108 protein-coding genes (1 of these 108 only partly in view) are annotated in these 113,373 nt (G+C 73.1%); 54 read left to right on the forward strand and 54 right to left on the reverse strand.

Annotation, left to right across the window (positions count from 1 at the left end; genetic code table 11):
* Window positions 1-391 precede the first annotated feature (391 nt).
* The gene (locus K7G61_RS16510; protein WP_225847607.1) at window positions 392-889 is read left to right on the forward strand and encodes a hypothetical protein; all 498 of its coding nucleotides are present in this window, start codon (window positions 392-394) and stop codon (window positions 887-889) included.
* 60 nt (window positions 890-949) lie between these two features.
* Here K7G61_RS16510 and K7G61_RS16515 read toward each other — a convergent pair whose 3' ends face one another.
* The 4 genes from K7G61_RS16515 to K7G61_RS16525 all read right to left on the reverse strand — a co-directional run bounded on the left by K7G61_RS16515 (window position 950) and on the right by K7G61_RS16525 (window position 3,749).
* Entirely contained in the window at window positions 950-1,555 is a 606-nt protein-coding gene (locus K7G61_RS16515) for a nucleoside triphosphate pyrophosphatase (protein WP_225847608.1), read from the reverse strand.
* A gap of 84 nt (window positions 1,556-1,639) precedes the next feature.
* Entirely contained in the window at window positions 1,640-1,774 is a 135-nt protein-coding gene (gene mmpB, locus K7G61_RS36455) for a morphogenic membrane protein MmpB (RefSeq protein WP_263984479.1), read from the reverse strand.
* An 83-nt stretch (window positions 1,775-1,857) separates the two neighbouring features.
* Complete coding sequence (locus tag K7G61_RS36965; RefSeq protein ID WP_225847609.1) at window positions 1,858-2,163, reverse strand: acyl-CoA carboxylase subunit epsilon; 306 nt, start codon at window positions 2,161-2,163, stop codon at window positions 1,858-1,860.
* A complete protein-coding gene (locus K7G61_RS16525; RefSeq protein WP_225847610.1) occupies window positions 2,160-3,749 on the reverse strand; it encodes an acyl-CoA carboxylase subunit beta in 1,590 nt (529 codons plus the stop codon). The genes K7G61_RS36965 and K7G61_RS16525 overlap by 4 nt, the downstream gene beginning before the upstream one ends.
* Window positions 3,750-3,943: 194 nt before the next feature.
* On the opposite strand from K7G61_RS16525, the gene K7G61_RS16530 reads away from it, so the two are divergent.
* From K7G61_RS16530 to K7G61_RS16545, 4 genes are all read left to right on the forward strand, one after another.
* On the forward strand, window positions 3,944-4,822 hold the full coding sequence (locus tag K7G61_RS16530) for a biotin--[acetyl-CoA-carboxylase] ligase (protein WP_225847611.1): 879 nt from the start codon (window positions 3,944-3,946) through the stop codon (window positions 4,820-4,822).
* A 278-nt stretch (window positions 4,823-5,100) separates the two neighbouring features.
* Window positions 5,101-6,513 (forward strand): adenylate/guanylate cyclase domain-containing protein, encoded by a 1,413-nt coding sequence (locus K7G61_RS16535; protein WP_225847612.1) that lies wholly within the window; start codon window positions 5,101-5,103, stop codon window positions 6,511-6,513.
* Between the two features lie 73 nt (window positions 6,514-6,586).
* Window positions 6,587-7,396 carry an enoyl-CoA hydratase/isomerase family protein gene (locus K7G61_RS16540; protein ID WP_225847613.1) on the forward strand — a complete coding sequence of 270 codons (810 nt, stop codon included), beginning with the start codon at window positions 6,587-6,589 and terminating at the stop codon, window positions 7,394-7,396.
* 367 nt (window positions 7,397-7,763) lie between these two features.
* Complete coding sequence (locus K7G61_RS16545) at window positions 7,764-8,915, forward strand: GGDEF domain-containing protein (RefSeq protein ID WP_225847614.1); 1,152 nt, start codon at window positions 7,764-7,766, stop codon at window positions 8,913-8,915.
* 117 nt (window positions 8,916-9,032) lie between these two features.
* On the opposite strand, the gene K7G61_RS16550 is transcribed toward K7G61_RS16545, so the two are convergent.
* On the reverse strand, window positions 9,033-9,905 hold the full coding sequence (locus K7G61_RS16550) for a helix-turn-helix domain-containing protein (protein ID WP_225847615.1): 873 nt from the start codon (window positions 9,903-9,905) through the stop codon (window positions 9,033-9,035).
* 216 nt (window positions 9,906-10,121) lie between these two features.
* On the opposite strand from K7G61_RS16550, the gene K7G61_RS16555 reads away from it, so the two are divergent.
* From K7G61_RS16555 to hutH, 3 genes are all read left to right on the forward strand, one after another.
* The gene (locus tag K7G61_RS16555; RefSeq protein ID WP_225847616.1) at window positions 10,122-11,045 is read left to right on the forward strand and encodes an SDR family NAD(P)-dependent oxidoreductase; all 924 of its coding nucleotides are present in this window, start codon (window positions 10,122-10,124) and stop codon (window positions 11,043-11,045) included.
* A gap of 47 nt (window positions 11,046-11,092) precedes the next feature.
* Window positions 11,093-11,926: an NAD(P)-dependent oxidoreductase gene (locus K7G61_RS16560; RefSeq protein WP_225847617.1), complete on the forward strand. Its 834-nt coding sequence runs from the start codon at window positions 11,093-11,095 to the stop codon at window positions 11,924-11,926.
* A gap of 118 nt (window positions 11,927-12,044) precedes the next feature.
* A complete protein-coding gene (hutH, locus tag K7G61_RS16565) occupies window positions 12,045-13,595 on the forward strand; it encodes a histidine ammonia-lyase (RefSeq protein ID WP_374204149.1) in 1,551 nt (516 codons plus the stop codon).
* Window positions 13,596-13,741: 146 nt separating this feature from the next.
* Here hutH and K7G61_RS16570 read toward each other — a convergent pair whose 3' ends face one another.
* Complete coding sequence (locus tag K7G61_RS16570; RefSeq protein WP_225847619.1) at window positions 13,742-14,026, reverse strand: hypothetical protein; 285 nt, start codon at window positions 14,024-14,026, stop codon at window positions 13,742-13,744.
* Window positions 14,027-14,157: 131 nt separating this feature from the next.
* On the opposite strand from K7G61_RS16570, the gene K7G61_RS16575 reads away from it, so the two are divergent.
* Both K7G61_RS16575 and K7G61_RS16580 read left to right on the forward strand, forming a co-directional pair.
* Window positions 14,158-14,502, forward strand: coding sequence for a hypothetical protein (locus tag K7G61_RS16575; protein WP_225847620.1), 345 nt, complete (start codon window positions 14,158-14,160; stop codon window positions 14,500-14,502).
* Window positions 14,503-14,843: 341 nt separating this feature from the next.
* On the forward strand, window positions 14,844-16,139 hold the full coding sequence (locus tag K7G61_RS16580; RefSeq protein WP_374204150.1) for an Ig-like domain-containing protein: 1,296 nt from the start codon (window positions 14,844-14,846) through the stop codon (window positions 16,137-16,139).
* A gap of 7 nt (window positions 16,140-16,146) precedes the next feature.
* On the opposite strand, the gene K7G61_RS16585 is transcribed toward K7G61_RS16580, so the two are convergent.
* Together K7G61_RS16585 and xylB are read right to left on the reverse strand one after the other, a co-directional pair.
* Window positions 16,147-17,475, reverse strand: coding sequence for an ROK family protein (locus K7G61_RS16585; protein WP_225847784.1), 1,329 nt, complete (start codon window positions 17,473-17,475; stop codon window positions 16,147-16,149).
* A 185-nt stretch (window positions 17,476-17,660) separates the two neighbouring features.
* Entirely contained in the window at window positions 17,661-19,076 is a 1,416-nt protein-coding gene (gene xylB, locus K7G61_RS16590) for a xylulokinase (protein ID WP_225847623.1), read from the reverse strand.
* Between the two features lie 146 nt (window positions 19,077-19,222).
* On the opposite strand from xylB, the gene xylA reads away from it, so the two are divergent.
* The gene (xylA, locus tag K7G61_RS16595; RefSeq protein ID WP_225847624.1) at window positions 19,223-20,413 is read left to right on the forward strand and encodes a xylose isomerase; all 1,191 of its coding nucleotides are present in this window, start codon (window positions 19,223-19,225) and stop codon (window positions 20,411-20,413) included.
* A 166-nt stretch (window positions 20,414-20,579) separates the two neighbouring features.
* Here xylA and K7G61_RS16600 read toward each other — a convergent pair whose 3' ends face one another.
* Together K7G61_RS16600 and K7G61_RS16605 are read right to left on the reverse strand one after the other, a co-directional pair.
* A complete protein-coding gene (locus tag K7G61_RS16600; RefSeq protein ID WP_225847625.1) occupies window positions 20,580-20,912 on the reverse strand; it encodes an Asp23/Gls24 family envelope stress response protein in 333 nt (110 codons plus the stop codon).
* A gap of 379 nt (window positions 20,913-21,291) precedes the next feature.
* A complete protein-coding gene (locus tag K7G61_RS16605) occupies window positions 21,292-21,816 on the reverse strand; it encodes an Asp23/Gls24 family envelope stress response protein (RefSeq protein ID WP_225847627.1) in 525 nt (174 codons plus the stop codon).
* Window positions 21,817-22,211: 395 nt separating this feature from the next.
* On the opposite strand from K7G61_RS16605, the gene K7G61_RS16610 reads away from it, so the two are divergent.
* Window positions 22,212-23,084, forward strand: a complete 873-nt coding sequence (locus K7G61_RS16610) for a phosphatase PAP2 family protein (RefSeq protein ID WP_225847628.1) — start codon at window positions 22,212-22,214, stop codon at window positions 23,082-23,084.
* A 28-nt stretch (window positions 23,085-23,112) separates the two neighbouring features.
* On the opposite strand, the gene K7G61_RS16615 is transcribed toward K7G61_RS16610, so the two are convergent.
* Both K7G61_RS16615 and K7G61_RS16620 read right to left on the reverse strand, forming a co-directional pair.
* Window positions 23,113-23,505: a VOC family protein gene (locus K7G61_RS16615; protein WP_225847629.1), complete on the reverse strand. Its 393-nt coding sequence runs from the start codon at window positions 23,503-23,505 to the stop codon at window positions 23,113-23,115.
* Between the two features lie 245 nt (window positions 23,506-23,750).
* Entirely contained in the window at window positions 23,751-24,587 is an 837-nt protein-coding gene (locus K7G61_RS16620; protein WP_225847630.1) for an oxidoreductase, read from the reverse strand.
* Window positions 24,588-24,696: 109 nt separating this feature from the next.
* Between K7G61_RS16620 and K7G61_RS16625 the strand changes: the two genes are divergently transcribed.
* Entirely contained in the window at window positions 24,697-25,986 is a 1,290-nt protein-coding gene (locus tag K7G61_RS16625) for a glycosyltransferase 87 family protein (protein ID WP_225847632.1), read from the forward strand.
* A gap of 218 nt (window positions 25,987-26,204) precedes the next feature.
* Here the strand turns inward: K7G61_RS16625 and K7G61_RS16630 are convergent, their stop codons facing one another.
* A complete protein-coding gene (locus tag K7G61_RS16630; protein ID WP_225847634.1) occupies window positions 26,205-26,966 on the reverse strand; it encodes a GPP34 family phosphoprotein in 762 nt (253 codons plus the stop codon).
* Window positions 26,967-27,152: 186 nt separating this feature from the next.
* Between K7G61_RS16630 and K7G61_RS16635 the strand changes: the two genes are divergently transcribed.
* Window positions 27,153-27,992 carry an SDR family oxidoreductase gene (locus tag K7G61_RS16635; RefSeq protein ID WP_225847636.1) on the forward strand — a complete coding sequence of 280 codons (840 nt, stop codon included), beginning with the start codon at window positions 27,153-27,155 and terminating at the stop codon, window positions 27,990-27,992.
* Window positions 27,993-28,075: 83 nt separating this feature from the next.
* Window positions 28,076-28,864: a hypothetical protein gene (locus tag K7G61_RS16640; RefSeq protein ID WP_225847637.1), complete on the forward strand. Its 789-nt coding sequence runs from the start codon at window positions 28,076-28,078 to the stop codon at window positions 28,862-28,864.
* A 28-nt stretch (window positions 28,865-28,892) separates the two neighbouring features.
* On the opposite strand, the gene K7G61_RS16645 is transcribed toward K7G61_RS16640, so the two are convergent.
* Window positions 28,893-29,360, reverse strand: coding sequence for an HIT family protein (locus K7G61_RS16645; RefSeq protein ID WP_225847638.1), 468 nt, complete (start codon window positions 29,358-29,360; stop codon window positions 28,893-28,895).
* 50 nt (window positions 29,361-29,410) lie between these two features.
* Here K7G61_RS16645 and K7G61_RS16650 point away from each other — a divergent pair, with 50 nt between their 5' ends.
* Window positions 29,411-29,656: a hypothetical protein gene (locus K7G61_RS16650; RefSeq protein WP_225847639.1), complete on the forward strand. Its 246-nt coding sequence runs from the start codon at window positions 29,411-29,413 to the stop codon at window positions 29,654-29,656.
* A gap of 175 nt (window positions 29,657-29,831) precedes the next feature.
* On the opposite strand, the gene K7G61_RS16655 is transcribed toward K7G61_RS16650, so the two are convergent.
* The 9 genes from K7G61_RS16655 to K7G61_RS16695 all read right to left on the reverse strand — a co-directional run bounded on the left by K7G61_RS16655 (window position 29,832) and on the right by K7G61_RS16695 (window position 36,337).
* A complete protein-coding gene (locus K7G61_RS16655) occupies window positions 29,832-30,143 on the reverse strand; it encodes a helix-turn-helix domain-containing protein (RefSeq protein WP_225847640.1) in 312 nt (103 codons plus the stop codon).
* Window positions 30,144-30,322: 179 nt separating this feature from the next.
* A complete protein-coding gene (locus tag K7G61_RS16660) occupies window positions 30,323-30,475 on the reverse strand; it encodes a hypothetical protein (protein WP_308190640.1) in 153 nt (50 codons plus the stop codon).
* Between the two features lie 121 nt (window positions 30,476-30,596).
* Window positions 30,597-30,950, reverse strand: a complete 354-nt coding sequence (locus K7G61_RS16665) for a DUF6247 family protein (protein WP_225847785.1) — start codon at window positions 30,948-30,950, stop codon at window positions 30,597-30,599.
* 283 nt (window positions 30,951-31,233) lie between these two features.
* The gene (locus tag K7G61_RS16670; protein WP_225847641.1) at window positions 31,234-31,710 is read right to left on the reverse strand and encodes an SMI1/KNR4 family protein; all 477 of its coding nucleotides are present in this window, start codon (window positions 31,708-31,710) and stop codon (window positions 31,234-31,236) included.
* A gap of 298 nt (window positions 31,711-32,008) precedes the next feature.
* Window positions 32,009-32,182, reverse strand: coding sequence for a hypothetical protein (locus tag K7G61_RS16675; RefSeq protein ID WP_225847642.1), 174 nt, complete (start codon window positions 32,180-32,182; stop codon window positions 32,009-32,011).
* A gap of 203 nt (window positions 32,183-32,385) precedes the next feature.
* Window positions 32,386-33,054: a peptide-methionine (S)-S-oxide reductase MsrA gene (gene msrA, locus K7G61_RS16680; RefSeq protein ID WP_225847644.1), complete on the reverse strand. Its 669-nt coding sequence runs from the start codon at window positions 33,052-33,054 to the stop codon at window positions 32,386-32,388.
* 144 nt (window positions 33,055-33,198) lie between these two features.
* Window positions 33,199-34,968 carry an FtsX-like permease family protein gene (locus K7G61_RS16685; protein ID WP_225847645.1) on the reverse strand — a complete coding sequence of 590 codons (1,770 nt, stop codon included), beginning with the start codon at window positions 34,966-34,968 and terminating at the stop codon, window positions 33,199-33,201.
* Between the two features lie 2 nt (window positions 34,969-34,970).
* Window positions 34,971-35,801 (reverse strand): ABC transporter ATP-binding protein, encoded by an 831-nt coding sequence (locus K7G61_RS16690; RefSeq protein ID WP_225847647.1) that lies wholly within the window; start codon window positions 35,799-35,801, stop codon window positions 34,971-34,973.
* Window positions 35,798-36,337, reverse strand: coding sequence for a PadR family transcriptional regulator (locus K7G61_RS16695; protein ID WP_225847649.1), 540 nt, complete (start codon window positions 36,335-36,337; stop codon window positions 35,798-35,800). The genes K7G61_RS16690 and K7G61_RS16695 overlap by 4 nt, the downstream gene beginning before the upstream one ends.
* Before the next feature lie 267 nt (window positions 36,338-36,604).
* Here K7G61_RS16695 and K7G61_RS16700 point away from each other — a divergent pair, with 267 nt between their 5' ends.
* Window positions 36,605-36,943, forward strand: coding sequence for a hypothetical protein (locus K7G61_RS16700; RefSeq protein ID WP_225847650.1), 339 nt, complete (start codon window positions 36,605-36,607; stop codon window positions 36,941-36,943).
* 45 nt (window positions 36,944-36,988) lie between these two features.
* Here the strand turns inward: K7G61_RS16700 and K7G61_RS16705 are convergent, their stop codons facing one another.
* Entirely contained in the window at window positions 36,989-37,804 is an 816-nt protein-coding gene (locus K7G61_RS16705) for an alpha-L-glutamate ligase (RefSeq protein ID WP_308190641.1), read from the reverse strand.
* A complete protein-coding gene (locus K7G61_RS16710) occupies window positions 37,801-38,724 on the reverse strand; it encodes a RimK family alpha-L-glutamate ligase (protein WP_225847651.1) in 924 nt (307 codons plus the stop codon). Before K7G61_RS16710 ends, K7G61_RS16705 begins: the two co-directional genes overlap by 4 nt.
* A gap of 178 nt (window positions 38,725-38,902) precedes the next feature.
* Between K7G61_RS16710 and K7G61_RS16715 the strand changes: the two genes are divergently transcribed.
* Complete coding sequence (locus K7G61_RS16715) at window positions 38,903-40,063, forward strand: cystathionine gamma-synthase (RefSeq protein ID WP_225847652.1); 1,161 nt, start codon at window positions 38,903-38,905, stop codon at window positions 40,061-40,063.
* A gap of 89 nt (window positions 40,064-40,152) precedes the next feature.
* On the opposite strand, the gene K7G61_RS16720 is transcribed toward K7G61_RS16715, so the two are convergent.
* From K7G61_RS16720 to K7G61_RS16730, 3 genes are read right to left on the reverse strand one after another with little or no spacing between them, the layout of a single operon-like run.
* Entirely contained in the window at window positions 40,153-40,410 is a 258-nt protein-coding gene (locus tag K7G61_RS16720; RefSeq protein WP_225847653.1) for a hypothetical protein, read from the reverse strand.
* Window positions 40,407-41,015, reverse strand: a complete 609-nt coding sequence (locus tag K7G61_RS16725; RefSeq protein ID WP_308190642.1) for a sigma factor-like helix-turn-helix DNA-binding protein — start codon at window positions 41,013-41,015, stop codon at window positions 40,407-40,409. Before K7G61_RS16725 ends, K7G61_RS16720 begins: the two co-directional genes overlap by 4 nt.
* A gap of 32 nt (window positions 41,016-41,047) precedes the next feature.
* A complete protein-coding gene (locus tag K7G61_RS16730) occupies window positions 41,048-41,659 on the reverse strand; it encodes a MarR family winged helix-turn-helix transcriptional regulator (protein WP_374204144.1) in 612 nt (203 codons plus the stop codon).
* A gap of 342 nt (window positions 41,660-42,001) precedes the next feature.
* Here K7G61_RS16730 and ilvA point away from each other — a divergent pair, with 342 nt between their 5' ends.
* The 3 genes from ilvA (at window position 42,002) to K7G61_RS16745 (ending at window position 45,273) form a co-directional block, all read left to right on the forward strand.
* Window positions 42,002-43,222, forward strand: a complete 1,221-nt coding sequence (gene ilvA, locus K7G61_RS16735) for a threonine ammonia-lyase (protein WP_225847654.1) — start codon at window positions 42,002-42,004, stop codon at window positions 43,220-43,222.
* A 186-nt stretch (window positions 43,223-43,408) separates the two neighbouring features.
* Window positions 43,409-44,413, forward strand: a complete 1,005-nt coding sequence (locus tag K7G61_RS16740; RefSeq protein ID WP_225847655.1) for an ATP-binding cassette domain-containing protein — start codon at window positions 43,409-43,411, stop codon at window positions 44,411-44,413.
* 5 nt (window positions 44,414-44,418) lie between these two features.
* Window positions 44,419-45,273 (forward strand): ABC transporter permease, encoded by an 855-nt coding sequence (locus tag K7G61_RS16745; protein WP_374204151.1) that lies wholly within the window; start codon window positions 44,419-44,421, stop codon window positions 45,271-45,273.
* Window positions 45,274-45,428: 155 nt separating this feature from the next.
* Here the strand turns inward: K7G61_RS16745 and greA are convergent, their stop codons facing one another.
* Together greA and K7G61_RS16755 are read right to left on the reverse strand one after the other, a co-directional pair.
* A complete protein-coding gene (gene greA / locus K7G61_RS16750) occupies window positions 45,429-45,926 on the reverse strand; it encodes a transcription elongation factor GreA (protein ID WP_225847656.1) in 498 nt (165 codons plus the stop codon).
* Window positions 45,927-46,232: 306 nt separating this feature from the next.
* Window positions 46,233-46,640, reverse strand: coding sequence for a DUF4307 domain-containing protein (locus tag K7G61_RS16755; RefSeq protein WP_225847658.1), 408 nt, complete (start codon window positions 46,638-46,640; stop codon window positions 46,233-46,235).
* Between the two features lie 206 nt (window positions 46,641-46,846).
* Between K7G61_RS16755 and mca the strand changes: the two genes are divergently transcribed.
* The 3 genes from mca to K7G61_RS16770 all read left to right on the forward strand — a co-directional run bounded on the left by mca (window position 46,847) and on the right by K7G61_RS16770 (window position 50,278).
* On the forward strand, window positions 46,847-47,719 hold the full coding sequence (gene mca / locus K7G61_RS16760) for a mycothiol conjugate amidase Mca (protein ID WP_225847660.1): 873 nt from the start codon (window positions 46,847-46,849) through the stop codon (window positions 47,717-47,719).
* Window positions 47,720-47,734: 15 nt separating this feature from the next.
* Entirely contained in the window at window positions 47,735-48,118 is a 384-nt protein-coding gene (locus K7G61_RS16765) for a hypothetical protein (RefSeq protein WP_374204145.1), read from the forward strand.
* 132 nt (window positions 48,119-48,250) lie between these two features.
* Window positions 48,251-50,278, forward strand: a complete 2,028-nt coding sequence (locus K7G61_RS16770) for a thioredoxin domain-containing protein (protein WP_225847664.1) — start codon at window positions 48,251-48,253, stop codon at window positions 50,276-50,278.
* A 38-nt stretch (window positions 50,279-50,316) separates the two neighbouring features.
* On the opposite strand, the gene K7G61_RS16775 is transcribed toward K7G61_RS16770, so the two are convergent.
* Window positions 50,317-51,015 (reverse strand): hemolysin III family protein, encoded by a 699-nt coding sequence (locus K7G61_RS16775; protein WP_225847666.1) that lies wholly within the window; start codon window positions 51,013-51,015, stop codon window positions 50,317-50,319.
* A gap of 269 nt (window positions 51,016-51,284) precedes the next feature.
* Here K7G61_RS16775 and K7G61_RS16780 point away from each other — a divergent pair, with 269 nt between their 5' ends.
* Window positions 51,285-53,096 carry a phosphoenolpyruvate carboxykinase (GTP) gene (locus K7G61_RS16780; RefSeq protein WP_225847667.1) on the forward strand — a complete coding sequence of 604 codons (1,812 nt, stop codon included), beginning with the start codon at window positions 51,285-51,287 and terminating at the stop codon, window positions 53,094-53,096.
* Between the two features lie 51 nt (window positions 53,097-53,147).
* Here K7G61_RS16780 and K7G61_RS16785 read toward each other — a convergent pair whose 3' ends face one another.
* Window positions 53,148-54,359 carry a pyridoxal phosphate-dependent aminotransferase gene (locus tag K7G61_RS16785; protein ID WP_225847668.1) on the reverse strand — a complete coding sequence of 404 codons (1,212 nt, stop codon included), beginning with the start codon at window positions 54,357-54,359 and terminating at the stop codon, window positions 53,148-53,150.
* 117 nt (window positions 54,360-54,476) lie between these two features.
* Here K7G61_RS16785 and K7G61_RS16790 point away from each other — a divergent pair, with 117 nt between their 5' ends.
* On the forward strand, window positions 54,477-56,663 hold the full coding sequence (locus K7G61_RS16790; RefSeq protein WP_225847669.1) for a P-loop NTPase fold protein: 2,187 nt from the start codon (window positions 54,477-54,479) through the stop codon (window positions 56,661-56,663).
* Between the two features lie 25 nt (window positions 56,664-56,688).
* On the opposite strand, the gene K7G61_RS16795 is transcribed toward K7G61_RS16790, so the two are convergent.
* A complete protein-coding gene (locus tag K7G61_RS16795) occupies window positions 56,689-58,014 on the reverse strand; it encodes an alanine racemase (protein WP_225847670.1) in 1,326 nt (441 codons plus the stop codon).
* Window positions 58,015-58,315: 301 nt separating this feature from the next.
* Between K7G61_RS16795 and K7G61_RS16800 the strand changes: the two genes are divergently transcribed.
* A complete protein-coding gene (locus tag K7G61_RS16800) occupies window positions 58,316-58,771 on the forward strand; it encodes a RidA family protein (protein WP_225847671.1) in 456 nt (151 codons plus the stop codon).
* A gap of 104 nt (window positions 58,772-58,875) precedes the next feature.
* Here K7G61_RS16800 and K7G61_RS16805 read toward each other — a convergent pair whose 3' ends face one another.
* Complete coding sequence (locus K7G61_RS16805; protein WP_374204146.1) at window positions 58,876-60,453, reverse strand: chitinase; 1,578 nt, start codon at window positions 60,451-60,453, stop codon at window positions 58,876-58,878.
* Window positions 60,454-60,742: 289 nt separating this feature from the next.
* Between K7G61_RS16805 and K7G61_RS16810 the strand changes: the two genes are divergently transcribed.
* The 12 genes from K7G61_RS16810 to K7G61_RS16865 all read left to right on the forward strand — a co-directional run bounded on the left by K7G61_RS16810 (window position 60,743) and on the right by K7G61_RS16865 (window position 71,575).
* On the forward strand, window positions 60,743-61,594 hold the full coding sequence (locus K7G61_RS16810; RefSeq protein ID WP_225847672.1) for a hypothetical protein: 852 nt from the start codon (window positions 60,743-60,745) through the stop codon (window positions 61,592-61,594).
* Between the two features lie 12 nt (window positions 61,595-61,606).
* Window positions 61,607-62,329, forward strand: coding sequence for a Flp pilus assembly protein CpaB (gene cpaB, locus K7G61_RS16815; protein WP_225847673.1), 723 nt, complete (start codon window positions 61,607-61,609; stop codon window positions 62,327-62,329).
* A 70-nt stretch (window positions 62,330-62,399) separates the two neighbouring features.
* Complete coding sequence (locus K7G61_RS16820) at window positions 62,400-63,971, forward strand: P-loop NTPase (RefSeq protein WP_225847674.1); 1,572 nt, start codon at window positions 62,400-62,402, stop codon at window positions 63,969-63,971.
* The gene (locus tag K7G61_RS16825) at window positions 63,968-64,378 is read left to right on the forward strand and encodes a TadE/TadG family type IV pilus assembly protein (protein ID WP_225847675.1); all 411 of its coding nucleotides are present in this window, start codon (window positions 63,968-63,970) and stop codon (window positions 64,376-64,378) included. The genes K7G61_RS16820 and K7G61_RS16825 overlap by 4 nt, the downstream gene beginning before the upstream one ends.
* The gene (locus tag K7G61_RS16830; RefSeq protein WP_225847676.1) at window positions 64,375-65,709 is read left to right on the forward strand and encodes a CpaF family protein; all 1,335 of its coding nucleotides are present in this window, start codon (window positions 64,375-64,377) and stop codon (window positions 65,707-65,709) included. The genes K7G61_RS16825 and K7G61_RS16830 overlap by 4 nt, the downstream gene beginning before the upstream one ends.
* Window positions 65,706-66,863, forward strand: a complete 1,158-nt coding sequence (locus tag K7G61_RS16835; protein ID WP_225847677.1) for a type II secretion system F family protein — start codon at window positions 65,706-65,708, stop codon at window positions 66,861-66,863. The genes K7G61_RS16830 and K7G61_RS16835 overlap by 4 nt, the downstream gene beginning before the upstream one ends.
* A 127-nt stretch (window positions 66,864-66,990) precedes the next feature.
* Window positions 66,991-67,884, forward strand: coding sequence for a DUF5936 domain-containing protein (locus K7G61_RS16840; protein WP_374204152.1), 894 nt, complete (start codon window positions 66,991-66,993; stop codon window positions 67,882-67,884).
* Between the two features lie 301 nt (window positions 67,885-68,185).
* Window positions 68,186-68,434 (forward strand): Flp family type IVb pilin, encoded by a 249-nt coding sequence (locus tag K7G61_RS16845; protein ID WP_225847680.1) that lies wholly within the window; start codon window positions 68,186-68,188, stop codon window positions 68,432-68,434.
* Window positions 68,435-68,472: 38 nt separating this feature from the next.
* Window positions 68,473-69,276, forward strand: a complete 804-nt coding sequence (locus K7G61_RS16850; RefSeq protein ID WP_225847681.1) for a pilus assembly protein TadG-related protein — start codon at window positions 68,473-68,475, stop codon at window positions 69,274-69,276.
* Window positions 69,277-69,451: 175 nt separating this feature from the next.
* On the forward strand, window positions 69,452-69,907 hold the full coding sequence (locus tag K7G61_RS16855) for a hypothetical protein (RefSeq protein WP_308190644.1): 456 nt from the start codon (window positions 69,452-69,454) through the stop codon (window positions 69,905-69,907).
* A gap of 71 nt (window positions 69,908-69,978) precedes the next feature.
* Entirely contained in the window at window positions 69,979-70,647 is a 669-nt protein-coding gene (locus K7G61_RS16860; RefSeq protein ID WP_225847683.1) for an OmpA family protein, read from the forward strand.
* A gap of 286 nt (window positions 70,648-70,933) precedes the next feature.
* Entirely contained in the window at window positions 70,934-71,575 is a 642-nt protein-coding gene (locus tag K7G61_RS16865; protein WP_225847684.1) for a hypothetical protein, read from the forward strand.
* On the opposite strand, the gene K7G61_RS16870 is transcribed toward K7G61_RS16865, so the two are convergent.
* The gene (locus tag K7G61_RS16870) at window positions 71,548-71,943 is read right to left on the reverse strand and encodes a DUF192 domain-containing protein (protein WP_225847685.1); all 396 of its coding nucleotides are present in this window, start codon (window positions 71,941-71,943) and stop codon (window positions 71,548-71,550) included. The two genes, K7G61_RS16865 and K7G61_RS16870, sit on opposite strands and share 28 nt — an antisense overlap.
* 164 nt (window positions 71,944-72,107) lie before the next feature.
* Between K7G61_RS16870 and K7G61_RS16875 the strand changes: the two genes are divergently transcribed.
* Window positions 72,108-72,824: an A24 family peptidase gene (locus tag K7G61_RS16875; RefSeq protein ID WP_225847686.1), complete on the forward strand. Its 717-nt coding sequence runs from the start codon at window positions 72,108-72,110 to the stop codon at window positions 72,822-72,824.
* A 58-nt stretch (window positions 72,825-72,882) separates the two neighbouring features.
* Here the strand turns inward: K7G61_RS16875 and mgrA are convergent, their stop codons facing one another.
* Window positions 72,883-73,911 (reverse strand): L-glyceraldehyde 3-phosphate reductase, encoded by a 1,029-nt coding sequence (gene mgrA / locus K7G61_RS16880; RefSeq protein WP_225847687.1) that lies wholly within the window; start codon window positions 73,909-73,911, stop codon window positions 72,883-72,885.
* A 162-nt stretch (window positions 73,912-74,073) separates the two neighbouring features.
* Between mgrA and K7G61_RS16885 the strand changes: the two genes are divergently transcribed.
* The 4 genes from K7G61_RS16885 (at window position 74,074) to K7G61_RS16900 (ending at window position 79,249) form a co-directional block, all read left to right on the forward strand.
* Complete coding sequence (locus tag K7G61_RS16885; RefSeq protein ID WP_225847688.1) at window positions 74,074-74,835, forward strand: isoprenyl transferase; 762 nt, start codon at window positions 74,074-74,076, stop codon at window positions 74,833-74,835.
* Between the two features lie 234 nt (window positions 74,836-75,069).
* Entirely contained in the window at window positions 75,070-76,389 is a 1,320-nt protein-coding gene (locus K7G61_RS16890; RefSeq protein ID WP_225847689.1) for a PhoH family protein, read from the forward strand.
* Window positions 76,390-76,797: 408 nt separating this feature from the next.
* Window positions 76,798-77,481, forward strand: a complete 684-nt coding sequence (locus K7G61_RS16895; protein WP_225847690.1) for a transglycosylase SLT domain-containing protein — start codon at window positions 76,798-76,800, stop codon at window positions 77,479-77,481.
* Between the two features lie 172 nt (window positions 77,482-77,653).
* A complete protein-coding gene (locus K7G61_RS16900) occupies window positions 77,654-79,249 on the forward strand; it encodes an AI-2E family transporter (RefSeq protein ID WP_225847692.1) in 1,596 nt (531 codons plus the stop codon).
* Between the two features lie 55 nt (window positions 79,250-79,304).
* On the opposite strand, the gene K7G61_RS16905 is transcribed toward K7G61_RS16900, so the two are convergent.
* The 8 genes from K7G61_RS16905 to K7G61_RS16940 form a co-directional block, all read right to left on the reverse strand.
* Window positions 79,305-81,761, reverse strand: coding sequence for an ABC transporter permease (locus tag K7G61_RS16905; RefSeq protein ID WP_225847693.1), 2,457 nt, complete (start codon window positions 81,759-81,761; stop codon window positions 79,305-79,307).
* Window positions 81,758-82,459, reverse strand: coding sequence for an ABC transporter ATP-binding protein (locus K7G61_RS16910; RefSeq protein WP_225847694.1), 702 nt, complete (start codon window positions 82,457-82,459; stop codon window positions 81,758-81,760). The genes K7G61_RS16905 and K7G61_RS16910 overlap by 4 nt, the downstream gene beginning before the upstream one ends.
* Window positions 82,456-82,980, reverse strand: a complete 525-nt coding sequence (locus tag K7G61_RS16915) for a PadR family transcriptional regulator (protein WP_225847696.1) — start codon at window positions 82,978-82,980, stop codon at window positions 82,456-82,458. The genes K7G61_RS16910 and K7G61_RS16915 overlap by 4 nt, the downstream gene beginning before the upstream one ends.
* A 521-nt stretch (window positions 82,981-83,501) precedes the next feature.
* A complete protein-coding gene (locus K7G61_RS16920; RefSeq protein ID WP_225847697.1) occupies window positions 83,502-85,991 on the reverse strand; it encodes a SpoIIE family protein phosphatase in 2,490 nt (829 codons plus the stop codon).
* Window positions 85,992-86,058: 67 nt separating this feature from the next.
* Entirely contained in the window at window positions 86,059-86,742 is a 684-nt protein-coding gene (locus tag K7G61_RS16925) for a class I SAM-dependent methyltransferase (RefSeq protein ID WP_225847789.1), read from the reverse strand.
* A gap of 209 nt (window positions 86,743-86,951) precedes the next feature.
* Window positions 86,952-87,719, reverse strand: coding sequence for a DUF402 domain-containing protein (locus K7G61_RS16930; protein ID WP_225847698.1), 768 nt, complete (start codon window positions 87,717-87,719; stop codon window positions 86,952-86,954).
* Between the two features lie 23 nt (window positions 87,720-87,742).
* Complete coding sequence (locus K7G61_RS16935) at window positions 87,743-89,209, reverse strand: aspartate ammonia-lyase (protein WP_225847700.1); 1,467 nt, start codon at window positions 89,207-89,209, stop codon at window positions 87,743-87,745.
* A gap of 128 nt (window positions 89,210-89,337) precedes the next feature.
* Complete coding sequence (locus K7G61_RS16940) at window positions 89,338-90,993, reverse strand: fumarate hydratase (RefSeq protein WP_225847701.1); 1,656 nt, start codon at window positions 90,991-90,993, stop codon at window positions 89,338-89,340.
* Between the two features lie 210 nt (window positions 90,994-91,203).
* Here K7G61_RS16940 and K7G61_RS16945 point away from each other — a divergent pair, with 210 nt between their 5' ends.
* On the forward strand, window positions 91,204-91,953 hold the full coding sequence (locus tag K7G61_RS16945; RefSeq protein ID WP_225847702.1) for a DUF1707 domain-containing protein: 750 nt from the start codon (window positions 91,204-91,206) through the stop codon (window positions 91,951-91,953).
* 381 nt (window positions 91,954-92,334) lie between these two features.
* Complete coding sequence (locus tag K7G61_RS16950) at window positions 92,335-92,664, forward strand: WhiB family transcriptional regulator (protein ID WP_225847790.1); 330 nt, start codon at window positions 92,335-92,337, stop codon at window positions 92,662-92,664.
* Between the two features lie 140 nt (window positions 92,665-92,804).
* Here the strand turns inward: K7G61_RS16950 and glpX are convergent, their stop codons facing one another.
* Entirely contained in the window at window positions 92,805-93,839 is a 1,035-nt protein-coding gene (gene glpX, locus K7G61_RS16955) for a class II fructose-bisphosphatase (RefSeq protein ID WP_225847704.1), read from the reverse strand.
* A 230-nt stretch (window positions 93,840-94,069) separates the two neighbouring features.
* On the opposite strand from glpX, the gene K7G61_RS16960 reads away from it, so the two are divergent.
* A complete protein-coding gene (locus K7G61_RS16960) occupies window positions 94,070-94,612 on the forward strand; it encodes a DUF4245 domain-containing protein (protein WP_308190645.1) in 543 nt (180 codons plus the stop codon).
* A 154-nt stretch (window positions 94,613-94,766) separates the two neighbouring features.
* On the opposite strand, the gene K7G61_RS16965 is transcribed toward K7G61_RS16960, so the two are convergent.
* Together K7G61_RS16965 and xseA are read right to left on the reverse strand one after the other, a co-directional pair.
* Window positions 94,767-95,078 (reverse strand): exodeoxyribonuclease VII small subunit, encoded by a 312-nt coding sequence (locus tag K7G61_RS16965; RefSeq protein WP_225847707.1) that lies wholly within the window; start codon window positions 95,076-95,078, stop codon window positions 94,767-94,769.
* Window positions 95,079-95,087: 9 nt separating this feature from the next.
* Window positions 95,088-96,314 carry an exodeoxyribonuclease VII large subunit gene (gene xseA / locus K7G61_RS16970; RefSeq protein WP_225847709.1) on the reverse strand — a complete coding sequence of 409 codons (1,227 nt, stop codon included), beginning with the start codon at window positions 96,312-96,314 and terminating at the stop codon, window positions 95,088-95,090.
* A gap of 59 nt (window positions 96,315-96,373) precedes the next feature.
* On the opposite strand from xseA, the gene K7G61_RS16975 reads away from it, so the two are divergent.
* Window positions 96,374-97,363: a 4-hydroxy-3-methylbut-2-enyl diphosphate reductase gene (locus K7G61_RS16975; protein ID WP_225847710.1), complete on the forward strand. Its 990-nt coding sequence runs from the start codon at window positions 96,374-96,376 to the stop codon at window positions 97,361-97,363.
* A 147-nt stretch (window positions 97,364-97,510) separates the two neighbouring features.
* A complete protein-coding gene (gene ppgK, locus K7G61_RS16980; RefSeq protein WP_225847712.1) occupies window positions 97,511-98,242 on the forward strand; it encodes a polyphosphate--glucose phosphotransferase in 732 nt (243 codons plus the stop codon).
* Here ppgK and K7G61_RS16985 read toward each other — a convergent pair.
* Window positions 98,163-98,747, reverse strand: coding sequence for a DUF6542 domain-containing protein (locus tag K7G61_RS16985; protein ID WP_225847713.1), 585 nt, complete (start codon window positions 98,745-98,747; stop codon window positions 98,163-98,165). The two genes, ppgK and K7G61_RS16985, sit on opposite strands and share 80 nt — an antisense overlap.
* A gap of 228 nt (window positions 98,748-98,975) precedes the next feature.
* Between K7G61_RS16985 and ychF the strand changes: the two genes are divergently transcribed.
* The gene (gene ychF, locus K7G61_RS16990) at window positions 98,976-100,064 is read left to right on the forward strand and encodes a redox-regulated ATPase YchF (RefSeq protein ID WP_225847714.1); all 1,089 of its coding nucleotides are present in this window, start codon (window positions 98,976-98,978) and stop codon (window positions 100,062-100,064) included.
* A gap of 426 nt (window positions 100,065-100,490) precedes the next feature.
* Here the strand turns inward: ychF and K7G61_RS16995 are convergent, their stop codons facing one another.
* Together K7G61_RS16995 and K7G61_RS17000 are read right to left on the reverse strand one after the other, a co-directional pair.
* Complete coding sequence (locus K7G61_RS16995) at window positions 100,491-100,694, reverse strand: hypothetical protein (RefSeq protein ID WP_225847715.1); 204 nt, start codon at window positions 100,692-100,694, stop codon at window positions 100,491-100,493.
* Between the two features lie 90 nt (window positions 100,695-100,784).
* Window positions 100,785-101,171, reverse strand: a complete 387-nt coding sequence (locus K7G61_RS17000; protein WP_225847716.1) for a hypothetical protein — start codon at window positions 101,169-101,171, stop codon at window positions 100,785-100,787.
* A gap of 778 nt (window positions 101,172-101,949) precedes the next feature.
* On the opposite strand from K7G61_RS17000, the gene K7G61_RS17005 reads away from it, so the two are divergent.
* Together K7G61_RS17005 and K7G61_RS17010 are read left to right on the forward strand one after the other, a co-directional pair.
* Window positions 101,950-102,513, forward strand: coding sequence for a hypothetical protein (locus K7G61_RS17005; RefSeq protein WP_225847717.1), 564 nt, complete (start codon window positions 101,950-101,952; stop codon window positions 102,511-102,513).
* A 691-nt stretch (window positions 102,514-103,204) separates the two neighbouring features.
* Window positions 103,205-103,375, forward strand: coding sequence for a hypothetical protein (locus tag K7G61_RS17010; RefSeq protein ID WP_225847718.1), 171 nt, complete (start codon window positions 103,205-103,207; stop codon window positions 103,373-103,375).
* A gap of 32 nt (window positions 103,376-103,407) precedes the next feature.
* On the opposite strand, the gene K7G61_RS17015 is transcribed toward K7G61_RS17010, so the two are convergent.
* The 4 genes from K7G61_RS17015 to K7G61_RS17030 all read right to left on the reverse strand — a co-directional run bounded on the left by K7G61_RS17015 (window position 103,408) and on the right by K7G61_RS17030 (window position 109,004).
* Window positions 103,408-105,999, reverse strand: coding sequence for a DUF262 domain-containing protein (locus tag K7G61_RS17015; protein ID WP_225847719.1), 2,592 nt, complete (start codon window positions 105,997-105,999; stop codon window positions 103,408-103,410).
* A gap of 420 nt (window positions 106,000-106,419) precedes the next feature.
* The gene (locus K7G61_RS17020) at window positions 106,420-106,833 is read right to left on the reverse strand and encodes a PIN domain-containing protein (protein ID WP_225847720.1); all 414 of its coding nucleotides are present in this window, start codon (window positions 106,831-106,833) and stop codon (window positions 106,420-106,422) included.
* Window positions 106,830-107,093: a CopG family transcriptional regulator gene (locus tag K7G61_RS17025; RefSeq protein WP_225847721.1), complete on the reverse strand. Its 264-nt coding sequence runs from the start codon at window positions 107,091-107,093 to the stop codon at window positions 106,830-106,832. Before K7G61_RS17025 ends, K7G61_RS17020 begins: the two co-directional genes overlap by 4 nt.
* 651 nt (window positions 107,094-107,744) lie before the next feature.
* A complete protein-coding gene (locus K7G61_RS17030; protein WP_225847722.1) occupies window positions 107,745-109,004 on the reverse strand; it encodes an exo-alpha-sialidase in 1,260 nt (419 codons plus the stop codon).
* Window positions 109,005-109,459: 455 nt separating this feature from the next.
* On the opposite strand from K7G61_RS17030, the gene K7G61_RS17035 reads away from it, so the two are divergent.
* Window positions 109,460-112,396 carry an AAA family ATPase gene (locus K7G61_RS17035; protein WP_225847723.1) on the forward strand — a complete coding sequence of 979 codons (2,937 nt, stop codon included), beginning with the start codon at window positions 109,460-109,462 and terminating at the stop codon, window positions 112,394-112,396.
* A gap of 577 nt (window positions 112,397-112,973) precedes the next feature.
* Window positions 112,974-113,373, forward strand: partial view of a carboxypeptidase regulatory-like domain-containing protein gene (locus K7G61_RS36465; protein WP_263984483.1) — the 5' portion only. The gene runs 3,635 nt beyond the window's last position; only the first 400 of its 4,035 coding nucleotides appear in the window; it begins with the start codon at window positions 112,974-112,976; its stop codon lies beyond the right edge, outside the window.

Genomic DNA, 113,373 nt, shown 5'->3' on the forward strand with positions numbered 1-113,373 from the left:
ATGGCTCCCTCCTAGAAACAAGCCGAGTTTAGGTACTGGCCACACTTGATGCCGAGGCACCCCTGCACGTGAGCTTGCCCACACGGAGGGTGATCCATGGGTCCGGTGAACCCCTGAACGCCTGCTAATCCACGGTACGGCGCCGATCGCGCCCGTGTCCCGCACTCTTGGGCGTGGGGCGCATATCGCGCGCACTCCGGGCCTGGAGCCGACATTCTTTTGTGGAAACCCTACGAATAGAGCGGTGAAAATTTGCGATCTCCTGTGCCCGGAAGAGTGGTGGCGCGCGACCCCTTGCCGGTCGCTCTACCCATGAGTAGCCTGCGCTGCGCAGGGTACCTGGGGTAACAGCACGGAACACGCCCGGGACATTGGGCCGAAGGGGGACAGCGTGCGCAAAGCCGAGGGGCTGCGCCGGGCGGCCGCGACGGCGACGGCGGTGGTCCTCGTCCTCGAAGCCCTCACCATCGCGTTCGTCAACTGGATACTGGGCCTGTCCGTCCGCCACCAGAAGATGTCCATGGGCGGCCTGAGCACCGACGCGATGGCCACCGGATCCTGGGTCGGCGGCGGCCTGTTCGCGCTCTTCCTCGTCGGCTGCGCGGTCCTGACGGCCCGTATCGCGCTGCGCGACCGCATGACCGGCCGGGTCGGCCGGATCGTCCTCATCGTGTGCGCGGTGGTGCACGGCGTGGTCGGCGCGCTCGTGGTCGGGCTGGTCGGCTGGGTGGCCTTCGTGGTGGTGATGGTCGTCCTGGCGCTGCTGGTCGGCACGCTCGTGATGTACGCGCCCGAGGACCGCGACCGGGCCGGGGCGGCCCCGGCGCCCACCCGCGAGCCCGAGGGCCCGGCGTCCGGACCCGAGCAGGCACCGCCGGCGACCGCCTGAGGACGCCGTCCGGTGTGACGGCGGGTCAGGCCCTGGGGCGGACTCCGGGGCGGGCCGGCGTCAGGCCCACAGGTCGGTCAGGCGTATCCCGAGGTCGGCCAGCAGCTCGCGCAGCAATGGCAGCGACAGGCCGATCACCGTACCGGCGTCGCCCTCGATGCCCTCCACGAAGGGCGCGGAACGCCCGTCGAGGGTGAACGCGCCCGCCACCTGGAGCGGTTCGCCGCTGGCCACATAGGCGGCGATCTCCTCGTCGTCGGGCGTCCCGAAGCGCACGACCGTCGAGGCGGTCCGCGACACGCGCTTGCCGCTCGCGGTGTCGATCACGCAGTGCCCGGTGCGCAGCACGCCGGCCCGGCCGCGCATGGCCTCCCAGCGCCGTACCGCCTCCTCGGCGTCCTTGGGCTTGCCGAGGGGCTCGCCGTCCAGGTCCAGCACCGAATCGCAGCCGACGACGATCTCGCCGCCGTCCAGTCCGCCCCCGTCGGCGACCGCCGCGGCCTTCGCCTCGGCCAGCACCCGCGCGAGTTCCCCGGGAGTCGGCGCGCTGATCGCCTCCTCGTCCACCCCGCTGACGACGACGAGCGGGTCGAGACCGGCCTGCCTGAGCAGTCCGAGCCGGGCGGGGGAGGCGGATGCGAGGACGAGAACACGCGCGGGAGTCACCCGGACATCGTAAGGGCCGCGCTCACCACTGGTGGCCCTTACCGCCCGGCCACCACCCTCCCGTGCCGCGGCCCTCGCCGCCCGTCACACCACCCACGCGGTGAAGGCCATGACCACCACGGAGGCCAGGGCGACCAGGAACGCGGCACGCCGCATCATCGCCTGCACCCTGCGGACGTCCGCGGAAGTCCCCGGCCGCTGCTCATCCCTCCAACGCATGTCCCCAAGGCTGCGCCCAGGGCGGGCCCGGCGCCTGAGTACGCGTACTCAAACGGGACCGCGGGACCCATCAGCCACACGGATCACGCGGGCCACACGGACATCCGCCACGCCCCGGGGCCGGGACGCGGAATCCCGCGCGGCACCGTACGGGCCGGGGTGTTCCAGCCGTTCAGCCGCCGCGGGCCCGCCTCCTCGTCGGGCACGGACGCCGCGGCCCGCGCCTGGACGAGGGCGACGACCGCCGCCAGCTCCTCCGGCGTCGGATGCCCCCGTTCGACCTTGATCTCCACGATGTCCGCCACCGGCCGCTCCTCCCGCTCCTCCCGCTCCCGCGCCCCGCCGCCGCTTCCGGAGCCGTTCGCGGCTCCGTCCACCGTCCCGGTCACAGCGGAATGTTCCCGTGCTTCTTGGGCGGCAGGCTCTCCCGCTTGTTGCGCAGGGTGCGCAGCGCCTTGACGAGCTGGCCGCGGGTCTTGGAGGGCTCGATGACCGCGTCCACGTAGCCGCGCTCGGCGGCGACGTAGGGGTTGAGGAGCGTGTCCTCGTAGTCCTGGATGAGCCGGGCGCGCAGGGCGTCGGCCTCCTCCGGGGTGGCCGCCTCGGCGAGGGTGCGGCGGTGCAGGATGTTGACGGCCCCCTGCGCGCCCATGACGGCGATCTGCGCGGTGGGCCACGCCAGGTTGAGGTCGGCGCCCAGGTGCTTGGAGCCCATGACGTCGTACGCGCCGCCGTACGCCTTCCTGGTGATGACCGTGATCAGCGGCACCGTGGCCTCGGCGTAGGCGTAGATCAGTTTGGCGCCGCGGCGGATGATGCCGTCCCACTCCTGGCTGGTGCCGGGCAGGAAGCCGGGGACGTCGACGAAGGTGATGACGGGGACGTTGAAGCTGTCGCAGGTCCGCACGAAGCGCGCCGCCTTCTCCGAGGCGTCGATGTCCAGCGTGCCGGCGAACTGGAGCGGCTGGTTGGCCACCACGCCGACCGGGCGGCCCTCGACGCGGCCGAAGCCGGTGAGGATGTTGGGCGCGAACAGCGACTGCGTCTCCAGGAACTCCCCGTCGTCCAGCACATGCTCGATGACCTTGTGCATGTCGTAGGGCTGGTTGGCCGAGTCGGGGATCAGCGTGTCGAGTTCGAGGTCCTCGTCGGTGACCGCCAGGTCGGCCTCGGCGGGGAAGGCCGGTGGCTCTTCGAGGTTGTTGGCCGGCAGGTAGGACAGCAGCGCCTTGACGTACTCGAAGGCGTCCTTCTCGTCGCCTGCCAGGTGGTGGGCGTTGCCCGACGTGGTGTTGTGGGTCCGTGCGCCGCCCAGCTCCTCCATGCCGACGTCCTCGCCGGTCACCGTCTTGATCACGTCCGGCCCCGTGATGAACATGTGCGAGGTCCCGTCGACCATCACCACGAAGTCGGTGATCGCGGGGGAGTAGACCGCGCCGCCGGCGCACGGGCCCATGATCAGGCTGATCTGCGGGATGACGCCTGAGGCCAGGGTGTTGCGGCGGAAGATCTCGCCGTACAGGCCCAGGCTGGTGACGCCCTCCTGGATGCGCGCGCCGCCGGAGTCGTTGATGCCGATCACCGGGCAGCCCGTCTTCAGCGCGAAGTCCATGACCTTGACGATCTTCTCGCCGAAGACCTCGCCGAGCGCGCCGCCGAAGACCGTGAAGTCCTGGGAGAACACCGCGACCGGACGGCCGTCGACCGTCCCGTACCCGGTGACGACGCCGTCGCCGTAGGGGCGGTTGGCCTCCAGGCCGAAGTTGGTCGACCGGTGCCGGGCCAGCTCGTCCAGCTCGGTGAACGAGCCGTCGTCCAGGAGCAGTTCGATCCGCTCGCGCGCGGTCAGCTTGCCCTTGGCGTGCTGCTTCTCGACCGCCCGCATCGAGCCCGCGTGCGTCGCCGCCTCGATACGGGCGCGCAGGTCGGCGAGCTTCCCCGCGGTCGTGTGGATGTCGTACTCCGGCTCGGCCATGGAGGCGGCTCCCCTGCTCTCGACGGTACTGGGACTTCCGTGTGTGCGGTTGCTGGGTGCTCTCGGTGACGGTACTGGGGCCCGGCGTTCTTGTGACCGGCGGGTAACGCTGCTTCCGTAGCGTAGTGGCGACTGTCGGCCACCGGCACTGCGGCGTTCGCCACACCTCCTCGGCCGCCTCGTAGGGTGGGGGCATGACCTCCAGCCGCTGGTCCGATCTGGAACGACCGCCGCTCAACGCCCGTGCCCTGCGCAAGGCGGTGGTCGTCCCGGGCGCGGTGTGGACCTCGCTCGACGTGGTGGAGTCCACCGGCTCCACCAACAGCGACCTCGCGGCCCGCGCCGCGGACGGCGCGCCCGAGGGCGCCGTCCTGGTGGCGGAGGAGCAGACCGCCGGCCGGGGCCGGCTCGACCGCCGCTGGAGCGCGCCCGCGCGCTCCGGACTGTTCTTCTCCATACTGCTCCGTCCGGGTGAGCGCGCCGCGTCCGGTACGGCCGCCGGCGCGCCGCCGGTGCCGCGGCACCGCTGGGGCTGGCTGCCGCTGCTGGCGGGCGTCGCCACCGCGACCGCGCTGTCCCGGTCGGCCGGCGTCGACACCTCGCTGAAGTGGCCCAACGACCTGCTGGTCACCGTCGCGGGCGAGGAACGCAAGGCCGGCGGCATCCTCGCCGAGCGCTCCGGCGCGAGCGCGGTCGTCGTCGGCATCGGACTCAACGTCACCCTCAAGGAGGCCGAACTGCCCGTCCCCACGGCCGCGTCGCTCGCCCTCGCCGGCGCCATGGGCACCGACCGCGACCCGCTGCTGCGGGCCGTCCTGCGGTCCGTCGACGAGTGGTACGGGGCCTGGCGCGCGGCCGGCGGCGACCCGGCCGCCTCGCGCCTCCAGCAGACGTACGCCGCCGGGTGCGCCACGCTCGGCCGCCAGGTCCGCGCCGAACTGCCCGGCGGCGGCACGCTGTCCGGCACCGCCGTGGCCGTCGACGGCGACGGACGCCTCGTGATCGCCGGACCGGACGGCGAGCAGGCGCTCGCGGCAGGCGACGTGGTGCACCTGCGGCCGTCGGGGGGATGACGCGGTGAGCGGCGGACGAACGGGCAGGGGAACGGGCGGGGGAGGGGCGGAACGGTGGCGGTGAGGGCCGCCGGGCCGGGGCGCGGCAGGGGTTCGCCGGGGGTTCGCGGCGGGGCGGGCGTCGCGGGGGTGACGGGAGTGACCGGAGCGGCCTGACCTGGGGCAGCCGGGCCGAGCCGCCGAGAGTGAGCCAGGGCACACCTGCCGTATCGTTTGAGGGGCTGCGTCGTCTCGATGATCGGAAGGGCAGTGCGCAGGGATTCTTCAGGGGCCGGGCGGTGACCGTGAACGACGAGAACCTCCCGCCGGACGAGCCGTTCCCTTCCGCTCCGGGCACGGGCCCGGAGCGGGACGGCTCCGATGCCGCGGGCTCGGCGGCCCCCACGGCCCCCACGGGCCCGCGAGACCCTCGCGCCGAGCCGGACCCGGCCGCTGGAACGGCCGACGACGCGGAGCCGGCGGAAGAGGCGGAGCCTGCCGACGACGCCAAGGGCGCGGACCCGGCGGAATCCGCGGCCGCCGTCGAACCGGCCGTACCGGCGGAGCCCGTCGATCCCGCCGACGCCGCCGATCCCGACGGCGCCGGAGACCCCGCGGACGCCGGGGAGCAGCACGCCGACTCCGGGGAGCACGGGGAGGCGGCGGAGCACGGCGAGGCGGGCGACTCGGGTGAGCACCCCCTCGCCCTGCGCCTCGAACAGCTGATCCTGGGGGCGCCCCGCCGCTACACGCCCTTCCAGGCGGCCCGTACGGCCGGCGTCTCCATGGACCTGGCCTCCCGTTTCTGGCGGGCGATGGGCTTCGCCGACATCGGCCAGGCCCGCGCGCTGACCGAGGCCGACGTCCTGGCCCTGCGGCGGCTGGCCGGCCTGGTCGAGGCGGGGCTGCTCAGCGAGTCGATGGCCATCCAGGTGGCGCGTTCCACCGGCCAGACCACCGCCCGGCTCGCCGACTGGCAGACCGACTCGTTCCTGGAGGGCCTCACCGAGCCGCCCGAGCCCGGCATGACCCGCGCCGAGGTCGCGTACCCGCTGGTCGAACTGCTGCTGCCCGAACTGGAGGAGTTCCTCGTCTACGTGTGGCGCCGCCAGGTCGCCGCCGCCACCAGCCGGGTCGTGCAGTCCGACGACGAGGAGGCCGTGGACCGCAGGCTCGCGGTGGGCTTCGCCGACCTGGTGGGGTTCACCCGCCTGACCCGCCGCCTGGAGGAGGAGGAACTGGGCGAGCTGGTCGAGGCGTTCGAGACCACGGCGGCCGACCAGGTCGCCGCGTACGGGGGCCGTCTGATCAAGACCCTGGGCGACGAGGTGCTCTTCGTCGCCGACGACCCCGGTACGGCCGCGGAGATCGGCATGCGGCTCATCGAGACCATGACCGGCGACGAGACCATGCCCGCGCTCCGGGTCGGCATGGCCTTCGGCACGGTCACCACCCGCATGGGCGACGTCTTCGGCACCACGGTCAACCTCGCCTCCCGCCTGACCTCCATAGCCCCCCGTGACGCGGTGCTGGTAGACGGCGACTTCGCGGAGGCCCTCGGGGAGGCGGGCGACGCCCCCGTCTCCGAGGCCGACGTGGACGCGGCCTCGGCCGAGTCCGGGAAGTACCGTTTCGCCCTCCAGCCCATGTGGCGCCGCCCCGTCCGCGGCCTCGGGGTGGTCGAACCCTGGCTCCTCACGCGCCGCGCCTGAGCGCCCCCGGCGGCGGGCCGCGTGACAAGATGGGGCCGCGGGTTCACGGGCGTTAACCGGGAGGGAGTTCGGCGTGGCCGAGGACACGGACGCGAAGCGGTACGGGGAGTACGTGGTGGTGCGGCGCCCGGAAGAGCGCGTCGCCGAGCTGGTCCTCGACCGCCCCAAGGCCATGAACGCGGTGTCCACCGCCATGGCCGCGGCCATCGCGGAGGCGTGCGCGGCACTCGCCGCCGACGGATCGGTGAGCGTCACCGTGGTCACGTCCTCCCACGAGCGGGCCTTCTGCGTGGGCGCGGACCTGAAGGAGCGCAACAGCCTGAGCGACGCGGAGCTGGTACGGCAGCGGCCGCGGGCGCGCGCCGCGTACACCGGGGTGCTGGAGCTGCCGATGCCGACCATCGCGTCCGTGCACGGCTTCGCCCTCGGCGGCGGCTTCGAGCTCGCCCTGGCGTGCGACCTGATCGTGGCCGACGAGACGGCGGTGGTGGGGCTGCCCGAGGTGTCCGTCGGCGTGATCCCGGGCGGGGGCGGTACGCAACTGCTTCCCCGGCGGGTGGGTGCGGCCCGCGCCGCCGAGCTGATCTTCACGGCCCGCCGCGTCCCCGCCGTCGAGGCCCTCGGGCTCGGCCTGATCGACCAGCTCCACCCCGCGGGCGGTGACCGCGAGGCCGCGCTGGCCCTGGCCACCCGTATCGCCGCGAACTCCCCCGTAGGACTGCGAGCCGCCAAACGGGCGCTCCGCCTGGGCCACGGCCTCGACCTGGCCGCCGGCCTGGAGGTCGAGGACGCCGCCTGGCGTACGGTCGCCTTCTCCGGCGACCGCGCGGAGGGCGTCGCCGCTTTCAACGAAAAACGCCCCCCGACCTGGCCGGGCGAATAACCCGAGAGCCCCCGGGGCGGCGTGTACGGGCAGAGCCCCCACCGAAAGTCCCCGGGGGCCGGCCGCGCCTGCGGGCAGGGTCTCCACGGGAGTACCAAGAAGGGGCGCGGGGAACGGCGCGAGCAACCCAGAACTCGCCGGTGATCCGGCAACGACAGCAACCACCCCTCCCGGACGGCGAACCCCAGGCCGCCCGCCGGGCAAGAAACGCTTCGACCGGAGCGAACCCCAAGCCGCCCGCGGGGCAAGAGGCGGCTGGGCCCGGCGAACCCCAAGCCGCCCGCCGGGCAGGAAACGCAAAGAGCCCAGCCCCTTCCGGCCCACCCCCTTGAGCGCGGAACCCCGCAAACTTCCCTAGCCTGAAGAAATGGTCGATGAGCGGACGGCCGGCCTCCGTTTGCGGGCCGTCGTGGAACTCGCGCAGGCGCTCGCCACCGCGCAGACCCCGCGCGCGGCCGCGCGGGCCGGGGCCCACCGGGCGCGGCTGGCCATGGGTGGTTCCTTCGCGGCGGTCTCCCGCTGGGAACGGGAGACCGGCAGGCTGCGGGTCATGGTCAACGACGGCGAACTCGCGCCCGGCGAGGAGCCGGAACCGGCCGACGAGTCGTACTCCGTCCACGACTTCCCGGAGATCGCCGAATTCCTGCACGGTACGTGGGCGCGCGGCGGCGAACCGCACGCCTGGGTGGAGACCGCGGAGGGCTCGGGCAGCACGCCGGGCGGGTCGAGCTGGGGGCGGGTGGCCGCGCTGCGCCGGCGCGGGCGGGGCAGCTGCGTCGTGGCGCCGCTGGTGCTGCACGGGCGGGCCTGGGGCGAGCTCTACGTCGCCCGGGACGCGGGGGCGCCGGTCTTCGGCCGGGCGGACGCGGACTTCGCCACCGTACTGGCCGCCCTGGTCGCCGCGGGGATCGCGCAGACCGAGCGGTTCGAGGAGGTGCGGCGGCTGGCGTACACGGACCCGCTGACCGGCCTCGGCAACCGGCGGGCGGTGGACATGCGCCTGGACGAGGCCCTGGAACGGCACCGGGCGCAGGGCGTGGTGGTCAGCCTGGTCGTCTGCGACCTGAACGGTCTGAAGAAGGTCAACGACCTGCTCGGGCACGCGGTGGGGGACCGGTTGCTGGAACGCTTCGGCTCGCTGCTCTCGGTGTGCGGCGCCACGCTGCCGGGCAGCCTGGCGGCGCGGCTCGGCGGCGACGAGTTCTGCATCGTCGCCGTCGGACAAGGCGCGGACGAGGTGGTCCGGGCCGCCGACGAGCTGTGCCGGCTGGCCGCCGGCCTGGACATCGGCGAGGGGGTCGCGTGCGGGGTCGCCTCGACGGAGGACCCGATCGGCCCCGTCCGCTCGGCCCGCCGCCTGTTCCGCCTGGCCGACGCGGCCTCCTACCGCGCGAAGGCGCTGCGCGCCGCCCACCCCGTCGTGGCCGGCCGCGAGGGCCCCGGCGACCCCGTGGTCCGCCTCGCCGACTCCCCGCCGCCCACCTCGCCGACGGAACGCCGCACCTTCCGCCGGCCCTAGCCGGTTCGTGCTGTGACCGGGAGACCTTCCCGGGAGCACATGGCGGGTCCTCTCGCCGAATCTTCCGGGCGAAGAGCGTGACGCGGTACTCGGTGGCCGGCCGCGCCGCCCATCCGATCAGCCTTCCGCGGCGATTCGGACGGTGTCCGCGGATGTGCCGGCCGAGCTGTCCAGGGAGGCGAGCAGGCGCAAGCGGTCTTCCGAGTCGCTGCCGGGGCGGGCGTGGTAGGTGACGAGGGTCTGTCCCCGGGTGCCGGGGATCAGCAGCTTCTCGTAGTGCAGTTCCAGAGGGCCGACCCGCGGATGCTGCAGTCGGCTGGTGCCGGTGGCCTTGTGCGCGACGTCCTGGCGTGCCCAGAGCTTGCGGAAGCGGTCGCTGCGGACCGAGAGCTCGCCCACGATCTCGACGAGGCGCGGGTCGTCGATGTCAGGTCCGGCGACAGACCGCAGGTAGGGCACGATGCGGGCGGTCATCTCCTCCCAGTCGACGTGCAAGGCGCGCAGTTCCGGTTCCAGAAAGGCCGCGAGGATGCTGTTGTGGCCGGGTCCGTTGAAGGGGGAGAGGGCGATGGCCAGGGTGTTGGCGGCAAGTACGTCCATGTAGGTGCCGTGGACGTACGCCGGGGTCAGCGGCCAGGTGCTGATCAAGTTCCGGATGCCGTCGCCGGCCTTCTCGGGGCGGCGGGGGCGCCGGCGGCGGGTGGTGGGGTCGGCGGCGAGCTGGAGGAGGTACGCGGTGGCTTCCTCCCCCAGTTGCAGCGCGCCCGCGATGCTGACCAGGACCTGTTCGGAGGGGTGCCGGTCGCGGCCCTGTTCGAGGCGTACGTAGTAGTCCGAACTGACGCCGGCGAGGAAGGCGACTTCTTCCCGGCGCAGGCCCGCCACGCGCCGGTTGCCGGTGTCGGGAATGCCCACGGCGGTGGGCGGGACGAGCTCCCGTCGGGCGCGCAGGTACGTGGCCAGGGGGCCCGGGTCACCGTTCGCTGTCACGCATCCCAGAGTAGGCAGATGCCGCCGGAGTCCGGGTGGCCCTGCCGGTCCCAGCCTCAGCGGGGCCTGGGCGGCTCGGCACGTATGCCCCCACAGTGGTACAGCACGGCCGAATCGGCGCACCAGCCGATGACGGTGTCTGCGCCGGATTCGACGGAGCAGATCCAGCCGTTCGTGCCGTCGTTCCCGTAGCCGTCCTCCGACCCAGGAGCAATCGTGCCCGAGCTTTTCCGCAGCCCCTTCGACCGTCACTCGACCGCCGCGCAGGTGATCGACGGTGTCGACCTGTCCGGCAAGCGTGCCGTGATCACCGGCGCCACCTCCGGCATCGGCGTGGAGACGGCCCGCGCGCTGGCGTCCGCCGGCGCCGATGTCACCCTCGCGGTCCGGCGACCCGATGCCGGCGAGGAAGTCGCGGCCGACCTGAGGGCCAGGACCGGAAACGGTGCGATTCACGTCGCCCGGCTGGACGTGGCGGACCTGGATTCGGTGAACGCGTTCACCGACGCCTGGGCCGGCCCCCTGCACATCCTCGTCAACAATGCCGGAATCATGATGCTGCCCGAGCTGGAGCGGGGCACCGGCGGCCACGAGCAGCAGTTCGCCACCAACTACCTGGGCCATTTCGCCCTCGCCCTGGGCCTGCACCGGGCACTCGCCGAAGCGGGTGGCGCACGCATGGTGACCGTGTCCTCCAGCGGTCACCTGTTCTGCCCGGTCGTCTTCGACGACCTCGACTACCGCTTCCGCCCCTACGACGCGCTCGGCGCCTACGGCCAGTCCAAGACCGCCGAGGTGCTCCTGGCCGTCGAGGCGGACCGCCGCTGGTCCGGTGACGGCATCCGGGCGAACGCGCTGCACCCCGGTGCGATCGCCACCAACCTCCAGCGGCACACCGGCGGCCTGAAGACCCCCGAGCCCTACCGCAAGACCATCGAACAGGGCGCGGCCACCTCCGTCTTCCTCGCCGCCTCCCCGCTGGCCGAGGGCGTCGGCGGCCGCTACTTCGAAGACGTCAACGAAGCCCCGCGGGTGACCGCACGGCCGCTGGAACTGGGCGTGCCGGGTGTGGCCGCCTACGCCCTCGACGCCGGGAACGCGGAACGCCTGTGGAACCTCGCCGCCACCGTCGTGCGCTGACCGCGGACACGGAACGCGGCACGGATCATGAAGGAAGAGATCAGGCAATGACGAACATCAGCACAATCGGCTTCATCGGGCTCGGAGACCAGGGCGGGCCGATGGCCCAGGCGATCGGCGAACACGGCTGGAAACTTCACGTGTGGGCACGCCGGCCGGCCTCTCTGGCCGCCGTGGCGACGTCGCCCCACGTCGTCCACGACACCGTGGCCGGCCTGGCGGCCTCCGTGGAACTCGTCGGGCTCTGCCTGCGCGACGACACGGACGTGTGGAACGTGCTCGATGACCAGGGCCTTCTGGCGCACATCGCCCCGGGCACGATCATCGTCAATCACGGTACCGGCGACCCCACCGAGGCCGAGCGGATCGGCGCGCACGTCGCCCAGGCGGGCGCGGTCTACCTCGACGCCCCCGTCAGCGGCGGTGGCCCGGGCGCCCGCGCCCGCACCCTTACCACCTTCGTCGGCGGACCCGTGGACGCCTACCGCGCCGCACACCCGGTCTTCGAAACCTTCAGCGACACTGTGCGGCTCATGGGACCGGTCGGCAGCGGACAGCTCACCAAGCTGTTCAACAACGCGCTGACCATCACCAACATGAAGAACGCCGAAGACGTCCTCGCCCTGGCCGCGCAAGTCGGCCTCGACCTGCCCGCACTGATCGACGTCATCGGGGCCAGCAGCGGCGGCAGCGCGGCTCTCCACGCCCTGGCCACCGACATCACCCCCCGCCTTGCCGAACACCTCCACCCGCTGATGCACAAGGACATACAGCACTTCGCGCACGCGCTGCGCGAACGCGGCGTACATCCCGGTGAGATCCTCGCCCGCGGCGAGGCCGGCGCATCCGGCTTGGTCGCGGCCGCCCGCCTGCTCGCCTAGCGTCCGCCCCCGCGCCCGCGGCCGGACCCGCGGCGTCCTCGGCCGGCCCCGCGGCGTCCTCGGCCGGACCCGCGCGTGACAGCCGTCGATTCAGTGCTTAGGGTGCGTGAATATGGATATGCAGAAGGGGGCGGTGCTGCTCGCGAGCCACGGCACCACCGCCGAGGACGTGCTGGCGGTCGCCCGGGGCGGGGCCCCCGTCGAGCTTGCGCCGGAAGCGGTCGAGGCGATGGCGGCCTCGCGAGCGGTGATCGACGCGCTGGCGGCGAGGCCCGAGCCGGTCTACGGGGTCTCCACGGGGTTCGGCGCGCTCGCGGTGCGCCACATCAGCCCGGAGCTGCGGGCGCAGCTCCAGCGCAGCCTGGTGCGCTCGCACGCCGCCGGGATGGGGCCCGTGGTGGAACGCGAGGTCGTCCGCGCGCTGATGTTCCTGCGGCTGAAGACGCTGGCGTCGGGCCGTACGGGGGTGCGGCCGGTGGTCGCGCACACGATGGCCGCGCTCCTGAACGCCGGGATCACCCCGGTGGTGCGGGAGTACGGCTCCCTCGGCTGCTCCGGCGACCTGGCGCCGCTGGCCCACTGCGCCCAGGTGCTCATGGGCGAGGGCGAGGCGGAAGGGCCGGACGGCACCGTGCGGCCGGCCGCGGAGCTGCTCGCGGCCCACGGCATCGAACCGGTCGAGCTGCGGGAGAAGGAGGGCCTGGCCCTCATCAACGGCACCGACGGCATGCTCGGCATGCTGGTCATGGCCTGCGCCGACCTGGCCCGCCTGTTCACCGCCGCCGATGTCACCGCGGCCCTCACCCTCGAAGCCCTGCTCGGTACGGACCGGGTGCTCGCGCCGGACCTGCACGCCGTGCGCCCGCACCCCGGGCAGGCGGCGAGCGCCGAGAACATGCGGCGGGTACTCGCCGGCTCCGGCCTGACCGGGCACCACCAGGACGAGGCGCCGCGCGTCCAGGACGCCTATTCCGTCCGCTGCGCTCCCCAGGTCGCGGGCGCCGGCCGCGACACCCTGGCGCACGCCCGCCTGGTCGCTGAGCGCGAACTGGCCGCGGCCGTCGACAACCCGGTGGTCACTGAGGACGGGCGGGTGGAGTCGAACGGCAACTTCCACGGCGCCCCCGTCGGCTACGTCCTGGACTTCCTCGCCATCGCCGCCGCCGACCTCGCCTCGATCTGCGAGCGCCGTACCGACCGTCTGCTGGACCGCAACCGCTCCCACGGCCTGCCGCCCTTCCTCGCCGACGACCCCGGCGTGGACTCCGGCCTGATGATCGCCCAGTACACCCAGGCGGCCCTGGTCAGCGAGATGAAGCGGCTCGCGGTCCCGGCCTCGGTGGACTCCATCCCGTCCTCGGCGATGCAGGAGGACCACGTCTCGATGGGGTGGTCTGCGGCGCGCAAGCTGCGCGGCGCGATCGAGGCGCTGACCCGGGTGATCGCCGTCGAGATGTACGCGGCCACCCGCGCGCTGCAGATCCGCGTCACGAACGGCGGCCGTCCGTCCCCCGCCGGAGAGGCGGTGCTGGCCGCGGTCCTGGAGGCGGGCATCCCCGGCCCCGGCCGGGACCGCTTCCTGTCGCCCGACCTGGAGGCCGCCTACGCCTTCGTCCGCGCCGGGCTGCTGACGGAGGCGGCCGAGACGGTCACCGGCCCGCTGGCGTGAACGGGGGGCCGGGCGTAAGGACGGCGAGGGAGGACGTGGGACGTCCTACGTGGGCCGCGGCATAGGGCGCGGGACGCAGGACGTAGGACGTCCTGCGTAGGAGGACGGCCGGGTGCGGCATGCCGCACCCGGCCGTCGGTGTCGTGTCAGGCGGTGGCGGCCTCGCGGCGCGAGCGGCGGCCGGCGTCCACTATCAGGCCGGCGCCGGCCACGAGGAAGACGGCGCCGCCGACCACGTACGGCTTGGTGTTGATCGCGCCGGTGTCGGCGAGGTCGAGGTGGTGCGCGGAACGAGTGGTCGTCGCCGTCTGCGGCTGGGCGGCGGCGGACGAGGGCGCGTGGTCCGGTGTGGCGGAGGCGGACGGCACGAAGTAGAGCGCGGCCAGCACGGATGCGGCGGCTGCGGCGACGTAAGGGCGGGGCGAGGCCAACGGAACTCCCTGGGGACGCCTCCGACGGGTGACAACCCCGGGGAGGGTGCGGCGGCTTGACCGTGGTGGTGATGGTAGTGACTTGGCGCGGCTCGTGTGAAGCCGCCCACATGCCGCTTACCCTCCGTGGCATGAGCACTACTGACATGCCCCGCGGTGACAGCGGGCCGCGCTACGTACGCTTCCAGGCCGAGCTGGTGCTGGAGGTCGCCGACAGCGAGGGGCTGAGGAGCGCGGCCCTGTCCCGCATCGCCGGCGACACCTACATGCCGCTCCAGGAGCGGCACCACGCGGAGGCGGCCGTGGGCAGCGACGAGTCCGAGGCGCTGGCGTACCTCATCGACCCCGCGGACCTGGTCACGTCCCTCCCGGGGGTCGAGCTGGTCCAGGCGTCCTGGTCCTGCTCCCACACCGAGTACGACCCCGCGGCCGGCACCTGGGGGCTGACCGAGGACGACGACTTCCCGGACGACTGAGGCGACCGAGACGACCGAGACGACCGAGACGACCGAGACGACCGAGACGACTGAACGAAGACCGACGGGGCGCGGCGCCCCCGGACCCTCCCGGCCGGGGGCGCCGCACGTGGCAAATCACACAATTCCCCCCGGAATGGCGCACTCACCCCTTCCGGCCTGTTTCCATGCATATGGACGAAGCTCGTCGTCCGCCCCCACGGGGCGGTGCCGGGCCCGCAGCCAGCAGCTATTGGAGAGATTGCGTGACGACGCCGCACGACGCCGGAAAGACTCCCGAGCGGCAGCCCGCCGCGGCCCCCCGTACGTCCCGCTTCACCCGTCGCCGTACCTCCGCCGCCATCGCGGTGCTGATCGGCGGGACCGTCGCCCTCGCGGCGTGCGGCATGGGCGGCAAGGGGCACGCCGACGCGGCGGCGCCGACGGGCGCCACGCACCCGGCCGCGGCCACCGGCGTCCCCTCCGCCCTCAAGAAGGCCCAGCCCCAGCCCCAGGCGCAGACCGCGCAGGCCGCGCAGGCCCAGGTCCAGGCCGACGCGGCCGCCGCCCAGAACGCCTCGACGGCCAGGATCACCATCACCCCCGCGTCCGGCAGCACGAACGCGAGCGTGAACGGCATGAAGGTCGCCGTCACCGGCGGCGTGCTGACCTCCGTCACCATGACGTCCGCCGGCGGCGCCGCGGTCGCCGGGACCATGTCCGCCGACCACCTGACCTGGACGCCGAAGGCCGCGCTGGCCGGCGGCACCCAGTACACGGTCACCGCCTCGGCCAGTGACGGCCAGGGTCGCGTCACCACCGCGAACGACACCTTCGCCACCGCCTCCGTCTCGCACAGCTTCATCGGGTACTTCACGCCCGAGAACGGCTCGAAGGTCGGCGTCGGCATGCCGGTGTCGATCAACTTCGACAAGGCGATCACCCACAAGGCGGACGTGCAGCGCCACATATCCGTGACGTCCAGCAGCGGCCAGCAGGTCGTGGGCCACTGGTTCGGCTCCAAGCGGCTGGACCTGCGCCCGCAGACGTACTGGAAGGCCGGCTCGCACGTCTCCCTCACCCTGCACCTGCGCGGTGTGGAGGGCGCCCGCGGCGTCTACGGCGTGCAGGACAAGACCGTCGGCTTCGACGTGGGCCGCTCCCAGGTGTCGACCGTCGACACCAGCACCCACAAGATGACCGTGGTCCGCGACGGCAAGGTCATCAAGACCATCCCCATCTCGGCGGGCGGCCCCGACCACACCACCTACAACGGGCAGATGGTCATCTCCGAGAAGGACCCGACCACGCGCATGAACGGCTCCACGGTCGGCCTGGTCAAGGACGGCAAGAGCGAGTACGACATCCCGGACGTGCCGCACGCCATGCGGCTGACCACCTCGGGAACGTTCATCCACGGCAACTACTGGGCCGCACCCTCGGCGTTCGGCCACGACAACACCAGTCACGGCTGCATCGGCCTCGAGGACCTCAAGGGCAGCAAGGACCCGACCACCCCGGCGGCCTGGTTCTACAACAACTCGATGGTCGGCGACGTGGTCGTGGTCAAGTCCGCGGGCCGGACCGTCCCGGCCGACAACGGCCTCAACGGCTGGAACCTGAGCTGGGCGCAGTGGCTGGCGGGTTCCGCGATCTGACGCCGGGTCACCGTCCCCGGCCCGCGGCTCCCGCGCCGCCCGCCGCCTCCTCGCGGCCGGCGATCCACGAGGCCGGGTCGTCCAGGAGGGCGCGGATCGCGCTGTAGGCGGCGCCGCGCAGGACGCCGTCCGGGCCGAGGGCCGAGGTGACGACGTTCTGCGGGCGCCACTGCCGGTCCGTGACACGCGCGGCCAGTTCGCGGCGCACCCCCGGCAGCAGCCAGGGCGCCAGGCCCGCCAGCGGACCGCCGACCACCACGGCCTGCGGGTCGAGGAGGTTCACCGCGCCGCTCAGGGCGATGCCCAGGGCGGCCCCGGCGTCCTCCAGGGCGCGCAGGGCCGCCGGGTCGCCGGCCAGGGCCGCGCCGCGCAGGGCCGCGGGACCCCCGGCCGCCAAGAAGCCGTCAGAGGGGCCGTCCGAGGGGCCGTCCGAGGGGCCGTCCGAAGGGTCACCCGAGGGGCCGTCCGCGGAGTCGCCCGCCCGGCCCCCCCGACCCGCGGCCCGGCCGTCCGCGCCGCCGCCCCCGCCGTCCCCGTCGCCCCGCGCGGAGTCCGGCAGTCCCGCCGCCCGCAGCAGCGCCTCCTCGCCCGCGTACGTCTCCAGGCAGCCGGTGGCGCCGCACGAGCACAGGGGGCCGTCGGGGCGTACGGGCACGTGGCCGAGCTCGCCCGCGAAGCCGCGCGCGCCGCGGAAGAGGCGGCCCTCGACGACGACCGCGGCGCCGATGCCGATCTCGGCGGAGACGTGCACGAAGTCGCGCAGCCCCGGGTGGCCGCCGAGCCACAGCTCGGCGAGGGCGCCGAGGTTCGCCTCGTTCTCCACGACGGTGCCGCTGCCGAGGGCGGCGGCCACGGGGACGTCCTCCCAGCGCAGGTTGGGGGCGCGCAGCACGGTGCCGCGGTCGTGGCCGACCAGGCCGGGCACGGCCACCGTGGTGCCCACCGGGAACAGCCCCTGCGCCCGTGCCTCCTCGGCCACGCGCGCGGTCAGCCCCGCCAGCTCCGCCAGGACGTCGCCCGCCGGCCGGGCGCGGTTCGCCGCCGGCGTCTGCGCCCGGCAGCGCACCACGCCCTTCAGGTCGACCGCGCACGCCGCGAGGTGGTCCACCCCGACCTCGGCGCCGATGCCCGCGGGGCCGGTGTCGGCCAGCGCCAGCGCGGTGCCGGGGCGGCCCACCGTGCCCGGCCGCGTCGCGCCCTTCTCCTCCACCAGGCCCGCGGCCATCAGCTCGTCCACCAGCGTCGACACGGTGGCCCGGGTCAGGCCCACCTCCGCGGCGACGCCCGCCCGCGTCACGCTCTCGCCGGCCGAACCGCCCGCCGCCAAGGCGCCCATCACCAGCGCCAGATTGCGGCGCCGCAGCCCCGCCTGCGGGCCTCGCCCGTTGACCACGGGGGTTGCTCCCTTCCGTCCGGCCGACGCACACGCGGCCACCGCACCCGGCTCGCTCCACCCGGCTCGCTCCACCCGGCCCGCTCCACGCGGCTCCCCGTGGACCCTACGGGGAGCCGCCCGCCCGGCTACCTCGTGGCGGCCAGCGGCATGGCCGCGGCCAGGCGGCCGAGGGTCTCCTCGTCGCGCGGCACCGCCTCGTAGGTGGGTCCGGCCGCCGTGCCCCAGCGGCGGGCGATGGCCCCGGGCTCCTCCCCGGTGAGCAGGGCGGCGGCCTGCACGGCCGCGCCCAGGGCGACGAGTTCCTGGGCCTCGGGCACCTGGACCGGCCGCCCCGACAGCCGGCGCACCGTCTCCCGCCAGGCCACGCCCCGCGCGCCGCCGCCGATGAGCAGCAGCGGTTCGCCGCCCGCGGAATCGCCGTCGACCGCGAGTACCTGGTCCAAGGCGCCCAGCAGGGCGTACACGGCCCCGTCGTACGCCCCCTGCAGCACCTGGCCGGCGGTCGTCTCGTGACGCAGCCCGGTCAGCAGCCCGGAGGCGTACGGGAGGTTCGGCGTCCGCTCGCCGTCGAGGAACGGCAGGAAGGCGACGGAACCGCCCGGCTCGACCTGCTCGCGCTCGCGCCCCAGCAGCGCCGCCACCTTGTCGACGGCCAGCGTGCAGTTGAGCGTGCAGGCCAGCGGCAGCCAGCCGCCGTCGGCCGAGGCGAAGCCGGCGACGATCCCGGACTCGTCGGCGGGCCGCCGCCGGGCCACCGAGTACACCGTCCCCGAGGTGCCGAGGCTGAGCACGGCCTGGCCGGGCGCGATGCCCAGGCCCAGCGCGGCCGCCGCGTTGTCCCCGGTGCCGGCCGCGACCAGCGCCCCGGCCCGCAGCGGCAGCCCCTCCCGTACCGTTCCCGCGGCCTCGCCCGCGCCCAGGACGGCGGGCAGCAGCGCCGGGTCCAGCCCGGCCTCGGCCAGCAGCTTCTCGTCGTAGGACTCGCTCTCCGTCGCCCACCAGCCGGTGCCCGAGGCGTCGCCGCGGTCGGTGACCGCCGCGCCGGAAAGGCGTTCGGTCAGGAAGTCGTGGGGCAGCCGCACGGCATGGGCCCCCTGTGCGACGGCCGGCTCGTGCTCGGCCAGCCACGCCCACTTGGTGACGGTGAAGCTCGCGCCGGGCACCGAGCCGAACCGCCGCGCCCACCAGTCGGCCCCGTACCGCGCCACCAGCGCCTCGGCCTGCGGCGCGGACCGCACGTCGTTCCACAGCAGCGCCGGCCGCAGCGGACTGCCCTGCGCGTCGAGGACGACCAGGCCGTGCTGCTGGCCGCCCACCGAGACGGCCTCGGCCCGGGCCGCGTACTCACCGATCTGCGCGAGGGCGTCGCGCAGGGCGCCCCACCAGACCTCGGGATCGGTCTCCCGCCCGGCGCCCGTGCTCACGGTGTGCGGCGCCTGCCCCTTGGCCAGCACGGCCCCGCTGTTGGCGTCCACCGCCAGCACCTTCGTGGACTGTGTGGAGCTGTCCACGCCCAGTACGACCGGCCCCTGCGACCCCATGCCCATCCACTCCCTGTCCCTGACCCTTGTCCCTGTCCAGTCCCTGACCCGCCCGGGACGTCCGAGAACCAGGCGGCCCCGGGCTTCCCATCATCGGCCTCGCATACTAATTTGTTCAACAGTCTGACGAATAGGAGCCGACCATCATGACGTCCGCCACTCCCGCCACGGGCCCCGTTCCCACGCCCGCCGACAAGTTCACCTTCGGTCTGTGGACCGTGGGCTGGCAGGGCCGCGACCCCTTCGGCGAGGCCACGCGCGCCCCCCTGGACCCGGTCGAGACGGTCAACCGCCTCGCCGGGATGGGCGCGTACGGCGTGACCTTCCACGACGACGACCTCATCCCCTTCGGCTCGTCCGACGCGGAGCGCGACCACCACATCAAGCGCTTCCGCGCCGCCCTGGACGCCACCGGCCTGACCGTCCCGATGGCCACCACCAACCTCTTCCAGCACCCGGTGTTCAAGGACGGCGCCTTCACCGCCAACGACCGCGCCGTGCGCCGCTACGCGCTGCGCAAGACCATCCGCAACATCGACCTCGCCGCCGAGCTGGGCGCCAAGGTCTACGTCGCCTGGGGCGGCCGCGAAGGCGCCGAGTCGGGCGCGGCCAAGGACGTCCGGGTCGCCCTGGACCGGATGAAGGAGGCGTTCGACCTGCTCGGCCAGTACGTGACCGAGCAGGGCTACGACCTGCGCTTCGCCGTCGAGCCCAAGCCGAACGAGCCGCGCGGCGACATCCTGCTGCCGACCGTCGGCCACGCCCTGGCGTTCATCAACTCCCTGGAGCGCCCGGAGATCGTCGGCGTCAACCCCGAGGTCGGGCACGAGCAGATGGCGGGCCTGAACTTCCCGCACGGCATCGCCCAGGCGCTGTGGCACGGCAAGCTCTTCCACATCGACCTCAACGGCCAGACCGGCATCAAGTACGACCAGGACCTCCGCTTCGGCGCGGGCGACCTGCGCGCGGCCTTCTGGCTGGTCGACCTGCTGGAGTCGGCCGGGTACGAGGGCCCGCGGCACTTCGACTTCAAGCCGCCGCGGACCGAGGACTACGACGGCGTGTGGGCGTCGGCGGCCGGCGGCATGCGCAACTACCTGCTGCTCAAGGAGCGGGCCGCCGCCTTCCGGGCCGACCCGGAGGTCCAGGAGGCGCTGCGCGCCTCGCGGCTGGACGAGCTGGCGCAGACCACCCTCGGCGAGGGCGAGACCCTGGCCGACCTGATCGCCGACCGGTCCGCGTTCGAGGACTTCGACGTCGACGCGCAGGCCGCCCGCGGCATGGCCTTCGAGCGCCTGGACCAGCTCGCCATGGAGCACCTCCTCGGCGCCCGCTGACGGCTCCGCCGGGAGCATCCCGGGGGCACTTGGGGGCCGCGGCGCCGGGTCCGGCCGCCGGGACGCCCGCGCGGTGCGCACCCGCGCCGGTGCGCACCCCGCCCGGTGCGCACCCGCGCCGGCCGGGTGGCCGTCGGCGCGCCCGCGGCCCTTGCCCACTCGGCTCTCACACGATGTCCGTCACCGTCACCGAGACGGAGACCCGCGTACCCCACACCCGTGGGAACTCGCCGTGCACCGCCTCGAAGACCGCCGAGCGGACCGCGGCGGCGACCGCGGTGGCCTGGTGGCCGCCGCGGACGGCGAGGGCGATCTCGATGTCCGTGCGGCGGGGCGCGTCGCGTGGCACCACGCGCACGCCCGGCGTGCGGCCCGCGCCCAGCGCGCCGGGCCGCAGCCGGTCGGACGGGCGCGGGCTGAGCCGGGCCACCCCGGGCACACCGGCCGCGGCGCGGGCCGCGGTCCGCTCGATCTCCCGCAGATCGGGCACCCGGCTCACGCCCGCCTCCACCGGATGCCCGGCCGCGTGCCCCACCGGGCCCCGGGCCCGGCTTCCCGTGCGCTCGGGCCGGTGGGGCGGGCGGTGGGTGTGCCGGTCGCGGGCCGGTACAGCGGGCCGTTCACGATGGGGTCCACCTCCGCCGGGTCGGGGCCGATGCGGGCGGCGACCGCCCGCATCCGGGTCCGTACCGCCGCGGCCGCCCGCGTCCGGGTCCGTACCGCCGCGGCCGCCGGCGTCCGGGTCCGTACCGCCGCGACCGCCGCGCCCGCCGGACGGGACGGTACGGGACAGGGCGACCGCGATCCCCAGTCTGCCCCGCGGGGGCTCGCGGGGCAGACCGGAGACCGGGCCGCCCGCCGCGCCGCGGCCCCCGGCGTCACTGGACGCGGGCCTCCTGGGCGTCGTCCTCGTACGGCAGGTGCACGTCCACCACCGCCACGTTGACCTCGACCACCTCCAGGCCGGTCATCCGCTCGACGGCGGCGATCACGTTCTCCCGCACCTCCGCGGCCACTTCGGTGATCGCGACCCCGTAGTCGACCACCAGCTCCAGGTCCACGGCCGTCTGCCGCTCGCCGACCTCCACCTTGACACCGCGAGTGACGCTGGGCCGCCCGCCGGGCACCCTCTCCCGCACCGCGCCCAGGCTGCGGGCGAGGCTGCCGCCGAAGTCGTGGACGCCGATCACCTCGCGCGCCGCCATACCGGCGATCTTCTCGACCACCGAATTGGCGATGGAGGTGCGCCCGCGCTCGGCCGGCACCCTGAAACTCCCCCTGTCCGGAAGCGCGCCGCCGCCCGCGGCCGGGAGGTCCAGGTCTCCCGCCGCTGCGGATATGCGGCCGGAGCCGCCGCTCGCCGTGGTGGTCACCGCCGCGCTTGTCGCCGGATTCGTCGTCATGCCCGTACTTCCTCTCCTGCGGTCCTTCAGTGGTCCCCCGCGGCCGCGCCGCGGTCGTGCCGGTCCTGCCGCGTCCCCAAGGGCGCCTGCGGCGTTCCCCCGCACCCCCGTATCCCCGTATCCCGTTCCCCGTCCGCCGTCCGCCGTCCGCCGTCCGCCGTCCGCCGTCCGCCCACGTGTCGTGGGATACGGCACTCCTGCCCCCTTTCTGCCGCACCGTCACACGCCGTGCGGCAACCGTCCGTCGGGACATCCCCGCAAGGAACAACTCACGCGGGTTCCGCCGTCTTTCCGCGAAAACCGTCCGAGAAGCGACGGGGGGTGGTTCGGTACCTACGGGGCAAACGGTGTTTACTCCAAGGACATGCTTGGGCAACCCGGGGAAGGCGGGGGACATGATGCATGGGAACGCTACACAGACGACGACACCACTGACCGTCCGTTGGCCGAGCCCACGCCTCCCCCTCCCGAACCGCCTCCCACGCCTGCTGCCCGAACTCCTGCTGCTGGCCGCCGTCTACTTCGGCTACAAGTACGGCCGCAAGGTCGCCAACGGCCATCCCGACGAGGCCACGCACCACGCCGACCACGTCTGGTCCCTGGAACGCACCCTCCACCTGCCCAGCGAACGCTCCGTCCAGAACCTGGCGCTGCACAGCCACACCCTCGTCCATGCCGCCAACTACCTCTACGCCACCGTGCACTTCCCCGCGATGGTGTGCTTCCTCGGCTACATGTTCGTCCGGCACCGCGCCCACTACCTGTGGATCCGCCGGGCCATCGTCATCCAGACCATGCTCGCCCTGCTCGGCCACCTCTTCTTCCCCCTCGCACCGCCCCGGCTGCTCCCCATGGCCCGCATGGTCGACACCGCCCAGGTCTACGGTCCGGCCGTCTACCGACCGGATCCCGACACCCATTCGATGTCCAACCAGTTCGCCGCGATGCCGTCCCTGCACGTCGGCTGGGCGCTCGCGATCGCCGTCGGCCTCATAGCGGCCGGCCGCTCCCGCCTGCGCTACCTGTGGCTGCTCCACCCCCTGCTCACCATGCTGGTCGTCGTCTCCACCGCCAACCACTACTGGCTCGACTGCCTGGCCGGCTCCGCCCTGCTCGGACTGGCCCTGATGGTCATCCCCGGCCCCGACCCCGACGCGCCCCTCCCCCCGGACACCCACTGGGCCTGGCCCTTCAAACGCGACCGCGGCGCGGCGGCGCACCCGGCAGCCGCGTCCGCCGCCGCCGGCCCGGGCACGGGGGAGGCGTAGACGTCAGGGCCCGTGGGGCCCTGAGACCTCAGGACCCGGGCGTCCGTATCCAGAGGCAGAACGGGTGGCCCGCGGGGTCGAGCATCACCCGGTTGTCCGGCTCGGGCTGATGGGCGGCGAGGGTCGCGCCCGCGGCGACGGCGGCGTCCACCGCGGCGTCGAGATCGGTGGTCTCGATGTCGAGGTGCAGCATCATCTGCTGGGAGCCGGGCACGGCCGGCCAGGTGGGAGGCACGAACGCCGGCTCGTGCTGGAACGCCAACCCCGGCCCGCCCTGCGGCGGGTTGAGCTTTATCCAGCCCGGCTCGTCCATCGTGACCCGCCAGCCCAGCAGCCGCCGGTAGAAGTCGGCCAGTACCCGGATGTCGGGCGCGTCGAGCACGGTCCCGGTGAAACTCAGCAGCGGCGCCTGCGCGTCCATACGCCCTCCTCTCCCCGCGCGTCCCCCGGCGCGGTTGTGCGTGCTTCGCCCGGGCGGTCGCCCGTACGAACGTCGGTCGAGCGGCGGCACCCCCTCCTTGCCGCCGCTTCGACCACCACGTCCACAGCGTCGCACGCACCACTGACAATCCGGCCGGCAGCGGCCGGGCCGCCCGTATGAGTGCAGGTCAGATGCCTTGCGGGGTCTGCTCGTTCCTCGGCTCCCCGCCCCAGCGCACGCCTGGTTCACGACTGCGGGAAGTCCGCCTCCCGGCTCACGGCGGCCCACGCGCGGGCCTCCTCCGCCCGCTCGCGCCCACTGGACAGGGCCAGTTCGACCGCCGCCGCCCCCAGCAGCAGCCTGCGCGGAGGGTCGTCGGAGCCGACGACCCTGACGATGATCCCGGCCGCGCGGGCCGGATCGCCCGGCTGGGAGCCGTCGGAGGCCCGCCGGTACTCGTTCATCGCGCCGACCGTCTCCTGGTACGCGGCCCCGACCGGCCGCGTCCGCATGGACGAGCCCTGCCAGTCGGTGCGGAAGGCGCCGGGCTCCACGATCAGCACGCGCACCCCGAACGGTCGGACCTCGGCGGCCAGCACCTCCGAGAACCCCTCCACCGCGAACTTCGCGCTCTGGTACGCGCCCATCCCCGGCGTGCCCCCGACCCGCCCGCCCACCGACGAGAACTGCACGAAGGTCCCCGACCCCTGCGCCCGCAGCACCGGCAGCGCCGCCCTGGTCACGTTCACCGTCCCGAAGAAGTTCGCCTCGAACTGCTCCCGGAAGTCCTCGTCCGGCATCTCCTCGATCGGCGCGCTGTTGGCGTACCCGGCGTTGTTGACCACCACGTCCAGGCCGCCGAACACCACCGTCGCGGTCTTCACCGCCGCGACCGCGGCCGCCGGATCGGTGACGTCCAGCGCGGCCACCCGCACCCGCTCCCCGTACTCCTCGACCAGCCCCCGCAGGCTCTCCGGCCGCCGGGCCGTGGCCAGCACGTTGTCGCCGTGCTCCAGCACCGCCGTGGCGAGCGCCCGGCCGAAACCGCGCGAGGTGCCCGTGATCAACCATGTCCGCGTCATCGGTGGTACCCCTTTCCGGCGCGCCCCCTTCACGATTGCGCACCCCCGCCCGCCCCGCCAACGCGGCGCCGTGCCGCATCCGCCTGCCGCCCGCAACCGTTACGTACACATGGTGTGGCTTTCACGGCGGCTCCCCGCGATGCGCGCGTGCTCCTCCCCCGCGGTCCCGGCGCCGCCCCGCGCCCGCCCGGACGACGGGCCGCTGGGGCCCTGGCTGCGTGCCAGGGCCTCCTGGCCGGCGCTCGGGGCAGCCGCGGTGCTGCTGGCGGTGTCCGTCCAGAACGCGGCGAGCGCCGCCGGCGGCGGGCCGGACAACCGGGTGGTGGTGCGCGCCGCCCGGGCCTTCCTCGAGGGCGGCGCCCCCTACGCCGACAAAAGGTTCCTCTACCTGCCCGGCAGCGTGCTGCTCGCCGTCCCCGAGGCGCGGCTGAGCGACGGGACGCTGCGCGTGCTGGCCCCGGTCGCCGTCGCGGCCCTCATCCTGCTGGGCTGGTGGATCAGCCTGCGCATGTTCGGCGTCCCGGCCCGCAGTCGGCTGGCGGTGGGCGTCGCGGGCGGCCTTGCGTACTTCGCGCCTTTCCGCAGCGAGCTGTACCTCGCGAACTGGACCGCCCTCTCCGTCGCCGCCCTGCCCCTGGCGCTGGCGCTGGCCGCCCGGGGCAGGTGGACGGCGGCGGCGGCCGTGGCGGGCGCCGCCATGGCGGTCAAACCCATGCTCGTACCGCTCGTCCTGCTGTTCGCCTTCGCCCGCGAGTGGCGCGCCCTTGGCGTCCTGCTCGCCGTCCCGTCGGCGGTCTCCGTACTCGCGGGCCTGACCCTCACCAACCCGGCGCTGCTGTTCAGCAAGACGCTCCCGTTCCTGCTCAAGGGCCAGGACGCCTACGCCCGCCCGTACGACGCCTCGCTCACCGCGATCCTCCCGCGGCTGGGTGTCGCGCAGCCGGCCGCCGCCCTTCTCGCGGCCTCCCTGGCCGCCGCCGGGGTCTGGGCCGCCTGGTGCCGCTGGCGCGGCGGCGGGGACCAACGGCTGCGGCTGGCGGACACCGCGAGCATGCTCATGCTCGCCGCCTTTGTGGTGACCCGGCCGGCGTTCCTGCACTACGTGCTGGTGGTCCTCCCCGTGCTGCTGGCCTCGCTGCCCATGCGGGCGTCGGTGGCGCGCTCGCCGTGGTTCTGGATCGTGCTGCTGCCGCAGAACGCGGCGGTGTCGTGGCCGTTCCTGGCGACGCACCAGCGCCGGGCCTTCAAGGACGCGCTGATGCTGACCGGGCTGGCGGCGCTGCTGGCCTGGCACTCATGGGTCCGCGGCGCCCCGCGGACGGCGCCAGCCCGGGGCCCGGCACCCCCTGCGGCGGGGGGCGACGCGCCGGCCCGGGCGGGCAAGGAGCTGCGGCCGTAGCGGCGACGGGGGAGAGGGCCTTTGGGGGTGGTGGCGACGTCCGGGATGGCGATGGCGCCGACGGCGGTCGGGGCGGCGGGCGCAACCAGGCGGCGGGCGTCACAAGGCGGCGGGGCGCAGCAGAACGGCGGCCGCACCAAGGCGCTCGGCCGCAACATGGCGGCGGGCGGACCACGGGCGGCGGCCCGCGGCTCGCGTGGCCGTACCCCCGAGGCCGCTCAGTAGCCCCGGCGGTAGTTGTCGGCGGTGGCGTCGTCCAGCTTGTGGGCCCGGCGGTCGCGTTCGGCCGCGAGTTCGGCCAGGGCGTCGGCGAGGCGGTCGAGGACGGTCGCCGCCCAGCGGTCGGCGACCACGGGGACGTCCTGGGCGCCGGGCGCGGGTGCGTACGCCTCGTCGAGGGCCGCCTCGGCCGCCGCGCCCGCCGACCCCCCGGTGACGGCCCACGCCGCCGGGTCTTCCGCCTGCGCCTCCGTCTCGGCCTGCTCCTGGGCTTCCGCCTCTCCCGCTCCCTCCCCGGCGGGCCCCGGCACCAGTCCGACGGCGGCCGCCAGAGCGCCGAGCACCGGCTCGCCCGCGTCGCGGCGGGCCGCCGCCTGGCGTCTGGCGGCGGTGTCGGCCAGCACCGGTTCGCCGGCCTTGAACACCACCCAGCGCCGCCGTTCCTCCTGCCGGACCTCGCCCAGCGACTCCAGCTCCGCCAGATAGGCGTCGGCCAGCCCGCGGCCGCGGCGCCACAGCCAGTCGGTGACGTCCTCGTACGGTTCCGCGCGCCGCACTTGGTGCGACGCCTCCGTCAGCAGCCGGTCCCCGGCCGGACCGCTCGTCTCGGGCAGGATGCGGGCGCCGTCCAGCACGATCACCCCCGCGCCCAGGAGGTCGATGGCCTCGGCGCCCGCCAGCGCGAGCGACAGATCGCCCTGATCCACCGGTCGGCCGGACGGCTCCAGGGCTAGAATCATCAGGTCGTGCGCTGTGGTCATGTACGGCTCCAGACCTCGTTGGTCGGCGGCCGTGCCGGGCCCCGGCCCCGGCCGGGCCCGTCCGCCCGGACCTCTCCATGATCCCTCGGATCGTGTCCGGACGGCGGTCACAACAGGCGGACGGCCCGCGTCATGTCGATGACGGGGCGGAAGGTCCGCCCGAGCCCGCGACAACGGAGCGATGCCATGACAGCACTCCCCATCCTGGTCACCGGCGGTACCGGGACCCTCGGCCGCCGCCTGGTCCCGCGGCTGCGGGCGGCCGGTGCCCAGGTCCGTGTCCTCACCCGCGGCGCGGCCCGCGCGGACGAGGCCGGAATCACCTACGTGACCGGCGACCTCACCACCGGCGAGGGCGTCGAGGCGGCGGTGACGGGAGTGGGCACGATCGTGCACTGCGCGGGCACCGGCAAGGGGGACGACGAACTGACCCGGCGCCTTGTCGCGGCGGTGAAGGCGGTGGGCACCGAGCCGCACCTGGTGTTCATCTCGGTCGTCGGCGCCGACCGCGTCCCGGTGAACAGCGCCGTCGACCGGGCGATGTTCTCGTACTTCGGTTTCAAGCGGGCCGCCGAGCAGGTCGTCGCCGAGTCGGGGCTGCCGTGGACCACGCTGCGCGCGGCGCAGTTCCACGACCTGGTGCTGACCGTGGCGCGGGCGATGACCAAGCTGCCGGTCGTCCCCTGCCCCGCCGGCATGGCCTTCCAGCCGGTCGACACCGACGAGGTCGCCGCCCGCCTCACCGAACTCGCCCTGGGCGAGCCCGCCGGGCTCGTCCCCGACATGGCGGGTCCGCGCGTCGTGCCGTTCGCCGATCTCGTACGCGCCTACCTCCGCGCCACCGGGCGCCGCCGGCTCCTGCTGCCCCTTCCCCTCCCGGGCGCCGGGGCCCGCGCCATCCGCTCGGGGGCCACCGTCGCGCCGGACCACGCGGTGGGCACGCGCACCTGGGAGGACTTCCTGAGCGGCCTGGAGGACGCGAAGGGTGCGAAGGGCGTGCGGACGGCGTCGTCGGCGTCGTCCTGAGCGACGGGGACCGGCACGCGGGGCCGCGGCGGCCGCGGTCCGCCCTCTCCCGGCGCTCCGGCGGCCGCTCTATGGTGAGCGCCATGGACGTGGGCACGGGCCCGGGTCCGGAGCCGGGCCCGGCCCCGGACCCGGACCCGGAGGCGGATTCGGGCGCCGGCGCGGACGTAGAGGTGGACCAGGGCGCGGACGCGGCCCTGGCGGCGGGCGCGGACGCGGCCCAGGCGGCGGGCGCGGACCCTCGGTGGCCGGCGCCGGACGCGAGCGTGCTGCCGTACGGGGAGCGGGTGGCCGTGGCCACGCTGGCCCTGTACGGCACGCTGTTCGTGGTGACCGCCGGGCCCGCGGCACGCTTCGCCCTCCTGGCCCGCGGCTACCCGGTCGTGTGGGCCTTCAGCGGCCTGTTCGGAGCGGCCGCCCTCGTCTTCCTGGCCGCCTGCCTGCGCGGGCTGCGACTGCGCCACCTGAAGCTCGCGCTCGACGCCACCGGCGTGTGGGTGCTCGACCGCGGGCGGACCGCGGTGATCCCGTGGGCGTCCCTGGGCGCGGCCGGCCTGTACTGGACGGAGAAGCAGGGGCGGGAGGCCCTGCTGAGCCTGGAACTGTGCCCGCTCGAACCCGTCGACCACCCCGACCCCCTGCTGCGGAACTTCGTCCGGGACGCCACCCCGGAGGCGCCCTGCCTGCCTCGCATGCGCTACCGGATCCAGGCCCGCCCGGTGCGCCGCGGCTTCCAGGAGACGTGCGAGCACTGGTGCCCCCCTGACCTGTGGTTCGGCCGCCAACTCCAGCCCAGCACCTACGACACGGAACGCCCACCCGCCCCACCCCCGACCGTCCATGCGACGCCGACCCCGCCCGAGCCGCGGTAGCCGCAGGGCCGACACCTTGGGACGATCCCTATCGGGCGCGCGGCTTCCCGTGAAGCTCGGCTCGAAGGGCGAGGGCCATTCGGTCGGCCTCCTGAGCCGTGACCCGCTCCTGCTCAGGACGGCGAAGCAGGTCGAAGACGCCGGGGCCGCGGTGTTCCGCGGGCAGGTCCGGCATGCGCGGGACGATGTGAAAGTGCACGTGAGCGAAGCCTTCGGCCTCGGCGAACTGGACCACATAGGTCTTGAGGCAACCGGTCGCGCGGCGCAGAGCCCGGGAAAGCACCACTTGCCACACCCCCAGCGCGCCGGCCTCGGCATCCGTCAGGTCATGGACGGCGGTCACGTGGCGGCGGGGCAGCAGCACGAGCCAGCCGTGCACGGCGGTGCCGAGGGCGTGCGCTGCCCGCCAATGCCGGTCGAACGCGATGCACTCACGTGGTGGAAGCTCGTCGAACTCGGCTTCCTTGCGGCACGCGTAGCAGTCGGCGATTGTCATGGCCCCGGATCGTAGGGCCGCGCCGTGAACCCGGGCGAGGCCAGCTGCCTTTGCTTCTCGACTGCCTGCGGGCGCGCGTGTCCCCCGTCGAGGACTACACCACAGACGTAGCCGTGATTCACGCGCGTCTGCTGGCGCACGTCCGGCGGGCGGGGAAACCGCGGGGGGCTCACGACCTGATCATTGCCGCGACCGCTGCCGCGACCGCCAGAACCCTCGTCACCTTCGACGGCAAAGCCGCCTTCGACGACTTGCCCGGCGTACACGCCCTGTACGTCAATCCGGCCGCCGGCTGACAACCGGCAAGCTCAGCCGTCGAACTCGGCGATCCCCGTCGGGCAGGACTCGCCCCAGCCACCCTCGACAGGGTCACTCAGCTTGGCCCCCCGCCCCGCCCGGCCCGCGGTAGCCATAAGGGTTCTGGTCGAGGTATCGCTGGTGGTGGCAGTACGTCCCGGCCTTCTTGGCTGATCAGGCCGCGTGCGGGACGAACGAGACGTGGGTCTCGTCGGAGTCGATGGACACGTCCAGCGCGGCGTCGAGTGCGGTGGCCAGGGCACGGAGAAGCGGAAGGGTGGGGGAGGTTCCGCCGCCTTCGATGCGGTCGATGTCGTCCGTTGTCAGGCCGGCGCGGCGCGCGAGGGTCGCCTGGTCGAGGCCCAGGGTCGTTCGGCGGTCGTAGACGGCCTGGCCCAGCGCGATGGCGGCTCCGGCTTCGACGTATGCGGGGTCGGCGCGATGTTCTTCAGGGACCGTCCAGGAGGTGTGGTAGCCCGCGCTCACCCGCCTCCCTTCTGGTTCCGTATGGCCCGTTGGACTTGCTGCTCCTCGTGCCGCGCCTGCTGTGCCAGGTGGCCGGTCGGCGAGGCTTGATTGCAGTCGGGTTGGCGGAGCCCAGGTCGTCCGTCGACCCCGCCCCGGACCTCATCCGACCGGCGTGACGACCAAGGCAGCGCGGGAGACTACAGCGCGTCGAAGGGCGGCACGATGCGCACCACGATGATGAGCGGGTCCCGGGGCGCCACCAGGAAGTAGAACCAGCCACCGGCGGCATCCATCCGGCGGAGGCCGCCGATTCTGGGACCGTCGCCGAAGTCGCTGATGTCGATGCCCATGCCGGCCAGGTCGACGAGTTACTGTAGCCCGCCAGTCGTTCCACTTCGGTCACTGCATGGTCGGGGATGCCGCCTGTTACGTGGTCGTGGTTCGGGTCGTACTCCCAGCGCCAGTCGTGGCTCACCGGGTCAGGAGGCCGAGGGCCTGGTGGGCCTCGTCCAGGATCCGGCCGATCTCGGAGGCGGCCTGCCGTGCCTGGGTGGCGTGGCCCGACTCGGCGGTGTCCTCCCAATGCCGGAGCTCAGCCGCCAGGTGGGGCTGGCGCTGGATGTGGACGTAGACGCCCCATTGGGCGACGAATCGCTGCAGCGGTGCCAGATCGGAGCCCTCACGGGACTGGTCGGCCGCTTGGTCCAGCTCCCGGGCGAAGGCCGGAAGCGCGGCCGGCGCGATCCGGCTGACGGCCTGTCGCAGGGCGGCGACCGTGGCCGGCGGCTGCGGGATGAGCGGTTGCCCGGCGGCCGAGGTAGACATGAACGCTCCCATGGACGCGATTCTGGTCCCGTACGTCAGCGTATCGGGGGTGAACGCCTTCCCGCCGCTCGAACGAGTGACGGGGATGCGTCGTGACCGGGGCGAGGCCAGGTGCCGCCCCGCTCGTGGTCCCGGCGACTCACCCCTCGACCCGCTCCACCCCGGCCGGAAGGGCCACCCCCGTCCCGCCCAGCCCGCAGTAGCCGTCTTTATTTGCGGTGGAGGTACTGCTGGCGGCTGGGGTCGCCGGTATTGCTGCGTTTGCGGTAGCGCCTATGGCGAGTCACGGGCGTTTTCCGCGGTGAGTGCCGACGCTGTTGTGGGTCCGCCTCTGGTATTGGTCGGCGTGGGTGCGTAGCCAGTCGGTGAAGGTCGGGGCGGCAGGGAACGGGATGACGTCGGGGTGGTAGCCCTCGTCGTAGCTCCAGACTTCCGGGTCGGGGCCGGTGCCGTGGAGGAAGGCGAAGCAGTAGCCCTGGTGCATGAGGATCACTCGGTCCGTCGGGCCCAGGGCGAAGGTGGTGTGGTTCTCCCTCAGCAGATCGTCGGCTGCTTCACGCAGGCCCAGCACCTCGGGGTGGAAGACATCGCTGCCTTGCAGGAGGCGACCGATCCCGCCGCCGATGAGTTCGAGGAAGCAGCGGTAGGCGGTTCCGACCGGAGCCGCCTGGTCACGTGCTATGGCATCGATTTCCTGGGCTGACAGGCCAAGCGGCGTCGAGGCAGTAGCCGCTCGGCGGTCGACCAGGCCGGCCACCACTGCGCGTACCCGCTCGTCCGGAGTCATTAAGGGCCACGCCGCGTCGTCAATGCGGTGTGCTGGTCCTGCGGGTAGCTCTGCCTCGGGTTCGGCTGCAGCACCGGCTTGGCCACCGTTTCGGAACCGGAACCATTCCCGCGACATCAAGCGCCCCTTCCCCCGACTGCTCGTTTCGGCTTCGCAGAGCGACACTCGTTCGTCGGCTGCCGCTCCACAAAGGCTTTTAGCGAGGCTTGCGCACGTCGGCCACCGAGAGTGGTCGCGACCCGCAAGCCGCCTGCCTGCCTGCCGGTCCCTGTTACGAGCGGAGATCTGGGGGCGGTGGCCACGGCGTCGGCCCGTCGCACACGCGGTACTGGCTCAACACGCCGATGACGGCCTCGGCCTGGGCGGTGAGCGTGTCGTCCGCGGTGCCGAGGAGTTGGATCGAGACGGCGGAGCCGCCGACCGCCTGGGCGATGCGGAGATCCACCTGGGTGCGGCCGGCCAGGGGATAGCGGAACCAGGCCGTGGCAGGCCGGTCGTCGTCCGTGCCGGACAGGCCGTACTCGACCGCTTGCTAGTCGGCGTCATCGAAGTCGTAGCCGATGAGGTCGGACACGACTGCGCAGAGCGGCCGGAGGTTGGACTCCAGCACCCAGCCGCTCACGAAGACGGGGTCACTCCTGCCCGTTGTCACCCCTCGACCCGCGCCACCCCGGCCGGAAAGGCGACCCCCGTCCCGCCCAGCCCGCAGTAGCCGTACGGGTTACGGGCGAGGTACTGCTGGTGGTACGCGCGGGCCGGGTAGAAGGGGTGGGGGGTGGCCGGGAGGATGTCGGTGGTGATGCGGCCGTGGCCGGCGGCGGACAGGGCGTGCTGGTAGGCGGCCCGGGACCGTTCGGCCGCCGCCTGCTGGGCGGGGGAGTGGGTGAACAGGACCGAACGGACGTGGGTGCCGACGTCGTTGCCCTGGCGGAAGCCCTGCGTGGGGTCGTGCGACTCCCAGAAGAGGGCCAGCAGGTCGCCGTACGCCACCCGGGCCGGGTCGAACACGACGCGTACCGTCTCCGCGTGGCCGGTCAGGCCGGTGCGTACCTCGTCGTCGACCGGGTGGGGCGTGTGGCCGCCCTGGAAGCCGGTCAGTGTCGTCCACACCCCGGCGGTCTGCCAGAACCTGCGCTCGGCGCCCCAGAAGCAGCCCACCGCGAAGTCCGCGACCTCGAAGCCCGCGGGGTAGGGGCCCTGGAGCGCGGTCCCGAGGACGAGGTGCCGTTCGGGGACCTCGTACGCGAGTGCGGGGCGGCCGGGCGGCGCCTCCTCGCGGGTGGGCAGGCGCAGGTCACGGCCGCGTGCGAAGAGCATGCTGTCCCCCTCGTCCCGTCATGGACCTTTCTCGTCCCCCGTACGGCACCCGCGTCCCCCGTACGGCACGTGCGTACCGCCATTGTCCGTCCGCCGGCGCTCGCCGGGTAGCCCGCCGGGCCGCTGCGGCGGGCCCGCGGCCCGTCAGGCGGACGCGGCGGCGACGCGGCCGGCGGGGCTGCGGGTGTGCGCCCACGCGGGCAGGGCGGACAGCGCCCCGGTCACCACCACGGTGGCCAGTGCGGCGCCGAGCAGCCACGTGGCCGGCGGCATGACCATCGAGGGGCTGAAGAACCAGTACAGGAGGAGCCCGGCCGGGACGCCGGCCGCGATTCCCGGTAGCACGGGCAGCAGTTGGGCGACGCAGAACGCCGTGACGACCTGGCCGGGAGTGGCGCCCAGCGTGCGGGCGATGGTCAGGGCGCGCCGCGCCTGCACCGCCGTGCTCCAGCCGAGGAGCACGGTGTTGAGCGTGGACAGCGCCACCAGCGCGAGGGTGACGGCGAGCAGTACCCGCCCGGTCTGCTCGGTCCGCACCTCGATGGGGCCGAACCGTTCGGCGGCGGGGGCCGCGTCGAGTACGGCGTGGAACGTGAGCACCGCGGTGACCATGAGGGTGGTGGCGGCCGTGCCGACGGCCGCCAGGACGGCGCGGCCGGGCCGGCGGGCGAGCAGCCGGATGCCGAGCAGCAGCGGTGTGGGAAGGTACGCCGTCACGGCGTTCAGGTGCGGGTGGTGCGTGAGCAGGTGGGCGGGGTCGGCCAGGGCGCTGACGGTGCTGGTACGGGCGGCGCGTACGGCGGGGCCGAGCGCGCCGGCCAGGGCGGCCACGGCGGCCAGGACGACCGTGGCGGCGACGGCGTCGGTTCCCGGAGGGGTCACCGTGTCGAGCAGCCCGTCGCTGGGATCGACCAGGTGGGGTGCGGCCACCGTTCCGGCCGCCAGCCCGAGCCCGCCGGCCAGGGCGGTCAGCAGTACGTACTGCGCCAGCAGGACGGCGGCGACGGTGCCGGGACCGGCGCCGACCGCCTTGAGCAGAGCGGCACGCCGGTTGTCGCGGCCGGCCCGTAGGGCGGCCAGCCCGGCCAGGGTGACGAACGCGGCGACGGCCAGCAGCCAGCCACCGATGACCAGGGTGGGCTGGGTGAACTCGATCATGGCCGTGTCCGTCCGCAGGATGTCGCTCCAGTAGTGGTAGTTGAGCCACCCCTCGGGCTCGACGGCCCGGACGGCCGCGGACTTGGCGAACCGGCCGGCCGCGCCGGGGTCGGACAGCTTCAGGTAGATCAGGCTCACGTCGGGACTGTCGCCCGCCGCCGCGTGCGCGTCGGCGGCGGTCAGCCAGATCAGGCCGCCGGCGTCGGACGGCCCGACCTGCGCCGGGTCGCCCCACGGGTACACCGCGGTGGCCGCGCTGATCGCGGTCCCGACGACCGGGAAACCGTGCCCGTTGACGGTGACGCGGTCGCCGACGCGCACGCCGAGGTCCCGCGCGAAGCCGCGTTCGACCACCGCGCCGCCCGGACGCACCCAGGTGCCGGAGGTCACCAGCGGCCGGTCCACGGCGGACCGCGAGGCGCCGCGCCCCTCGACCGCGGAATGCTCGGAACGGCCGTTCGCCCGGATGGTGGTGTCGAACGCGAAGAACGGGCCGCCGACCGCGGTCACCCCGGGCACGCGCGCCAGGTGCGAGGCGAAACGCGCGGGATCCGGGTCCGTCGTCGAGGCCATCACGTCGGGGCCCGCGGTGGCCGCGCGGGTCTTGGCGTACCCCGTGGCCACGGCGTGGCCGGTCGCCAGCCCGAGAGTCAGGCTGGCCGTCGCGGCGGTGACGGCGAGCAGGAAGGCGACGGCCTCACCGGGACGGCGGCGCATGTCGCGCAGCACCAGGCGCCACAACAGGACGTATCCCACGGTCAGTTCTCCCAGTCCAGCAGCGCGCCGAGCCGGGAGGTGCCGCCGCCGGCGCCCAGGCGGGTGTCGTCGGCGAGCGCTCCGTCGCGCAGGGAGACGACGCGGTCCGCCGTGGCGGCGACGCGCTCGTCATGGGTCACCACGACCAGGGTCTGTCCCGCGGCACGCAACTCGTCGAACAGCCGCAGCACGTCGTGCGTGGCGGCGCTGTCGAGGTTTCCGGTGGGCTCGTCAGCGAGGACGACCAGCGGCTCGTTGACCAGGGCGCGGGCGATGGCGACCCGCTGCCGCTGGCCCCCGGAGAGCTCGGAGGGCAGGCGCCGGGCCCGGTCGGCGAGCCCGGTCCGTTCCAGGAGCGCGGCGGTACGGACCCGGGCGGTACGCGGTGAGGCGCCGGCGAGCAGCGCGGGCAGCTCGATGTTCTCCGCCGCCGTCAGCTCGTCCATCAGGTGGAAGTCCTGGAAGACGAATCCGATCGCCCGGCGGCGCAGACGTGCCAGGGCCCGCTCCGCGAGCCGGTCGACGCGCTGCCCGCCGAGCCACACCTCACCGCTGGAGGGCCGGTCCAGGCCGCCGAGGAGCTGCAGAAGCGTCGACTTGCCGCAGCCGCTGGGTCCGGTCACGGCGAGCGTCTGCCCCTCGGGTACGTCGAGGTCGACCTCGTCGACGGCGCGCACCAGGGTCTCGTCCCGGCCGTACAGGCGCGACAGGCCGACGGCGCGCAGGACCGGCGCGTCGTGCGCGCCGTGCGCGCCGCGCACGGGCCACTCGGCGCCCTGTCTCCCGCCGCGCCGCGCCGCCTGCGTCCTGCCCGGCCGTATGTGTCGCGTCATTCCTCCGCCTTCCCCGCGCGGGTGGTCCGCGTCGACCAGGTCCGCTCGCATGCCTCCAGCCAGCGCAGATCGGCTTGCAGCCGGAGCGCGACGCCCTCCAGGAGCAGCCCGGCCTCCGAGTCCGCGCCTTGGGCGAGGGCGGCGTGCTGGGCCTCGGCGAGGGCGCGCATCAGCTCGCGGCGCCGCGCGTCCACCAGCGCGAGGGGGTCGGCCGTCCCCGACACGGCGGCGGCCACCAGCTTCAGGTGGAACTCCGTGACGTCCGCCCGGGGCCCGGCGCCCTCGGCCATCCACGCGGCCACGCGCTCCTGCCCCGCCGCCGTCAGCGCGTACACCTTGCGCTGCGGCCCGCGCACCGGCTCCTCCACCCGTTCGAGGACCACCAGCCCCGCCTTCTCCAGCCGGGCGAGCGTCACGTAGACCTGCCCCGCGTTCAGCGCCTCCCCCAACGGCCCGAGCGCGGCCGCCAGCCGCCGCCGCAGGTCGTAGCCGTGCGAGGGCTCCTTGACCAGCAGCGCCAGCACCACGTCCTGCACGGACCGCACCTCCCTGTCTGCACGCCAATAGATAACGGTTATCCACCGACCCGTCAAACCGCTGCCGACCGCGGCCCCGGCGTGATGCCCGGCCGAGCGGCCGGCTGTCGGCGTTCGTCAGCGGAGCCTTCCCGGGGCAGGACCGACCCGTTCCGGCGACGGATCACGATCAGGCACCCGCCCGGTGCGTGCCCGTCGGGCCGCTACCCTGCGAGGATGCGGACACCGGGGGTACGGGCGGGCTCCGGCGTTCGGGACGCTCTGCGGGTGACCGTGGCCGGTGGTTGCCTCCTGGTGCAGACCGTGGCGCTGTTCGTTCTCGCCAGTGGCTGGGTGGAGGCGTCGAACGCGTCGCGGGATTGCGGGTACGACGGCACCTGCGTGGACCGTGGACTGTTCGGAGCGACCATCATCGTGGAGCTCGTGACGATCGCGGCCGAGTTCGTGACGGGGGCGGTCCTGTGGGGGCTGCCGTTGTGGCGGCGTCGGCGTTCTCCCGGGGTCGATGACTGGTGGGAACTGTTCACGCTCCGCCTGCCGCGGGTCGTGATGGCGGGATGCCTCCTGTCCGCACTCACCGCGATCGGGTGGGGGCTTCTCGCGTGATCCCGCGGGGCTCGCCCGGTGTCCTTCCGACGTGGCCGGGCCGTCCTACCTGCGGCGGGCGCTGCGCAGGGTCAGTTCGGCCAGGGCCTCGGGGGCGCCGGGCTGGTCGCGGACGCCGGGGAAGGCGTTGATGTCGACGATCAGCGGGCCGGTGGGGGTGGGGATGACGTCGACGCCGTAGACGTCGAGGGCGAAGACCTCGCCGACGCGGGCGACGAGGTCGCGCCAGGTGTCGGGTACGGCGGTACGGGCGGGCGGGGAGGCCTGTGCCTGTGGGGGTGCGGCCAGCTCGGAGCGGCGCACGGCGGCGAAGACATGCGGGCCGACGGCCCAGAGCTTGTGGTCCCACCCGGCGTTCGGCACGAAGTCCTGGACGATGTACGGGCCGGGCGGCGCGTCCGCGGCGAAGTCCCGTACGGCGGACGGGTTTTCCAGCCGTACGACCACGTCGCCCTTGTGGCTGCGCCGGCTCTTGACGACGACGGGCCCGGCGACCGCCGCCTCGCCACGGGCCAGTTCGGCGGCGGACGGGTAGGTACGGGTGGCGGCGAAGGGGAGACCGGCGCGGCGGGCGTCGGCGGCCATCGCCGTACGGTCCTGGCAGCGCGCGGTGGCGGCCGCGGAGTTGAGTACCCGCGCCCCCGCCGCTTCGAGCCCGCGGGCCAGCCGGATCGCCTCCGGGACGCGCGACTTGAGCAGGTACACGTCCGCGGGTTCCCCCGGCGGTTCCCCCGCGTCCGGCGCCAGCACCTCGACGACGGCACCGCCCGACGCGGTGAGCAGCGCGGCGGCCGCCGCCAGCAGCGGATGACGTGGATCCGGCGTGATGAGCCCGACCCTCAGCGGATGCGGCGGCCTCACGGCACCGGCACCACCGCGGGCCCGGGCGCGGACGCGGTGGTGGCGGTCGGCGCGGCGGCGGGCGTGGTGGCGGGCGTGATCGCCGGCGCGCCCGGCGCCGGGGAGGGCCGGCCGGACCGGGCCAGGTCGAGGACGGCGCCGGCGACGCGGGCCACCGCGTCCGGCACCTGGCGGAAGCTCGGGAAGTCGTTGACGTCCACGACGACCGGGCCGTCCGGGGTGAGCAGGACGTCCAGCCCGTACAGGTCGAGGCCGTACACCGCGCCGACCCGCGCGGCGACCGCGGCGACCTCGCGGGAGAGGGGGACCAGGCGTCCGCGGTGGGGGTGGTCGGGGTGCAGCGGTGACCGGTGCTCGGTTGCGTAGATATCCCCGCCGACGCAGTAGACCTTGATGTCGATGCCCGGGTTCGGCACGTACGGCTGCGCGATGAGCAGCCCCTCGCCGCGCAGCTCCGGCACGAGCGCGGTGAGCCGTTCCGGCGTGGCCACCAGGTGCACCGAGCGCCCGGAGCTGCCGTTCGCCGGCTTGACGACCAGCGGGTACTCCGACTCCGGTATCTCCGCGAAGTGTTCGGGCCTCGCGGCGGCGTACGTGGACGGCATCGGCAGCCCGTGCCGCCGCCCGATCGCCGCGGCGAGCGCCTTGTCGCGCACCCCGCGGATGGCCCGGGCGTCGTTGACGGTGACCAGACCGGCGCAGGCCGCGGCCTCCAGCACCGTGAGCCCCGGCCCGCCGGAGACGGTCTTGAGCACCCAGGCGTCATGGCTGCCGGCGGCGACCAGGTCCGTCATCCGCAGCAGCGAACCGCCGGGCCGCAGCACGTCCACGTGGTGGCCCCACGCGTCGAGCTGCCGGACCACCTCGACCGGCAGGCTGTCGTGGAGGTAGTTCTCCTCCACGAGGAAACAGAGTTTCATACGGACTTCCCCCAACCTCCCCGCCCGATGGGCCCGCATGGTGACCGGCGAGGCGTGAAGATCACAGGATGCCATGCGCGGCCGCGGCCCGTCGGCCGATCCCGGCCCGGCGCCCCGCCCCTGCCCGCGCAGGGTCCGTACGGCCCGTACGGGTCGCGCGGCCACTACCCTCGGGGCCATGAGCGATCAGCACAATGTGCGCCATCAGCACTTCGAGACCCTCGCGATCCACGCCGGGCAGCCGGCCGACGCCGCGACCGGGGCCGTGGTGACGCCGATCTACCAGGTGTCGACGTACAAGCAGGACGGCGTCGGCGGGCTGCGCGGCGGCTACGAGTACAGCCGGTCGGCGAACCCGACCAGGACCGCGCTGGAGGAGAACCTCGCGGCGCTGGAGGGCGGCAGGCGCGGGCTGGCCTTCGCGTCCGGGCTCGCCGCCGAGGACTGCCTGCTGCGCACGCTGCTGGCGCCCGGCGACCACGTCGTCATTCCCGGCGACGCCTACGGGGGCACCTTCCGGCTGTTCGCCAAGGTGGTCGAGCGCTGGGGTGTGCAGTGGTCGGTCGCGGACACCTCGGACGTCCAGGCGGTACGGGACGCGGTGCGGCCGCAGACCCGGCTGATCTGGGTCGAGACCCCCTCCAACCCGCTGCTCGGCGTCACGGACATCGAGGCGCTGGCCGGGGTGGCACGGCAGGCGGGCGTGCGGCTGGTGGTCGACAACACCTTCGCCAGCCCGTACCTGCAGCAGCCGCTCGCGCTGGGCGCGGACGTGGTGGTGCACTCGACCACCAAGTACATGGGCGGGCACTCCGACGTGGTCGGCGGCGCGCTGGTCACCTCGGACGCCGCCCTCGGCGAGGAGCTGGCCTACCACCAGAACGCCATGGGCGCGGTGGCCGGGCCGTTCGACGCCTGGCTGGTGATGCGCGGCATCAAGACGCTGGCGGTGCGCATGGACCGGCACAGCGAGAACGCCGGGCGGATCGCCGAGATGCTCGCCGCCCATCCGCGGGTGACCCGCGTCTACTACCCGGGGCTGCCCGAGCACCCCGGGCACGAGGTCGCCGCCAAGCAGATGAAGGCGTTCGGCGGGATGGTGAGCTTCCGGGTCGAGGGCGGCGAGGAGGCGGCCGTCGCGGTGTGCGACCGGGCCCGCCTGTTCACCCTCGGCGAGTCGCTCGGCGGGGTGGAGTCGCTGATCGAGCACCCGGGCCGGATGACCCACGCCTCGGTCGCCGGTTCCGCGCTGGAGGTCCCCGCCGACCTGGTACGCCTGTCGGTCGGCATCGAGGCGGTCGACGACCTGCTGACCGACCTCAAGCAGGCGCTGGGCTGACGGCAGGCGCCGGGCTGATGGCAGGGCGCCGGGCTGACGGCCGGTACGGGCGCGGAGCCGGGCCTGCCCGGCCGGCGGCCCCGGCCCGGTCACGTGCCCGGTGGCAACCAGGCTCCCGTTCCCGTCTGCTGCGAGGGGTCCCGCCACAGAACGGCGGCCAGCACGGCCCCGGCGATCAGCGCCGCCAGCGCCAGCGTCCACAGCAGCGTGCGGACGACCCTGCGCCGGTGGACGATCCGGCGCCCCCGCAGCGCCGCGCGGGCCGCCAGGTCCACCGGCACGGCCGGGTGCGGGGTGTCCAGCAGGCGCCGCACCTCGTCGTCGCGGCGGTTCGGGAGCGGGGTCATGGCGTGATCTCGCCGGTGGGCGGGCCGGGGAGCCGGCGCCGGGCCGTGCCGGCCGTACGGCCGGGGGATCCGCCGGACGGGCCGCCCGCGCCACCCGCGCCCTCCGTTCCGGACCCGGACCCGGCTCCGGACCCGGCCCCGGAGCCCGACCCCGACCGCGCGCCCGCGCCGCCCGCCTCGTCCGTGGGCCGGGACCGCAGGGTGGCGGTGGCGCGGGCGCACAGGGCGCGGACCCGTTCGGCGGGCAGTCCCAGCTGGGCGGCGGTCTGCTCCTCCGCGACGCCCTCGAAGAACCGCAGGGTGACCACGAGCCGCTCCTGCGCGGTCAGCCGGCCGAGCGTCCCGCCGTGCGGCCGCCGCCACCACGGCCGGTGGGCGAAGCGGCGTACGAGTTCACTGCGCGCGTGCTCGTACGGGTCCTCGGCGCGCATCCGGAACCAGTCCGCGTACACCCGGGCCAGGCTCGCCACGAGCAGGTGCTCCGCGGCCTCCCGGTCGCCGGTGAGCAGCACCGCGGAGTGCAGCAGGCGTCCCGCCGCGCCCGCGGTGAACGCCTCGAACTCGGCGTCCCGTCGGTGTTCGGCCTCCGCCCGGCGCTTGCCCACGCGGCCATGGGACGGCAACCATGCGTTTCCGGTCAAGCCCCCTGACGGTCCGGCTGCCGTACGCCGTGCCGTTCCCCGTGCCGTACTTCCTGCCGCTCGTCCTGCCGCTCGTCCTGCCGGTCCGGCTGCCGGTCCTCCTGCCGGTCGGCGGTGCCCGCCTGCTCGTCCGCTTCGTCGCGCAGTCCGGCGTGCCAGTCGGCGAGCGCCTCGTTGAAGCGGACCAGCAGGTCGGTGAAGACCTCCCGCTCCTGCGTGGTCCAGGCGTCGGTGACCTGGGCCATCAGACGGCGGCGGGAGTCGCGTACCTCGTTCAGGCGGCCGCGGCCGCGCGGGGACAGGGCCAGGACGACCGCGCGGCCGTCCTCCGGGTGGGAGGTGCGCTTGACCAGGCCGGTGTCGACCAGCGGCGCGACCTGCCTGGTCACCGTGGAGGAGTCGATGCCCATGGCCTCCGCGAGCGCCTTGACGCCCATCGGGCCCTCCCGGTCGAGCCGGTTGAGCAGCAGATAGGCGGCGCGGTCCATGGAGTTGCGGGCCCGGCCCACGCCGCCGAGCCGGGTCTGTTCGGCGCGGCGGGCGAAGAGGGCGACCTGGTGCTGGAGCCGCTCAAGGAGTTCGGTCGAGGTCTCCGTTGGGTTGGACATGACCTGAAAGCTCGCGATCTCTCGGTTCTGCGGTGAGGGTTTGGTGAGGGTGAACGAGGGTGGGTGAGGGTGGGTGGGGCTGAAGTTGGGATGAAGAGTACGCGGCGCCGGTGGCGGAGGGGCCGTTCCGGCCAAACAGCAATCCGGTCCTGACGCGCTCCTGACCCGGTCCTGACCGGGCCCTGACCCGTTCCTGGTCCGTTCCCGACCGCTCTCGGCCGTTACCAGCTGCTCCCGACCGTTCCCGGCCGGGCGGACCCGTCGCGTACGGCGGTGGACACGAGCGCCCGGGCGAGGGTCACGGGCCGTCGGCCGGCGCGGGCGACTGCGAGACTGGATCTCATGGACGCAACGGGGTCGCAGACGATCACCCTCGACGACGTGCGCGGCGCGCACAAGATGCTGTCCGGGGTCGCCCGGATCACCCCCATGGAAGGCTCCCGCCACCTGTCGTCGCTGGTCGGGGCGCCGGTGCAGCTCAAGTGCGAGAACCTTCAGCGGACCGGCTCGTTCAAGATCCGCGGCGCCTACGTCCGTATCGCCGGCCTGCGCCAGGAGGAGCGCGCGGCCGGGGTGGTCGCGGCCAGCGCCGGCAACCACGCGCAGGGAGTGGCGCTCGCGGCCTCGCTGCACGGGGTGCGCTCCACGGTGTTCATGCCGGTCGGCGCCCCGCTGCCGAAGGTCGCCGCGACCCGGGAGTACGGCGCCGAGGTGCGGCTGCACGGCACGGTCGTCGACGAGACGCTGCGGGCGGCCCAGGAGTACGCGGAGGAGACCGGCGCGGTCTTCATCCACCCCTTCGACCATCCCGACATCATCGCCGGGCAGGGCACGGTCGGCCTGGAGATCCTGGAGCAGTGCCCCGAGGTGCGCACGATCCTGGTGGGCGTCGGCGGCGGCGGGCTGATTGCGGGGCTGGCCGTCGCGGTCAAGTCGCTGCGGCCGGACGTGCGGATCGTCGGCGTGCAGGCCGCGGGGGCGGCCGCGTACCCGCCGTCGCTCGCGGCCGGGCGGCCGGTGACGCTCGGCTCGGTGGCCACCATGGCGGACGGCATCATGGTCGGCCGGCCCGGGGACATACCGTTCGCGGTCGTACGCGACCTGGTGGACGAGGTCGTCACGGTCGGCGAGGACCAGCTCTCCTCGGCGGTGCTGCTGTGCCTGGAGCGGGCCAAGCTGGTGGCGGAGCCGGCCGGGGCGAGCCCGGTGGCGGCGCTGCTGGCCGCGCCCGAGTCGTTCCAGGGGCCGTTGGTGGCGGTGCTGTCCGGCGGCAACGTGGACCCGTTGCTGCTGCAGCGCATCCTGCGGCACGGCATGTCGGCGGCCGGCCGCTACCTGTCGCTGCGGCTGCGGCTGACCGACCGCCCGGGGGCGCTGGCCACGATGCTGGGAGTGCTGTCAGTGGTGGACGCTAACGTGCTTGACGTCAGTCATGTGCGGACCGATCCCCGGCTGGGACTGACCGAGGCCGAGGTCGAACTGCACCTGGAGACGAAGGGCCCCGAGCATTGCGCCGCGGTCGGCGCGGCACTGGAGGACGCCGGGTACACGGTGATCGCCTGACCCGATCCGATAATTGGGTTGACGCGATATATCGCGTCTGGCATCCTCGCGTCCTATCGTGAAGGTGCCGCCCGTCGCGGGCGCACGGGGGCACGTCGATCGGTGCCGGCCGATGAGTTCCGGCCGGCCCGGCGGTCAACCCGACCGCAAGCACCAGCAACCGACCAACCGACGGGAGCGAAGAACATGCCGGGCGCGATCTACGCCGAGGGTCTCGTGAAGACCTTCGGCGACGTCAAGGCCCTGGGGGGAGTGGATCTCGACGTACCGGAGGGGACCGTCCTCGGCCTGCTCGGCCCGAACGGCGCGGGCAAGACCACCGCCGTCCGGGTCCTGACCACCCTGCTCCGGCCCGACAGCGGCAAGGCCGTGGTGGCGGGCATCGACGTGCTGAAGCACCCCAACGAGGTCCGCCGGCGGATCGGCCTGTCCGGGCAGTTCGCGGCCGTCGACGAGTACCTGACCGGCCGGGAGAACCTGCAGATGGTCGGCCGGCTCTACCAGCTGGGCGCGAAGGCGGCCCGGGCCCGGGCCGACGAGCTGCTGGAGCGGTTCAACCTCGCCGACGCGGCCAACCGCCCCTCCAAGACGTACTCCGGCGGTATGCGCCGCCGGCTCGACCTGGCCGCCGCCCTGGTGGTCAGCCCGCCGGTGATGTTCATGGACGAGCCCACCACCGGGCTCGACCCGCGCAACCGGCAGCAGTTGTGGGAGGTCATCCAGGAACTGGTCGCGGGCGGCACCACCTTGCTGCTGACCACCCAGTACCTGGAGGAGGCCGACCACCTCGCCCACGACATCTGCGTGATCGACCAGGGCACGGTCATCGCGCGCGGCACCTCCGACGAGCTCAAGGCGCAGACCGGCGGCGAGCGGGTGCAGGTCGTGGTCCACGAGCGGGACCGGATCGACGACGCCGTGCGCATACTGGCCGCCCGCGGCAAGGGCGAGGCCGAGGTCGAGCAGCACACCCGCGAGATCACCGTCCCGGTCACCGGCGGCGCCAAGCTGCTCGCCGAGATCATCCGCGACCTGGACGCCCAGGGCATCGAGATCGACGACATCGGTCTGCGCCGCCCCACCCTCGACGACGTGTTCATCTCGCTGACCGGCCACAGGGCCGAGGAGGCGAAGGCCGGCGCGACGGACGATGCCGCCGCCGAGCCGGTCGTACAGGAGGCCGTGAAGTGACCACCGTGACCGAATCCACCGAGGCCGCCGAGTCCACCCTGGCGCCCGCCGCCGCCGGCGGCCTCGTCCAGTCGATGCGCGACTCGCTGGTGATCGCCAAGCGGAACCTGCTGCGCATGATGCGCATCCCCGAGATGGTGGTCTTCGGACTCATCCAGCCGATCATGTTCGTGGTGCTGTTCAGCTACGTCTTCGGCGGCTCGGTGAACGTCGGCGGCACCTTCTCGGCCGGCTCCTACCGCGAGTTCCTGATGGGCGGCATCTTCGCCCAGACGGTCACCTTCGCCACCGCGGGAGCGGGCGCCGGCATCGCCGACGACATGAACAAGGGCCTGATCGACCGGTTCCGCTCGCTGCCGATGTCCCGCGGCGCGGTCCTCACCGGCCGTACGCTGGCCGACTCCGTGCAGACCGCGCTGACCGTCGTCGTGCTGGCGATCGTCGGCGTGCTGGTCGGCTGGCGCATCCACAACGGCGTCCCGAAGATGCTCGGCGCCTTCGCGCTGCTGCTCCTGCTGGGGTACGCGTTCTCGTGGATCGGCGCGCTGATCGGCCTGAGCGTGCGCACCCCGGAGGCGGCCACCTCCGGCGGCCTGATCTGGCTCTTTCCGGTGACCTTCGTGTCCAACGCCTTCGTCAACCCGCAGTTCATGCCGACCTGGCTGCAGCACGTCGCCGAGTGGAACCCGTTCAGCGCCACCGTCCAGGCCAGCAGGACCCTGTTCGGCAACCCCGGTGTGGTCAAGTCCGGCGCGTGGCCGATGCAGCACCCGGTGTGGGCCTCGCTGCTGTGGTCGATCGTGATCATCGTGGTCTTCCGCACCCTGGCGGTCCGCAAGTACCGCTCGGCGACGGCCTGAACCGTCCGACCGTATGACCGCACGACCGCGCGGTGAACGCTGAAGGAGCCCCGGCCTGTCCCGGCCGGGGCTCCTGTCGCGGGTGGGCGCGTCGTACGCGCCGCCGCCTGTCCTTGTGTTACGCGGGTGCCGCGCGGGTGCCGTACCCGCCCGGCTCAGCCCCGGTAGGGCTTCACGTCGAGGATGCGGACCGTCGCGGTCTTGCCGTTGGGCAGTTCGTACGTGGCGTCCTCGCCGGTCCTCTTGCCGGTGACGCCGCGACCGAGCGGGGACTGCGGCGAGTACGTGTCCATGTCGCCGGCCACCCCCTCGCGGGAGCCCAGCAGGAAGGTCATCGCGTCGTCGGGGTCCCCGTCGAACGCGACCGTGACGACCATGCCCGGCGCCACCACGCCGTCGTCCGCCGGGGCCTCGCCCACCTTGGCGGTCTCCAGGATCTGGGTGAGCTGGCGGATGCGCAGCTCCAGCTTGCCCTGGTCCTCACGCGCCGCGTGATAACCCGCGTTCTCCTTGAGATCGCCTTCCTGGCGGGCTTCCTCGATCTTGGCGACGATCTCGGCGCGCGCCGGACCAGACAGATGCTCCAGCTCGGCCTTGAGCTGGTCGTACGCCGCCTGGGTGAGCCAGGTGACGTTGTCGCTGGTCTGGGTCACAGGTGCTCCTCGTCGGTACATGTGGTGCCGTGTGCCTGTCCGGCGGACTTCCCGCGGACGGTGCTCCCCCCACAGCGTGGCGTGGGGGCACCCCCAGCCGCGTGCGCGGCCGGCGGGTCGCCCCCGCGAGCCGGTACGGGCGCCCCCGGCACGCGCCGGGAGTGCCCCCACCCGATGAACAAGTGCATTGCCATCGGTCACCGGGGCGAAACCACGAGCCTAACAATTACTGGTCGTGGACGGGAGCGATAAACACCCCGGCGGGGGACGCCGGACGCTTCCCTCATGGACGCGCGGCCGGCGCGGTCAGCCTTTGGCGGCCTTCCCACAGTGCACCAGCTCGCCGGTCTCGCCGCGCGCGGTGGTGCGCACCGTCACCACCGTGTCCACCTGCTCGGCGTGCTGGGCCAGCCGGACGTCCTTGCGGCCCACCTCGTTGTGCTCCTTGTCCTGCGAGCGCAGGGTGCACACGGCGACGGTGCCCGCGCCCTTGTGGACCTCCAGGTGGATCTCCATCGCCTGGTCGGACACCGCGCGGAAGGCCACCACCTGGCCGCTGACCTGGTCGCCGGTCAGCGACGTCCAGCCGTACCAGCCGATGCCGAGCACCGCCAGCGCGCCCAGCACGATCGCGGCGATCCGCAGTTGCCGGTCGGCGCGGGCGTCGGCGTCGGGGCCGCGCCCGTAGCGGTCGGCGGGCCGTACGGCCGTCATGGTCGTTCCTCCTGCGCGAGGCGGGCGGTACGGGCGCCGGCACCGGATCCGGCCCGTTCTCCCGCCCGTGGAATTTTTCGTCCCCGCACTCGGTCACTATAGGAGGTGCCTCCTCGGCCGACGGAGGGGGCCGGGGGTGGCGACGGGCGGACCCGGGGCACACCCCAGCAGACCCCGAGGACGACGAGGACGACGAGGACCCCGCCTTGACCGAGCAGCTCCGGCTGATGGCCGTGCACGCCCACCCCGACGACGAGTCCAGCAAAGGCGCGGCCACCATGGCCAAATACGTGTCGGAGGGGGTGGACGTCCTGGTCGCCACATGCACCGGCGGCGAGCGCGGCTCGGTGCTCAACCCCAAGCTCCAGGGCGACCCGTACATCGAGGAGCACATCCACGAGGTGCGCGCCAAGGAGATGGAGGAGGCCCGCGAGATCCTCGGCGTCGAGCAGTCCTGGCTGGGCTTCGTGGACTCCGGGCTGCCCGAGGGCGACCCGCTGCCGCCGCTGCCCGAGGGCTGCTTCGCGCTGCAGGACGTGGACGAGGCGGCCGGCGTCCTGGTGAAGCTGATCCGCGAGTTCCGGCCGCACGTGATCACCACGTACGACGAGAACGGCGGCTACCCGCACCCCGACCACATCATGACCCACAAGATCTCGGTGGTCGCCTTCGAGGCGGCCGGCGACCCCGAGCGCTACCCCGAGGCGGGCGAGCCGTGGACCCCGCTGAAGCTCTACTACAACCAGGGCTTCAACAAGCAGCGCACGGTCGCCCTGCACGAGGCGCTGCTCGCCCGCGGCCTGGAGTCGCCGTACGGGGAGTGGCTCAAGCGCTGGGACGACTCCGACCGCCCCGAGCGCACCATCACCACCCGCGTGCCCTGCGGTGAGTTCTTCGAGGTCCGGGACAAGGCGCTGATCGCGCACGCCACCCAGATCGACCCCGACGGCTCCTGGTTCCACGTCCCCATGGACGTCCAGCGCGAGATCTGGCCCACCGAGGACTACGAGCTGGCCCGCTCGCTGGTGGACGTCTCGCTGCCCGAGTCGGACCTCTTCGCGGGCATCCGCGACGCCTGAGCAACAATGGTGGGCGTGACTCCTTCCGCCGCGCACAGTCTCGCCCACCCCGTGGCCCAGGGCCTCGTGCCGCTCGCCCAGGACCTCGACCAGAAGAAGGTGACGCCCGGCCTCCTCGGATTCGTGGTCTTCGCCGTCATGGCCGTCGGGCTGTGGGCGCTCATGAAGAACATGGGCAAGCAGATGAAGAAGATCGACTTCGAGGAGCGGCCGGCCGCCGAGCCGCGCCCGGCCGCCACCGCCTCCGCCACGAAGGCCGACGCCACGACGACCGCGAAGGCCGACGCCACGACGGCCGCGAAGGGCGCCGCACGCACCGCGAACGCCGCCGCCGGCGCCGAGCGGCCCGCGTCCCTCGGCAAGCAGCGCTCCTCCGGGCCGGACTCCGACCGGCCGTAGCACCGCCGCAGCCCGTCCGCACCCGACTCGCGGACGACCGGCACCCGACCCGCGGACGACCGGCAGGAGACGGGCGCGCGGCGCGCCCGCGCGCGCCGACGGGGCGCGGGCGGGGCGTGAGAGGCTGACTGTGTGAACCGACTCGGGGACGCGACATCGCCTTACCTGCTGCAGCACGCGGACAATCCGGTGGACTGGTGGCCGTGGGGGGAGGAGGCGTTCGCGGAGGCGGGCAAGCGCGGGGTGCCCGTGCTGCTGAGCGTCGGGTATTCCAGCTGCCACTGGTGCCATGTGATGGCGCACGAGTCGTTCGAGGACGAGGCGACGGCGGCGTACCTCAACGAGCACTTCGTGGCGATCAAGGTGGACCGCGAGGAGCGGCCCGACGTCGACGCCGTCTACATGGAGGCGGTGCAGGCCGCGACCGGGCAGGGCGGCTGGCCGATGACCGTGTTCCTGACGCCCGGCGGCGAGCCGTTCTACTTCGGCACGTACTTCCCGCCGGTGGCCCGGCAGGGCATGCCCGGGTTCCGGGACGTGCTCCAGGGCGTGGTCGCGGCGTGGCGCGACCGGCGCGAGGAGGTCGGCGAGGTCGCGCGCCGGATCGTGGGGGAGCTGACGGAGCGCGCGGGGGCGTACGGGGTGTCGGCCGCGCCCGGCGAGAGCGAGACGGCCGCCGCGCTGCTCGGGCTCACCAGGGAGTACGACCCGGCGTACGGCGGGTTCGGCGGTGCGCCGAAGTTCCCGCCGTCGATGGCGCTGGAGTTCCTGCTGCGCCACCACGCCCGCGCCGGCGCCGAGGGCGCGCTGCAGATGGCCCGCGACACCTGCGAGGCGATGGCCCGCGGCGGGCTGTACGACCAGCTCGCGGGCGGGTTCGCCCGCTACAGCACCGACCGCACCTGGACCGTGCCGCACTTCGAGAAGATGCTGTACGACAACGCCCTGCTCACCCGGGTGTACGCGCATCTGTGGCGGGCCACCGGCTCCGACCTGGCCCGGCGGGTCGCGCTGGAGACCGCCGACTTCCTCGTCGCGGAACTGGCCACCACCGAGGGCGGCTTCGCCTCCGCGCTGGACGCCGACAGCGACGACGGCACCGGACGCCACGCCGAGGGCGCGTACTACGTGTGGACCCCCGACCTGCTCACCGCGGAGCTCGGCCCGGCGGACGGGGAGTTCGCGGCCGCGTACTTCGGCGTTACCGAGGAGGGCACCTTCGAGCACGGCACCTCCGTCCTGCGGCTGCCGCAGGGCGGCGCGGTGGCCGACGCCGAGCGGGTCGCCTCGGTGCGCGAGCGGCTGCTGGCCGCGCGCGGCAGGCGCCCGCGGCCGGGCAGGGACGACAAGGTGGTGGCCGCCTGGAACGGCCTGGCGATCGCCGCGCTCGCCGAGACCGGCGCCTACTTCGACCGGCCCGACCTCGTGCAGGCCGCCGTGGACGCCGCCGACCTGCTGATCAGGGTGCACCTGGACCCGCGCGGACGGCTGCTGCGCACCTCGCGGGACGGCGTCCCCGGCGGCAACGCGGGCGTCCTGGAGGACTACGGCGACGTGGCCGAGGGCTTCCTGGCGCTGGCGTCGGTCACCGGCGACGGCGTCTGGCTGGACTTCGCCGGGCTGCTGCTGGACGCGGTGCTGCGGCACTTCACGGCGCCGGACGGGACGCTGTACGACACCGCGGACGACGCGGAGCGGCTGATCAGGCGCCCGCAGGACCCGACCGACAACGCCGCGCCCTCGGGGTGGACGGCGGCGGCCGGGGCGCTGCTGTCGTACGCCGCGCACACCGGCTCGGACAAGCACCGGGCGGCCGCCGAACGCGCGCTCGGCGTGGTGGGCGCGCTGGCCCCGCGTGCCCCGCGTTTCATCGGCTGGGGCCTCGCGGTGGCCGAGGCGGCGCTGGACGGGCCGCGCGAGGTGGCCGTGGTCGGCCCCACCGCGGACCCGCGCACCGCCGAGCTGCACCGTACCGCGCTGCTGGGCGCGGCCCCCGGCGCGGTCGTGGCCGTCGGGGAGGAGGGCTCCACCGAGTTCCCGCTGCTGCGCGACCGCCCGGCCCGCGGCGGCCGGCCCGCCGCGTACGTCTGCCGCCACTTCGTCTGCGACGCGCCGACCTCCGACCCGCGCACGCTGCGCTCCCAGCTCCGCCCCGCGTAGGGCGGCGCGGGCGGCGCATGCCGCGCGGGCCGCGCGGGCTACGCGTGGGTGTACGCGACCAGGGAGATCCCCACGTAGTGGACGATGAACCCGGCCAGCGTGAAGGAGTGGAAGAGCTCGTGGAAGCCGAACCAGCGCGGTGACGGGTTGGGCCGCTTGAAGCCGTAGATCGCGGCGCCGAGGCTGTAGAGCACGCCGCCGAGGAGGACGCAGACCAGCACGGCCACGCCGCCGGCGTGCAGGAAGTCCGGCAGGAAGAACACCGCGACCCAGCCGAGCGCGATGTAGCAGGGCGTGTACAGCCAGCGAGGGGCGCCGACCCAGAAGACCCGGAAGGCGATCCCGGCCAGCGCGCCCGCCCACACCAGCCACAGCAGCAGCTCCGACGTGGCGCCGGGCAGCAGCAGGATCGTGAGCGGCGTGTAGGTGCCCGCGATGATCAAAAAGATGTTCGCATGGTCAAGTCGCCGCAAAATTCCGGAGACCTTCGGACCCCAGTTGCCACGGTGGTACAGCGCGCTCACGCCGAAGAGTGCGCAGGCGGTCACCGTGAAGACGGCACACGCGATGCGTCCCCTGACGCTGTTCGCACCCGCCGTGAGCGCGACACCGGAAACCAGCGCCGCTGGGAACATCCCGGCGTGCAGCCACCCTCTGAGCTTGGGTTTTACCAGTTTCGGCAGGTCGACTCCGTCGACAGCGGGAGACGTTCCCGCGGCCTCGTCCACAGCGCTCATGGCGCCAATCTTACCTACGGACCCGTAGGTTACCCCCTCGTAGGAAAACCGTTTCGCGTGTGGCGGTGCTCACCCTGCGTGCTCTGGACAGATTCATTTGAAGCCCTACACACTCATATGAGTGCGGTCGGCACCGGATGAGCACCACGACGTCGTCCGGGCCGCAGCCCCCAAGGGGCCAGGGCCCGCCCCCTCCCACCGGGCGGCCCGACAACCGAACCCTCAATTTGTGACGCCGGTCTGTGCGGACCCGGCGGGACGGAGCGATCGTGGCGCGCGGCTTTACAGCTCCCACCAGGCATCAGGAACTGCTCACCTGGGTCGGCGAGATCGCCGAACTGACCCAGCCCGACGAGATCGTGTGGTGCGACGGATCCGAGGAGGAGTACCAGCGCCTCGCCGGGGAACTCGTCGCCAAGGGCACCTTCACGAAACTCGATCCCACCCTTCGCCCCAACTCGTACTACGCCGCCTCCGACCCCTCCGACGTGGCGCGGGTCGAGGACCGGACGTTCATCTGCTCCGAGCGCGAGGCCGACGCCGGCCCGACCAACCACTGGAAGGACCCCGCCGAGATGCGGGAGATCTTCACCGGGGCGGACGGGGTGTTCCGCGGCGCGATGCGCGGCCGGACGATGTACGTCGTCCCGTTCTGCATGGGCCCGCTCGGCTCGCCGCTGTCCGCCCTGGGCGTGGAGATCACCGACTCCGCGTACGTGGCGGTCTCGATGCGCACGATGACCCGCATGGGCAGCGCGGTGCTCGACGAACTCGGCGAGGACGGCGGCTTCGTGAAGGCCGTCCACTCCGTGGGCGCGCCGCTGGAGCCGGGCCGGGCCGACGTCGCCTGGCCGTGCAACCCGACGAAGTACATCTCGCACTTCCCCGAGAGCCGCGAGATCTGGTCGTACGGCTCCGGCTACGGCGGCAACGCGCTGCTGGGCAAGAAGTGCTACGCCCTGCGGATAGCCTCCGTCATGGCCCGCGACGAGGGCTGGCTGGCCGAGCACATGCTGATCCTCAAGCTGACCCCGCCGCGCGGGGAGGCCAAGTACGTGGCCGCCGCCTTCCCCTCGGCCTGCGGCAAGACCAACCTCGCGATGCTGGAGCCGACGATCTCCGGCTGGACGGTGGAGACCATCGGCGACGACATCGCGTGGATGCGGTTCGGCGAGGACGGACGGCTGTACGCGATCAACCCCGAGGCCGGCTTCTTCGGCGTCGCGCCCGGCACCGGCGAGCACACCAACGCCAACGCCATGAAGACGATGTACGCCAATTCGATCTTCACCAACGTCGCCCTCACCGACGACGGCGACGTGTGGTGGGAGGGCATGACCGAGGAGCCCCCGGCCCACCTGACGGACTGGAAGGGCAACGACTGGACGCCCGCCTCCGGCACCCCGGCCGCCCACCCCAACGCCCGCTTCACCGTGCCGGCCGCCCAGTGCCCGATCATCGCCCCGGAGTGGGAGGACCCGCGGGGCGTGCCGATCTCGGCGATCCTCTTCGGCGGGCGCCGCGCCTCCGCGATCCCGCTGGTCACCGAGTCCTTCGACTGGCAGCACGGCGTCTTCCTCGGCGCGAACGTCGCCAGCGAGAAGACCGCCGCCGCCGAGGGCAAGGTCGGCGAACTGCGCCGCGACCCGTTCGCCATGCTGCCCTTCTGCGGCTACAACATGGGCGACTACTTCGGCCACTGGATCGAGCTGGGCAAAACCCACGACCCGGCGAAGCTCCCGAAGATCTACTACGTCAACTGGTTCCGCAAGGACGCCGACGGCCGCTTCGTGTGGCCCGGGTTCGGCGAGAACAGCCGCGTCCTGAAGTGGATCGTCGACCGGCTGAACGGCCGGGCGGAAGGGGTGGAGACCCCGATCGGCGTCCTGCCGGCCCCCGGCGCCCTCGACACCGGAGGGCTCGGCCTGTCCCAGGAGGACCTCGACCTCCTCCTCGGCGTCGACCGCGAGGTCTGGCGGGAGGAGGCGGCCCTCATCCCGCCCCACCTGGAGACCTTCGGCGAGCACACGCCCAAGGAGCTGTGGGACGAGTACCGGGCGCTGGTCGAGCGGCTCGGCTGAGCCGAGGTGCCGTACGGGGGCCGCGGGGCATACCCCCGCGGCCCCGCGGCGCTACGGCTGCACGTACCCCTCGAGGAACCGGCCGATGCGGGTCACCGCGTCGGTCAGGTCCTCCTTCGACGGCAGGGTGACCAGGCGGAAGTGGTCCGGCTCCGGCCAGTTGAAGCCGGTGCCCTGGACGACCAGGATCCGCTCGGCCCGCAGCAGGTCGAGCACCATCTGCTGGTCGTCCTTGATCTTGTAGACCTGGGGGTCCAGCCGCGGGAAGGCGTAGAGCGCGCCCTTGGGCTTGACGCAGGTCACGCCGGGGATCGCGGTCAGGGCCTCGTACGCGGCGTCGCGCTGCTCGGACAGGCGCCCGCCCGGCAGGACCAGGTCCTTGATCGACTGGCGGCCGCCGAGGGCGGTGGCGATCGCGTGCTGGGCGGGCACGTTCGCGCACAGCCGCATGTTCGCCAGGATGGTCAGGCCCTCGATGTAGCTGGTGGCGTGCGCCTTGGGGCCGCAGACAGCCAGCCAGCCGCTGCGGTAGCCGGCCACCCGGTACGCCTTGGACAGGCCGTTGAAGGTGAGGGTCAGCAGGTCCGGGGCGAGGGCGGCGAAGGGGGTGTGGACGGCGTCGTCGTAGAGGATCTTGTCGTAGATCTCGTCGGCGCACACGATGAGCCGGTGCCGGCGGGCGATCTCGGCGAAGCCGCGCAGCAGAGCGTCGTCGTACACCGCGCCCGTGGGGTTGTTCGGGTTGATCAGGACGATCGCCTTGGTGCGGTCGGTGACCTTGCTCTCGATGTCGGCCAGGTCGGGGAACCAGTCCGCGCCCTCGTCGCAGCGGTAGTGCACCGCGGTGCCGCCGGACAGCGACACGGCGGCCGTCCACAGCGGGTAGTCCGGCGCGGGCACCAGCACCTCGTCGCCGTCGTCCAGCAGCGCCTGCATCGACATCTGGATCAGCTCGGACACGCCGTTGCCGAGGTAGATGTCCTCGACGTCCAAGTCGACGCCCTTGGTCTGGTAGTACTGCATCACCGCGCGCCGGGCCGGCAGCAGTCCCTTGGAGTTCACGTAGCCGTGGGCCGTGCCCAGCGACCTGAGCATGTCCTCCAGGATCTCCGGCGGGCACTCGAACCCGAACGGAGCGGGGTTGCCGGTGTTCAGCTCCAGGATGCGGTGACCCGCGGCCTGAAGCCGCATCGCCTCTTCGAGAACCGGGCCGCGGATGTCGTAGCAGACATTGGCGAGCTTCGTTGACTGGATCACCTGCATGCCGGTCACCTTACGGGCACGTAACGCGGCGCGCTCGGTGTTTCTCACCACGTGGACGGTGTGGGGCATTTCACCACGCGGCGGACGGCGGCGCCCGCGCGTCGCCACACTGGACCCGTGGCCGTACCCGCGCAGCACCCGCCCCCCTGGGACACGATCCCGCCGCCCGGCACCGGCGCCGCGCCGCCGCGGCTGAGCCTGCTCGGCCCGTACGCCCTGCTCAACGACGAGCCGGTGGCGTCGGCGACCGACGACGTACTGGGCGCCCGGCGGGCCGCGGTCCGGCTGGCGGCGCTGCTGCGCGGCTCCCACGGCTCCACGCCCTTCACCCTGGCGGTGGACGGCGGCTGGGGGACGGGCAAGAGCTCGCTGATGCGGCTGGTCGACGCCGAACTGCGCGCGCCCGCCGGCCCGGGCGCGCCCGACGTGCACACCGTCTGGTACAACGCCTGGACCTCCACCGGCGGCGACGCGCTGGAGGGGCTGATCAAGTCCGTCCTCAACGGCTTCGACCGCAGCGTGCTGCGCCGGGCGGTCCGCCGCGCCTCCGAGCACCGGGCCCTGCTGCGGACCCTGCGTGCGCTCGCCGTCGTGCTCGGCCGGCCGCTCGGGCTGTCCCGGATGATCGACGAGCTGTGGACGTCGATGAGCGTGGACCCGCAGGCGCGCAACGAGATGCGGGAGGCGCTGCGGGCCATCGTCGCCGACTGGGCCGGCAGCGCCGACCGGGCGCCGGGCAGGATGCTGGTGGTCTTCATCGACGACCTCGACCGCTGCTCGGCCGAGACGGTGCTGGCCGTGTGCGAGGCGGTCAAGGTCTACCTGGACGTGCCCGGCCTGGCCTTCGTCATCGGCTGCGACCAGGCCGCGATCGGCCCGGCCGGGCTGCTGCGCGACCTGACCCCGGCCGGTGCCGCGTTCATGGAGAAGATCTTCCAGACCAGCTACCGCGTGCCGGCCGGCGGCCCCGCCGACATCCGCGGCTTCGTCCTGCACTGCGCCCGCCGGGCCGGCATCGACATCCTGCTCGACCCCGACCTGGCCGACCTGGTCGCCGAGCGCTCGGCCCGCAACCCCCGCCGCATCAAGCGACTGATCAACTTCTTCCTGCTCGAAGCGCTGCTCAACTCGGTGTGGGACACGGCGGAACCCGGGGCCGTCATCCGCACCATGCTGCTGCAGTACCTCTATCCCGGCTTCTACCGCATGATGACGCTGCCGCCGACCGGCCCGGTCGGGCAGGACGTGGTGGCGGAGTTCACCGAGTACCGCCGGATCCGGGCCGTGCTGCGCGGGCCGGCGGCGCCGGGGGTGGCACTGGAGGCGGTGCGCGACTTCCTGGACCGCCTGGAGGTGCCCGCCCCGCCCCTGGACACCCCGCAGGGGCGGGCCGGGGCGCTGCACGAGGCGGAGCGGCAGCTGCCCACCGAGTTCCCGGCGCTGGTCGCCGACACCGCGTTCACCTCCCTGCTGGACGGACTGCTGGCCACCAGCGGCTCCGGGCTCGTCCTGCGCCGGCTGCGCGAGGGGGTCGAGGCGCCCCCGCCGGCGCCGCCCGGCCCCCCGCCCGTGGCCGATCCCGTGCCCGAGCCCGCGCCGATGCCGGCGCCGATGCCCGCGCCCCGCCCGGGCCCGGCCGCCGGACCGGACCCGTACCAGGGGCGGCCGGTCCCGTACGCGGACCAGGGCTCCTACCCCCTTTACCCGGCCGGCTCCCCGGGGGGCCGGCCCGCCGCCGACCGGGACCCGGGGTCGTCCGCGCAGGCTCCCGCGTGGCCGCCTGCCCCGCAGCCGATGTACGAGGACACGGGCGGCGCGGCCGAGGCGGACCCGGCGTGGGACGCCGGGGCGGCTCCGGCGTACTCCCCGGCGTATTCCTCGCCGTACCCGCGGAGGAACGTCGTGCTCCTCGCCTCGGATCCCACGGCCCGCTCGATCGAATACATGATGGCGGGGTACACCTTTCCGCCGCTCACCCGGGTGCGGCGGGTGGCGGACGAGGCGGCGGCCGCCGGGCTGCTGGCCCGCTGCGACGCGCTGATCTGCGAGCTCGACAGGGACGGCGAGAGGGAGTGGGGGTTCGGGTACGTCCGGCGGATCCGGGCCGACGGCCTCTACGCAGGCCCGGTCGTCTTCTTCACCTCCCGGCTCACCCCGGCCCGCCAGGCGCGGGCCGAGGAGTTGGGCGCGGCGATCACCAATGACGCCTACACACTGCCCAACCTGGTCGCCGGCCTGATCGATGACCTGACCGTACCGCCGCGCCCGCGCGGCGCCGAGCCGCCGCCCTCGCCGTCCTCCTGACCGGGTCGGCCCCCCGGCCGGCCCGTCAGCCGAAGAAGGTGCGGACGTAGCCGGTGACCGTGCCGTCCGCCGTCGTGCGCGGGATCAGCTGCCACTTGTCGAAGGTCGTGCACGGGTGGGACAGGCCCAGCGCCACCCAGTCGCCGACCTCCAGCGTGTCCTGCGGGGGCAGCTCCAGCCAGGTGTGCTGGTCGGACACCTTGGTGACGGTGAAGCCGGCCGGGGCCGCCCGCGTCGCGCCGTCGCGGGCCGAGCGGACGGTGCGCGCGGTGGGCAGGCCGAGGTCGTAGGGGGCGTCGCGCTTGCCCGCGTTGAGGAACGCCTGGCCGGGCGCGGGACGGGAGACGACCTGGGCCCACAGCCGGAACGCGGGCTCCAGCGCGCCTTCGGCGGGCACCCGGTTGAACGGGGTGATCCGCCGGTAGTGGTCGTCGTCGTGCGTGACGTACGCGCCCGAGCGCAGCAGTCTCAGCACCGGCCGGGACAGCCCGGCGGCCGTCCCCGGCGCCCCGATCTCGCCGAACACCTCCGCCACCGCGTCGAACCACGCCGAGCCGCCCGCGCTGATCACGATCCGCTCGGCGTCCGCGAAGTGCCCGGCCCGGTCCAGGTCCGCCGCCAGCGCCACCAGCCGCCGCAGCCACGCCCGTACCCGCAGCGGGTCGGCGTCCGGCACCTCGCCCTCGTAACCGGCGACGCCCACCAGGCGCAAGGTGCCCGCGGCGGCCACCGCCTCGGCCACGGCGGCGCACTCGGCCTCCGTACGCGCCCCGGTGCGCGCGCCCTCTCCCGCGCCCAGCTCGACCACCACGTCCAGCGGGCGGCGCGTCCCGGCCGCGCGCAGGGCCGCGTCCATCAGCTCGACCCCGCGGACCGAGTCGGCGTAAGCGATGAACTCCAGCCCGGGGTCGGCGTCGAGCTCGGCGCCCACCCAGCGCAGGGCGGCGGCGTCGACCAGCTCGTTGGCCAGGAAGATCCGCCGTACGCCGAAGGCCCGGCAGACCCGGGCCTGGTAGGGGACCGCGACCGTGATGCCCCAGGCGCCGCGGGCGAGCTGGGCGGCGAACAGCTCCGGGGCCATCGAGGTCTTGCCGTGCGGGGCGAAGGCCAGGCCGTGAGCGGTGGTGTAGTGCTCCAGGAGGTCCAGGTTGTGCTCCAGGGCCTCCTCGGACAGCGTCAGGAGCGGGGTGGGGAAGCCGCCGTCGAACAGGTTGCGCCGCTGGGCGGTCAGTTCGGCGACCGTCAGCCCGTACGCGTCCAGCGGCACCGCCTTGAAGCGGTGGTCGACCCGCTCCCGGCCGAGCGCTTCCAGCGCCTCGCGCCCCTGCTCGCGCTCCCCGATGACGTCCATGCACCCTCCCATTCCCGGCGCCGTGCCATGTTCAACGGCCGGCGCGTCGCGCTTCGAGCTGTCCGACGTGCCCGCGGCGCCGGGTCGACGGCGCCGCCGGCCACGGCCGGTCCGGGGCGAACCCCACCGACGGACCGTACCCCCGACCCGGGCACACGCCGACGCGATTGCCGCGCCGGACGGCGTGGTGTGGGGGAGACTGCGGCTGGGCGGCGGTCCGCCCCGCGCCGCGAACCGCCCGGTTCCGTACGGTACCTCCCGTAAGATCCCCTGACCCACCCCCGAACGAGGACGTCGACGCATGAGCGAGCCGAGCCCCAGCCACCCCGACCACAACCCGCTGCAACTGCCGCACCTGCCCAAGGCTGCGATCACGCCGGACGGCGCCTCCCGGCCCCCCGCCAGGTTCTCCCACGGGGTGCGCAAGGGGAACATCCTCCAGGTGTCCGGCCAGGTCGGCTTCCTGCCCGCCGGCGAGGCCGAGGAACGCGAGCTCGCCGGGCCCACCCTGCGCGAGCAGACCCTGGCGACGCTGAACAACGTCCTCGCGGTCCTCGAAGCGGGCGGCGCCACCTGGGAGGACGTGCTGATGATCCGCGTCCACCTCACCGACACCGGCCACTTCGCGGAGTTCAACGAGATCTGGGACGAGTACTTCGCCGGGCTCAAGGAGGCGCCCTCGGCCCGCACCACGGTGTACGTGGGGCTCGCGCCCGGCCACCTGGTGGAGATCGACGCGCTGGCCGTGTGCGGTTAGCACTCCGGGGAACGGCGGGGGACGGCGAGGGGCGCCCCGTGCGAAGGGGCGCCCCCTGGAGACCGCCGGGTCCCGGTGAGGGCCGGGCCCTTCCGGGCGGAAGGTCAGGGCATCGCGTGGACGTGCCCTCCCACGCCGCCTGACCAGGTGTTCCCCGCGGCGGCGTCCCAGTTGGTGGACCAGGTCATCGCCCCGCGGATCGTGGGCCACTTGGCCGGCGGGTGGAAGGACCCGCAGCCCGTGCCGGCGGCGAGGCAGTCGAGCGCGTCGTCGACCACGGACGGGCTGACATAGCCGGAACCGGCGGCCCTGGTGGAGGCGGGCGTACCGATGCCGACCTGGGACGGATCGAGGCCCGCCTCGATCGCGGTGCAGGCCAGCGAGGTGATGAAGTCGACCGAGCCCTGGCCGTAGACCCCGCCGTCGCAGCCGTTCATGGAGCCGCTGTTGTAGTACTGGGTATTGACGACGGTGAGGATGTCCTTGATCTTCAGCGCGGTGGCGAGGTAGTCGCTGCCCGCCGAGAGCATGTCGATGGTCTGCGGCGCCATGGTGATGATCAGGCCAGGGCCCGCCTCGGCGCTGAGCGCGCGCAGCGCCTGCGTCATGTAGGTGGGGTCGATGCCGTTCTCCAGGTCGATGTCGACGCCGTTGAAGCCGTACGTGCGCATCAGTGACCAGACGCTGTCGGCGAAGTTGGCGGCCGAGGCGGAGTCGCGGACCGAGACGGTGCCGTTCTGGCCGCCGACGGAGATGACGACCTTCTTGCCGGCCGCCTGCTTGGCCGCGATGTCCGCCTTGAACCGGTCGACGCCGTAGTTCAGCGACGGGTCGAGGGTGAAGGAGACCGCTCCGGGCGTCGTGGTGGCGTCCGCGAAGGCGACGGCGATGATGTCGTACTGGTCCTGCACCTGGGCGATGGTCTGGACGGTCGCGCCGTTGTCGAAGTTCTGCCAGTAGCCGGTGACCACGTGCGCGGGCAGGCCGGTGCCCGTCGGCGGGGAGGTCGGCGGAGTGGTGGGGGGAGTGGTCGGGGGTGTCGTGGGCGGGGTCGTCGGCGGGGTGGTGGGGGGCGTGGTCGGCGGCGTGGTCTGGGTGCCGCCCGGGCCGCTCAGCACCACGTCGTCGGCGTAGTACGCGGGCTGCGCGTACCAGCCGTGCAGGTAGACCGTGACTGATGTGGTCGAGGCGCCGGTGGTGAAGCTCGTCGTCAACTGGGTGTACGAGGAGGCGTTCGGGGTCCAGGTGGACGGATCGGCGCCGCCGGTGCCGCTCGCGCCGAGGTAGACGTAGCTGCCCTGGACCCAGGCGCTGAGCGTGTACTGCGCGTTGGGCCGCACGGCGACCGTCTGCGTGCACTGCGCGTCGTCGCTGCTGGTGGGGGTCGCCTTGAGGGCCGAGCTGCCGGAGTGCACCGGGCCGGCGACCGCCTGGCCGCTGCCGCCGGTGCAGGTCCAGTTCGACAGGGCGTTCTCGAAGCCGGGGTTGGCCACGAGGTCGGTGGTCGCGGCGCTCGCCGCGCCCGTGGTGGCCAGGGCCGCGCAGGCGCCGACCACGGCGGCCGCGCTCACCGAGGCGACGGCCCGGCGGACGAGGGCCGCCCGGCGCCGGACGGCCGGTCCCGGCGGTGCGGGTCTGGAGGGGTTGCGGCTCCCGTGATCAGGGCGCGCTGCACGTTCCACGACTGCCTCCTGGGGGCAAGGAGTTGGGAGGTGGTGCGACGGATGGTGCGACGGTTGGTGCGAGGCATGGCGAGAGGGATGGCGCGAGGGATGGCGCGACGGGGCGCTGCGAGAAAGTTGGTCCAGACCAATGGGGTTGTCAATACCCCGCGCGGACACCGGCCGTTCAGATTCCGATGCGCGACTTTCCGCGCCCGGGCCGCTACACATCGATAAGCTGACGAGCGCGAATCGCCAGGTGGACGCGGATCACCCGGTGAACGGCGAGCGGATAAGGGGAGGTTGACGGATGCCGGGTGTCATCACGGTCACCGCGGACGACCTCGCGCTGCCCCTGGAGGAACAGGTGCTGCGCACCTCGGCCGCGCTCGACGCCCACGGGCACCTCGTGGCCCTCGCCCCCGCCGAGGCCACCGACCCCGCCCGCCGCCGGATGCACACCGTGCGTTCGGCGCTGGAGGCCGACCGGATCGCCATCGTGCCCGTCGCGCTGCCGCCGCTGGCCCGCACGCTGCTGGCCGAGCAGGTGCGGCAGCTCACCGGAACCGACCTCGGGCCCGGTGTCCTCGCGGGCGCCGCGCGCCTGCTGACGTACTACCTCCACTCCGGCGCGCTGCTCGGCTCGGTCGCCAAGCTCGACCGGGTGCCGGTCGGCGTCGGCACGCACGTCAAGTCCCTGATGCCCGGGCGGCATTTCGCGGTGATGGCGCATCCGGAGCCGTACCTCGCCGAGGCCGACGCGGACAAGGTGCCGCCCGGGCCCGGCTACCAGACGCAGCTCGCCGTGGCCGGCCAGGGCCTGGACACCGGCTGGATCACCGGCCCGCTCGCCACCGCCTGGCGCACCAACCACGTCCGCGAGCTGCCGCAGCCGCCCGACGCGGCCCGCTGGTGGGGGACGTCGCGACTGGCCGAGTTCACCGCCTACATCGCCGACGTCGGCATGCTCTACCAGCTCGTCACCTCGGTACGGCGCGACACCTGCACCTGGTGCGGGCTCGAAGTCATCGGCGACCAGTGCTTGTTCTGCGCGACCCGGCTGGGGGATCGTACGAACGCGTCGGCGCGCGGCGGCGCGACCCCGGCCGAGCGCGCGGTCGAGGCGCCGCGCCGCCCCCAACTCGAACCCCACAAGCGATAGGTCCGCCCGCACATGAACTCACGTCAGCGCCGTGGTGTCGTCCTCCTGGTGGTCTCCGTGCTGTGCGCGGCGGCCGCCTTCGCCGGGGTGGTCGCCGTCGTCAGTGACGCGCGGTCGCAGGTCGGGCAGAAGGTCACCGCGTACGAACTGTCCGCGGACGTGCCCGCGTACAGCCGGCTCGACAGTTCCGACGTGCACCGGATATCCGTGCCCAAGCGGTGGCTGCCGGACACGGCCGTACGCGACCTGGACACGCTCCAGGACAAGATCGCCGCCGTGCCGCTGAAGAAGGGCTCGCTGCTGCAGTCCGACATGGTCGCCGACCGGCCCGAACTCAAGCCCGGGCAGATGGAGATCGCCATCATGATCGACGCGGAGACCGGCGTGGCGGGCAAGATCACCCCGGGGGCGCGGGTGAACATCTTCGCGACCTTCGAGCCGCGCAAGGACACCGACCCCGAGATCTCGAAGATCATCGTGGCCGACGCCCAGGTGCTGGACGTGGGTCAGATCAAGGCGTTCGACAAGAGCGAGGACGCGCAGCGCGTCTCCACCCAGGGCGTGCCCATCACCTTCGCCCTCAGCGCGCAGGACGCGCAGCGGGTCGCCTACGCCGAATCCTTCGCCCGGCACGTGAGGCTGGCGCTGGTCGCGCCGGGTGACACCGCGGCTCCACCGCAGGGCTCGCGCTCGTACACCCTCGCCGGCGACGCGGGACTGGGAGGCCGGCCGTGAGGGGCGCGGCGCGGACCGCCGGGGGCGCCGCCTTCCCCAGGACGGCCGGATTCTGCGGGGTGAGGCTCTGATGGCCGTGCGGGTGCTTGCCGCGACCAGGGACCCGGACGCGGCCCGCGCGCTGAACGGGCTGCTCGGGCAACTGCCCTCGGTCGAACCGGGGCCGGCCGTCGCGGACTCCGGCTCGCTCGTGGACACCCTCGCCCGCGCCGCCGAGGCGGGCCTGGAGGAGCTGCCCGAGGTCGTGATCGTGCACGACACGATCGGGCCGATGCCGGCCCTGGACCTGGTCCGCGACGTCGCGCTGCGGTTCCCCTCGGTCGGCGTCGTCCTGCTCACCGCGGATCCGGGCCCGGCCACGCTGGCCTCGGCGATGAACGCCGGCGCCCGCGGGGTCATCGGCCTGCCGCTGTCGTACGACGAGCTGGGCGCCCGCGTCGAGGCCGCGGCCACCTGGGCGGCGGGGGTGCGGCGGCATCTCACGCCCGGCCGGGCCGCGCTGCCCGCGGTCACCGGCGGCACCCTCGTGGCGGTCGCGGGCGCGAAGGGCGGCGTCGGCACGACCGTGACCGCCGTCCAGCTCGCCCTGGCCGCCCACGCCTCGGGCCGGTCCACCGCGCTGGTCGACCTCGACCTGCAGGGCGGCGACATCGCCTCGTACCTCGACGTGCAGTTCCGGCGCTCGGTGGCCGACCTCGCGGACATCGCCGACGTGTCGTCCCGCGTCCTGGCCGACGCCATGTACGTCCACGAGTCAGGACCGGCCCTCCTGCTCGCCCCCGCCGACGGCGAACGCGGCGAGGACGTCACCGACCGCACGGCCCGGCTGGTCCTGGGCGCCCTGCGCCAGCGGTACGAGGTCGTCGTGGTCGACTGCGGCACCCAGGTGACCAGCGCCAACGCGGTCGCCGTGGAGACCGCCGACGTCGCCCTCCTGGTCAGCACCCCGGACGTGATCGCCGTACGCGCCGCGAAGCGGATGGTACGGATGTGGGACCGGCTGCAGGTGCGCAAGCCGCAGGACGTGGTGACCGTGGTCAACCGCTGGACCCGCGGCACCGAGATCCAGCCCTCCCTGGTCGGCCGGATCACCGGCACCAGGACCGCCGCCTGCGTCGTCCCGGCGGGCTTCCGCGAACTGCAGCCCGTCATCGACGCCGGGCGGCTGCAGGACCTCGACGCGCGCTCGGCCGTCCGCTCCGGCATCTGGGCGCTGGCCGGCGAGATCGGCCTCGTCAGCGGCGCCGCCCTGCCCGCCCCCCGCGGCCGCAAACGCCGCTCCGACCGCGGCCAGGTCACCCTGGAGACCCTCGGGATGACCCCGGTCATCCTCGTCACCCTGATCCTCGTCTGGCAGGCGGTCCTGGCCGGCTACACCTTCACCCTCGCGGGCAACGCGGCGGACAAGGCGGCCCGGACGGCCGCCGTGGGGGCGGGGCAGGCGGCCGCCGAGGCGGCGGCGCGCAGCGACGTGCCCGGCGCGTGGAAGATGGACGGTCCGCACATCTCCCAGGGCCCGGAGGAGGGCCAGGTCACGGCCGACCTGACCCTGCAAGTGCCCATCCTCTTCCCCGGCTTCATCGACTTCTGGGTGCCGGTGCACGGCCACGCCACCACCGTCCGGGAGGTGAACGGGCCATGAGGCGCGGCGCCGGCTCACCTCCCGGACGCCCGCGCCGGGCCCCGCGCGACCGTGGGGTGGCCTCCCTGGAGTACCTGGGGATGCTGCCGTTCCTCCTGCTGGTCGCCCTCACCGGCATCCAGCTCGGGCTGGTGGCCTATTGCGGGGAGCAGGCCGGTACGGCGGCCCGTACCGCCGCGCGTACCGCGTCCCGGCCCGAGCCGCACGCGGACCCGTACCAGGCCGGCAAGGACGCCGTCAGCGGCTGGCTGCGCGAGGACACGTACATCGAGAACCCGATGGACGACGACGGCCGGAAGGTGAAGGCGACCGCCGTCGTCAGGATCCCCTCCGTCCTCCCCGGAGTGCACCTCTTCGACCCGGTACGGCGGTCCGCGACCATGCCGAAGGAGGACACGACCCCGTGAGTCTCCGCGCCCGCCTCGCCACCGACGAGGCCGCCCCGCAGACCCAGGAGGGCCACCTGGTGGCCGTCTACCGGGCCAAGCTGCTCCAGGAGATCGACCTCGCCGAGATGTCCGCGCTGGCCGCCGCCGAGCGCCGGGCCCGGCTGGAACGCGTCCTCGGGCACATCATCAGCCGCGAGGGGCCGGTGCTCTCCACCGCCGAGCGGACCGCCCTCATCCGCCGGGTGGTGGACGAGGCGCTGGGGCTCGGCATCCTCGAACCGCTGCTGGAGGACCCGTCGATCACCGAGATCATGGTCAACGGCCCGGACCGGATCTACGTCGAGCGGGGCGGGCGGGTGGAGCAGGTCCCCGCCCGGTTCTCCTCCACCGAGCAGCTGCTGCAGACCATCGAGCGCATCGTCTCCACCGTCAACCGCCGCGTGGACGAGTCCAATCCGATGGTGGACGCCCGCCTGCCGTCCGGCGAGCGCGTCAACGTCATCATCCCGCCCCTGTCGCTGACCGGCCCGACCCTCACCATCCGCCGCTTCCCGCGCGCGTACACCCTCCAGGAACTCATCGGCCTGGGCACGCTGGACGAGCACATGCTGATGCTGCTGTCCGCGTTCGTGCGAGCCAAGTGCAACATCATCGTCAGCGGCGGCACCGGCTCCGGCAAGACGACGCTGCTCAACGCGCTGTCCGGGCTCATCCCCGGCGGGGAGCGGATCATCACCGTCGAGGACGCCGCCGAACTCCAGCTCCAGCAGGAGCACGTGATCCGCCTGGAGTCGCGGCCGCCCAACGTCGAGGGCGAGGGCCGCATCACCATCCGCGACCTGGTCCGCAACTCCCTGCGCATGCGGCCCGACCGCATCATCGTCGGCGAGGTCCGCGGCGGCGAGACCCTCGACATGCTCCAGGCGATGTCCACGGGCCACGACGGCTCGCTGGCCACCGTGCACGCCAACTCCGCCGAGGACGCCGTGCTGCGGCTGCAGACACTGGCCTCCATGAGCGAGGTCGAGATTCCCTTCGAGGCGCTGCGCGACCAGATCAACTCGGCGGTCGACGTCATCGTCCAGCTCCAGCGGCACGTCGACGGCACCCGGCGGATCTCCGAGATCGCCGTCCTGGCCTCGCGCGGCCGGGACGTCTTCCGGCTCACCACCGCCACCCGCTTCCGGGCCGAGCCGCTCGGCGTGGACCGCATCGTCCGCGGCTGGTTCGAGCACCGGCCGCTGCCCCGCGCCATCGGCGAACGCCTGTACCTGTCCGGCGAGCACATCCCGGCGGCGTTCGGGGTGGGCGGGAGCGAACTGGAACTCGACAGCCGGGAGGCGAAGTGACGCCGGGACTGCTGACGCGGGGGCTGCTGATGCCGGTGGAGTGGACGCCGGGGCTGCTGACGCGGGGGCTGTTGATGCCGGGCACGCTTGGATCGGGCACTCCAGGTTCGGGCACTCCCGGTTCGGGCACGCTCTCGGCCGCGCTTGTGCCGCAGGCGCGGCCCGCGGGCGCCGGTTCCGTACCCGGCGCCCGGCCGCTGGCCGTCGCCTTCGCGTCCGGGCCGTACCCGCTGCTCGTCCTCGGCGTGAGCACCCTCGCGCTCGTGCTCGGCGTGTGGGGCCTGACGGCGTGGTGGGGCGGCCGGGCGGACCGCGCGGCGCTGGTCGAACGGCTCGCGGCCGAGTCCGGCGCGCCGGCGCCGTCCCGCCAGGCCCCCTTCGCCGGGCTGGACCGGCGGGTGCGCCGCTACGCGTGGGGCCGCCGCCTGGCCGGCCGCCTCGCCGCCACCGGGACCGACCTCACCCCCGGCCAGTTCACCGCCGCCGTCACCGGCCTGATCGCCGGCTCCTGGCTGCTCGCGGCCCTGATCCTGGCGCCCTTCTTCGGCCCGATCGCCGCCGTGCTCGCCGCCTGGGCGGGCTACTCCTTCCTGGAGTGGCGCCGCCGGGTCCGCAACGAGCGCTTCATCGCCCAACTTCCCGACCTGGCCCGGGTCCTGGCCAACGCGACCCAGGCGGGCCTGGCCCTGCGGACCGCCGTCTCCATGGCCGCGGAGGAGTTGGAGGCCCCCGCCGGGGAGGAGCTCAAGCAGGTCGCCGACGCCATGGCCCTCGGCCACTCGGTGGAGGACGCGCTGGGCGAACTCCAGCAGCGGCTGCCCAGCCGCGAGTTGATCGTCCTGGTCTCCACCCTGGTGCTGTCCAGCCGGGCCGGCGGTTCCGTGGTCGAGTCGCTGCGCAACCTCACCGTCACCCTGGAGGAGCGCAAGGAGACCCGCCGGGAGATCCGCACCCAGATGTCCCAGGTCACCGTGACCGCCTACGCCGTCCCCGTCATCGGCCTCGGCTCCCTCCTGCTGCTGGACCGCATCATGCCCGGCTCGCTCAGCGCGATGACCGGCTCGACGGCCGGCCGCGTCTGCGTCCTGGTCTCGCTGGGCCTGTACGTGCTCGGCTTCGCCCTGATCCGCCGCATGTCGAGGATCGACGTATGAGGACGGCGGGGAGGACGGGGAATATGAGGACGGGGACCATGAGGACCGGGCGGGCGGAGCTTGTGCGGGCGGGCCTCGTGTGGTCGGAAATCGGTACGAGGGGACGGAGGCGGGCGCGATGACGCTGCTGGGACTCGGCCTGGCGCTGGCCGTGGCCGCGGGCGTGGCCGGGGTGGTCTACGCGGTCGGCCTGATCCGTTCGGACGTCAAACTCCCCGACGACCTGGCGCTCGCCCTCGACATCGGCCGTACCCGCACCACCCGTACCGGCAACGCGATCGACCGCCTCGGCATCCGTTACGCCCCCATGGTGATGCGCATGATGGGCCCGGCCCGGGTCACCCGCATGCGGGCCAGGATCGACCACGCCGGGCACCCCTACGGCCTCACCGTCGAGCGGTACGCCGCCCGGCGCGCGGTCTACGGGGCCTTGGGGGCGGTGGGCGCGGTCGTCCTGATCACCCGGGCCGACTGGCTGCTGGCCGTGCTGGTGATCGCCTTCGGCTGGGGATGGGCGGACCTGGGCATCTGGCTGGCGATCAGGCGCCGCCGCGACGACATCGAACGCACCCTGCCCGACTTCCTGGACGTCCTCGCGGTCGTCGTGAGCGCGGGCCTTGGCTTCCGCCAGGCCCTGGAGCGGGTCAACGCGGTCTACAAGGGTCCCTGGTCGGACGAGATCCGTATCGCCCTGCGCCAGATGGACGTCGGCGTCAGCCGCCGCGACGCCTTCGACCAGCTCCGCAAGCGCAACCGCAGCGACCAGGTGGGCCAGTTCGTCACCGCCCTCCAGCAGGGCGAGGAACTCGGCGCCCCGATCGCCCGTACCCTCCTCCAGATCGCCACCGACATGCGCCGTACCGAGGCCCAGAACGCCCGCCGCCGCGCCGCCCGCATGGTCCCGCGGGCGACCGGCGTCATCACCACCCTGCTCGTCCCGGCCACCATGATCCTGCTGATCGCCGGCACCGTCATCGGCTCGCAGATCCACTTCGGCGACGTCTTCGGCGGGAACGGGTGAGGCAGATGTTCCGGGAATTTACGGAGATTGGGCTGCCACGCAGCGTCAACGACCGTCATGCTGGCGTCAACGGCCCCCGCCCCGGCGGGAGTCCGGCCGACGCCGGTTCAACTGGCTGCGGATGCCACCGATCAGGGTGTACCTTCGCATTCGCAACCATATTTGCACCTGCAATTCAATCCGACCCGCTGCGGACCCGACACGACCAGCGAGAGGCGGTGCGCCGTGGTCACCACCCCCGACACGCCACGCACGGCCGCCGCCAGCACTAGCCAGGTGACAAAGGATGGGGCGAACAATCATGAACAGGTGGGCAGTCGAGCGCTACGTAGCCGCCGAACTCTGGCTCCGTACGCAGACCCAACGGGTCGCCGACCGACTCTCGTCCCGCGCCGCGGACCGCGGGCAGACGTCCTTCGAGTACCTGGGAATCGCGGTGGTCATCGCGGTGATCATCGGGGTACTGGCGGGGACGACGGACATCGGTACGAAGATCAAGGACGCGATCAACTCCACGATCGACAAGATCACCGGAGGCGGCGGCCAGTAGGACGGCTTCGGGTGCCTTTCGTCCGAAGGCGCAGGCCGGTGCCGCGTCCGTCGCTTGTCGAAGGCCTCCACCTTCGAGTTTTCCTGGCGCGCAGATTCAACGCACGCCGGTTCGCCGAGGATCGGGGCCAGACGGTCGGCATCTACATCGTGGCCATGGCCGCGCTGTTCTTCCTCGCCTTCGCGTACTTCGCGGTGGGCCAGGCCACGGTCACGCGCAACAGCGCCCAGACAGCGGCGGATGCCGCCGCGCTGGCGGCTGCCCGGGACTACCGCGACCAGATGAAGGGCGACTTCCTCAAGGACCTCACCGGTGGCGACCTCCAGGGGCTCGGCCAGTTGCTGAACCTGACGGGTGAACGCCAGGACCCCACCGCGCAGACGGCCGCGGAGGAGTACGCCGACGACAACGGCGCCACGGTCACGGGCTTCGACAACCCGTCGGACAGCCCGCCGACCTTCACGGTCGCCGTGCAGACCAAAGGCACGGTCGGCCCCTCGGTCATCGGCTCGACCAAGGACAGGCGTGCCGTGGCCAAGGCGACCGCCGTGGTCGAGCCCCGCTGCACGCTGGACGACCAAGGGCTCGGGGGCTCGCCCACCGGGGGGCAGCAATCGGGCGGCCAGGACTCCGGGGGCGCGCAGACGGAAAGCCCCCAGCCGGGAGGCGGGCAGACCGGCGGGCAAACGGGCGGGGACAAGGGTGGGAAGGGGCTGGGCCCCATCCACCTCACATGTGACAGCAACCCGCTGACGATAGATCCGACGCCGGCGGACTTCGCTGTGAACCTCTCGGACTTCTACTCCGTCCACCTGATCACCGACGACTTGCCGAACCAATGAATCCATGAGGGAACGGGAAACGATGGCATACGGGCGCAGGGCGACCACCGTGGCGGCATGCGCCGTCGCGGCCGTCATCACGCTGGCGGGCTGCGGTGGCGGGAGCGGCGGCAAGGGCGGGGGAAGCGGAGACGGTTCCGGTAGCGGAAAGGGCGGTGGAAAGCCGTCCGCTTCTGTGGGTAAGCCCTCCGACACCAGCAGTGGCGACCCTTCCCCGTCCAGCACACCGACCCAGGTTCTCGCCCAGATCAAGGGCGACAAGAACATCGAGGTCACCATCAACTCCGCTGTTCGTGACTCCGGCGGCTTCGTGACAGTCGAGGGAACGATCACCAACGCCGGCACGAGCATTTTCAACGCGGACTCGTGGGTCGGCGACGAGACCGCCCTCGCGCCCTCCGGTGCCTCCGTCGCCGGTGCCGTGCTCGTCGACGAGGCAGGGAAGAAGCGCTACTACGTACTGCGTGACACCGCCGGCCAGTGCCTGTGCACGATGAAGCTGCTGAGCATCCAGCCCCAGGAGTCCCGCCCCTTCTTCGCCCAGTTCCCCGCCCCTCCGGCCGCCACCACCCAGGTCGACTTCGAACTGCCCACCATGCCCCCCGCCAAGATCACCATTTCCCAGGGCTGAGCGGAGGTGCCGCAGAAGTGAGTCCGCGTCCGCGTCAGAAGAGGGCCGAGACGGCCGAGAGGGCCGATGAGATGGCCGAGGAAAGGGCCGGGAAGGCCGCCGGGAGGGCGGTCGGCGTTCCGGTCGTCGTGCTCGTGCTCGTGGCCGCCGGGACGGCGTTCGGCGGGTCGGCCGCCGCCGACACCAATCCGCCGCCGACGTCCACGCAGACCCCGAGCGCGCCGGTGAGCATCGACCCGCACGCCGCCGGGCTGCGGTTGCCGGAGGGGGGCACTCTCGCGCCGCCCAAGGTGCTGGACATCGTGTCGGTGACGGACCAGAGCAGCGTGGCCGCCAGTCAGCCGGAGCAGCGGCAGGAGACGTCGAACTCGACGGTCACGTACGCGCTGCAGTCGGAAGTGCTGTTCGGCAAGGACAGCGCCAAGCTGTCGCCGACCGCGAGTGGCCGGATCCAGGCCATCGCCGCCGATATCAACGCGCGGCACGTGACGTCACCCATTCGGGTCTTCGGCTTCACCGACGACCTCGGCAGCAGCGAGCACGGGCAGGTGCTGTCGAGGCAGCGGGCCCAGGCCGTGTACCAAGTGCTGGCCGGCGCGCTGGCCGGACTGGGTGACGCATCCCACACCTTCCAGGTCCGCGGGTACGGCGAAGACTACCCAATCGCTGACAATTCCACCGAAACCGGCCGCCGTCAGAACCGCCGGGTCGAGATCACTTTCACGCCACCTGCCGCATAACGTACTGAGCATCCGCTCAGACGCGGTACGGTATAAGTCCCCCCCTCGGGCCGGTTCGCTCTCCCCCCCTGCGAGCCGGCCCGTTCTCTTTGCCCCGGCGCCCGTGCGGGCGCGGACGCGACGGTCGACCGGATCCAGCGGATGCCGTGGCCGAAATTCCTCCCCCGCTGAATCAGGCCCCGGTTTTGCCCGCCCGCGCTGTCTCCCGGCGCGCCGCACGGGGCCATCCGGCGTATGCCGCACGCCATACGGGCGTACCGGCGCCCGGGCGCCGTACATTGCCCGCATGCGGAACAAATGGGGATACATCGGATATACCGCCCTCGGGTTCGGCTCCACCGTGGCGGGTCTCGCCGCCGCCGCGGGCTGCTCGGTCGGCCAGGGCTCGCCCGAGGGGTGGCGCTACCTCGACACGGGCACGGTCACCGTCGCCCACCCCACGTCCTGGCACGAGACGCGCGGCGGCGCGGTGCTGCGCGGCGCCGACGGCCGTACGGAGGCGGCCCTCACAGTGACACCGGCACCGGCACCGGCACCAGCACCGGAAGGGGCAGGGGCCGCGGCAGAGGCACCGGAAGCGGCACCGGCCACGGGCGCCGAGGCCGCCGCCCCGCCCGAGTCCGCCGCCGCCGTCCAGGCGCCCGGCCGGCCTGTCCAGCCCGTCCCGCCCGTCCCGCCCGTCCCGCCGGGCTCGGGCCGCGTCCGCCGTGAGGAGGTGCGGCTGGACGGGCGAAGGGCACAGGTGCTCAGCTACACCCGGCCGGCACCCGACGGCCGCCCGGCCGGGCACGTCGAGGTGCGCACCACCGATGCCGCCGGGCACCCCGTGGTGATCCGCGCCTGGGCCCTGGACGGCATGGCGGACGGCCCCGCCGTACTGCGGGAAATCGTCGACAGCATTCAGTTCACGTCCGTACGGCGCCGCTGATCCGCCGGACCGCCGGCCGGTACCTCCAGCCGCACCCCCCGGGCCACGCCCCAGGCCGCCAGCGCGCCCGCCTCCGCCTCCAGCACGTGCCGGGCCCGCAGGCGGGGGCGGCCGACGCGGCCCGGCGGCATCGTGCGCACGGCCAGCACCCGCAGGCCCCGGTCCAGGTAGGCGACGTCGATCGCGAACCGCATCCCCACCGTGTGCACGCTCGACGCGGGCGTCAGCAGCAGCGCGCCCTCGACCCCGTCCCGCCCCAACAGCCCCCGGGTACGGGCCCGGTACGAGGCGGCGACCCGCAGCGGCACCTCACCCCCCGGCGTGCCCAGCCGCCCGTCCCCGTCCTGCCACCGCCGCCGGCGCCGCATGAGAGCCTCCTGGCCGTGTCCGACCCACCGTCCGCCACTCCGTCCGGCACCCGATCCGCCGGTCCGCCTACCCGCCCGCCCGTACGCCAACTCCCGCCCGACCCCCGGCGCCTGGCCCGCGCGCGGACGCGTCCCGGGCCGGATCGGCGTGTACGGTCGGCCCGGTGCATGTCTATCTGATCGCGGGCGCCGCCGTCTGGGGTTTGGCCGGCGGGCTGCTGCTCGTGCCCCGGCCCGCCCACCGGCTCGCCGTTCCCGCGGGGGAGCCCTGGGCGTCCGCCTGCCCGGCCGGCCACCCGATACGCGGCTGGCTGGGGCCGTCCCGCTGCCCGGCGTGCACCGCGCCCGCGTACGGGCCGGGGACCGGGACCGCGCTGGCGTGCGCGCTGGCCTGCGCGGCCCTCGCCCAGGCGACCGGGGCCCGGCCCGAACTCGCGGTCTGGCTGCTGCTCGCCCCGCTCGGCGTCGTCCTGGCCAGGGTCGACCTCCTCGTCGGCCGCCTGCCCGACGTCCTGACGCTCCCCGCGTTCGCCGGCACCGCGAGCCTGCTGGGGCTCGCCGCCCTGCTGCCCGGGCACGACGGCTCCTGGCCGCGCGCCCTCCTGGCCGCGCTGGCCAGCGGTGGCTTCTACTTCCTGATGTTCGTGCTCAACCCGGCGGGACTGGGCTTCGGCGACGTCAAGCTCGCCCCCACCCTCGGCCTGGCCCTCGGCTGGTACGGCTGGCCCGCCGTCGTCGCCGGCACCTTCGCGGGGCTCCTCCTGGGCGCCCTGGCCGGGCTGGTCCTGGTCCTGTCGGGACGCGCCACCCGCAGGACCCCGTACTCCTACGGGCCCTTCATGCTGCTGGGCGCCCTCGGCGGCCTGCTGCTGGCGGCCTGAGCGGCCGCACCGGGCCGGGCGGGGGCGGCCGCCGCCCCGCCCTCGCCCACGGCACGCCCTACCCCCAGAGGTTGACGCCCTCCGGCTCCACGGCGTGCCGGTCGATCTCCGCGAGTTCGTCGTCGGTCAGCGGCGCGGCGCCCACCGCCGCCACGTTCGCCTCCAACTGGGCGACGGACGACGCGCCGATGAGCGCCGAGGTCACCCGCGGGTCGCGCAGCACCCAGGACAGGGCGAGCTGGGCCAGCGACTGGCCGCGGCCGGCGGCCACCTCGTTCAGGGCCCGCAGCCGGCGGACCGTCTCGTCACTGAGCAGGGCCGGGTCGAGCGACTTGCCCTGCGCGGCACGCGAGTCGGCCGGGACGCCGTTCAGGTAGCGGTCGGTGAGCAGGCCCTGGGCCAGCGGCACGAAGCCGATGCAGCCCATGCCCTCCTCCGCCAGCACGTCGAGCAGCCCCTCGGTCTCGATCCACCGGTTGATCATGGAGTACGAGGGCTGGTGGATCAGCGCGGGCACCCCCATCTCGCGCAGGATGCGCGCGGCCCGGCGGGTCTGCTCCGGGCCGTAGGAGGAGATGCCGACGTACAGGGCCTTGCCCTGCCGGACCGCGGAGGCCAGCGCGCCCATCGTCTCTTCGAGCGGCGTGTCGGGGTCGAAGCGGTGGGAGTAGAAGATGTCGACGTAGTCCAGGCCCATCCGGGACAGCGACTGGTCGAGGCTGGCCAGCAGGTACTTGCGCGAGCCCCATTCGCCGTACGGGCCGGGCCACATGTCGTAGCCGGCCTTGGTGGAGACGACCAACTCGTCGCGGTACGGGCGGAAGTCCTGGGCCAGGAGCGTGCCGAAGTTGGCCTCGGCGGCGCCGTACGGCGGGCCGTAGTTGTTGGCCAGGTCGAAGTGGGTGACGCCGAGGTCGAACGCGCGGCGCAGGATGGCGCGCTGCGAGTCCAGGGTGCGGTCGTCGCCGAAGTTGTGCCACAGGCCCAGCGAGACGGCCGGGAGCTTCAGCCCGGAGCGGCCGGTGCGGCGGTATTCCATCGTGTCGTAGCGCCCGTCGGCGGCGCGGTAAAAGGTGCGGATGTTCACGGACCCTGCTTATCACGCGAGGTTGAAGCGGCAACGGCCCGCGTGCCGCCCGGTCCGCTCCCCCTCCCCGGTGCGCGTCCCGCTCCCTCCCCGGTTCGTCCGTACGCGATTCGCGCAGTAGTGTGGCCGCCGGGCGCCGAGCCGAGGAGGGGCTGGTACGCGATGAATCTGCGTGACCTGGTGTACGGGGTGTACTCCCGCAGGGTGGAACGCAGACTCGACGTCGACCGGGCGCCCAAGCACATCGGGGTGATCCTGGACGGCAACCGGCGCTGGGCCAAGGCGGCCGGCGGCACCACCGAGCAGGGCCACCGGGCCGGCGCGGACAAGATCGCCGAGATGCTGGGCTGGTGCGAGGAGACCGGCGTCGAGGTGGTCACCCTGTGGCTGCTGTCCACCGACAACCTGGACCGGCCGGCCGAGGAACTCGTGCCCCTGCTCGGCATCATCGAGGACGCCGTCACCGAACTGGCCGACACCGGCCGCTGGCGGCTGCATCACGTGGGCACCATGGACCTGCTGCCCGCCCGTACCCAGCGGGTGCTCAAGGAGGCCGAGCAGGCCACCGACGGCGTGACCGGGATCCTGGTCAACGTGGCGGTCGGCTACGGCGGCCGGCAGGAGATCGCCGACGCCGTGCGGTCCCTGCTGTACGAGCACGCCGGGCGCGGCACCTCCATCGAGGACCTCGCCGACATCCTGGACGTCGAGCACATCGCCGAGCACCTCTACACCCGTGGCCAGCCCGACCCGGACCTGGTGATCCGCACCTCCGGCGAGCAGCGGCTGTCCGGATTCATGCTGTGGCAGAGCGCCCATTCCGAGTACTACTTCTGCGAGGTCTTCTGGCCCGCGTTCCGCAAGGTGGACTTCCTGCGGGCGCTGCGCGACTACGCCGCGAGGCACCGCCGCTACGGATCGTGACCGGCGTCGGCCCGGACAAAACGGACCACCGGCCGCCTGCCTGCGCAAGTCGCGGCCGTGACGGCTCGCGCGCGAGGGCGGTGAGCGGTCGGTGACCATGCGGTGACCGTCGGATGACTGTCATATGCACTCGCATGGGCGCGGGTTTTCCCGGGCATATCACTGGCAGACCGGCAGTCGGCCATGATTGCCGGACCCGTAGACTCACCTCTCCCCGAGGGGGTTCGTCCACACGTGGTGACCAGCAAGAATCGCCGTGATCACGACCGGCGTACGTACGTACTCGACACCAGCGTGCTGCTCGCCGACCCCAACGCTTTCGCCAGGTTCGACGAGCACGAGGTAGTGCTCCCGGTCGTGGTGGTGACGGAGTTGGAGGCCAAGCGCCACCACCCGGAGCTGGGCTACTTCGCGCGCCAGGCACTGCGGCTGCTCGACGAGTTCCGGATCCGGTACGGCAGGCTCGACGCGCCGATCCCGATCGGCGACTTCGGCGGCACGCTCAGGGTCGAACTCAACCACTCGGACCCCGCACTGCTGCCCGCGGGCTTCCGGCTCGGCGACAACGACTCGCGGATCCTCGCTGTCGCCCGCAACCTCCAGGCGGAGGGGTACGACGTCACGGTCGTCTCCAAGGACCTGCCGCTGCGGGTGAAGGCGTCCTCGGTCGGGCTGCTCGCCGAGGAGTACCGGGCCGAGCTGGCGATCACCTCGGGCTGGACCGGCATGGAGGAGCTGGTCGTCGCCGCCGAGGACGTGGACGCGCTCTTCGCGCAGGAGACCGTCGACCTGCCCGAGGCCGCGGAACTGCCGGTGCACACCGGCCTGGTGCTGCAGTCCGAGCGCGGCAAGGCGCTCGGCCGGGTCACCGCCGACGGCCGGGTGCGGCTGGTGCGCGGCGACCGGGAGGCGTTCGGCATCCACGGCCGCAGCGCCGAGCAGCGCATCGCCCTCGACCTGCTGCTCGACCCGGAGGTCGGCATCGTGTCCATGGGCGGACGCGCGGGCACCGGCAAGTCGGCCCTCGCGCTGTGCGCCGGCCTGGAGGCCGTCCTGGAGCGCCGCCAGCACCGCAAGGTGATGGTCTTCCGGCCGCTGTACGCGGTGGGCGGCCAGGAGCTGGGCTACCTGCCGGGCACCGAGGCCGAGAAGATGAGCCCCTGGGCGCAGGCGGTCTTCGACACCCTGTCGGCGGTGACCACCAAGGAGGTCATCGAGGAGGTCGTGGCCCGCGGCATGCTGGAGGTGCTGCCGCTCACCCACATCCGCGGCCGCTCGCTGCACGACGCCTTCGTGATCGTCGACGAGGCCCAGTCGCTGGAGCGCAACGTCCTGCTGACCGTGCTGTCCCGGATCGGGGCCGGCTCGCGGGTGGTCCTCACCCACGACGTGGCCCAGCGGGACAACCTGCGGGTCGGGCGGTACGACGGAGTGGTCGCGGTGGTGGAGAAGCTCAAGGGCCACCCGCTGTTCGCCCACGTGACCCTCAACCGTTCCGAAAGGTCGCCGATCGCCGCACTCGTGACGGAGATGCTGGAGGACGGCGTAGGGTGATTTGACCGCCGATAATACGAGTTAAGGCTGCTGCGTCCTGGACAAGGACGCAGCAGCCTAGCGTTTCCGGGGGTTCGCCGCTGGGATTTGCCATCGTCCGCGGCGTGTGAACTTTGCCACTCAACCGGAAATTGCCGTGGCGCGTCCCCGTACGGCAGGGTGTGAGGCTGTCAGGCCCCGCTCATGGCACACCCGCACCCTCCGGGGCGCGCGTCGCGAACCACCACACAAGTCCACATCGGCCGCCATGAGCCGCCCGAGCAGCACGCGGACCCCGCTGGGGACTTCGCACCGGGCCCGCGCCTCCGTGACCGACCGGCCCGTACGGCGGACCGGAATGGAGGCCAGTGCCAGGGGCACGATTGCGTCCGCGTGGTCACCAAGCGGGCGCTGCCGGAAGGAAATCGCGTGAGCCGGATCTCGGTCCGGGGACTCGCAGTGGCCTCGGCCACCGCGGTCACCGCTGTGGGCGCCGTCGTCGGCGTCGCGTCGGGTGCGGAGAAGGGCGGCTCCACGGAGCCGGCCGAAGCCGCCGCCGGCACGACGACCCTCCTCGCGGACCTCCCCGAGGGGCAGCAGGTTCAGCAGGCATCGCTGACCGAGCAGGCGCAGGCACAGTCCGACGCCGCTGACGCGACGGCCCGGCAGGTCGCCGAGCAGTCCGCCCGTTTGCAGGCCGCCAAGGACGCGGCCGCCAAGAAGAAGGCGGCGGACGAGGCCGCGGCCAAGGAGAAGAAGGCGAAGGAACTGGCGGCCAGTCACGGCGACGCCAACGCCAGCTTCCCGGTCAAGTCCTCGTACACCATCGCGCAGGTGCAGGCGATGGCGAAGCAGATCGTCGGCAGCGGCCAGTACATGTGCTTCTCCAACATCGTGACCCACGAGAGCGGCTGGGACTACACCGCGACCAACGCGGCCTCCGGCGCCTACGGCCTGGTCCAGGCGCTGCCCGGCTCGAAGATGGCTTCCGCGGGCGCCGACTGGCGGACGAACCCGGCCACGCAGATAAAGTGGGGCCTGAACTACATGAACGTCAAGTACGGCAGCCCCTGCGGCGCCTGGTCCTTCTGGCAGGTCAACCACTTCTACTAGGAGCCCGCGGGGGATCCGCGCCGGGCATCCGGCCCGGATCCCCGGCACACTTCCAGGCCGGCACTTCCAGGCCCGCGGCCGGTCCGGTGGGCCGGAGCAACCCCCAGTCCGGGTAACGTCGTCTCCCACAGCAGTGCCACAGACGGCCGAGGGGTCAGGGGAGAGCCAGCACATGCCGGACAAGCGCCACTGGAGCTCCGCCCTCGCCGCCGGACTGGCCAACCTCGCCACCCGGCTGGACGAACGCCACGCGCGGGTGACCGCGCGCGACGCGGCCGACCGGCGCTCCGCCCTGGACCCTCTCGACGCACCGCCCGCCGTCGACGGCGTCGACGACGAGCGAACGGCGGCCGCCGGAACGGTTTCCACGACCGAGGCGGCCGCCGAACCCGTTTCCGCCCCGCCCGCGGTGGCCGCTCGCACGGCCGCCGCGACGGTTCCCGCGCCGCGCGCCGTTCCCGTCACCGACCCGGTGACCGTCGTCCCGTGGAGCATGCGGGTCGCCGCCGAGATCGGCTGGCGGCTGCTCATCCTGGCCGGCACGGTATGGGTGCTGATGCGCGTCATCGGCGCGATCCAGCTGGTCGTCCTGTCCTTCGCCGCCGCGCTGCTGATCACCGCGCTGCTGCAGCCGTTCGTCGCCCGCCTCAAACGGGCCGGCGTGCCCAGGGGCCTGGCCACGGCGATCGTGTGCGTCAGCGGCTTCGTCATCATCGGCCTGGTCGGCTGGTTCGTCGTCTGGCAGGTGATGGACAACATCGACAACCTGTCCAGCAGCCTCCAGGACGGTATCGCCGAGGGCAAGAAGTGGCTGCTCAACAGCCCCTTCCATGTGACCGACGACCAGATCAACCAGGTCGCGGACAACCTCAGCAACGCCCTGAGCCACAACACCAAGCAGCTCACCGACGCCGGCCTGCAGGGCGTCACGTTCCTCGTCGAGTTCCTCACCGGCATGCTGCTGACGATGTTCAGCACGCTGTTCCTGCTCTACGACGGCCCCAACATCTGGAACTGGGTGCTCAAGCTCTTCCCCGAACCCGCCCGCGAGGGCCTGGCCGGGGCCGGGCCGCGCGCCTGGCGCACCCTCACCCACTACGTGCGCGGCACCGTCCTCGTCGCCCTCATCGACGCCATCTGCATCGGCGTGGGCATCTTCTTCCTCGGCGTGCCGATGGCCGTGCCGCTCGCCGTCGTCATCTTCCTGTGCTCCTTCGTTCCCCTGGTCGGCGCGGTGACGTCCGGCGCCATGGCCGTCGTGGTCGCCCTGGTCACCGAGGGGCCGATCACCGCGCTGGTGGTCCTGGGCGTGGTGCTGGCCGTCCAGCAGATCGAGGGGCACATCCTGCAGCCGTTCATCCTCGGCCGGGCCGTGCGGGTCCACCCCCTGGCCGTGGTCCTGTCCGTGGCCGCCGGCTCGCTCGTCGCCGGCATCGGCGGGGCGGTCGTGGCCGTCCCCCTGGTCGCGGTCGGCAACACGGTGGTGGGCTACCTGCGGGCGTACTCGCGGCAACTGGCCGCCGCCCGCGCCGCGGAGCAGATCTACGGAACCGCGGCAGTCGCGGTCGCGCCCGCCCCGGTCCCGGCCACGGTCGCAGCCGCGGTCCCCGCCGCGGAGGGCGCCGCGGCCGTACGGAACACCGGCCCGGCTGCCGAGGCGGGGTCCGAGGAGGCCGCGGAGGACCGCGAGCCAGGGGAGGCGCGCGACCGGTCCGCCGCCGCCGAGCCGGAGGCCGCCACCGGCCCGACGGGGCAGTTGCTGCCGTAGCCGGCCGCTGGGCCGCCGCACTCCACGGCCGGGCGGCCCGGACCGCCCGGCGGTCCTATTCCGTGCGCAGCCCGTCCGGCCGCATCAGCCGCCACAGGGGCGGCAGACTGAGCAGCGTCACCGCGAGCACCACACCGCCGCCGATGCAGCACATGGTGGCCACGCTCGCCCAGTCGGCGTGGAAGGGCTCGCCGACCATGGCGAGCAGGACCGCGCCCAGGCCCAGGCCGCCCGCGCAGGCCAGCGCGAGCCCGAGGGCGACCGGCACCGCGGCCTGCCACAGCACCGACCAGGCCAGCGCCGACCGCCTCGTACCGAAGGCCACCAGCACCGCGAGCATCTTCTTGCGCTCCCGCAACTGCTCCAGCACCGACACCAGCAGGCTCACCCCGAGCAGCGCCATCGTCACGGCGGCCCCGGCGAACAGCCCGCGCCGCAGCTGGACGTAACCGCCGAGCGTGGTCGTGTCGCGCAGGCTCTGCACGTTCACGCCGGGGCCCAGACGGGCGCCGGTGTTGCGCAGGTACTCGATCGCGTCGGGCCGGTGCGGGTCGAGGACGGCCAGGACGCGGGCGCTCGGGGCGGTCAGCCGTCCGGCGTCCAGGGCCTGCGGGGTGGCCAGCACCCCCCAGTCCGTCATGCCCTCCGGGTCGGCCCGCGCGACCGCCGTGCGGGCGGCCGGCGGGATCGTCCACGGCTTCGGTGTGCCGGTGTACGAGTCGGAGACGGGCACGTTGAGGTCGAGGTGGCCGCCCGGCCGCACGTACTGCCGCATCCAGGACGTGGTCGTCGGGTCCTCCATCTGGCCGGTCGGGGGCACCAGGAACACGCTGCCGGGGCCGCACGCGGTGATCCGCGCCATCTGCCGCAGCGCCGGGCAGTCGCCGATCTGGACCGGCAGCCGGGCGTAATCGGGCGCGCCCCGCAGGCGGGCCGCGTCCGGCTGGGTGGCGAGCCCGTCCACGTGCCCGTACACCCGCGTGACACCGGGCGTGCCGGCCACGGCCGCGAAGTAGCTCCGCGCCTGCCCGCCGCCGGTGACGTCGGCGTAGAGGGCCGCCTGCGCCCTGCTCGTGTCCTCACCGGTGGCGGCGCTGAAGCGGCCGCCGACGGCCCCGAAGAGCATCTGGAGGGCGATCGCCCCGGCCACGGCGACGGTGACGCCGTTGACCATGCGGGCCGAGGCGCCGCTGCTCAACTGCAGCCGGCGGACGGCGAGCTGCCAGGCCACCGGGCCGCCGCGCAGGTGCCCGACGGCACGCTCCACCGCCCAGGGCAGGATCGCGGTCACCCCGGCCAGCAGCAGCACCACGCCGGCGGCGGCCTGGTACTCGTTGAGCGTCGCGTCCGCCTTGACCGTGCCGAACAGCGGGGCCAGCAGCGCGAGGCCGAGCGCCGGGGCGGTCAGCCGCCACCACAGCCGGCGCCGCCGCGGCAGGCCCTGCCGCTCCACGCCCAGCGGTTCGACGGCCGTGCCGCGCAGGCTCAGCACCGTCACGGCCACCGCGGCCGCCGGCACGGCGAGCGCCACCAGCAGCGTCAGCGCCGTGCCGGGCGTCATGTCGGACGGGTAGAAGCTGATGCCCTCGACGAGGGCGCCGAGGTCGATGCGCCCGGCGAGTTCGCGGCCGGCCAGGAAGAACACACCGCCCAGCAGCAGCCCGAGCACCGCGCCGAACAGGGCTTCCCCGACGGCGATGCGCCGGACGGCGCCCATGTCGGCGCCCACCAGCCGCAGCGCGGCCAGCCTGCGGTCGCGCCGCTCGCCGCCCAGCCGTACCGCCGTACCGCTGAACACCGCGACCGGCAGCAGCAGTACGACGACCACGACCACGAGCAGCAGGTCGAAGGTCGGGCCCATCACCTGGGAGTTGCTGTGGTGGCCGAAACCGGCGATGCGGTCGGCGTTCCCGTGCCGGTAGTCGGCGTCGCGGGCGGTGAGGTCGGTGACGCCCGCGTAGAAGTACAGCTCGGCCGGACCCATCAGCCCGGCCTTCCCGATCGTGCCGCTGACGGTGTACGGCAGGCGCTCGCGCAGCAGCGGCGAGGTGGCCAGCAGCTTCTTCAGGGCGGGGGAGACCAGCATGTGCCCGGGGGCCGGCAGGGCGCGAGTGCCGGGCGGGTGCGGGGCCTGGGGGCCCTCGGGCTGGAACAGCGTGCCGAGAACGGTCTTGTCGTGGAAGGTGGTGGTGGCGTCGGCGGCCAGCAGCGTGCTGTCGGTGGGACGCGCCAGGTAGCCGGTCGAGGAGTAGTCGCGGGCCACCCGCTTGCCGTCGCGGGTGTTCATCATGGCCGGCACCGCGGATGCCAGCAGCAGCAGCGCCACCCCGAGCCCGACGCCGACGGCGGTCAGCAGTGTGCGCACCCAGCCCTCGCGCCCGCCGCCCGCCGCGAACCGCAGCCCCAGGCCGAGGTCACGGGCCCAGTCGCGGGTCCAGCCGCGGGGGGAGACGGCCGGCCCGGGGCGGGAGCCGGAGCCGGCCGCCTCCCGCACGTCATGGGGCGTCCTCATGCCACTCGTTCCAGGTCGCGAGACTTCCCGTCCCGCACGACGATCTCCCGGTCGGAGTACGCGGCCACCCGCGCCTCGTGGGTGACCAGGAGTACGGCGGCTCCGGTGTCGCGCGCGGCGTCGGTCAGCAGCCGCATCACACGCTCGCCGTTGAGCGAGTCCAGCGCGCCGGTCGGCTCGTCGGCGAAGATCACCCGGGGCCCGCCCACCAGCGCGCGCGCCACCGCGACCCGCTGGCCCTGGCCGCCGGAAATCTCCCCGGGCCGCTGCCCGGCGACATCGGCGACCTCCAGCCGCTCCAGCCACCGCGCGGCCTCGGCCTCCGCCGCGCGGCGCCGGACGCCGTTCAGCCGCAGGGGTATCGCCACGTTCTCCAGGCAGGTCAGCTCCGGTACGAGCCGGCCGAACTGGAAGACGAAGCCGAAGTCGCTGCGGCGCAGGGCGCTGCGTTCCCCGTCGGACATGGCCGACAGGTCCTGGCCCCGGTAGCGCACCCGGCCCTCGTCGGGCCGGACGATCCCGGCCAGGCAGTGCAGCAGCGTGGACTTGCCGGATCCGGACGGGCCCATCACGGCGACGACCTCCCCGGACCGGACGCTCAGGTTCGCGCCGTCCAGGGCGCTGGTGCGGCCGTAGGACTTGCGCAGGTCCGCGGCGACCAGCAGGTCCGGCGGCGGCGCGGGTGTGCGGGCCGTCATGCGAGCACCTCCGTGGCGAGCTGGTCGAGCCGGGCCGCCGTCAGTTCCAGCCAGCGCAGGTCCGCCTCCAGGTGGAACAGCGCATGGTCGCAGATGAGCTGGTCGGCCAGGTCCCCGTCGGACTTGCGCCGGGTCAGCTCGCGCATCAGCCGCAGGTGCTCGGCCCGCTGCGTGTCCAGCAGGTCGGCCGCCGAGCGACCGGTCAGCAGCGCGAGCACCACCTTGGTGTAGAGGGTGGTCTGCAGATACGGCTCCGGCTTCTCCGGCTGCGCCAGCCAGGCCGCCACATCGGTGATGCCGGCCTCCGTGATGGCGTACCGCTTGCGCTCGGGGCCGCCGCCGGGCTCGATGCCGTCCACCTCGACCAGGCCGTTCTTCAGCAGCCTGGCCATCGTCGAATAGACCTGGCCGTACGCGAGCGGCCGGTCGTGCCCGAAGCGTTCGTCGAATGCGCGCTTCAGGTCGTAACCATGGCGCGGCCCGGACTCCAGCAGTCCGAGCAGGGTGTGCCCGATTGACATGCCGAGCACTCTACATCACGCGTATACATCGTGTGTATACCTACGGACACCACCACGCCCGCCCACGAACATGCAGCCCCGAGGCGCGGGCTCTCACCTCACACGCCCCGGGACTGCGCCTGCACCCCTGCCTCTCCCCCCAACGATGACACCCCCCAACAGCCCCCGCCCGCGGAGGACGTGCCCCGCGCAGAGGGCGCCGCCCGCGGAGGACGTGCCCCGAAGGGGCGCGAGGCTGCATTCGATATGCGGCTGCCGCCGCGCGGGCGCGCGCAACCACAACGCACCGCAAGGTCCCGCGCGAACAGAAACTCACCCCTTCGGGGGCCAGGCCCGCCCGCGCGGAGGGCGCCGCCCGCGGAGGGCGTGCCCCGTGCAGAGGGCGCCGCCGCGCAGAGGGCACCCAACAGGGGCGCGGGGCTGCATTCGATATGCGGCTGCCGCCGCGTGGGCGCGCGCAACCACAACAAACCGCAAGGTCCCGCAACAACAGGACCCACCCCCCCGGAGGGTCCCGCCCCCTACGGAAGCGGGAGCTCGAACCACACCACCTTCCCCGCCCCCAGCCGGGTGGCGCCCCAGCGCTGGGCCATGCGGTTGACGAGGTACAGCCCGCGGCCGCCCTCCTCCTCCGGTGCGGCGTGCCGCATCCTCGGCAGCAGCGGGGCGTCGTCCCCGACCTCGCAGCGCAGGACGTCGGTCCGCAGCAGCCGCAGGGTGATGGGCCGTTCGGCGTACCGTACGGCGTTGGTGACGATCTCGCTGACCAGGAGTTCGGCCGCGTCGAGCTGCTCGTGCAGGTCCCAGCGGCGCAGCGCCTGGCGGACCAGGCGGCGGGCCCGGCCGGCGGTCTGCGCCTGCGGCTCCAGGAACCAGTACGCGACGTCGCTCGGCGCGATCCCGTCGAACCGCGCCGCCAGCAGCGCGATGTCGTCGTCCCGGTCGCCCGGCCCGAGGATCTCCAGCACCTCGTCGCACAGCGGCTCCAGCGGCGGCGGGGAGACCACGCTCGCCGCGTCGTGCAGCCGCTCCCGCAGCAGCTCGATACCGCCCCACACGTCGCGGCTGCGCGACTCGACCAGGCCGTCGGTGTAGAGCAGCAGCGTCGCCCCGGTGGGCGCGGGCAGCTCGACCGCCTCGAACGGCACGCCGCCGACACCGATCGGGGCGCCCGGCGGCACCCGCAGCACCTCGGCCAGCCCGTCCGCGTGCAGCAGCACCGGCGGCGGGTGACCGGCGTTGGCCACCACCAGCCGGTGCGCGATCGGGTCGTACACCGCGTACACGCACGTCGCCATGCGGTCCTGGCCGAGTCGCTGGGCCTGCTCGTCGAGGTGGTAGAGCACCTCCTGCGGCGCCAGGTCGAGGCCGGCCAGCGTCTGGACGGTGGTACGCAGCTGGCCCATGATCGCCGCGGACGTCATGGAGTGGCCCATCACGTCGCCGACCACGAGCGCCACCCGGCTGCCGGGCAGCGGGATCGCGTCGTACCAGTCGCCGCCCACCCGGGCCGACTCGGCGGCCGGCAGGTAGCGGCTGGCCAGTCGCACACCGGTGGGCTGCGGCAGCGAGTCCGGCAGCATCTCGCGCTGCAGGGCGTCGGCGATGTACGCCTCGCGCCCGTACAGCACGGCCTTGTCCACGCCCAGCGCCGTGTGGGTGGCGAGCTGGGCGGCGACCAGCAGGTCGTCGCTCTCGAACGGCGGGCGGTCGGTGCGCCGCAGCAGTACGGCGGCCCCGATCACCCGGCGCCTGCCGCGCAGCGGGGCCAGCAGCGCCCGGCGGCCGGTCGGCAGCGCGGACTCCGGGTGGCCCAGCAGCTCGGACAGGGCGCCGGCCGCCCGCACCGAGTCGGCGAACACCGGCCGCACCCCGCGCAGCACCTCGGCCAGCGGGCCGTCGAGCAGCACCGCGATGGTCTCCGAGCCGTAGCCCGCCTCCAGCGCCGGCAGCAGCGGGTTGGCCCCCACCGGGGCGTCCTCGGGCTGGTCGCCGGGGTCGTCGAGGCCGCCGTCCGCGCGGCGCAGCCGCAACCGGAGCGGCCCGGACGGGCGTTCGTCGCCGACCGGCAGCGGGTCGCGCAGGTAGACCAGGATCGCGTCGGCGAACGCGGGCACGGCCGAGCGGCACAGGCCCAGCAGGATCTCGTCCAGGTCCAGGCCGCGGGCGATGCGCCGGGTCGCGGCGCCCACGTAGCGCAGCCGGTCCGCCTCGGGACCGGTCTGCACGGGCATCGGGATCCGCAGCCCGGTGGAGTCCTCGTCCCCCGGGTGGCCGGGCACCACGGGCGGGGTGCCCCGCGGCGGCGTGCTCACGAACGACGCCAAGGTCTCGCTCCCCTCTCCTGGAGCCCAGCCGCTTCCGTGCGCCGGGACCGACGGCAGCGGCGGCCCCAGGTCGTACGGCGACGGAACGTCGTACGGCGGCTGGACCACGGGCGCGGCCGGCGGCTCGGGGTAGGGCTGGTCGGTGCGGTAGGGCTGATCCGGGTACGGCTGGTCGGTGCGGTAGGACTGGTCGCTCCCGTAGGGCCGTTCGGAGTACGGCCGGTCCGGGTACGGCCCGTCGGGGTAGGGCTGATCGGTGTACGGCGGCTCGGGGTAGGGCTGGTCGGTGCGGTACGGCTGCGGCGCGCCCGCCCGGCTGCCCGGTTCCTGCTGGGCCGCGCGGGTGACACCGTCATGTGTGTGCGCTCCACCGTACGCCCCCTGTTCACCCTCGTACGCCCCTTCCCCGCGACCGCCCGGTTGTTCGTGCGAGCGGGCCCGCCCGCCCTGGGCGGAGCGCTGGGCCTCGTGGGTCCTGTGGGCGTCGTCCTCGCCCGCGGCGGGGGCGGAGGGGCAGCCCGGTCCGGGATCCTCGGCGGCGTCTGCGGGCGGGTCCCCGGGCAGGTCCGCGCGCGGCTCCTGCGGCGGCTCGGGGGGGCCGTCGGGGGGCACGGCGAAACCGCCGCGCGGGTCCGGGGCCGGCGCGGCAGGCGGGCGGGTCGGTGGTGGCGGATCGCTGGTCACGCGCGTCGTTCCATCCGTCGGTGCGCCCTCGCCCGGTAACGTGCGGCGGCGCTCGGGCCTGGTCAGGTCAGGCACGTCGGCAGTAGAGGAAGATCTGCTCCTCCGGCGGCACGTCGGTGCTCGCCGGCGCGTAGGCGTACGAATCCTCCTTGATCACGTCGAAACCCGCGTCCGCCACCACATGGTGCAGTTCGTCCCGTAGATAACCCGATACCCGGATCGTGTTACCGAGGAACGGGATCGCCACATCATCCACATCCGCCTCGACCATTGACAGCGCCATCAGCCCGGCCGGTTTGAGCAGGTCCCTGATCGCCCCGAGGGCGTAGGGGATCTCCGGCCGCGGCAGCATCAGTAGGGAGAAGAAGGCGGCCACGCCGTCGAAGCTCGCGGCGGCCAGCGGGCCGCCCTCGATGAGGTCGGCGATGTCGGCCTGCAGGAACGTGGCCCCGGCCACGTTCTCCCGGGCCAGGGCCAGCATTCCGGCGGACAGGTCCACGCCGGTGACGCGCAGCCCCGCGTCGGCCAGTTGCCTGGCGGTCGGCAGCCCCGTACCGCAGCCGAGGTCCAGCACGCGCGCCCCGGGGCCCAGGGACGCGGCCAGCCAGGCACCCGCCGCGATCTGGCCCTCCTTGTGCGGGAAGGCCTCGTCGTAGCGGTCGCCGATGGCGTCGAACGCCTCGGCCTGGCCGGCCCGGTCCCGTCGCGGACCATCGGCATGGGGGACCGCGCCGCGGTCGGCGCGGCGCACCCCAGCATGCTCGTAGTCGCCGGTTCCCACTGCTCAGGGCCTCCCTGACTGTTCGGCTTGGCGTGTGACGCCACGGGCAGGGCGTCGGCTGGCTGGTGACAGGGGTTTGACGTAGCGTCAAACTCTAGGCGCCCGTGGACGTTTGTGCAGTGTCGTGGGGCACGATCCTACGGTTGCCGGTCAGGGACGCAACAAGGGGCTCGGGCGTATCAGACGCCCGGCCTGTCCCAGTCGGCCGGCAGCGCCGGGACCGGCCACGAAGGGTCCGGCCGCCAGTCCTCCCAGCCGTCCCGGAACGGCGAGTCCCAGGACCTGATCGCCGCCGCCGCCCGCTGCCCGGCCACGCGGACCCGGGCGGCCAGGTCCGCGGACATCAGCCCGTCGGCCTGGGCCTGAGCGAACTCGTCCTCGTCGCGCCAGTGCCACCGCCGGTCCGGCCGGACTTCGATGTCCAGGAAGTGGTCCTCCGAGTCCACCCCGCCCGACCAGCGGCGCAGTGGCTCCTCCAGATTCACATACCAGTTCTTGAACCGCCAGCCCTGCTCCCAGAACAGCCAGACCGACCAGGGCTCACCCGGACGGGCCAGTTTGAGCACGCCGGTGCCCCACCACTGCTCCACCCGCGGCTCGCGCGGCTTGACGTACCTGCTGGCCAGCGGCTCGCGGTGGACGGGCGTGCCGTCGACGAGGACCGGCCGCACGCAGGGCGTGCCCGGGGCCATCCAGGCCGCCAGCAGCTCCGGACCGTCGCGCACCACGGTCATCGGGCGGCAGATGTGCACCTCGTCGCTGCCGTTGCCCCGGTAGCGCCACAGCACCTGGGCGCCGGGGGCCCAGTACCCGCCCGGCGGGCCGTCCTGGGGGGCGGCGCGGCCGCCGCCCGCCCGAGCGTCGTTGTCGTCGTTCGTGAGCGAGATGTCACCTGCCGGGTCGGAAGCGGTCCCGTCCGGGACCTTAGTGTCGGTATCGGCTGTCATGAACAGAGCTTATGAGCCGTGTGTTACGGGTGGGTCATACGCAGCACGTCCAGCGCCTCGTCGAGCTGGCTCTCGGTCAGCAGGCCGCGTTCCACGTAACCGCCCTCGATCACCGCCTGCCGGATGGTCTTCCGCTCGGCCAGCGCCTTCTTGGCGACCTTCGCCGCCTCCTCGTACCCGATGTAGCGGTTCAGCGGGGTGACCACCGAGGGGGACGACTCGGCGTACTCCCTGGCGCGGTCGGCGTGCGCGGTGATGCCGTCCACCGTGCGGTCCGCCAGCAGCCGGCTGACGTTGGCCAGCAGCCGCACCGACTCCAGGATGTTGCGCGCGATCACCGGCAACATCACGTTGAGCTCGAAGTTGCCTGCCGCGCCCGCCGCCGCGATGGCCGCGTCGTTGCCGGTCACCTGGGCGGCCACCATCAGCACCGCCTCGGGTATCACCGGGTTGACCTTGCCCGGCATGATCGACGAGCCCGGCTGCAGGTCGGGCAGGCTGATCTCGGACAGCCCGGTACGCGGTCCCGACGCCATCCACCGCAGGTCGTTGGCGATCTTCGTCAGGCCCACGGCGATCGTCCTGAGCTGGCCGGACGTCTCCACGATCGCGTCCCGCGCGCCCTGTGCCTCGAAGTGGTTGCGCGCCTCGGTCAGCGGCAGCCCGGTGGCCCGCGCGACCTCGGCGATCACCGCCTGCGGGAACCCCTTGGGGGTGTTGATCCCCGTGCCCACCGCGGTGCCGCCCAGCGGGAGCTCGGCCAGCCGGGGCAGCGCGGCACGCAGCCTTTCCACCCCGTACCGCACCTGGGCCGCGTACCCGCCGAACTCCTGGCCCAGCGTCACGGGTGTGGCGTCCATCAGGTGGGTGCGTCCGGACTTCACCACCTCCGCGAACTCCTCCGACTTCGCCTCCAGCGATTCCGCCAGCCGGGTGAGCGCCGGGACGAGGTCGCGGGTGACGGCCGCGGTCGCCGCGATGTGGATGGAGGAGGGGAAGACGTCGTTGGACGACTGCGAGGCGTTGACGTGGTCGTTGGGGTGGACGTCGCGGCCGAGGCGCTCGGTGGCGAGAGTCGCGATCACCTCGTTGGCGTTCATGTTGGACGAGGTGCCCGAGCCGGTCTGGAAGACGTCCACCGGGAAGTGGTCGTCCCACTTTCCGGCGGCCACCTCCCCGGCCGCCTCCTGGATGGCCTCGGCCACGTCCGCGTCCAGCACCCCGAGGTCCGCGTTGACCTTCGCGGCGGCCGCCTTGACGCGGGCCAGCGCCTCGATGTGCGCGCGCTCTATGCGCTGCCCGGAGATCGGGAAGTTCTCCACCGCCCGCTGGGTCTGCGCGCGCCACTTCGCGCGGGCCGGCACCCGCACCTCGCCCATCGAGTCGTGCTCGGTCCGGAACGCGCCGGATCCGTCCGCCGGCCCGGCGCCGCTGCCGCCGCCGCTGTCCCCGCTCCCGCTGAACCCGCTGAACTCGCTGAACTCGCTCATATCTGTGAAATGGCGGGGAACCGCCCGGGTGTTCCCGTCCGCCCGTCCCCGTACGGGTGAATGGGCGAACGGGAAGACGACGGTGAGGGAGGCGAGTGGTGACGGCGGTGGCGGCGGTGGCGGCCCGCTCACGCCCCCGGGCGCACGGGGATGCTGGTGAAGGTCGGGCTCGGGGCGGGGTCCGTGAAGAAGTCGTTGCCCTTGTCGTCGACCACGATGAACGCCGGGAAGTCCTCGACCTCGATCTTCCAGACCGCTTCCATGCCGAGTTCCGGGTATTCCAGGACCTCCACCTTCTTGATGCAGTCCTGGGCGAGGCGGGCGGCCGGGCCGCCGATGGAGCCGAGGTAGAAGCCGCCGTGCGCGGCGCAGGCGTCGGTGACCTGCTTGCTGCGGTTGCCCTTGGCGAGCATCACCATGGAGCCGCCGGCCGCCTGGAACTGCTCCACATAGGCGTCCATCCGCCCCGCCGTGGTCGGCCCGAAGGACCCGGAGGCGTACCCCTCGGGCGTCTTGGCCGGCCCCGCGTAATAGACGGCGTGGTCGCGCAGGTACTCCGGCATCGGCTCGCCGGCGTCCAGCCGCTCCTTGATCTTCGCGTGGGCGATGTCGCGGGCCACCACCAGGGGGCCGGACAGCGACAGCCGGGTCTTGACCGGGTACTTGGTCAGCTCCGCCCGGATCTCCCGCATCGGCCGGTTGAGGTCGACGCGCACCACGTCGTCGTCCAGGTGCTCGTCGGTGGTCTCCGGCAGGAACCGCGCCGGATCCGTCTCCAGCTGTTCGAGGAAGACGCCCTCGGAGGTGATCTTCGCCAGCGCCTGGCGGTCGGCCGAGCAGGACACGGCGATGGCGACCGGGCAGGAGGCGCCGTGCCGGGGCAGCCGTACCACCCGTACGTCGTGGCAGAAGTACTTGCCGCCGAACTGCGCGCCGATGCCGATCTTCTGCGTCAGTTCGAAGACCTTCTGCTCCAGCTCCTTGTCGCGGAAGCCGTGCCCGGCCGCCGACCCCTCGGCCGGCAACTGGTCGAGGTAGTGCGCGGAGGCGTACTTGGCCGTCTTGAGCGCGAACTCCGCGCTGGTGCCGCCGACCACGATCGCCAGGTGGTACGGCGGGCAGGCGGCCGTACCCAGGGAGCGGATCTTCTCCTCCAGGAACCTCATCATCGAGGCCTCGTTCAGTACGGCCTTGGTCTCCTGGTACAGGAACGACTTGTTGGCGCTGCCGCCGCCCTTGGCCATGAACAGGAACTTGTACGCCCCTCCGTCCGTGGCGTACAGCTCGATCTGGGCGGGGAGGTTGGAGCCGGTGTTCTTCTCCTCCCACATGGTCAGCGGCGCCATCTGGGAGTACCGCAGGTTGAGCTTGGTGTAGGCGTCGTAGATGCCGCGCGAGAGGGCCTCCTCGTCGCCGCCGCGGGTCAGGACGTCCTGGCCGCGCTTGCCCATCACGATCGCGGTCCCGGTGTCCTGGCACATCGGCAGCACGCCGGCCGCGGCGATGTTCGCGTTCTTCAGCAGGTCCAGCGCGACGAACCGGTCGTTGGGGCTCGCCTCCGGGTCGTCCAGGATCCGGCGCAACTGGGCGAGGTGCGCGGGGCGCAGGTAGTGCGAGATGTCGTGCATCGCCTCGGCCGCGAGCAGCCGCAGCGCCTCGGGCTCCACCCGCAGGAACGTCCGCCCCCCGGCTTCGAACGTGCTCACGCCCTCGGCTGTCACCAGGCGGTACGGGGTGGGGTCCTCGCCGAGGGGAAGCAGATCCGTATAGACAAACTCGGGCATAAGGGAATCCTCACTCGGCTGCGTCGTCGCTGAAGCGCATCCAGGGTAGAACGCGCGCGTGCTCCGCCCGAGTGCGGTACGGCTGTGAGGTACGGCTCACCGGCGGGCCGCCGGGGCCGGTCGTCCGCGGGCCGGGTGCTTCGTCGGTGCCTACCCTTAGGGGAATCCTCGGGGTAGTCGCGATCTATCGCGTCTGTGTACGGTGGTCGCGTGGACGAATCGCAGCTCCAGAAGCGCCCGCAGCCCACCGCCGAGGCGGAACAGGCCGAGCCCGCGCGGGCTTCCGAGTCGGCCGCGGCCCAGGGCGCGAGCACGCCCGCGCGGACCTCGGCGCCCGCTTCGGACGCGGACCTGCGCGCCTCGGACGCGGACCGGGACCGTGTCGCCGACATCCTGCGCGAGGCCCTCGCCGAGGGCCGCCTCGACGCGAGCGAGCACTCCGAGCGCCTGGACAGGACGTACGCGGCCAAGACCATGGGTGAACTGGAGCCGCTCGTCAGGGACTTGCCGGTGGGCCGCGCGAGCGCCCCGGCGTCCGCGCCGGCCGCCGGACGCTCCCACGACTACGCCCTGACCGGCGAGAACCCCAACCTGGTGGGCATCATCGGCGGCGCCGAGCGCAAAGGCCGCTGGCGGGTGGGCAGCAAGATCAACGCGGTCGCCATCGTCGGCGGCGTCGAGATCGACCTGACCGAGGCGACCTTCACCTCGCCCGAACTGGTCATCCACTGCACCTGCATCATGGGCGGCGTCAGCATCAAGCTGCCGGAGAACGTGACGCTGCGCGGCGGCGGCGTGGTCGGCATCATGGGCGGCTCCGACATCAAGGCGTTCGAGGCCGACGATCCCTCCGCCCCTGTCGTCCGCGTCGACGGGTTCGCCTTCTGGGGCGGCGTGGAGGCCAAGGCCAAGCGCGGCAAGAAGGTCAAGGACTGGTCGAAGAAGGGCGTCGAGGGCTGATTCCGCGCCCAAGGCGGCGCCCGCACCCGGCCCGGAGCCCGGCCCGCGCCCTGCCCGGACACCGTACGGACCCCACCCGACGGCAGGCCGAAAGTCCGGTACGGACCACTGGCCGCGAGCCAGTGGTCACCGCATGGTGCGTGTGTACGCCACCTGTGCTTCGCAATCACGCCATTCGCAGGTCACAAGGGGTGCGGCCCGGCCACCAGCGGCGAATACCGTGCGCATGAAGTCGCGCACAGCGGGTAGGGGATGGAGCACGCCGCCGCACGGCTGCCCCGGCACCTCCCGCCCGGACGCACGCCGGACGGCGACGGGCAAGCGTGGCAACCGCCGAGCCGTCGTCAGGAGTTTCCCGTGCTTCAACCGATCGAGCCCGTCATGGACCCCGCCCTGCCGCCGGGCCATCCCCGGGACCTGGGAGGTCCTTGGCACTCGGAGGCCGCCTGCCGCAGCGACGAAGCGGGGCTGTTCTTCGCCCCGTCCAAGGAACCCACAGCGGCTCGTCTTTCCCGGGAGGAAGCGGCCAAACGGGTTTGCGGCCGATGCCCGGTGATGCTGGAGTGCCGCGAACACGCCCTGCTGCAGCCGGAGCCGTACGGTGTGTGGGGCGGCATGACCGCCGCCGAGCGGCGGGTGGTGCTCGCCCGCCGGCGCCGCCGCGAGGTCGAACTGCAGCGCCCCGCGGCCCAGATAGCCGCCGCCGGCTGAGCGCGTCGCGGCCTCCCGGCCCGCCGGCCGTACCCCGTGGTGACGGGGCCCGGGGAACGGCATCGGCCGGGACCGGGAGACCGCCGCGCACAGCCGTGCACGCGGCGGCCTGCCACCCGCGCGTGCACGTGCGGCTCCCGTCAGTGGGAGCCCCGGTCGAAGTCGATCGAGCTGTACGCGCGCAGCTTCGACAGCTGGTGCACCGAGTCGATCTGCCGGATCGTGCCGGACTTCGAGCGCATCACCAGCGACGAGGTCGTCGCGGTCTCCGCGCGGTAGCGCACCCCGCGCAGCAGCTCGCCGTCCGTGATGCCGGTCGCCACGAAGAACACGTTCTCGCCGCTGACCAGGTCGCCGGTCTGCAGCACCCGCTCCAGGTCGTGACCGGCGTCCAGCGCCCGGCGCCGCTCGTCCTCGTCCTTCGGCCACAGCTTGCCCTGGATCGTGCCGCCCAGGCACGCGATGGCGCAGGCCGCGATGATGCCCTCCGGCGTGCCGCCGATGCCCATCAGCATGTCCACCCCGGTGCTCTCCCGGGCCGCCATGATCGCGCCCGCCACGTCACCGTCCGAGATGAACTTGATGCGCGCGCCGGTCTCCCGGATCTCGCGCACCAGCCGGTCGTGGCGCGGCCGGTCCAGCACCACCACCGTGACGTCCTCCGGCGCGCTGCCCTTGGCCTTGGCCACCCGGCGGATGTTGACGTCGGTGGGCGCGTCGATGTCCACGTACTCCGCGGCCTCCGGGCCGACCACCAGCTTGTTCATGTAGAAGACGGCCGAGGGGTCGTACATCGTGCCGCGCTCGGCGACCGCCAGCACCGACACCGCGTTCGGCATGCCCTTGGCGGTCAGCGTGGTGCCGTCCACCGGGTCCACGGCGACGTCGCACTCCGCACCCGTGCCGTCGCCGACCCGCTCCCCGTTGAAGAGCATCGGCGCCTCGTCCTTCTCGCCTTCGCCGATGACGACCACCCCGTTCATCGACACGGTGTGCACAAGGGTCCGCATCGCCTTCACCGCGGCCCCGTCCGCGCCGTTCTTGTCACCGCGGCCGACCCACCGCCCGGCGGCCATGGCGGCGGCCTCCGTGACCCGGACCAGTTCCAGGGCCAGGTTGCGGTCGGGGGCCTCCGGGCTCACTTCGAGCGCGGGAGGCAAGTGCTGTTCGGTCATCACAGCGCACCTTTCTGTACGAGGACGGCCGGAAATGAGGGTGCTGTGACCCTATCGTTTAACCGCCAATATGAGCAGGGTGACTGTCACATGAGCGCACGAGTGGACGTATGCCCGCCGTCCCCCGCCGGAATCGCCCCGTCCGTGCCGGAATCGCCTCGCCGCGCCGGAATCCGCCCGGCCACCCCCCGGCTGCCGGGGCGTGCGCGCGCATGGGGGACCATAGGGGTGTGGCAGCAGACAAACGCGGCAGCAAGACGGTGCGGGACCTCCTGCTGTCGCTGGTGGTCCTCGGGGTCATGGTCTTCGTGATCTACCTGTTCATCCCGCACGACTCGCACGCGGACCCGGTCAAGGTGGTTCCGTACGGCGTCGAGCTCGGCCAGGCGCGCCGGGTCGCGCCCTACCCCGTCGCCGGCCCCGAGGGCCTGGACGCGAAGTGGCGGTCCACGTCCGTCACCTTCAGCGGGGCCGACCCGCACGCCACCACTTGGCACATCGGCTTCGTCGACCCCGAGGAGCAGTACGTGGCGGTCGAGCAGAGCAACGGCCCCGCCGACGCCTTCGTCTCCTCCGTCACCCTCTCCTCGCACCGCCAGCCGGGCGTCACCGTCGAGGCCGGCGGCCTGACCTGGGAACGCTGGACCGGGGGCCGCTACACCGCGCTGGTCAACCGCCGGCCCCACGTGACCACCGTCGTCCTGGGCACCGCCCCCGACGCCCAGCTCAAGCGGATGGCGGCGGCCCTGAAGCTGAGCGGCGGCACGACCTGACGGCGGCCCGGTAGCCCGGCGGCACGACTTGACGGCGGCCCCGGAGCCGAGCGGTCGCCGCCTGGGATGCGGCTCGCCGCCTGAGGTGCGGTCGGTCGCCGCCCGAGATGCGGCCGCCGCCTAGGGCGCGGCTCGCCGCCCGGGGTGCGGCCGGTCAGCCCTCCGCCTCGCCCCTGTCCGCCGCCTCGCGCCCGGCCTCTTCCGCGTCCACCGCCGCCTGCTCCGCGCGCGCGGCGGCGATCTCGTCGGCCTCCTCGGCGGCCAGGGCGGCGTCCAGGCGGGCACGCGCGCCCTCCAGCCAGCGGCGGCACACCCGGGCGAGCTCCTCGCCGCGCTCCCACAGCGCGAGGGACTCCTCCAAGGTGGCGCCCCCCGCCTCCAGGCGGCGCACTACGTCGATGAGTTCGTCGCGGGCCTGCTCGTAGCCCATCGTGGAGGCGCCTGCCGCCGGGTTCTGGTCTGCCATGGCCCCAGCCTAGGCGGGCGGACCGACAGGCCCGGTCACACGGACCGCGAACTCGCCCTCCGCCACCCGCGCCCGCAGCGGGTCGTCCGGCGCGACGTCCTCGGGCGCGCGCACCACCGACCCGTCCTCGCGCTGCAGCACCGCGTAACCGCGGCGCAGCGTGGCGGCGGGGGACAGGGCCACCACCCGCGCCAGGGTGTGCGCGAGGTCGGCGTCCGCCCGGTCCAGGGCGTGCTTCAGGCAGCGCCTGGCCCGGTCGACCTGGTCGTCGATCCCGTTCGCCCGCTCCTGGACCATGCGGTACGGGTCGGCCAGCGACGGGCGGCTGAGCGCGGCCCGCAGCCCCTGTTCCTCGCGCTCCAGCAGCCCGCGCATCACCCGCAGCGCCCGGTCGCGTACCGCCTCGACCCGGGCAAGTTCCTCGCGCACGTCGGGCACGACCCGCTTCGCGGCGTCCGTCGGGGTGGACGCGCGCAGGTCGGCCACCAGGTCGAGCAGCGGGGAGTCCGGCTCGTGCCCGATCGCCGACACCACCGGCGTCGTACAGTCCGCGACCGCCCTGACCAGCCGCTCGTCGGAGAACGGCAGCAGGTCCTCCACGCTGCCGCCGCCGCGCGCCACGATGATCACGTCGACCTCGGGATGCGCGTCCAGCGATCGCACCGCCTCGATCACCCGCGGCACCGCCGTCGCGCCCTGCACCGGCACGTTGCGCACCTCGAAGCGGACGGCGGGCCAGCGCAGCCGCGCGTTCTCCCGCACGTCCCGCTCCGCGGCCGAGGCGCGGCCGGTCACCAGGCCGATGAGCTGCGGCAGAAAGGGCAGGGGCCGCTTGCGGTCCAGCGCGAACAGGCCCTCGGCGGCCAGTGTCCGCTTCAACTGCTCCAGCCGGGCCAGCAGTTCGCCCACCCCCACCGGCCGGATCTCGGCCGCCCGCAGCGAGAGCTGGCCCCTGGGCGCGTACCACTCGGGCTTGGCGTGGACGACCACCCGCGCGCCCTCCCCGACCACGTCCGCGACCCGTTCGAAGACCGCGCGGAAGCACGTCACCGACAGGGAGATGTCGTGCGAGGGGTCGCGCAGGGTCAGGAACACCACGCCCGCGCCCGGCCGCCGCGAGATCTGCGTGATCTGGCCCTCGACCCAGACCGCGCCCAGCCGGTCGACCCAGCCGCCGATCAGGCGGGACACCTGACCGACCGGGAGGGGCGCGTCCGCCGAGGTGTTCAGTGCCATACCCGCACCCTAGTGCGCCCCGCCGACACACCGCCGCCCCTGTCGGCCCTGCCCGTACGATGGACCGCATGACTGCCGATACCTCCCGCCGAGTCCTCCTCGCCGCCCCCAGGGGGTACTGCGCGGGCGTGGACCGCGCCGTGATCACCGTCGAGAAGGCCCTGGAGCAGTACGGCGCGCCGGTCTACGTGCGCAAGCAGATCGTCCACAACAAGTACGTCGTGCAGACCCTGGAGAAGAAGGGCGCGATCTTCGTCGACGAGACGGAGGAGGTGCCCGAGGGCGCGATCGTGATCTTCTCCGCGCACGGGGTCGCCCCGGTCGTCCACCAGGAGGCCGCCGAGCGGCGCCTCGCGTCCATTGACGCGACCTGCCCGCTCGTCACCAAGGTGCACAAGGAAGCCGTCCGCTTCGCCAACGACGACTACGACATCCTCCTCATCGGCCACGAGGGCCACGAGGAGGTCATCGGCACCATGGGCGAGGCCCCGGAGCGCATCCACCTCGTCGACGGTCCCGCCGACGTGGCGAACGTCGAGGTCAAGGACGAGTCCAAGGTCGTCTGGCTGTCCCAGACCACCTTGTCGGTGGACGAGACCATGGAGACGGTCGACGCCCTGAAGACCCGCTTCCCGGGTCTGGTCTCGCCGCCCAGCGACGACATCTGCTACGCGACGCAGAACCGTCAGGTCGCCGTCAAGCAGATCGCCGCCGACGCCGACCTGGTCATCGTCGTCGGCTCCAGGAACTCCTCGAACTCCATCCGGCTGGTGGAGGTCGCCCTCCAGGCGGGCGCCGGCGCCTCGTACCTGGTGGACTTCGCCGAGGAGTGCCAGGACGCCTGGCTGGAAGGCGTCACCACGGTCGGCGTCACCTCGGGCGCCTCGGTCCCGGAGGTCCTGGTCGAGGGCGTGCTGGAGTGGCTGGCCGCGCGCGGCTTCGCGGACGTGGAGGTCGTGCGCTCCGCCCAGGAGTCGATCCAGTTCTCGCTCCCCAAGGAATTGCGGCGCGACCTGCGTGCGGAGGTCGCCGCCGGGGAATCGCGCTAAGAGGGATACTTTTCGGTCACCGGGGCCCGGGGCGGCCGGGCGGATCCGCCCTCGCCGGGCCGTACGGCGGGGGTGTCCCCGCCGAGCCGCTCCCCGGAGACGGCTCCCGGAAGCGTTGCCCGATCTGTTCGGTCTGGAGGCCAAGGCGTGTTCGGTGTGGACATCGGCGGTACGGGCATCAAGGGTGCCCCGGTCGACCTCGACAGGGGAGACCTCGCCGAGGAGCGGTACAAGGTGCCCACCCCGCACCCGGCGACCCCGGAGTCGGTGGTCGAGGGCGTGCACGAGGTCGTCTCGAAGTTCGGCTGGACGGGGCCGCTGGGGGTCACCTTCCCCGGCGTCGTGGTCGACGGCGTCACCCGTACCGCCGCCAACGTCGACCCCGGCTGGATCGGGCTGGACGCCCGCCGGTTGATCAGCGACCGGCTCGGCCTGCCCGTGGTGCTGCTCAACGACGCGGACGCCGCCGGGGTCGCCGAGATGACCTTCGGGGCGGGCCGCGGCCGCGGCGGCACCACGATCGTCCTGACGCTCGGCACCGGCATAGGGAGCGCGATCTTCGTCGACGGCCGGCTCGTGCCCAACACCGAACTCGGCCACCTGGAGCTGCACGGCCACGACGCGGAGAAGCGGGCCTCGGGCAAGGCCCGCGAGGACGAGGACCTCAGCTGGGAGCACTGGGCGCGCCGACTGAAGAAGTACCTGGCCCACGTGGAGATGCTGTTCTCGCCCGACCTGTTCGTCATCGGCGGCGGCATCAGCCGCAAGTCGCAGAAGTTCCTGCCGCTGATAGAGGGGATCAGCGCGGAGATCGTCCCCGCGGAGCTGCAGAACAACGCCGGGATCGTCGGCGCCGCCATGGCCGCAGCAAAGCTCTGACCGACACGATCAGCGCCGCCAGCGCCGTACCGGTGTAGAGCCAGCCGGTCATCAGGGCCAGCCCGGTGAACACCCCGATCAGGTGCCCGACCAGCCCCCCGCCGCCGTCGTCTGCGCTCAGCGCGATCCCCACCGCGAAGGCGATCGGCGCCGCCACCGGCGCCGCCACCAGGTCGTACGGGCGCACGTACACCGCGCCCGCGACGCTGACCGCGACGAACACCACCCCGAACAGCACGCCCGGCCCGTCGAACAGGTAGGAGTCGGCGAGCCCGCCCAGCACGGTCACCACGGTGGTGAGCAGCCCTGTGCCGAGGCCGGTGAGGCGCGGCCGGGGCCGCTGCGCGGCACGCAGCCGGCGTACGACGGCGGCCACCGGGTTGCCGGGCGGCGGTGGCGCCGCCGCCGTGGGGCGCGCGGCGCGGTAGACCCCCGCGGCGGCTTCTCCGCCGGGCCCGGGCGCGGGGGAGGGTCCGGGCCCTGAGTGCGCGCTGTGCTGGTCCACCCACCCAACGTAGGCAGGACGGGCCCTGGCGCAGCGCGTGGACACGCGGTTTCGCCCCTTTTGGGCGGATGTTCGAGCGGATTGTACGGGGACGCGGACGCGAGTGGCGGCATACGGCCCGCGACCCTGTGGACGGGGGAGAGCCCCTGTGGACAGCGGCGCCGACGCGGGTGCCCGGCCCCGTAGACTGGACGTCCGTCCCCACAGGTCCTACGGGAAAGTCGTCACGTGTCGCTCACCATCGGAATCGTCGGGCTGCCGAACGTCGGCAAGTCGACCCTGTTCAACGCCCTGACCAAGAACGACGTGCTGGCGGCCAACTACCCGTTCGCCACCATCGAGCCCAACGTGGGCGTGGTGGGCGTGCCCGACCCGCGACTGGCGCAGCTCGCCGAGCTGTTCGGCTCCGCCCGGGTGCTGCCCGCCACCGTGGACTTCGTGGACATCGCAGGCATCGTCCGCGGCGCCTCGGAGGGTGAGGGCCTGGGCAACAAGTTCCTCGCCAACATCCGCGAGTCCGACGCGATCTGCCAGGTCATCCGCGCCTTCAAGGACGAGAACGTGGTCCATGTGGACGGCAAGGTCTCGCCCAAGGACGACATCGAGACCATCAACACCGAGCTGATCCTGGCCGACCTGCAGTCCGTGGAGAAGGCCCTGCCGCGCCTCACCAAGGAGGCCCGCCTGCAGAAGGACAAGGCGGCGGTGCTGGCCGCGGCCGAGTCCGCGCAGGCCATCCTCGCGGCCGGCGACACCCTCTTCTCGCACGGCATCACCAAGGACACCGAGCAGGGCGTCCTCCTGCACGAGCTGTTCCTGCTCACCACCAAGCCGTTCCTGTACGTCTTCAACGTCGACGAGGACGAACTGATGGACGAGGACTTCAAGAACGAGCAGCGCGCCCTGGTCGCCCCGGCGGAGGCGATCTTCCTCAACGCCAAGCTGGAGGCCGACCTGGCCGAACTCGACGACGACGAGGCCCTGGAACTCCTCCAGTCCGTCGGCCAGCAGGAACCCGGCCTGGCCACCCTCGCCCGCGTCGGCTTCGAAACGCTGGGCCTGCAGACCTACCTCACCGCCGGCCCCAAGGAGACCCGCGCCTGGACCATCAAGCGCGGCGCGACCGCCCCCGAGGCCGCGGGCGTCATCCACACCGACTTCCAGCGCGGCTTCATCAAGGCCGAGGTCATCTCCTTCCCCGACCTGATCGCCGCCGGCTCCGTCCCCGAAGCCCGCGCCCGCGGCAAGGCCCGCATGGAGGGCAAGGACTACGTGATGCAGGACGGGGACGTGGTGGAGTTCCGGTTCAACGTGTGAGTTCTTCGAACGTCGGCCCCTCTGCCTTGTAATCGTGCAGGTCGGAGGGGTTCTCGTTGTTCGGAAGTGGTGGCGTTCCGCAGGAACGTCGAGGGGATGGGTTTGGCGACTTCGCTCTCTGTTTGCGCAGTTCAGGGCGCTGTGGGCACATGGTTGAATTCGCTCGGTGCTGGATGTGTGCTGGATGGGAACGATCTTGGTGGGGACGCTCGGAGGTGTTTTGTCGTGTTGAGCCTCGTGTGGCGAGGTGAAGCCGAATCCCAGCTTGATCGGGGCGGGTGAATACCCGTCCGTTGTGGCCATCCATGATCTGGTCCCCCGAGAGGGGGATCGTGACGCCCGCGAGGTGGAGCAGAGCGGGTGTCCTGCCGGTGGCGAGGTAGCCGCGACCGGGGGGACTGGTGAGGTATTGGTCGGGTTCGAGCATCAGGTTGTGTGCGATGGCGGTGGGGCGGGCGGCGGGGTGAGGAGGATGCGGTGTCCGGTGGCGAGGACCGTGTTGATCAGGTGGGCCAGGGGGCCGGGGAATCCGGTGAGGGTGCGGGTGGCGTCGGCGGCGAGGGTGTGGCGGCCGCCCCGTTGGGATCTGCGGTGGCGCAGGGGTTGGGCTGTGTGATTCCAGCTCTCCATTCTACCGGCTCACCAGTAGGCGGTTGGCTGTCGCGCCATCGCTGCCACCGAGCCGCCGGCATGACCCGAATCGGACAGGAAGATTAAGAATCACGGCTGGAGTACGAGGCAGGGAGTTTGACCGAGAGCGGTCGCACTTCCGGTGACCACGTAGATCCTGACACCAGCAGTTACGCATCCCGGGCCCGCTTTTAGAAGGCGGGAGTTGGAATTGCTGATGTCCTGCGTCTTTGTGAAGTACTTGAGATCATCGGATTGGCGTTGTACCCACACCGTGGAGAACCCGGCGAGATAGTCGCTCGTTTTGGTATTGATGGCGAGTATGGGATCGAATTCAGCCCAGGTCCCAGCGCTATGCCGGGAGTCGATAAGGGAAACGGTACCGATCGATACTCCTTTTGCTAGGCTCTGGCTTTCCAGGCCGAGGGGCTGCTGAAGGGCCACGGGAACGATTGCCATGCCGGTTTGGTCCGCCACGCAGTCGGCTCCTTGCGGATCGGCGCCGTTCGGCACCCGGCGCCCGGCACCGACGGGTCTACCGGTGCCTGCGAGACGTTCTGTCCGCCACCAAGTGCCCGTGCACGTGCCCAAAATGATCAATGCAAGGGCTACCGCGCCGATCCGCCTCCAGTTGCGGGCTGTTGGGCGCCCGGCCCCGTTCGGTCCGTCCTCGCGCACAGATGCCCGGGACGCACCCAGACGAGCGGGCAGCGGGGAGCCGCTGTCGCGGGGAACCAGCACGCCGGTGTATCGCCTGACCAATCCCTGGCCAGGCGCGTAGCGGGTCGCGTCGACTTCCGCGGCTGCCTGTGCCCAGCGCTTCTGCCAGTGGGTCCAATCTCCGCCACATGCCCGCCACATGCCCGCACGAACTCTCTGGTCACCGTCTCGGAAGGCAGCTTTCGGCCCGCGGCGGCTGCGGCCGGCGCGCTCCTGTCCACCGCGCAGCGGCGCGCCCTCTTCCAGAACGGTAGGTCACCTGCCAGGGCCCGCAGAGCGCGTAATTCGCACGCAAAGCGCTCTGCAGCGCTGCTTTCGGGTGATAACGGACGCATCTTCCGGCTCATCCGCCCCCCTGTGTCTCCCTGGACAAAAGTCGTTGTCCTGATTGTCCACGGAACTACCCGCTGGACAATCCCGCCGGTACACCAAAGACGGCGTTCGCAGGCAATCGGCCTGCGACAGAAGTCATTCCTGGCCGAGCTGAACGGAGAACTGCGTTCTGTCCGGCGAGAGAAAGAACTGAAGGAGAAGGATGAAACGCCTCATTCTCGCCATTGCGGGACTACTGGGCGCGACCTTAGTTGTCGCCGCTCCGTCCATCGCGGAGGCAGCCCCTGCCTCCCCGTCACGAACGATGGTGCAGGTGGCCAGCGGGCCCAGCCATGGAGGGCGCGCGAGCGTCACGCCGGCCGCTCTGTCGGCAATCGTCTGCGGAGGTTCCAAGTACGGTTCCGGTTGGGCCACCTACGGCACCGGCGGGTACGTGGGCCAGGGGTGTGGTGCCGGCATCGACTACCACGCGACCCCCACCGGCGGAGCCACCTCCACCTACAACCTCGGCACCACCGACGGCGGGACGCACTACTTCGATGCCTGGATCCCCACCGTTTACGCCACGGCAAACATGGACTTCTCGCTCTACGTCTGCGGCTCCGAGGTCCTCGACGCGACGGTCAACGAGGCCAACTTCAGCGGGTGGCTAAGGCTTTACGGCGTCAGCGGCTACGCGGGCTGCTCGATCACCATCACCGCCTGGTCGGGTATGGCTTCCAGCGGAGCTTACGTGGGACTGGACGCGATTCGGGTCGCCAGTTGACCCGTTCTCCTACGCAACCGGCGTGACTTGCTGACCAGCACCCGGCATGACGGGTCAGCCGGGACGCTGGAGAAGTGCGGGCGACCGGGAAGCCACCGGCGGGCTGCGCGTCTCTCGCGGACCCGAACCGGCTCGGTCAGGGCCCACTGACATGCCAGGAGATTGCGGCTGGACGTGACGTCGGCCTTCACGACCCCTTGCCGTCGTGAAGGCCGACGTCACGGGACTGCGGGGCCCGGGGCTCGCTGCGTGGGCGATCAGCCGAGTGCGGTGGCCCGTCGTGTGGAACTCGGCCGGCCAGCGGCGTGGGGGTGCCGCCCCCGGGCGGCCGGGCGGCGCCGTGGAGTTGCTGGGGGACAGTGGCTGTTGTCGAGCCGATCTTGCGGGCTGTCGGTCGAACGGGAGTCTCGATCGGGTGACTGGAGTAGCCTCGGGCTTTCGCGAGGTGGGCTGTCCGATGGCTGATCAAATAAGCGAAGAGCGCCTTTGCGCTGGGACGATGGGATTTGTCTAGGCAAGTCGGGCGGTGTCGCGCTGCTTCGGTCCACGGGGGACCGCGCCGCCGGGGCACACAGAGGCAACGCGCCCCGAGGCCGGAACCAGACGCCCAGCGTCCTTCGAACCATGCGCCTCCACATGCGCCACCCGCGCGGCCCGCTCCCTGGAGCCCGTCCCCGACGCTCATTCCCCGGTGTGGCAGGACCGCATCGTCCTCCTCTTCGACGACCTGTTCGCCATCGGCCGGCAGGTGCGGGCCGTCGCCCGTTTGCTGCGTGAGGCGGGTGCGGTTCAGGTGAGGGGCCTCGTCCTCGCCCGTGCGCCGTGGCGAGGGACGGACCGTCAGGGCACTCTTGACTCGTGACGATCGACCGGCGTGCCCCCTGGGTTCCGGTCTCAGTCCGTGTCCCGACTTCCCCAGCGGTCACGGAACCAGGTCAGAGTCTCGACGAGCAGCTCGCGGTTCGCGTCCGGCTCCAGCAGCGACAGCCGGAAGTTGGGGCGCAGTTCCAGCTTGCCCTCCGGGATGTCGATGCCCTCCAGCGCGTTGAGGCGCCTGAGAAGTTCGGCGCGCAGCGTCCGGTCGGTGAAGGGCTCGCGTGCGGCGAGGTACTGGAACACCACCTCCGCCGTACCGCCCCTTCCGCTGCCCGGGTAGAACGTCATCGGCCAGATGCCGCGGCCCGGTGCGCCGGCCTTGCCGAGCATGAGGAACGCGCTTGTGGTGACGTGCCCGGCGCCGTGGCCGATCCAGCCGCCGAGCGCTTCCCAGCGGGTGAACAGCGCCCGTACCGCGTCCACCGTGGCGGGGGAGTCGTCCGCCGCGAGCTGACGGAAGAAGCGCTCGGCGCGCGTCTCCCCGGCCTGGTTCGGCGTCCTTCGCCGGTTTTGGTTCACGTCTTCGGTGTCGTCCGTGCTGTCGTCGTCCCCGGCGATCAGCGAGGCGAGGTCGTCGGCGGAGAGGCGCTGGACCGGGTCGGCGGCACCGTTGACCGTGAAGCGGACGCCGTCGGCGGCGAGCCGGGTGCGCACGTCCCCGCCCCCGTCCTGCGGTGTCCAGCGGAAGCCGTCGGAGACCTTGCCCTCGGAGGTGAGGACCCGGTAGGCGTTGGCCACGCCCGGTGTGTTGGCCAGGTGGTTGCCCACCGCCTGGGCGCCGGAGCCGAGGAACGCCGCGAGATCGCCGTAGGACGTCCAGGTGCCGTGGGGAAGGGCCGCCAGTACTTGGTGGGCCAGCTGCCAGTCCCGGCTGCGTTCCGCGCGGCCGACTCCGCGCAGGGGGGCCGGCCACAGCGCGACCGCCCGGTCGGCGAGTTCGTCGGCACGGGCACGGATTTCCTTCGCCCCCCAGCGCTGAGTGGCGGCGATGCGGCGGTTCAACTCCAGGTGACTGGTCCGCAGCAGATCCTGCTTGCGCTCGAACGGGTGGTTGGACAGTTCGGCATTGACCGCTGTGAGCGTCAGGTTCCCGAGTGTGTGCTGGAGACGGGAGTGCAGGTCCTGCACGCTCTCCCCGTCGCCCGCGTCCTCGCCCAGCATGCGGAGCCACTCGTCTCCCGGCGACTGCGGCATGACGTGCTCGATGGTGAGCTGAGCTGCGGCGAAGTCCACCGGCTCGGGATGCTCGTAGCTCTCCTCCAGCCTTTGCAGCACCATCTTGCGCTGATCCCAGCGTCCGTACTGGTAGAAGGGCGCCTTCTGGATCTTCTCGCGCAGCTCCTCGTCGTCGGGCCAGAAGCGGTTCTCGGCGGAGAGCAGTTGGTGCAGCCCGTCGGCGACCGGCAAGTCCCGCGGGAGCTGCCCGGGCACGGCCTGGAAGATCCTGTTGAGGTTGTTCGTCGGTACCCGGCACATCATCCGGCGGACCAGGAAGCTCTCGATGTACGCCAAAGCGCGGGCCGTGTCCGAGGAGTCCAGGTCACCGCGCTCGCGCCGGTCGAGCAGCAGCATCAGCGCCGGATAGGTGACCTGCGCCTGCCAGGTGTTCAGGCGTTCCAGGTGGGCGCGGACCGCGGCGTCCGGCTCCTCTTCGGGGTGCAGCAGCCGGCGGAAGAGGGAGCTTCGGCGGTACAGCTCCCTGATGTACGCCTCGATCTCCTTCTCGGTCTCCTCCTGGCCGACCCCGTCGCGCTCGAAGCGCTTCTGCTGGGCGGCGTACAGGTCCTGGCGCCGTACTCGGTCGTCTCCGTCGAGCACCAGCTGCAGCCACATGAGCTGTTCCAGCTCGTCGTTGGTCAGACTGTCCTGCAGCGGAAGCCAGTAGGTCTCGTACACGTGCTCACCGCGGGTGGGCAGCCGCATGAACAGGTAGTTGCGCAGCAGGTCGGCCTGGCTGAGCTTGAGGCCGGTGTTGTTGAGGGACTCGAAGATGCGGTGCACGTTGTCGCCGCGCTCGGCGGTCACCGCCACCAGCGTGAGGCGGGAGGTGATGGCCTCCTCGATGCGGAAGACGTCCTGCGGGGCGGCCGGATCGGCCGCCTCCACGAGCTTGCGCCGGAAGAAGGCGTAGGCAGCGGCCACGCCTCCGCCGTCGGGCTGCGATGTGAGCGGGCCGCGGATGTACGCGGCGAACTGCGCGCGGTCGGCCTGCGTCGGCAGGAGCCGTAAGTGGTCGTAGCCGCTTTTGCGCTTGTTGATCAGGTATTCCTCGCCGATGCGCTCGGCCTCGTCCGGCTGGGCGTCCTTGACGTGGTCGCGGATCGCGGCCAGGGCGAGCGAAAGGGTGGTCAGCCGCTGCTGGCCGTCGACGACGAGCCAGCGGGGGAACGTCGCCTCGTTCTGCGGCGAGGGCGCCAGCACCACGGACCCCAGGAAGTGCGTGCTCGCCTGCTCCCCGGACTCCAGCAAGCCCGCCTGCTCAAGGATGTCGGCCCACAGCTGTCGCAGCTGCTTCTCCGTCCATGAGTACGTCCGCTGGTAGAGCGGCACCTGGAACTGCTGGGCCCTGCCCTGCACGAGGTCCGCGAAGAGTGTTTCCTTGGCCTGCACAGGGCCCCCTCGGTGATCGGTGCTGTCTTGGCGCGTGCGAAAGACCATAGGGCCTGCCGCTGACGGAAATGGGACGCTTCGGGAGGCCGGGGTCGCGCCGTCGGACATCGCAGACGGGCCGGCATGCAAACCGGGCTGACGACCGTGGGGGGTCTGGGCGGTATCGCCAAGGCGCTGGGCGAGGCTGGGGCCGATCCGGACACTGCGCCGGAGCATGGCGAACACGATGTCGTTGCGGCCTTGGGCGAGGCGGAGGAGAGCCCGGGTGCGGGTCTTGCCCTGGGCGCGTTTGTGGTCGTAGCCGGTGCGGGAGGCGAACGCGGCGAGGAAGAAGGCTCATTTGAGCCGCTCCTGGCGGGACAGCGTGCTACCGGCGCGGCACTGTGGTTACCGTCGGCGGCGAGGCCGTTTGCGCGCTGGTCAGATTTTGAGGACGGTGACCGTTCGGCCGCACAGTGCGGTGAGGTCCTCCGGGTCGGAGGTGAGCACCGTGGCGGGCCCTGGGGCGGCGAGGGCGGTGGCGCTGAGCATGGCGTCGATGGCGTATTTGTGGCCGTGCAGGCCGGCGTTGGCGAGGAGCGCTGCGGCGTGGCGGGCGATGGGTTCGCTGACCGGTTCTACGACGATGCGGGACAGGGTCCATTCCAGGGCTGTGCGTTTGATGCGGGGGTGGATCACTTCGACGAGGGTGGCGGCGCTGGTGATCACGCGCATGTCGTCGGCCTGGGCCAGTGCGAGCCAGCCTGTGACGGCTCGGTCGCGCTGTACGGCCTTGGCCAGTCCTTCGCTGTCGAGGATGAGGGTGCCGCCGGGGGTGGCGGGGGAGCGGGTCACGCTGCGTCGGCCCCGGTGCCGGTCTGCTGGCGGCGGGCCTGCTGGAGTTGGTCTCTCAGGGCTTGGACCTCCTCTTCGGTGACGGGGCCGTGTTCTGCTTCGGCAACGGCGATGAGTTCGTTGAGGTTGTCGCGTTCCACTTGGCGGGCGACGGCTGCGGCGACGTAGGCGGACAGGCCGGAGGGGCCGCTGCGTGCGCGGGCGGCTTCCGCGATGTCGCGCGGCATGGTGATCGAGTATTTTCCGGTAGGCTCACTCATGCGATCTATCCTACCTCCTGTCCTCCTTCCTGTGTGGGAGTGGAGGGATGGGCGGTTCTCAGACTGGAGAGCACTCGGCGGTGGCCCCCGACGCCGGTGCGTAACCGCGGTTGCGCCCAGCTGCTGGATCCGCGCTGGATCGGCACCCAACTTCGATAATCGTCGCAGGTCGCAGCCCCGCCCCCAATGTTCCGGTTCAACGTGTGAGTTTTTCGAACGTCGGCCCCTCTGCCTTGCAATCGTGCAGGTCGGAGGGGTTCTCGTTGTTCGGAAGTGGTGGCGTTCTGCAGGAACGTTGAGGGGATGGGTTTGGCGACTTCGCTCTCTGTTTGCGCAGTTCAGGGCGCTGTGGGCACATGGTTGAATTCGCTCGGTGCTGGATGTGTGCTGGATGGGAACGATCTTGGTGGGGACGCTCGGGGGTGTTTTGAGCCTCGTGTGGCGAGGTGAAGCCGACTCCCAGCTTGATCGGGGCGGGTGAACACCCGCGTGACGCCGCGGGGCGCCGGCTCCCACGGGGCCGGAATCCTGCTGGCCTGCGCCTTCCTGGTCCTTGCTGGTCCTTACTGGGGTGGTGGCCGGCCGTCGGGCGTCGGCCGGGAGTTCGGTGACGTGTCGCCACGCGGTGGTAAACGCGCCTCGGTCGCGTAGTCAGCTGACCGGCTCGCTGGAGACGGTCGCGCCGCCGGAGGTCCACACGGCGGCCGCGTGGCCGGGCGCGAGGGCGAGGCCGAACTCGCCGAAGGTGCCGGCGCCGACGGTCACGGCGGTCCCGAAGGAGCCGCCCGGCGGGCTCGTGGACGCCTTGAGCGCCAACGAGTTGTCGTCGTTCCACGCGGCGACGAAGGTGCCGTTCGCGTCCGCCACCACTTGCGGGGCCCCGACGTAGTCGTCGAGCGTGGACAGCAGTACCGGCGTGCCCCAGCTACCGCCGGCGGGCCGGCGCGACACGTACACGGGGAACTGGGTGGTGCCGGCGTCGACGTAGCGGACCAGGACGGCCGCCGCGTTGCCCGCGCCGTCCACGGCCACGTCGACCGAACCACTGGCCTGACTGGTCGTCAGCACGCCGGGTGCTGCCCAGGTGCCGTCCACGGTACGGGTGGTGGCCATGGCACCGACCCGGGTACGCCAGGCCAGCGCCGCCTGGCCGGCGTCGTTCAGCGCGGCGTGCACCCCCTTCTGCCGGTAGCTCGCGGCGGCGATGGTGACCGGTGTGCCCCACGGGCCGAGCACGCTGCCCGACTCGGCGACGATCGTGCCGCCCGACGCGGTCCACGCGGCGACGGCCGCACCGCCGGTGTTCACGGCCAGGTCGAAGTCGGAGACTCCGGCGGCGAGTTGCTGCGGCGCCGACCAACTGCCTCCGGCGGGCAGCGTGGCGCGCTGGAGACCGCCGGCCGAGGACGACCAGACGACGAGGGCGTCTCCGGACCTGTCGACCTGTACGAGCGGCCGGCCGGTCTGACCGCCGGCGATGACCGCCGGTGAGCTCCACGAGCCGCCCGGCGGCCGGACGCTGGCCTGCAGGCTGCCGGCGCCGTCCAGGTCCACCCATACGGCGACCGCCCGGCCGTCGGGTGCCAGTGCGACGGCCGGCTCCACCCCGTGCCCCAGGGTCGTCGGGGCCGACCACGAGGTGCCGTCCGCGCTGCTGCGTACATGAACGAACTGGGTGCCGTCCGCGGCCTGGTCGTACCAGGCGGCTGCCTGCGCCCCGGCCGCGTTCACCGCCACGGACGGGTTGCCGACCACGTCCGTCGGCGGAATCGGGGTGGACAGGGATATGGGCGCGGACCACGGCGGCGCGGCCGGCGCGGGTGCCGCGGTGACCGCGACGAGTCCCAGCGCGGCCAGCGTGGCGAGTGTCGCGAGTGTCGGGAGTTTGATCGGGCGGACGAGGGCACTCAAGGCTTGCTCCGATCCAGGCCGGTGATTGTATGCATAGGTATACACGCCCGGTGACGCTCGGTGTGGTGACGCTCGCCTCGGTCAGCGCACGGTAACGGTGAGTGGTCCTCGCGTTGCTGGATCCGCGCTGGATGGATCGACCGGCCGTCGGAATATTTCTTTCAGCGGCAAAGCCGCAGGCCGCCTCAAGCAACGGTGGGGCATCAGGCGGGACGCCATCCACCGGCCGGCGGGCGTCCCGCCTTCGCTCGCACGCCCCCAGCGCGGCGGTACGGCCTCGACGATCCGCAGCAGATCCGCCGCCGTCACCGCCCCGTCATCGCCGTCGTCATCGCCGCTCACTCGCACCTCGTCCGCCCCGTTGGCCCCGCCAGTCACCCGTGGCTGTTCGGCGGGGGCCGTGCGACGCAGAATGTGCCTGCGAGTCAGGGTGGGAGTGGGGAGAGGGCGGTCACGTGCAGGCGAGTCCAGGGGCGGGCAGATCCACCGCGAGCGATCTTTGCGGCAGCCCCCGGTTCGTCGGCCGGCGCGCGGAGTCGGCGGCGCTCGCCGCGGCGCTGGCCGGCCCGCCCGCGCTGGTCCTGGTGGAGGGCGAGGCCGGCATCGGCAAGAGCCGGCTCGTACGGGAGGCGCTGAAGTCCGCCCGCACTGCCGGGCCGCGGCCGCTGATCGCCGTCTGCCCGCCGTTCCGCGAGGCCCTCACTCTCGGGCCGGTCGTGGAGGCGCTGCGCCAGGGTCGGCAGAGCGTGGCGGACCTTCGCCTGTCGGCGCTGGCGGGCACGCTGCGCCCGCTGTTCCCGGAGTGGTCCGACAGCCTGCCGCCCCCGCCGGAGCCGCTCGCCGATGCCCGCGCGGCCCGTTTCCGGCTGCTGCGCGCACTGGGCGAGCTCCTCGACGGCTCCGGTGTCGATGTCCTGGTCGTGGAGGACGTCCACTGGGCCGACGAGGCGACGCTGGACTTCCTCATGCTGCTGGCGTCTCGGCAGTCCTTCTCCTGCACCCTGGTCTTGACGTACCGTCCGGAGGACGTCGAGCCCGAGTCGCCGCTGCTGCGGCTGTCCTCGCGCCGGCCGCCGGGCGGCCTCGTACGCATACGCCTCGGCGGACTGCCGGTCGCGGCGAGCGCCGAACTCGTCTCGTCCATGCTGGACGACGAGCATGTCTCGGACGCGTTCGCGGCGTTCCTGCACAGCCGCACCGAAGGGGTGCCGCTCGCCCTGGAGGAGTGTGTACGCCTGCTGCGCGATCGCGCGGACCTGGTCCGGCGGGGCGGCGAGTGGATCCGCAGGACCCTCGACGACATCGCCGTGCCGCCGACGATCCGGGACGCGGTGGCCGAGCGGGTGGCCCGGCTCGGGCCGGACGCGCGGCAGGTCCTGCTGGCCGCCGCGGTGCTCACCGACCCGGCCGACGACTGCGCGCTCACCGCGGTGTCCGCCCTGCCCGAGGCGCGGGCCGCCGAAGGGCTGCGGGAGGCGCTGGGCAGCGGGCTGCTCGCGGAGGACCACGCGGGACGCGCCGGGTTCCGGCATGTGCTCGCCGCGAAGGTGGTCTACGAGACGGCCCCGGCCGCGGCCCGCCGCCATGCGCACCGGCGCGCCGCGGAGTTGCTGGAGGCGCAGGGCCGACGGCCGGTCGGCCGACTGGCCCGCCACTTCCGTGAGGCAGGCGAGACCGGCCGCTGGCGGCGGTACGCGGAGGAGGCCGCCGACCTCGCCCTCGCCTCGGGCGACCACCTCGCCGCCGTGACCTCGTTGCACGCCCTCATCACCGACCCCGGCTGCCCCGACGCCGAAGTCGCGCCACTGGTACGGAAGATGCCGATGCACGCCTTCACCGGCTACGCCCGCCGCGACGAGATCACCGCGACACTGCGGGCGGTGCTCGACAGCGCGGCCCTCTCCGGTGAGGAGCGCGTCGAAATCACCGCCCAGGTCGCCAGGCTGCTGCTGCACGGCGGCGATAACGCGTCGGCCGCCGCAGAGTTGGACAAGGTCGCGCCCGAACTCACCGCGCAGACCTACCCCATGGTGTGGGCGATGACCGCGCTCGGGTTCCCAGTCGACCCCTCGTGGCCGGTGGCGGTGCACCTGGGCTGGCTGGAGCGGGCGGCGCGGGCGCTGGAGCACGCGTCGGTCACACCGGCCGAACGGCTCTCGCTGGCCGTCGACCGGCTGACCGCTCTGCTGGACCTCGGCGAGGAGGCCGGGGTGACGGTGACCGACGGCCTTGGTGCGGACAGCTCGCACCCGCCGACCGCCGAGCACCTGGCCCGCGGCTCGCTCAATGCGGGCAGCGGCGTGATGAAGTGGGGCCATTACGCCGACGCCCGCCGCTGTCTGGAGGCTGCCGCCGGCATCGCAGGGCGGCACGACTACCGCCGGCTCAAGGACATGGCCACCCTCACTCTGATCCACCTGGACTGGCACGAGGGGCACTGGGACGGGCTCGAACAGCGGCTCGCCGCCTGGCTCGACGTGGACGGGGAACCGCTGATGCGGCTGGACGCCCGGCTGGTGGCGGCCCGGCTGCGTGCCGCGCACGACGGGGAACAGGCCCCGGCGCGGGCCGAGTTGGGCAAGGTATATGAGGAGAGCCTGCGCCGTGGCATGACCGACCTCGCTGTGGAGGCGGCAGGCGCTCTGGCCGCTCCGGCGCTGGCCGCGGGACGTCTGGAGGAGGCGCTCGCGCTGACCGAGGAGCCGGTCGCCCGGCTCACCCGCAAGGGGCTGTGGCTGTGGGCCGCGGACGTGGCGCCGCCCCGGGTCGCGGCGCTGGCGGCGACCGGCCGCCGGCCGGAGGCAGAGCGGCTGACCTCGGCGTTCCGGCGGGGTGTGGCGGGGCGGCGGATGCCGCGGCAGGCCGCGGCGCTGCGGATGTGCGAGGCGGCGGTCCTCGCGGGCCGGGGCGACATGGCCGCCGCGGCCGACGCATGGCAGGAAGCCGCACTCGCCTGGCAGGCGCTGCCGGTTCCGTACGAAGCACTGCGCTGCCGGGAGCAGCGGGCGCATGCGCTGCTGGCGGCCGGGCAGCCGGACCAGGCCTGGGGTGAACTGACCGCGGTCCGCGACGGGTTCGCTTCGCTCGGCGCGGCGGGCGACGCCGCGCGAACCGCGGAGGTGCTGCTGCGCAGCGGTCCCGCCCGGCGCACTCCGCCGTGGCGCGGCGGGCGTCGGGGTTACGGCGACCAGCTGTCACCCCGCGAACTCGAGGTGGTCCGCCTGATGCTGGACGGCCTCACCAACCGCGAGATCGCCGCTGCGCTCTCCCGGTCCCCCAAAACCGTGGCGGCACAGCTCAATTCCGCGATGCGCAAACACGGCGTCTCCACCCGGACCGCCCTCGCTGTCCGCGTCACCCGTGACGGCACGGCCACCGCCTCCGGCGAGTGAACGCGGCCTCTCGCCGAAAGCCGCGGGCCCAGGGGCGGCCCACCCCCGCCGGAACGGTCCCGCTCTCACCGGGGGCCTGTCGGAGATGCGCCTGTGCGTACAGGAAGTGGCAGTTCCGTGCGTTTGGCATGGCAAATGGCGCCGGCACGGCCCCCGTCCCCGGCTGAGACATCGGATCACCTGGTGACGGGACGTCGTGACGTGTCGTGATTCATCGTGACCCGGTCCACGCGGGCGAGCCGTCGCGGTCAGTTGTTTAGGTCATCTACCGCATCGCAACGCCCCGTTCGATCTGCGGATACTCGCTGTGCAGACTCGACATGGCCCCCTCGTGGGCCGCGCAGGAGGGGCGGGATGAGCACTTCGGACCACAGCGGGTCCACCCCGGTCGACGCGGTCCAATCCGGTTGCGACTGTGCGGACGAACCGGTCCAGCAGAGCGCCGAGACGGCTCCGGCACCCACGCCGCAGACCGATCCTGCGGCCCTCCGTCCGGAGGGCTGCGCACCGTTGTAAGGGCCACGGCGCCACCCTCATGCGCCAGACAAGTCCCGCCCGACGAAAGGGTGTTCCTCCCATGTACAGACGTGGGCGCGCAAGCGCGCCTGTTTCCGCTCTGATAGCCGGATGTCTCGGCCTGGGGCTGCTGCTCACCGGTCAGGCCTCGGCGCAGGCGGCCTCCTCCGCCCCGACGGCGACGGCCGAACCCGTGCCGCATGCCGCCGCGCAGCCGTCGGACTCCGACCCCCTGACCGCGCCGGCCCGGCTCGCCACATCCCTCCCGGCCTACGCCCCGGCCGCCTGCAACCAGCCCGACCCGACGGGCAAGCGCGCGCACTGCATGGCGATGGAGCACACCGACGCCGACCACCGGGTGGTCCAGGACGCCTCGGGTCCCGTGCCGACCGCGCTGACCCCGTCGGACATCCGCGCCGCCTACCGCCTCCCGGACGGCGGCGACGGTCAGACCGTGGCCC

The sequence above is a fragment of the Streptomyces sp. HPF1205 genome, from assembly GCF_020400825.1.
Classification (GTDB): Bacteria; Actinomycetota; Actinomycetes; order Streptomycetales; family Streptomycetaceae; genus Actinacidiphila.

What these genes read in the sequence shown, in the direction of transcription:
- K7G61_RS16575 (WP_225847620.1), top strand. Translation starts at nt 14,158, where the DNA reads ATGAGCACTACTGACATGCCCCGCGGTGACAGCGGGCCGCGCTACGTA.
- msrA (WP_225847644.1), bottom strand. Translation starts at nt 33,054, where the DNA reads ATGCTCTTCGCACGCGGCCGTGACCTGCGCCTGCCCACCCGCGAGGAG.
- K7G61_RS16950 (WP_225847790.1), top strand. Translation starts at nt 92,335, where the DNA reads ATGGACCCCGCCCTGCCGCCGGGCCATCCCCGGGACCTGGGAGGTCCT.
- K7G61_RS16625 (WP_225847632.1), top strand. Translation starts at nt 24,697, where the DNA reads ATGGTGTGGCTTTCACGGCGGCTCCCCGCGATGCGCGCGTGCTCCTCC.
- K7G61_RS16820 (WP_225847674.1), top strand. Translation starts at nt 62,400, where the DNA reads ATGGCCGTGCGGGTGCTTGCCGCGACCAGGGACCCGGACGCGGCCCGC.
- glpX (WP_225847704.1), bottom strand. Translation starts at nt 93,839, where the DNA reads ATGACCGAACAGCACTTGCCTCCCGCGCTCGAAGTGAGCCCGGAGGCC.
- K7G61_RS17005 (WP_225847717.1), top strand. Translation starts at nt 101,950, where the DNA reads ATGAAACGCCTCATTCTCGCCATTGCGGGACTACTGGGCGCGACCTTA.
- xylA (WP_225847624.1), top strand. Translation starts at nt 19,223, where the DNA reads ATGACGTCCGCCACTCCCGCCACGGGCCCCGTTCCCACGCCCGCCGAC.
- K7G61_RS16865 (WP_225847684.1), top strand. Translation starts at nt 70,934, where the DNA reads ATGCGGAACAAATGGGGATACATCGGATATACCGCCCTCGGGTTCGGC.
- K7G61_RS16885 (WP_225847688.1), top strand. Translation starts at nt 74,074, where the DNA reads ATGAATCTGCGTGACCTGGTGTACGGGGTGTACTCCCGCAGGGTGGAA.
- K7G61_RS16530 (WP_225847611.1), top strand. Translation starts at nt 3,944, where the DNA reads ATGACCTCCAGCCGCTGGTCCGATCTGGAACGACCGCCGCTCAACGCC.
- mmpB (WP_263984479.1), bottom strand. Translation starts at nt 1,774, where the DNA reads ATGCGTTGGAGGGATGAGCAGCGGCCGGGGACTTCCGCGGACGTCCGC.
- K7G61_RS16740 (WP_225847655.1), top strand. Translation starts at nt 43,409, where the DNA reads ATGCCGGGCGCGATCTACGCCGAGGGTCTCGTGAAGACCTTCGGCGAC.
- K7G61_RS16640 (WP_225847637.1), top strand. Translation starts at nt 28,076, where the DNA reads ATGGACGTGGGCACGGGCCCGGGTCCGGAGCCGGGCCCGGCCCCGGAC.
- cpaB (WP_225847673.1), top strand. Translation starts at nt 61,607, where the DNA reads ATGAACTCACGTCAGCGCCGTGGTGTCGTCCTCCTGGTGGTCTCCGTG.
- K7G61_RS16615 (WP_225847629.1), bottom strand. Translation starts at nt 23,505, where the DNA reads ATGGACGCGCAGGCGCCGCTGCTGAGTTTCACCGGGACCGTGCTCGAC.
- K7G61_RS16610 (WP_225847628.1), top strand. Translation starts at nt 22,212, where the DNA reads ATGATGCATGGGAACGCTACACAGACGACGACACCACTGACCGTCCGT.
- K7G61_RS16710 (WP_225847651.1), bottom strand. Translation starts at nt 38,724, where the DNA reads ATGAAACTCTGTTTCCTCGTGGAGGAGAACTACCTCCACGACAGCCTG.
- K7G61_RS16795 (WP_225847670.1), bottom strand. Translation starts at nt 58,014, where the DNA reads ATGGACGTCATCGGGGAGCGCGAGCAGGGGCGCGAGGCGCTGGAAGCG.
- K7G61_RS16630 (WP_225847634.1), bottom strand. Translation starts at nt 26,966, where the DNA reads ATGACCACAGCGCACGACCTGATGATTCTAGCCCTGGAGCCGTCCGGC.
- xseA (WP_225847709.1), bottom strand. Translation starts at nt 96,314, where the DNA reads ATGGCACTGAACACCTCGGCGGACGCGCCCCTCCCGGTCGGTCAGGTG.
- K7G61_RS16965 (WP_225847707.1), bottom strand. Translation starts at nt 95,078, where the DNA reads ATGGCAGACCAGAACCCGGCGGCAGGCGCCTCCACGATGGGCTACGAG.
- K7G61_RS16870 (WP_225847685.1), bottom strand. Translation starts at nt 71,943, where the DNA reads ATGCGGCGCCGGCGGCGGTGGCAGGACGGGGACGGGCGGCTGGGCACG.
- K7G61_RS16620 (WP_225847630.1), bottom strand. Translation starts at nt 24,587, where the DNA reads ATGACGCGGACATGGTTGATCACGGGCACCTCGCGCGGTTTCGGCCGG.
- K7G61_RS16715 (WP_225847652.1), top strand. Translation starts at nt 38,903, where the DNA reads ATGAGCGATCAGCACAATGTGCGCCATCAGCACTTCGAGACCCTCGCG.
- K7G61_RS16995 (WP_225847715.1), bottom strand. Translation starts at nt 100,694, where the DNA reads ATGGAGAGCTGGAATCACACAGCCCAACCCCTGCGCCACCGCAGATCC.
- K7G61_RS16660 (WP_308190640.1), bottom strand. Translation starts at nt 30,475, where the DNA reads ATGGGCATCGACATCAGCGACTTCGGCGACGGTCCCAGAATCGGCGGC.
- K7G61_RS16975 (WP_225847710.1), top strand. Translation starts at nt 96,374, where the DNA reads ATGGACCGCATGACTGCCGATACCTCCCGCCGAGTCCTCCTCGCCGCC.
- K7G61_RS16560 (WP_225847617.1), top strand. Translation starts at nt 11,093, where the DNA reads ATGACGAACATCAGCACAATCGGCTTCATCGGGCTCGGAGACCAGGGC.
- K7G61_RS16845 (WP_225847680.1), top strand. Translation starts at nt 68,186, where the DNA reads ATGAACAGGTGGGCAGTCGAGCGCTACGTAGCCGCCGAACTCTGGCTC.
- K7G61_RS16930 (WP_225847698.1), bottom strand. Translation starts at nt 87,719, where the DNA reads ATGACAGCCGATACCGACACTAAGGTCCCGGACGGGACCGCTTCCGAC.
- K7G61_RS16690 (WP_225847647.1), bottom strand. Translation starts at nt 35,801, where the DNA reads ATGACGCGACACATACGGCCGGGCAGGACGCAGGCGGCGCGGCGCGGC.
- K7G61_RS16935 (WP_225847700.1), bottom strand. Translation starts at nt 89,209, where the DNA reads ATGAGCGAGTTCAGCGAGTTCAGCGGGTTCAGCGGGAGCGGGGACAGC.
- K7G61_RS16860 (WP_225847683.1), top strand. Translation starts at nt 69,979, where the DNA reads ATGGCCGAGGAAAGGGCCGGGAAGGCCGCCGGGAGGGCGGTCGGCGTT.
- K7G61_RS16825 (WP_225847675.1), top strand. Translation starts at nt 63,968, where the DNA reads ATGAGGCGCGGCGCCGGCTCACCTCCCGGACGCCCGCGCCGGGCCCCG.
- K7G61_RS16910 (WP_225847694.1), bottom strand. Translation starts at nt 82,459, where the DNA reads ATGACGGCCCGCACACCCGCGCCGCCGCCGGACCTGCTGGTCGCCGCG.
- K7G61_RS16645 (WP_225847638.1), bottom strand. Translation starts at nt 29,360, where the DNA reads ATGACAATCGCCGACTGCTACGCGTGCCGCAAGGAAGCCGAGTTCGAC.
- K7G61_RS16940 (WP_225847701.1), bottom strand. Translation starts at nt 90,993, where the DNA reads ATGCCCGAGTTTGTCTATACGGATCTGCTTCCCCTCGGCGAGGACCCC.
- K7G61_RS16905 (WP_225847693.1), bottom strand. Translation starts at nt 81,761, where the DNA reads ATGAGGACGCCCCATGACGTGCGGGAGGCGGCCGGCTCCGGCTCCCGC.
- K7G61_RS16810 (WP_225847672.1), top strand. Translation starts at nt 60,743, where the DNA reads ATGCCGGGTGTCATCACGGTCACCGCGGACGACCTCGCGCTGCCCCTG.
- K7G61_RS17025 (WP_225847721.1), bottom strand. Translation starts at nt 107,093, where the DNA reads ATGAGTGAGCCTACCGGAAAATACTCGATCACCATGCCGCGCGACATC.
- K7G61_RS16915 (WP_225847696.1), bottom strand. Translation starts at nt 82,980, where the DNA reads ATGTCAATCGGGCACACCCTGCTCGGACTGCTGGAGTCCGGGCCGCGC.
- K7G61_RS16730 (WP_374204144.1), bottom strand. Translation starts at nt 41,659, where the DNA reads ATGTCCAACCCAACGGAGACCTCGACCGAACTCCTTGAGCGGCTCCAG.
- hutH (WP_374204149.1), top strand. Translation starts at nt 12,045, where the DNA reads ATGCAGAAGGGGGCGGTGCTGCTCGCGAGCCACGGCACCACCGCCGAG.
- K7G61_RS16720 (WP_225847653.1), bottom strand. Translation starts at nt 40,410, where the DNA reads ATGACCCCGCTCCCGAACCGCCGCGACGACGAGGTGCGGCGCCTGCTG.
- K7G61_RS16775 (WP_225847666.1), bottom strand. Translation starts at nt 51,015, where the DNA reads ATGAGCGCTGTGGACGAGGCCGCGGGAACGTCTCCCGCTGTCGACGGA.
- K7G61_RS16900 (WP_225847692.1), top strand. Translation starts at nt 77,654, where the DNA reads ATGCCGGACAAGCGCCACTGGAGCTCCGCCCTCGCCGCCGGACTGGCC.
- K7G61_RS16665 (WP_225847785.1), bottom strand. Translation starts at nt 30,950, where the DNA reads ATGTCTACCTCGGCCGCCGGGCAACCGCTCATCCCGCAGCCGCCGGCC.
- ilvA (WP_225847654.1), top strand. Translation starts at nt 42,002, where the DNA reads ATGGACGCAACGGGGTCGCAGACGATCACCCTCGACGACGTGCGCGGC.
- K7G61_RS16785 (WP_225847668.1), bottom strand. Translation starts at nt 54,359, where the DNA reads ATGCAGGTGATCCAGTCAACGAAGCTCGCCAATGTCTGCTACGACATC.
- xylB (WP_225847623.1), bottom strand. Translation starts at nt 19,076, where the DNA reads ATGGGGTCGCAGGGGCCGGTCGTACTGGGCGTGGACAGCTCCACACAG.
- K7G61_RS16755 (WP_225847658.1), bottom strand. Translation starts at nt 46,640, where the DNA reads ATGACGGCCGTACGGCCCGCCGACCGCTACGGGCGCGGCCCCGACGCC.
- K7G61_RS16605 (WP_225847627.1), bottom strand. Translation starts at nt 21,816, where the DNA reads ATGACGACGAATCCGGCGACAAGCGCGGCGGTGACCACCACGGCGAGC.
- K7G61_RS16800 (WP_225847671.1), top strand. Translation starts at nt 58,316, where the DNA reads ATGAGCGAGCCGAGCCCCAGCCACCCCGACCACAACCCGCTGCAACTG.
- K7G61_RS16635 (WP_225847636.1), top strand. Translation starts at nt 27,153, where the DNA reads ATGACAGCACTCCCCATCCTGGTCACCGGCGGTACCGGGACCCTCGGC.
- K7G61_RS16545 (WP_225847614.1), top strand. Translation starts at nt 7,764, where the DNA reads ATGGTCGATGAGCGGACGGCCGGCCTCCGTTTGCGGGCCGTCGTGGAA.
- K7G61_RS16585 (WP_225847784.1), bottom strand. Translation starts at nt 17,475, where the DNA reads ATGGGCGCCTTGGCGGCGGGCGGTTCGGCCGGCGAGAGCGTGACGCGG.
- K7G61_RS16525 (WP_225847610.1), bottom strand. Translation starts at nt 3,749, where the DNA reads ATGGCCGAGCCGGAGTACGACATCCACACGACCGCGGGGAAGCTCGCC.